At 63.9% G+C, this 115,343-nt stretch carries 96 protein-coding genes and 1 riboswitch (1 of these 97 running past the window's edge); of the genes, 51 read left to right on the top strand and 45 right to left on the bottom strand.

The window, feature by feature from the left end:
- Window positions 1-1,163, bottom strand: a 1,163-nt coding sequence (pncB, locus tag DOM57_RS11560) for a nicotinate phosphoribosyltransferase (protein WP_110649480.1), incomplete at its 3' end; no start/stop codon positions are given.
- Window positions 1,164-1,235: 72 nt separating this feature from the next.
- Window positions 1,236-1,499, bottom strand: a complete 264-nt coding sequence (locus DOM57_RS11565) for a DUF4190 domain-containing protein (protein WP_239496195.1) — start codon at window positions 1,497-1,499, stop codon at window positions 1,236-1,238.
- 440 nt (window positions 1,500-1,939) lie between these two features.
- Here DOM57_RS11565 and DOM57_RS11570 point away from each other — a divergent pair, with 440 nt between their 5' ends.
- The 3 genes from DOM57_RS11570 (at window position 1,940) to DOM57_RS11580 (ending at window position 5,860) form a co-directional block, all read left to right on the top strand.
- Window positions 1,940-3,103, top strand: a complete 1,164-nt coding sequence (locus DOM57_RS11570) for a GNAT family N-acetyltransferase (protein ID WP_110649350.1) — start codon at window positions 1,940-1,942, stop codon at window positions 3,101-3,103.
- Window positions 3,104-3,195: 92 nt separating this feature from the next.
- On the top strand, window positions 3,196-5,055 hold the full coding sequence (locus DOM57_RS11575; protein ID WP_110649351.1) for a monovalent cation:proton antiporter-2 (CPA2) family protein: 1,860 nt from the start codon (window positions 3,196-3,198) through the stop codon (window positions 5,053-5,055).
- The gene (locus tag DOM57_RS11580) at window positions 5,018-5,860 is read left to right on the top strand and encodes a fructosamine kinase family protein (protein WP_420820226.1); all 843 of its coding nucleotides are present in this window, start codon (window positions 5,018-5,020) and stop codon (window positions 5,858-5,860) included. The genes DOM57_RS11575 and DOM57_RS11580 overlap by 38 nt, the downstream gene beginning before the upstream one ends.
- A gap of 16 nt (window positions 5,861-5,876) precedes the next feature.
- Here the strand turns inward: DOM57_RS11580 and DOM57_RS11585 are convergent, their stop codons facing one another.
- Both DOM57_RS11585 and DOM57_RS11590 read right to left on the bottom strand, forming a co-directional pair.
- The gene (locus DOM57_RS11585) at window positions 5,877-6,833 is read right to left on the bottom strand and encodes an SMP-30/gluconolactonase/LRE family protein (RefSeq protein WP_110649352.1); all 957 of its coding nucleotides are present in this window, start codon (window positions 6,831-6,833) and stop codon (window positions 5,877-5,879) included.
- Window positions 6,834-6,957: 124 nt separating this feature from the next.
- Complete coding sequence (locus DOM57_RS11590) at window positions 6,958-7,572, bottom strand: TetR family transcriptional regulator (RefSeq protein WP_110649353.1); 615 nt, start codon at window positions 7,570-7,572, stop codon at window positions 6,958-6,960.
- A gap of 176 nt (window positions 7,573-7,748) precedes the next feature.
- Here DOM57_RS11590 and DOM57_RS11595 point away from each other — a divergent pair, with 176 nt between their 5' ends.
- The 10 genes from DOM57_RS11595 to glgB all read left to right on the top strand — a co-directional run bounded on the left by DOM57_RS11595 (window position 7,749) and on the right by glgB (window position 27,363).
- A complete protein-coding gene (locus DOM57_RS11595; protein WP_239496197.1) occupies window positions 7,749-9,035 on the top strand; it encodes an efflux RND transporter periplasmic adaptor subunit in 1,287 nt (428 codons plus the stop codon).
- Window positions 9,035-12,220, top strand: a complete 3,186-nt coding sequence (locus DOM57_RS11600) for an efflux RND transporter permease subunit (protein ID WP_110649355.1) — start codon at window positions 9,035-9,037, stop codon at window positions 12,218-12,220. Before DOM57_RS11595 ends, DOM57_RS11600 begins: the two co-directional genes overlap by 1 nt.
- A 345-nt stretch (window positions 12,221-12,565) precedes the next feature.
- Complete coding sequence (glgA, locus tag DOM57_RS11605; protein ID WP_110649356.1) at window positions 12,566-14,167, top strand: glycogen synthase GlgA; 1,602 nt, start codon at window positions 12,566-12,568, stop codon at window positions 14,165-14,167.
- Window positions 14,164-15,510, top strand: coding sequence for an alpha amylase C-terminal domain-containing protein (locus tag DOM57_RS11610; RefSeq protein WP_110649357.1), 1,347 nt, complete (start codon window positions 14,164-14,166; stop codon window positions 15,508-15,510). Before glgA ends, DOM57_RS11610 begins: the two co-directional genes overlap by 4 nt.
- Window positions 15,507-17,411: a malto-oligosyltrehalose trehalohydrolase gene (gene treZ, locus DOM57_RS11615; protein ID WP_110649358.1), complete on the top strand. Its 1,905-nt coding sequence runs from the start codon at window positions 15,507-15,509 to the stop codon at window positions 17,409-17,411. Before DOM57_RS11610 ends, treZ begins: the two co-directional genes overlap by 4 nt.
- The gene (gene malQ, locus DOM57_RS11620) at window positions 17,408-19,567 is read left to right on the top strand and encodes a 4-alpha-glucanotransferase (protein WP_239496198.1); all 2,160 of its coding nucleotides are present in this window, start codon (window positions 17,408-17,410) and stop codon (window positions 19,565-19,567) included. The genes treZ and malQ overlap by 4 nt, the downstream gene beginning before the upstream one ends.
- 36 nt (window positions 19,568-19,603) lie before the next feature.
- Window positions 19,604-22,249 carry a malto-oligosyltrehalose synthase gene (gene treY / locus DOM57_RS11625; protein ID WP_110649359.1) on the top strand — a complete coding sequence of 882 codons (2,646 nt, stop codon included), beginning with the start codon at window positions 19,604-19,606 and terminating at the stop codon, window positions 22,247-22,249.
- Between the two features lie 113 nt (window positions 22,250-22,362).
- Window positions 22,363-22,818 (top strand): DUF2934 domain-containing protein, encoded by a 456-nt coding sequence (locus DOM57_RS11630; protein ID WP_204352951.1) that lies wholly within the window; start codon window positions 22,363-22,365, stop codon window positions 22,816-22,818.
- Between the two features lie 57 nt (window positions 22,819-22,875).
- On the top strand, window positions 22,876-25,068 hold the full coding sequence (glgX, locus tag DOM57_RS11635; RefSeq protein ID WP_110649360.1) for a glycogen debranching protein GlgX: 2,193 nt from the start codon (window positions 22,876-22,878) through the stop codon (window positions 25,066-25,068).
- A gap of 33 nt (window positions 25,069-25,101) precedes the next feature.
- Window positions 25,102-27,363, top strand: coding sequence for a 1,4-alpha-glucan branching protein GlgB (glgB, locus tag DOM57_RS11640; protein ID WP_110649361.1), 2,262 nt, complete (start codon window positions 25,102-25,104; stop codon window positions 27,361-27,363).
- On the opposite strand, the gene treF is transcribed toward glgB, so the two are convergent.
- The gene (gene treF, locus DOM57_RS11645) at window positions 27,360-28,865 is read right to left on the bottom strand and encodes an alpha,alpha-trehalase TreF (protein ID WP_239496199.1); all 1,506 of its coding nucleotides are present in this window, start codon (window positions 28,863-28,865) and stop codon (window positions 27,360-27,362) included. The genes glgB and treF overlap by 4 nt on opposite strands.
- An 83-nt stretch (window positions 28,866-28,948) precedes the next feature.
- The gene (locus DOM57_RS11650) at window positions 28,949-29,713 is read right to left on the bottom strand and encodes an SDR family NAD(P)-dependent oxidoreductase (RefSeq protein WP_110649363.1); all 765 of its coding nucleotides are present in this window, start codon (window positions 29,711-29,713) and stop codon (window positions 28,949-28,951) included.
- Window positions 29,714-29,970: 257 nt separating this feature from the next.
- On the opposite strand from DOM57_RS11650, the gene amt reads away from it, so the two are divergent.
- Window positions 29,971-33,333: an ammonium transporter gene (gene amt, locus DOM57_RS11655; RefSeq protein WP_110649364.1), complete on the top strand. Its 3,363-nt coding sequence runs from the start codon at window positions 29,971-29,973 to the stop codon at window positions 33,331-33,333.
- A gap of 692 nt (window positions 33,334-34,025) precedes the next feature.
- Here amt and DOM57_RS11660 read toward each other — a convergent pair.
- From DOM57_RS11660 to DOM57_RS11675, 4 genes are all read right to left on the bottom strand, one after another.
- Window positions 34,026-34,736: a class I SAM-dependent methyltransferase gene (locus tag DOM57_RS11660; RefSeq protein ID WP_110649365.1), complete on the bottom strand. Its 711-nt coding sequence runs from the start codon at window positions 34,734-34,736 to the stop codon at window positions 34,026-34,028.
- A gap of 75 nt (window positions 34,737-34,811) precedes the next feature.
- Window positions 34,812-35,729 carry a LysR substrate-binding domain-containing protein gene (locus DOM57_RS11665; RefSeq protein WP_110649366.1) on the bottom strand — a complete coding sequence of 306 codons (918 nt, stop codon included), beginning with the start codon at window positions 35,727-35,729 and terminating at the stop codon, window positions 34,812-34,814.
- Between the two features lie 80 nt (window positions 35,730-35,809).
- Window positions 35,810-37,870, bottom strand: coding sequence for a CocE/NonD family hydrolase (locus DOM57_RS11670; RefSeq protein ID WP_110649367.1), 2,061 nt, complete (start codon window positions 37,868-37,870; stop codon window positions 35,810-35,812).
- Entirely contained in the window at window positions 37,867-39,426 is a 1,560-nt protein-coding gene (locus DOM57_RS11675; protein WP_110649368.1) for a BCCT family transporter, read from the bottom strand. The genes DOM57_RS11670 and DOM57_RS11675 overlap by 4 nt, the downstream gene beginning before the upstream one ends.
- Before the next feature lie 332 nt (window positions 39,427-39,758).
- On the opposite strand from DOM57_RS11675, the gene DOM57_RS11680 reads away from it, so the two are divergent.
- Window positions 39,759-39,971, top strand: coding sequence for a DUF3820 family protein (locus tag DOM57_RS11680; RefSeq protein ID WP_110649369.1), 213 nt, complete (start codon window positions 39,759-39,761; stop codon window positions 39,969-39,971).
- Window positions 39,972-39,977: 6 nt separating this feature from the next.
- Here the strand turns inward: DOM57_RS11680 and DOM57_RS11685 are convergent, their stop codons facing one another.
- From DOM57_RS11685 to DOM57_RS11725, 9 genes are all read right to left on the bottom strand, one after another.
- Window positions 39,978-40,661, bottom strand: coding sequence for a type 1 glutamine amidotransferase domain-containing protein (locus DOM57_RS11685; RefSeq protein WP_110649370.1), 684 nt, complete (start codon window positions 40,659-40,661; stop codon window positions 39,978-39,980).
- 102 nt (window positions 40,662-40,763) lie between these two features.
- Window positions 40,764-41,171, bottom strand: a complete 408-nt coding sequence (locus DOM57_RS11690) for a hypothetical protein (RefSeq protein WP_110649371.1) — start codon at window positions 41,169-41,171, stop codon at window positions 40,764-40,766.
- 5 nt (window positions 41,172-41,176) lie between these two features.
- Window positions 41,177-42,223, bottom strand: a complete 1,047-nt coding sequence (locus DOM57_RS11695; RefSeq protein WP_110649372.1) for a J domain-containing protein — start codon at window positions 42,221-42,223, stop codon at window positions 41,177-41,179.
- Between the two features lie 361 nt (window positions 42,224-42,584).
- Window positions 42,585-43,025: a cytidine deaminase gene (gene cdd / locus DOM57_RS11700; protein WP_110649373.1), complete on the bottom strand. Its 441-nt coding sequence runs from the start codon at window positions 43,023-43,025 to the stop codon at window positions 42,585-42,587.
- Window positions 43,018-43,764 (bottom strand): purine-nucleoside phosphorylase, encoded by a 747-nt coding sequence (gene deoD / locus DOM57_RS11705; protein WP_110649374.1) that lies wholly within the window; start codon window positions 43,762-43,764, stop codon window positions 43,018-43,020. Before deoD ends, cdd begins: the two co-directional genes overlap by 8 nt.
- Before the next feature lie 16 nt (window positions 43,765-43,780).
- Window positions 43,781-45,022 (bottom strand): phosphopentomutase, encoded by a 1,242-nt coding sequence (locus tag DOM57_RS11710; RefSeq protein ID WP_110649375.1) that lies wholly within the window; start codon window positions 45,020-45,022, stop codon window positions 43,781-43,783.
- Entirely contained in the window at window positions 45,019-46,353 is a 1,335-nt protein-coding gene (gene deoA, locus DOM57_RS11715; RefSeq protein ID WP_110649376.1) for a thymidine phosphorylase, read from the bottom strand. The genes DOM57_RS11710 and deoA overlap by 4 nt, the downstream gene beginning before the upstream one ends.
- 15 nt (window positions 46,354-46,368) lie before the next feature.
- Entirely contained in the window at window positions 46,369-47,157 is a 789-nt protein-coding gene (gene deoC / locus DOM57_RS11720) for a deoxyribose-phosphate aldolase (RefSeq protein WP_110649377.1), read from the bottom strand.
- A 224-nt stretch (window positions 47,158-47,381) separates the two neighbouring features.
- Window positions 47,382-48,653, bottom strand: coding sequence for a NupC/NupG family nucleoside CNT transporter (locus DOM57_RS11725; RefSeq protein WP_110649485.1), 1,272 nt, complete (start codon window positions 48,651-48,653; stop codon window positions 47,382-47,384).
- Between the two features lie 366 nt (window positions 48,654-49,019).
- Between DOM57_RS11725 and DOM57_RS11730 the strand changes: the two genes are divergently transcribed.
- The 5 genes from DOM57_RS11730 to DOM57_RS11750 all read left to right on the top strand — a co-directional run bounded on the left by DOM57_RS11730 (window position 49,020) and on the right by DOM57_RS11750 (window position 54,940).
- Window positions 49,020-50,018: a nucleoside-specific channel-forming protein Tsx gene (locus DOM57_RS11730; RefSeq protein WP_239496200.1), complete on the top strand. Its 999-nt coding sequence runs from the start codon at window positions 49,020-49,022 to the stop codon at window positions 50,016-50,018.
- A 213-nt stretch (window positions 50,019-50,231) separates the two neighbouring features.
- The gene (locus tag DOM57_RS11735; protein ID WP_110649379.1) at window positions 50,232-51,008 is read left to right on the top strand and encodes a DeoR/GlpR family DNA-binding transcription regulator; all 777 of its coding nucleotides are present in this window, start codon (window positions 50,232-50,234) and stop codon (window positions 51,006-51,008) included.
- A 136-nt stretch (window positions 51,009-51,144) separates the two neighbouring features.
- Window positions 51,145-52,593 (top strand): NAD-dependent succinate-semialdehyde dehydrogenase, encoded by a 1,449-nt coding sequence (locus DOM57_RS11740; RefSeq protein WP_110649380.1) that lies wholly within the window; start codon window positions 51,145-51,147, stop codon window positions 52,591-52,593.
- Window positions 52,593-54,203, top strand: a complete 1,611-nt coding sequence (locus tag DOM57_RS11745) for a PucR family transcriptional regulator (RefSeq protein WP_110649381.1) — start codon at window positions 52,593-52,595, stop codon at window positions 54,201-54,203. Before DOM57_RS11740 ends, DOM57_RS11745 begins: the two co-directional genes overlap by 1 nt.
- Window positions 54,204-54,220: 17 nt before the next feature.
- On the top strand, window positions 54,221-54,940 hold the full coding sequence (locus DOM57_RS11750; protein ID WP_110649382.1) for a haloacid dehalogenase type II: 720 nt from the start codon (window positions 54,221-54,223) through the stop codon (window positions 54,938-54,940).
- Window positions 54,941-54,944: 4 nt separating this feature from the next.
- On the opposite strand, the gene DOM57_RS11755 is transcribed toward DOM57_RS11750, so the two are convergent.
- The gene (locus tag DOM57_RS11755) at window positions 54,945-55,550 is read right to left on the bottom strand and encodes a nitroreductase family protein (protein WP_110649383.1); all 606 of its coding nucleotides are present in this window, start codon (window positions 55,548-55,550) and stop codon (window positions 54,945-54,947) included.
- A gap of 97 nt (window positions 55,551-55,647) precedes the next feature.
- Here DOM57_RS11755 and DOM57_RS11760 point away from each other — a divergent pair, with 97 nt between their 5' ends.
- Together DOM57_RS11760 and DOM57_RS11765 are read left to right on the top strand one after the other, a co-directional pair.
- Window positions 55,648-56,283: a LysE family translocator gene (locus DOM57_RS11760; RefSeq protein ID WP_110649384.1), complete on the top strand. Its 636-nt coding sequence runs from the start codon at window positions 55,648-55,650 to the stop codon at window positions 56,281-56,283.
- A 73-nt stretch (window positions 56,284-56,356) separates the two neighbouring features.
- Window positions 56,357-57,349: an adenosine deaminase gene (locus DOM57_RS11765; RefSeq protein ID WP_110649385.1), complete on the top strand. Its 993-nt coding sequence runs from the start codon at window positions 56,357-56,359 to the stop codon at window positions 57,347-57,349.
- Between the two features lie 88 nt (window positions 57,350-57,437).
- Here the strand turns inward: DOM57_RS11765 and DOM57_RS11770 are convergent, their stop codons facing one another.
- A complete protein-coding gene (locus tag DOM57_RS11770; protein WP_110649486.1) occupies window positions 57,438-58,676 on the bottom strand; it encodes a pyridoxal phosphate-dependent aminotransferase in 1,239 nt (412 codons plus the stop codon).
- A gap of 211 nt (window positions 58,677-58,887) precedes the next feature.
- On the opposite strand from DOM57_RS11770, the gene DOM57_RS11775 reads away from it, so the two are divergent.
- Both DOM57_RS11775 and DOM57_RS11780 read left to right on the top strand, forming a co-directional pair.
- Entirely contained in the window at window positions 58,888-59,202 is a 315-nt protein-coding gene (locus DOM57_RS11775) for a glutaredoxin family protein (protein ID WP_110649386.1), read from the top strand.
- A gap of 195 nt (window positions 59,203-59,397) precedes the next feature.
- Entirely contained in the window at window positions 59,398-59,586 is a 189-nt protein-coding gene (locus DOM57_RS11780; RefSeq protein WP_110649387.1) for a CsbD family protein, read from the top strand.
- A 168-nt stretch (window positions 59,587-59,754) separates the two neighbouring features.
- On the opposite strand, the gene DOM57_RS11785 is transcribed toward DOM57_RS11780, so the two are convergent.
- The 4 genes from DOM57_RS11785 to DOM57_RS11800 form a co-directional block, all read right to left on the bottom strand.
- A complete protein-coding gene (locus DOM57_RS11785; protein ID WP_110649388.1) occupies window positions 59,755-60,723 on the bottom strand; it encodes a YihY/virulence factor BrkB family protein in 969 nt (322 codons plus the stop codon).
- A gap of 98 nt (window positions 60,724-60,821) precedes the next feature.
- Window positions 60,822-62,075, bottom strand: a complete 1,254-nt coding sequence (locus DOM57_RS11790; RefSeq protein ID WP_110649389.1) for a dicarboxylate/amino acid:cation symporter — start codon at window positions 62,073-62,075, stop codon at window positions 60,822-60,824.
- A 199-nt stretch (window positions 62,076-62,274) separates the two neighbouring features.
- Window positions 62,275-64,173, bottom strand: coding sequence for a phosphomethylpyrimidine synthase ThiC (gene thiC, locus DOM57_RS11795; protein ID WP_110649390.1), 1,899 nt, complete (start codon window positions 64,171-64,173; stop codon window positions 62,275-62,277).
- An 82-nt stretch (window positions 64,174-64,255) separates the two neighbouring features.
- Window positions 64,256-64,386, bottom strand: a riboswitch (TPP riboswitch).
- Window positions 64,387-64,484: 98 nt separating this feature from the next.
- Complete coding sequence (locus tag DOM57_RS11800; protein WP_110649391.1) at window positions 64,485-65,390, bottom strand: LysR substrate-binding domain-containing protein; 906 nt, start codon at window positions 65,388-65,390, stop codon at window positions 64,485-64,487.
- Window positions 65,391-65,680: 290 nt separating this feature from the next.
- On the opposite strand from DOM57_RS11800, the gene DOM57_RS11805 reads away from it, so the two are divergent.
- A complete protein-coding gene (locus tag DOM57_RS11805) occupies window positions 65,681-66,961 on the top strand; it encodes an MFS transporter (protein WP_239496201.1) in 1,281 nt (426 codons plus the stop codon).
- Window positions 66,962-67,366: 405 nt separating this feature from the next.
- Here DOM57_RS11805 and DOM57_RS11815 read toward each other — a convergent pair whose 3' ends face one another.
- Window positions 67,367-67,792: a VOC family protein gene (locus DOM57_RS11815; RefSeq protein WP_110649392.1), complete on the bottom strand. Its 426-nt coding sequence runs from the start codon at window positions 67,790-67,792 to the stop codon at window positions 67,367-67,369.
- A gap of 118 nt (window positions 67,793-67,910) precedes the next feature.
- Between DOM57_RS11815 and DOM57_RS11820 the strand changes: the two genes are divergently transcribed.
- From DOM57_RS11820 to DOM57_RS11830, 3 genes are all read left to right on the top strand, one after another.
- Window positions 67,911-68,804: a LysR family transcriptional regulator gene (locus DOM57_RS11820; protein WP_110649393.1), complete on the top strand. Its 894-nt coding sequence runs from the start codon at window positions 67,911-67,913 to the stop codon at window positions 68,802-68,804.
- 76 nt (window positions 68,805-68,880) lie between these two features.
- Window positions 68,881-69,747 (top strand): pirin family protein, encoded by an 867-nt coding sequence (locus DOM57_RS11825; protein WP_110649394.1) that lies wholly within the window; start codon window positions 68,881-68,883, stop codon window positions 69,745-69,747.
- Window positions 69,748-69,796: 49 nt separating this feature from the next.
- Window positions 69,797-70,765 (top strand): NAD(P)-dependent oxidoreductase, encoded by a 969-nt coding sequence (locus tag DOM57_RS11830; protein ID WP_275425975.1) that lies wholly within the window; start codon window positions 69,797-69,799, stop codon window positions 70,763-70,765.
- A 23-nt stretch (window positions 70,766-70,788) separates the two neighbouring features.
- Here the strand turns inward: DOM57_RS11830 and DOM57_RS11835 are convergent, their stop codons facing one another.
- The 4 genes from DOM57_RS11835 to DOM57_RS11850 all read right to left on the bottom strand — a co-directional run bounded on the left by DOM57_RS11835 (window position 70,789) and on the right by DOM57_RS11850 (window position 74,077).
- Window positions 70,789-71,712, bottom strand: a complete 924-nt coding sequence (locus tag DOM57_RS11835) for a lysophospholipid acyltransferase family protein (RefSeq protein WP_110649396.1) — start codon at window positions 71,710-71,712, stop codon at window positions 70,789-70,791.
- 45 nt (window positions 71,713-71,757) lie between these two features.
- Window positions 71,758-72,144, bottom strand: a complete 387-nt coding sequence (locus DOM57_RS11840) for a DUF4870 family protein (protein ID WP_110649397.1) — start codon at window positions 72,142-72,144, stop codon at window positions 71,758-71,760.
- Window positions 72,145-72,288: 144 nt separating this feature from the next.
- On the bottom strand, window positions 72,289-73,209 hold the full coding sequence (locus DOM57_RS11845; RefSeq protein ID WP_110649398.1) for a TatD family hydrolase: 921 nt from the start codon (window positions 73,207-73,209) through the stop codon (window positions 72,289-72,291).
- Window position 73,210: 1 nt separating this feature from the next.
- Window positions 73,211-74,077: an EboA domain-containing protein gene (locus DOM57_RS11850; RefSeq protein ID WP_162619517.1), complete on the bottom strand. Its 867-nt coding sequence runs from the start codon at window positions 74,075-74,077 to the stop codon at window positions 73,211-73,213.
- Between the two features lie 295 nt (window positions 74,078-74,372).
- Here DOM57_RS11850 and DOM57_RS11855 point away from each other — a divergent pair, with 295 nt between their 5' ends.
- Window positions 74,373-75,809: an alkaline phosphatase family protein gene (locus DOM57_RS11855; protein WP_110649400.1), complete on the top strand. Its 1,437-nt coding sequence runs from the start codon at window positions 74,373-74,375 to the stop codon at window positions 75,807-75,809.
- Window positions 75,810-75,843: 34 nt separating this feature from the next.
- On the opposite strand, the gene DOM57_RS11860 is transcribed toward DOM57_RS11855, so the two are convergent.
- The 6 genes from DOM57_RS11860 to DOM57_RS11885 form a co-directional block, all read right to left on the bottom strand.
- A complete protein-coding gene (locus DOM57_RS11860) occupies window positions 75,844-76,692 on the bottom strand; it encodes a UbiA family prenyltransferase (protein WP_204352952.1) in 849 nt (282 codons plus the stop codon).
- A gap of 68 nt (window positions 76,693-76,760) precedes the next feature.
- On the bottom strand, window positions 76,761-77,948 hold the full coding sequence (eboE, locus tag DOM57_RS11865; protein ID WP_110649402.1) for a metabolite traffic protein EboE: 1,188 nt from the start codon (window positions 77,946-77,948) through the stop codon (window positions 76,761-76,763).
- On the bottom strand, window positions 77,932-79,227 hold the full coding sequence (locus DOM57_RS11870; RefSeq protein WP_239496202.1) for a 3-dehydroquinate synthase: 1,296 nt from the start codon (window positions 79,225-79,227) through the stop codon (window positions 77,932-77,934). Before DOM57_RS11870 ends, eboE begins: the two co-directional genes overlap by 17 nt.
- A 294-nt stretch (window positions 79,228-79,521) precedes the next feature.
- On the bottom strand, window positions 79,522-80,997 hold the full coding sequence (locus DOM57_RS11875; RefSeq protein WP_110649403.1) for a M20 family metallopeptidase: 1,476 nt from the start codon (window positions 80,995-80,997) through the stop codon (window positions 79,522-79,524).
- A 14-nt stretch (window positions 80,998-81,011) separates the two neighbouring features.
- Window positions 81,012-82,358, bottom strand: a complete 1,347-nt coding sequence (locus tag DOM57_RS11880; RefSeq protein ID WP_110649404.1) for an amidohydrolase — start codon at window positions 82,356-82,358, stop codon at window positions 81,012-81,014.
- A gap of 57 nt (window positions 82,359-82,415) precedes the next feature.
- A complete protein-coding gene (locus tag DOM57_RS11885; protein ID WP_110649405.1) occupies window positions 82,416-83,951 on the bottom strand; it encodes an AbgT family transporter in 1,536 nt (511 codons plus the stop codon).
- 229 nt (window positions 83,952-84,180) lie between these two features.
- Here DOM57_RS11885 and DOM57_RS11890 point away from each other — a divergent pair, with 229 nt between their 5' ends.
- Window positions 84,181-85,083 carry a LysR family transcriptional regulator gene (locus DOM57_RS11890; RefSeq protein WP_110649406.1) on the top strand — a complete coding sequence of 301 codons (903 nt, stop codon included), beginning with the start codon at window positions 84,181-84,183 and terminating at the stop codon, window positions 85,081-85,083.
- Between the two features lie 12 nt (window positions 85,084-85,095).
- Here the strand turns inward: DOM57_RS11890 and DOM57_RS11895 are convergent, their stop codons facing one another.
- Window positions 85,096-86,370 carry an MFS transporter gene (locus DOM57_RS11895; RefSeq protein WP_110649407.1) on the bottom strand — a complete coding sequence of 425 codons (1,275 nt, stop codon included), beginning with the start codon at window positions 86,368-86,370 and terminating at the stop codon, window positions 85,096-85,098.
- Window positions 86,371-86,764: 394 nt separating this feature from the next.
- On the opposite strand from DOM57_RS11895, the gene DOM57_RS11900 reads away from it, so the two are divergent.
- Window positions 86,765-88,147, top strand: a complete 1,383-nt coding sequence (locus tag DOM57_RS11900) for an MFS transporter (protein ID WP_110649408.1) — start codon at window positions 86,765-86,767, stop codon at window positions 88,145-88,147.
- 29 nt (window positions 88,148-88,176) lie between these two features.
- On the opposite strand, the gene DOM57_RS11905 is transcribed toward DOM57_RS11900, so the two are convergent.
- Window positions 88,177-88,842 (bottom strand): 2OG-Fe(II) oxygenase, encoded by a 666-nt coding sequence (locus DOM57_RS11905; RefSeq protein ID WP_204352953.1) that lies wholly within the window; start codon window positions 88,840-88,842, stop codon window positions 88,177-88,179.
- A 20-nt stretch (window positions 88,843-88,862) separates the two neighbouring features.
- On the bottom strand, window positions 88,863-89,522 hold the full coding sequence (locus DOM57_RS11910) for a CoA pyrophosphatase (RefSeq protein WP_110649410.1): 660 nt from the start codon (window positions 89,520-89,522) through the stop codon (window positions 88,863-88,865).
- 62 nt (window positions 89,523-89,584) lie between these two features.
- On the opposite strand from DOM57_RS11910, the gene DOM57_RS11915 reads away from it, so the two are divergent.
- Window positions 89,585-90,142, top strand: a complete 558-nt coding sequence (locus DOM57_RS11915; RefSeq protein WP_110649411.1) for an NUDIX hydrolase — start codon at window positions 89,585-89,587, stop codon at window positions 90,140-90,142.
- 23 nt (window positions 90,143-90,165) lie between these two features.
- On the opposite strand, the gene DOM57_RS11920 is transcribed toward DOM57_RS11915, so the two are convergent.
- Window positions 90,166-90,495 (bottom strand): YqfO family protein, encoded by a 330-nt coding sequence (locus tag DOM57_RS11920; protein ID WP_110649412.1) that lies wholly within the window; start codon window positions 90,493-90,495, stop codon window positions 90,166-90,168.
- A gap of 295 nt (window positions 90,496-90,790) precedes the next feature.
- Between DOM57_RS11920 and DOM57_RS11925 the strand changes: the two genes are divergently transcribed.
- The 13 genes from DOM57_RS11925 to DOM57_RS11985 all read left to right on the top strand — a co-directional run bounded on the left by DOM57_RS11925 (window position 90,791) and on the right by DOM57_RS11985 (window position 102,849).
- On the top strand, window positions 90,791-91,096 hold the full coding sequence (locus DOM57_RS11925) for a septum formation initiator family protein (RefSeq protein WP_338056475.1): 306 nt from the start codon (window positions 90,791-90,793) through the stop codon (window positions 91,094-91,096).
- Window positions 91,093-91,815, top strand: coding sequence for a 2-C-methyl-D-erythritol 4-phosphate cytidylyltransferase (gene ispD / locus DOM57_RS11930; RefSeq protein ID WP_110649414.1), 723 nt, complete (start codon window positions 91,093-91,095; stop codon window positions 91,813-91,815). The genes DOM57_RS11925 and ispD overlap by 4 nt, the downstream gene beginning before the upstream one ends.
- On the top strand, window positions 91,812-92,297 hold the full coding sequence (ispF, locus tag DOM57_RS11935; RefSeq protein ID WP_110649415.1) for a 2-C-methyl-D-erythritol 2,4-cyclodiphosphate synthase: 486 nt from the start codon (window positions 91,812-91,814) through the stop codon (window positions 92,295-92,297). Before ispD ends, ispF begins: the two co-directional genes overlap by 4 nt.
- Window positions 92,298-92,329: 32 nt before the next feature.
- Window positions 92,330-93,397 (top strand): tRNA pseudouridine(13) synthase TruD, encoded by a 1,068-nt coding sequence (gene truD / locus DOM57_RS11940; RefSeq protein ID WP_110649489.1) that lies wholly within the window; start codon window positions 92,330-92,332, stop codon window positions 93,395-93,397.
- A gap of 61 nt (window positions 93,398-93,458) precedes the next feature.
- Complete coding sequence (gene surE, locus DOM57_RS11945) at window positions 93,459-94,211, top strand: 5'/3'-nucleotidase SurE (protein WP_110649416.1); 753 nt, start codon at window positions 93,459-93,461, stop codon at window positions 94,209-94,211.
- A gap of 19 nt (window positions 94,212-94,230) precedes the next feature.
- On the top strand, window positions 94,231-94,866 hold the full coding sequence (locus tag DOM57_RS11950) for a protein-L-isoaspartate(D-aspartate) O-methyltransferase (protein WP_239496203.1): 636 nt from the start codon (window positions 94,231-94,233) through the stop codon (window positions 94,864-94,866).
- A 35-nt stretch (window positions 94,867-94,901) separates the two neighbouring features.
- Window positions 94,902-95,780: a DUF368 domain-containing protein gene (locus DOM57_RS11955; RefSeq protein ID WP_239496204.1), complete on the top strand. Its 879-nt coding sequence runs from the start codon at window positions 94,902-94,904 to the stop codon at window positions 95,778-95,780.
- 199 nt (window positions 95,781-95,979) lie between these two features.
- On the top strand, window positions 95,980-97,131 hold the full coding sequence (locus tag DOM57_RS11960; protein ID WP_110649418.1) for a peptidoglycan DD-metalloendopeptidase family protein: 1,152 nt from the start codon (window positions 95,980-95,982) through the stop codon (window positions 97,129-97,131).
- 312 nt (window positions 97,132-97,443) lie between these two features.
- Window positions 97,444-98,418: an RNA polymerase sigma factor RpoS gene (gene rpoS / locus DOM57_RS11965; RefSeq protein ID WP_110649419.1), complete on the top strand. Its 975-nt coding sequence runs from the start codon at window positions 97,444-97,446 to the stop codon at window positions 98,416-98,418.
- A gap of 302 nt (window positions 98,419-98,720) precedes the next feature.
- Entirely contained in the window at window positions 98,721-100,202 is a 1,482-nt protein-coding gene (locus DOM57_RS11970; RefSeq protein WP_110649420.1) for a TolC family outer membrane protein, read from the top strand.
- A 142-nt stretch (window positions 100,203-100,344) separates the two neighbouring features.
- The gene (gene alr, locus DOM57_RS11975) at window positions 100,345-101,445 is read left to right on the top strand and encodes an alanine racemase (protein ID WP_110649421.1); all 1,101 of its coding nucleotides are present in this window, start codon (window positions 100,345-100,347) and stop codon (window positions 101,443-101,445) included.
- Window positions 101,446-101,619: 174 nt separating this feature from the next.
- The gene (lpxL, locus tag DOM57_RS11980; RefSeq protein WP_110649422.1) at window positions 101,620-102,534 is read left to right on the top strand and encodes an LpxL/LpxP family Kdo(2)-lipid IV(A) lauroyl/palmitoleoyl acyltransferase; all 915 of its coding nucleotides are present in this window, start codon (window positions 101,620-101,622) and stop codon (window positions 102,532-102,534) included.
- A 156-nt stretch (window positions 102,535-102,690) separates the two neighbouring features.
- Window positions 102,691-102,849 carry a DUF1328 domain-containing protein gene (locus DOM57_RS11985; RefSeq protein WP_071231586.1) on the top strand — a complete coding sequence of 53 codons (159 nt, stop codon included), beginning with the start codon at window positions 102,691-102,693 and terminating at the stop codon, window positions 102,847-102,849.
- 347 nt (window positions 102,850-103,196) lie between these two features.
- Here DOM57_RS11985 and ettA read toward each other — a convergent pair whose 3' ends face one another.
- The 3 genes from ettA to DOM57_RS12000 form a co-directional block, all read right to left on the bottom strand.
- Window positions 103,197-104,858, bottom strand: coding sequence for an energy-dependent translational throttle protein EttA (ettA, locus tag DOM57_RS11990; protein WP_110649491.1), 1,662 nt, complete (start codon window positions 104,856-104,858; stop codon window positions 103,197-103,199).
- A 353-nt stretch (window positions 104,859-105,211) separates the two neighbouring features.
- Window positions 105,212-105,406 (bottom strand): PA3496 family putative envelope integrity protein, encoded by a 195-nt coding sequence (locus DOM57_RS11995; RefSeq protein WP_204352954.1) that lies wholly within the window; start codon window positions 105,404-105,406, stop codon window positions 105,212-105,214.
- A 152-nt stretch (window positions 105,407-105,558) separates the two neighbouring features.
- Window positions 105,559-106,875 (bottom strand): MFS transporter, encoded by a 1,317-nt coding sequence (locus DOM57_RS12000; protein ID WP_110649424.1) that lies wholly within the window; start codon window positions 106,873-106,875, stop codon window positions 105,559-105,561.
- 143 nt (window positions 106,876-107,018) lie between these two features.
- Here DOM57_RS12000 and DOM57_RS12005 point away from each other — a divergent pair, with 143 nt between their 5' ends.
- Window positions 107,019-107,291, top strand: a complete 273-nt coding sequence (locus tag DOM57_RS12005) for an Rdx family protein (protein WP_110649425.1) — start codon at window positions 107,019-107,021, stop codon at window positions 107,289-107,291.
- Between the two features lie 122 nt (window positions 107,292-107,413).
- Here DOM57_RS12005 and DOM57_RS12010 read toward each other — a convergent pair whose 3' ends face one another.
- Window positions 107,414-108,385, bottom strand: a complete 972-nt coding sequence (locus DOM57_RS12010; protein WP_110649426.1) for a zinc transporter ZntB — start codon at window positions 108,383-108,385, stop codon at window positions 107,414-107,416.
- Window positions 108,386-108,492: 107 nt separating this feature from the next.
- Window positions 108,493-109,077 (bottom strand): arylesterase, encoded by a 585-nt coding sequence (locus DOM57_RS12015; RefSeq protein WP_420820227.1) that lies wholly within the window; start codon window positions 109,075-109,077, stop codon window positions 108,493-108,495.
- A 106-nt stretch (window positions 109,078-109,183) separates the two neighbouring features.
- Here DOM57_RS12015 and DOM57_RS12020 point away from each other — a divergent pair, with 106 nt between their 5' ends.
- From DOM57_RS12020 to dgoD, 5 genes are all read left to right on the top strand, one after another.
- On the top strand, window positions 109,184-109,903 hold the full coding sequence (locus DOM57_RS12020; RefSeq protein ID WP_110649427.1) for an ABC transporter ATP-binding protein: 720 nt from the start codon (window positions 109,184-109,186) through the stop codon (window positions 109,901-109,903).
- Window positions 109,900-112,416: an ABC transporter permease gene (locus tag DOM57_RS12025; protein ID WP_110649428.1), complete on the top strand. Its 2,517-nt coding sequence runs from the start codon at window positions 109,900-109,902 to the stop codon at window positions 112,414-112,416. Before DOM57_RS12020 ends, DOM57_RS12025 begins: the two co-directional genes overlap by 4 nt.
- Before the next feature lie 203 nt (window positions 112,417-112,619).
- A complete protein-coding gene (glyA, locus tag DOM57_RS12030) occupies window positions 112,620-113,882 on the top strand; it encodes a serine hydroxymethyltransferase (protein WP_110649429.1) in 1,263 nt (420 codons plus the stop codon).
- Between the two features lie 297 nt (window positions 113,883-114,179).
- Complete coding sequence (locus tag DOM57_RS12035) at window positions 114,180-114,968, top strand: FadR/GntR family transcriptional regulator (protein WP_110649430.1); 789 nt, start codon at window positions 114,180-114,182, stop codon at window positions 114,966-114,968.
- A 114-nt stretch (window positions 114,969-115,082) separates the two neighbouring features.
- Window positions 115,083-115,343 carry the 5' end (the start) of a galactonate dehydratase gene (dgoD, locus tag DOM57_RS12040; protein WP_110649431.1) on the top strand. It continues 888 nt past the right edge of the window, so only the first 261 of its 1,149 coding nucleotides appear in the window; the start codon lies at window positions 115,083-115,085; its stop codon lies off the right edge, out of view.

Consider the following 115,343-nt stretch of genomic DNA (forward strand, 5'->3'; position numbering starts at 1 on the left):
CGGCTCAACGCCAGCACGCGTTTGGCCAGCGAGATCATCTCGGGATCGCCGGTGTGCTTGTCGGGCACGTCCGAGAGCTTGACCACCGGCAGCCAGTGTTGGCCTTCCGGCCGCGCTTCGACCATCTTGATCACCATGTTCATGGGCATGACGCCGACATCATTGGTGAAGTTGGTGCCAATGCCGAAGGCCATGCCGATCCGGCCCTGGCAGAAGGCGTGGATACGCTCGACCTTCTCCGGTGTCAGGGCGTCGGAGAAGATGATGGTCTTGCTGCGCGGATCTATGCCGAGACGCTCGTAATGGGCGATGGTCGCCGCGGCGAAATCGATCGGATCGGCGCTGTCGTGACGCACGCCGTCGAAGAGCTTGGCGAATTTCTTGTCGAAACTTTCGAAGAAAGCGCGGCTGGTGAAGGTGTCGGTCAGGGCGATACCGAGATCGCCACGATAGACGTCGACCCAGTGCTCCAGCGCCAGGCTGTTGGCCATCTTGAAGCCGAAACGGGCGCCGTGGAACATGAACCATTCGTGGGCATGGGTGCCGATCGGCTTGACCCCGTGACGCATCGCCAGCAACACGTTGCTGGTGCCGCTGAAAGCCTCGCCGCCATGATGATGCAGCGCACCGACGACGAGGTCGTGAACGTCGAACGAGAAGCGTCGCCGAGTGCCGAATTCGGCGATCTTCAGGCCCAGGCGCTGATAGTGCTCGATCTTGTCGCGGGTCCGGGCTTCGACCGCGGCATCGTCGTCGCGCTCGACATGACGCAGGCGATACCAGAGTTCGCTGATCAATGCCATCAGCGGCACTTCCCACAGGATGGTGCGGTACCACAGTCCCTCTATGGTGACCGAGAGCGCGTTGCCCTCTTGCTTGATGATGACCTCGGTCGGGTCGTAGCGGAAACCGGCGAGAAAATCGAGGTAGGTCGGATCCAGGTAGGGACAGGTCCGCTCCAGATAGTGCTTCTCCTCTTCGCTCAAGGTGAGCGCGGCCATGGCGTCGACCTCGCGACGCAAGGCCTCGCCGAAGCCCTCGGGAAATTCGTGCTCGCCACGATTGATGAATGCGTAGCGTGCCTGGGCGTAGGGAAAGCGCTTGATCACGGCGTTCTGCATCGTGATCTTGTAGAAATCGTTATCGAGCAGCGAAGTCAGCATGAAGTCTCGCCATCAGCGTGAGCGGAATCCGTGGATAGCGTAACCGGCGGTGGCCGATGTGCCAAAAGCCGGCTACATGAAAGCCATGATGCTGAACATTGTCGCGACAAAGCCGCCGAACAGCAAAAGCCCGGCCAATGACAGCAGAATCAAGAGGTAGCCAAGAATGAGCCCGGCCAGTGCCCAGCTGTCGCCCGATTCCCGCCGGCGACGAATCTGGCGCCGGGCCAGATGACCGCACACTACGCCGCCCAGGGCGGCCGGCGGCACCAGCGTACCGAGCACGCTCAGCGCGAAGGCGGCCAGCGCCATGAGATTGATGGGGCCTTGCGGCACGGGCGGTGTCGGCGAAGACGATGTATGAGGCATCGTGGCGTTTATCGTTTGGACGGTGGCTGTGGACCGGAGTATCGCACGCTTGCCGTTCGCCCTCGAAGTTTTCAACATGCGGGCTACGGGCTGACCCGGCTGCGCCGGGAGTTATAAGCCGTAAGCTGGAAGCTGTAAGAAAGGTCACACCGAGCTTCGCTCGGAGCTATAAGCCGTAAGCTGTAAGAAAGATCAAAAGCAGAATTGAGATGGCTTCGGGCTACGTATAGCAGGCGCAAGGGAAATGCTGAATAAATCGGCGAGCAGGATGAAGCGCAAGGCGCCCGGAGCGCAGCAACCGGAGCNNGGTATAGGTGAGGATTCGACCGGGCTGGCGCTCCAGCACCGCGTAACGCAGCGATTCGCCTGCGCAGACATTTATGCAGCGTTTCCCCAAGGGAGGATGAATGATGGAATTGCGGGTCGAGAACATCGGCAGTCTCGCCGCCGTTACCCCCGAGACCTGGAACCGGGTCGTCGGCGATCGCTATCCGTTCTTGCGCCATGAGTTTCTCTTCGCGCTCGAGACGTGTGGCTGCGCGACGACCGAAACCGGTTGGGAGCCCGATCATCTGATCGTCTACCGCGACGACCAGCCGGTGACGGTGCTGCCGCGTTACGCCAAGTATCATTCGCGTGGCGAATACGTTTTCGACTGGTCGTGGGCGGACGCCTGGGAACGTGCCGGCGGGGACTACTATCCCAAATCGCTGTCGTCGATCCCCTTCACACCGGCCGCCGGGCCGCGTCTGGCAGTGGTCGACTCAGTGGATCGCCGCGAGGCGATCGCGGTGCTGTCGCCGGTGCTACGCGACAGCGGCCTGCAAAGCTGGCACCTGCTGTTTGCCGAAGCCGGGGAGGTCGCTGACTGGAAGGCGGCTTTCGGGGCGCCGTTGATGGAGCGCCAGGCCGTCCAGTTCGCCTGGCGGGACGAGGGATACGTCGACTTCGAGGGTTTTCTGGCGCGGATGAGTTCACGCAAGCGCAAGGAGATCCGGCGCGAGCGGCGCAAGCTCGCCGAGCAGGGATTCGTCTTCGAGCGGCTGAGCGGTGAGGCGATCGACGACGAGGCACTGGCGCAATTCTATCGCTGCTACTGCATGACGTATCTCGAACGTGGTCAGCGACCCTATCTCAATCTCGAATTCTTCACTCGGCTGCGCGATACGCTAGCGGACGCCATGCTGCTGGTCAGAGCCAGTATCGAAGGGCGGGCGGTGGCGGCGGCCTTATGCTTTGAAGGGCGCGAAACGCTCTATGGCCGCTACTGGGGCAGCGAGGTGGCGGCCGACTTTCTGCACTTCGAGACTTGCTACTACCAGGGTATCGAGCACTGTCTCGCGCGAGGGCTTGCGTACTTCGATCCCGGAACCCAGGGCGAGCACAAGCTGACGCGGGGTTTTGCACCGGTCATCAGCCGCTCGCTGCACTATCTCGAGCATGCCGGGTTTCGTGACGCCGTCGGGGATTTCTGTCGTGAGGAACGGGCTTACGTTCAAGCCTACTTCGCACAGTGCCGGTCGCGCCTGCCGTTCAAGGATGTCACGCCGCAACCGGGCGATCCCCGGTAACGCCATACGTGCCCGGCGTCGCGGTGCGGATGGTATGCTGAGACCAAGCCACACCAGGTGGCGAGGTTTGCCGCAACAAGGACAGGAACTCGATGGATTTTCTCACTGAAACCGCCGTCTTGTTGGGCGCGGCGATCATCGCGGTACCGCTGTTTCAACGTCTGGGGCTGGGCTCGATACTGGGCTATCTGTGCATCGGCCTGCTGGCGGGGCCGTCGGTCAGCGGCTTCATCTCCGAACCCGAGTCGGTGCTCCATTTCTCCGAGTTCGGCGTGGTCATGCTGCTGTTCATCATCGGGCTCGAGCTCGAACCGAAGCGGCTGTGGTCGATGCGCAAGCGTCTGTTCGGCCTCGGTTCCCTGCAGATGGCAGGCTGCGCGGCGCTGTTGATGCCGGTTGGCCTGCTGCTGGACCTGCCCATCAGCATCACCATCTTCCTGGGCCTGACCCTGGCGCTATCTTCGACCGCCTTCGCCCTGCAGGTACTCAACGAACGCCGTCAACTGGCGACGCCGCACGGTCAGAGCGCGTTCTCCATTCTGCTGTTTCAGGATCTGGCGGTGATACCGCTGCTGGCGCTGCTGCCGTTTCTGGCTGGGCGTGCCGACGCCGCGCCCGGCGACGGTTGGCTCATCGCCCGCAGCATTGGCGTGGTGATCGCTGCCATCGTCTTCGGTCGCCTGGTATTCCCTCGCGTGCTGGCGCTGATCGCACGTAGCGACGTGCACGAGATATTCACCGCCGCGGCGCTGTTCCTGGTATTGGGCATGGCGCTGGTGATGGACTGGGCCGGGCTGTCGATGGCACTCGGGGCCTTCCTCGGCGGCGTGATGCTGGCGGATACGCCCTACCGGCACGAACTGGAAGCCAACATCGAGCCGTTCAAGGGGCTGCTGCTGGGGCTGTTCTTCATTGCCGTCGGCATGTCGGTGAACCTCTCCCTGGTATTCGACAACCTATTGCTGGTGGTGGCGCTGGCGGTGGCGATGGTTCTGGCCAAGACCCTGGTGCTGGCGGGTATCGGGTGGCTGATCCGGCTGCCGCACACCGAGATTCCGCGGCTGGCGACGATCATCTCACAGGGCGGGGAGTTCGACTTCGTACTGTTGACCGCCGCCGTGGCCGCCGGCGTGATCGACCAACGCATCGCCAGTCTGTGTATCGCCGCGGTGACCCTCAGCATGGCGGCGACGCCGTTTCTCTATCAACTGGGAGAGAAGCTCGGTACCCGCATGAAGGAGACGCAGCCGTTCGACACCGACTTCGGCGACGAGACGCCGCCGGTGATCATTGCCGGTCTCGGGCGTTTCGGGCAGATGGTCGGGCGTGTCCTGAAGATGCAGGGCATCAGTTTTACCGCACTCGATCCCAATATCGCCCAGGTCGAGTTCATCCGCCGCTTCGGTTCGCGCATTTTCTATGCCGATGCCGCCCGCCTCGATCTGCTGCGCTCCGCCGGCATCGATAAGGCGCAACTGCTGGTGATCGCGGTCGACGGCGAGAACGCCGCGCTGACCATTGCGCGTCTGGCCAAGACGCATTTCCCGCATCTCAAGGTCTACGTGCGGGCGCGCAATCGCCATCACGCCTGGAAACTGATGGAGATCGGCGTCGACGCGGTGGTGCGGGAGACCTTCGCGTCGAGCATGGAGATGAGCGTCGAGGTGCTCAAGGGCATGGGTTATCCGAGCTCGAACGCCATCAACGCGGTGCGTACCTTTCGCGACTTCGACAACCAATTGCTTAAAGATTCCTATACGCATCGCAACGACAGCGAGCGGTTGATGGCGACCGAAAAAGCCGCCATGCAGGAGTTCAAGTCGCTGTTTCAGCAAGAGCTCGATCGCGGCCGGCCGAAGGCAGCCGATCCCGATGGCGCCGCGGCCAACGATGACGACAGCGAGGAGACGCGCGATGACACGGATGCTGCAGCAACGACTCGCCAGACTTGATCTTCGTTGCGAGGGAGGAATGGCGCGCTTATCGGGCGGTGACAGCGGCGCAGGCGTGTGGCGTGTCGATGGCGCCGAGCCGATGATCGTGAAGCAGGATACGCCCGAGCGAATCCGCGGCGAGGCAGAGGGGCTCCAGGCACTCGCCGATGCCGCCAATGGCCTGATCGTGCCGCGTGTAGTGGCGGTGGATGACGATCTGTTGGTGATGCAGGCGCTCGACAGCGGCGGGCGACGCGACGGCGCGAGTCTGGGCGAGGGACTGCGTCGGTTGCATCAGCACACACGGGATCCGCAGGCGCAGCACGGCTGGCCACGCGACAACGCCTGCGGACTGACCCCGCAGCCCAACGCACCGCTGGCAGGCGGCCGGGCATTCCAGCGCGAGCGGCGTCTGTTGCCGCTGACCAGGCGTTGCCGCGAGCGTGGCCTGCTGGATGCGACCCTGGCCGAGCGCGTCGAACGCATTGCCGATGGGCTGGAGAGCTGGCTGGACGATGCCGCGCCGAGTCTGGTCCACGGCGATCTGTGGTCGGGCAATGTGCTGTTTACCCCGCGTGGCCCGGCGCTGATCGATCCGGCGGTCTATCGCCACTATGCGGATGTCGACGTCGCCATGCTGACGCTGTTCGGCGGTCCGGACGACGCCTTCTTCGAGGCCTACTGGGACGGCCAGTGCCCCAAGGATTGGGAGCGGCGCGAAGCGCTGTTCCAGCTCTATCCGCTGCTCAATCATCTCTATCTGTTCGGCGCTGCCTACCGCAGCGGCGTGGCCCGGGCCGTGGATCGCGTCATGGCCGGCTGAGGCGGAACTGCCGCATTCAGCGTGTCGTCGGCGTACGCACGGCGGACGGCGACACCGCCTCGCCCAGAACATGATGGCCACGCGTATCGAGGAAGATCGCGTAGAGTGACGTCGAGGCGCAAATGAACAGCCGATTGCGCGCCGGTCCGCCGAAACAGACGTTGGCGACCGTTTCGGGAACCGCGATGCGTCCGAGGCGCGTGCCGTCCGGGGCGTAGCAGTGGACGCCATCGCCGGCGCTGGTCCACAGATTGCCCGCGATATCGAAGCGAAAGCCGTCGAACAGCCCGCAGTCCGAGATCGCGAAAACCTCGCCGCCGCTGAGGCGATGATCCTCCTCGACCCGAAAGCGACGAATGTGCCGGGGGCCGCCGTCCCGGTGTGTCGCGCCGGTATCCGAGACATAGAGCCAGGACTCGTCGGGAGAGAAGGCCAGGCTGTTGGGCTTCTCGAAATCATCGGCGACGCGAATCAGCCGGCCATCGGGGCGCAAGCAGTAGACGTGGCAACCCATTTCCGAATCGCGCAGTCCGCCCTCGTAGTCGCTGTCGATACCGTAGCTGGGATCGGTAAACCAGATCGAGCCGTCGGATTTGACCGTGACGTCATTGGGCGAATTGAATCGGCAACCGTCGAAAGCCTCGGCTAGCGTGGTGATGCGTCCGTTGTGTTCGGTACGCGTGACGCTGCGCGTGCCATGTTCGCAGCTGATCAGACGACCTTCGCGGTCGACGCTGTGGCCGTTGCTGAAGCCGGCGGGTTGACGGAAAACCGATACGTGGTCGTCGTTGTCGTCGAAGCGCAAGATGCGGTCATTGGGGATATCGGACCACAACAGGTAACGCCCGGCGGCGAAATAGGCCGGCCCTTCGCACCAGCGTCCTTCGCTCCAGAGTCGTTCGAGTCGGGCGTTGGGCAGAATCAGTGACCTGAAACGGGAATCGTCGACGATGAACCAGTCGGGGTGATGCATGCGGCCACCTTCAGAACTAGAGACTGCCACAGTCTTGTCTCTGCGGAGACGGCTGTCATTGCGACGAACGGCGAGGCCGCCTCCGTTGGAGGGGAGGCGACGGAATGCGGTGAGGAAGGAGGCTTCAAACGTGAACGAGGCGTCCGAAAAAGGTGTTGATCATGCGCGGCCCCACGTCCCCGATATCGTAACTTTCTGGATTGCGTAGCCAGTCGTACATCAGGCCGACCAACATTGACATCAGCATCCGCGTGGCAATCTCCGGCTCGACACTCTCCGTCAAGGTGCCCCGTTCCCGGGCCTGTTCGAAGCGTTCGACCATGGTGTCATAGCACTCGTTGGCCAGTTTCTCGTGCAGGTTGAGTACATCGACGTCACTGGCCACCTCGCAGCGATGAAATAAAATGGTGTGAACCCGGCGGGAACGGGGGCGCTGCAGTCTTTCGACCACATGGAGAGTGGCCCGGCGCAGGCTTTCTAGAGGTTCATTGGGACGTTCGGGATCTTCGACATCGTCCAGTAGCTGCCGCAGTGGCATCTTGACCCGTTCCAGCATGGCGTGGAACAAGTCGGATTTGTTCTTGAAATGCCAGTAAACGGCGCCTCGTGTCATCCCAGCCTGGCGCGCGATCTGCTCGAGCGAAGTGCGCGATACACCGCGCTCGAGGAAGATGACCTCGGCAGCGTCGAGCAGCGCTTCGCGGGTAGCCTCGGCTTCGGCTTTGGTACGTTTGGGCATGATGTTGTCGTCGACAGATGAGTGGAGTGCGAGACGTTGGGCCGGCATTTCTTATGATGTGGTTCAAGCTGCCGTTGGCGAAGCATACCAATTTCCCTGCAAGTTTACATTCATGTATGTATGCCTGTAAGCTCGCTGGATTACCCTAGGCATTCTTTCTTCCAGGACGGAGACTCATGCGCCCTAATCTCATGAATTACACCCTCGGCTTCGGTGGGGCGTTGTTGCTGTCATTGGCACTGGCCGGCTGTGGCGGGGACGATCAGCAAAGTGCTCAACAAGGCGGAGGGCAACAACAAAAGCCACCTACCAAGGCCGAGGTAATGACGGTCGAGGCGCACGATGTCGCGCTCTCCAAAACCTATCCCGGCCAAGTCCGCAGCGATCGCGAAGTGACCGTGATGGGGCGTGTCGAGGGCATTCTCGAAGCGCGTCATTACCGCGAGGGCAGCATGGTCGAGAAGGGCGACAAGCTCTTCACCATCGAGCAGGCGCCTTATGAAGCGACCGTCAAGCAGCGCCAGGCGGACGTGCAGAGCGCCAAGGCGGAAGTCTATCGTGCCCAGCGTGATGCCAGCCGCTATGAGCGTCTCTACAAAAATAACTCCGTGAGCCAGCAGCAGCGCGATCAGGCCCAGGCCGATTATCGTGCCGCCCAGGCATCGCTGGCGCAGGCCAAGGCCGCGCTGGATAGCGCCAAGATCGATCTCGGCTACACCGAGGTCAAGGCGCCGGTCAGCGGCATGATCAGTCTCAGCGAGGTCAACGTCGGCAATCTGGTACAACCGCCCCAGGAGCTGGCGACCATCACGCCGCTGAATCCGATCGAGGTGCGCTTCTCTCTGCCAGCCGATGACGCCTTCTCGCTGCGTCGCCAGCGTCAGCAGGGCGATGACGAAGCCGACGTGGCCGTGCTCACCGCGCCGGGTACCGAGAGTGCCTCCCGCGAGGCGCTCAAGCTGACCGGCAAGCTCGACTTCCTCGGCTCGCGGGTCGATGAGGCGACCAGTACGGTGCAGGCCGAGGCGGTTTTCGACAACGACGATCAGCTCTTCCTGCCGGGCCAGTTCGTACGCGTCACGCTGCCCAACGTAAAACGTTACGACGTCTATGCCGTGCCGACGATCGCGGTGACCGAAGGCCTCAAGGGGCCGCAGGTCTATGTCGTGGATGGCGACGGCAAGGCCGAGGCGCGTTTCGTTTCCCTCGGCGAGATCGCCGGTGACTGGCAGATCATCACCGAGGGGCTGAACCCCGGAGACCGAGTCGTCGTGTCGGGAATCGGCAGTATTTCCCCCGGCGATCAGATCGATGCGCAGCCGTTCACTGGCAAGGTGCCCAAGCCGCAGAACAACGCTGGTGAAAACCCCTCCCAGGAGCCCGACGCACAAGGTGGCGAAGGCGTCGCGGGCGCCCAGCGTGATGCGCAAAAGGCGAACGGCGGACAGAACGGAGCCAACTGATGAATTTTTCCAGCGTTTTCATCAGGCGGCCTATATTCGCGACCGTCGTCTCGGTCATCATTACACTGATCGGCTTGATGGCGATGCGTACGCTGCCCATCGAGCAGTATCCTTCGGTCGTGCCGCCGACGATCAGCGTTTCCGCGACCTATCCGGGAGCCAGTGCGCAGACGGTTTCCGATACGGTCGCCGCCGTGCTGGCGCAGGAGATCAACGGCACCGAGGACATGATCTATCTGACCTCGAGCAGTTCCGATAGCGGTCAGATGTCGATGAGCGTCTATTTCAACATCGGCACCGATCCTCAGACGGCACAGATCAACGTCAACAACCGCGTGCAACAGGCGCTGTCGCAGTTGCCGAGCGAAGTGCAGTCCCAGGGGGTCACGGTCGAGCAACGCTCGTCGAGCGTGCTGCTGTTCGTCGCGGTGACTGCGGAAGGGGGCAGCGATGCCTACGATTCGCTCTACCTGACCAACTACGCCAACATCAACATCACCGATACGCTCAAGCAATTGCCGGGTGTCGGGCAGGCGGAAGTGCTGGGCAGCCAGGAATTCGCCATGCGCGTCTGGCTCAACCCGGACAAGCTGGCGCAGTACGACCTGACACCGGCAGAGGTATCGTCGGCGATTCAGGCCCAGAACTCGGTAGTTGCCGCAGGCAAGCTGGGTGCCGAACCACAGAGCAACCCCACGCCCTACACCTACACCATCACGACCGAGGGTCGTTACGAGAACGTCGATCAGTTCCGGGATATCGTGCTGCGCACCAACCCGGACGGCTCCTCGTTGCGCTTGAGCGATGTCGCGCGGATCGAACTGGGCAAGAACAGCTACGGCATTCAGGGGTACGTCAACAACAGCCCGATCGCGCCGATCGCCATCTATCTGCAGCCAGGCGCCAACGCGCTCGACGTGGCGGCCGAGGTGAAGGCGTCGATGGCGGATCTCAAGACGCGCTTCCCGCCGGGCCTGAGTTACGAGATTCCCTATGACACCACGCTGTTCATCGATGCTTCCATCGAATCGGTGGAACAAACCTTCATCGAGGCGCTGCTGCTCGTCGCGGTGATCGTGTTCGTGTTCCTGCAGAGCTGGCGCTCGACGCTGGTGGCGATGTCGGTAGTGCCGATCTCGGTAGTAGGTACCTTTGCCGGCATGTACCTGCTCGATTTCTCGATCAACCTGCTTTCGCTTTTCGGCATGATCCTGGCGATCGGTATCGTCGTGGACGACGCGATCGTGGTCATAGAGAACGTCGAGCGCATCATGGAGGAAGACGAGGAGGCGACACCATTCAGCGCCAGTCTCGAGGCGATGAAGGAAGTTTCCGGCGCGGTCATCGCCACCGCCTTCATCATGTCGGCGGTGTTCGTGCCGGTTGGCTTCATGAGCGGCCTGACGGGGCAGATGTACCAGCAGTTCGCGATCACCATCGCGATCTCGGTGGCCATCTCCGCGATCGTGGCGCTGTCGTTCACGCCGGCGATCAGTGCGATCTTCCTGAAGCATCAGGATCGCATGAAGCAGTCCGGGTTCGTGCGTGTCATTCGCAAGCCGTTCGACTGGTTCAACAAGCTCTTCGACAAGATTACCGACCTGTTCATGGCGATCACCAACTTCATCATTCATCAGCTGTGGCTGGTGCTGGTCGGGTTGGTTGCCGCCGGGGTCTTCTCCTGGATGATCTTCGCCCAGTTGCCGGCGGCGCTCCTGCCTTCCGAAGACCAGGGGGTGGCTCTGGCCTCCGTCAGCCTGCCGGCAGGATCCTCGGTGGCACGGACCGACGCCTATGTGCAGGAGTTGAGTCAGCGGCTTCGAGATGCCGTCCCGGGGATCAATTACGTGGTCGGGATACCCGGTTTCGACATCCTGTCTAGCTCGCCCAATACCTCCAAGGGCACGGTCTTCGTCACCATGAAACCATGGGAAGATCGCGATATCACGGTGGATCAGCTGACGCAGAAGATCATGCAGATCGGTGGTCAGATCCAGGGCGGGCAGACGGTTGCCTTCAACCTGCCGCCGATACAGGGCCTGTCTCCCACCGGTGGCTTCACCGGTTACCTGCAGGCTTTCGGCGGCGACACGTCGCAGCAGCTCGCGGATGCCGCCGGCAAGGTGATGCAGGCCGCGGCGGAGCGGCCGGAGCTCTCCGGGGTGTTCTCGTCGCTCGATGTCAATGTGCCGGTCTACCGGGCCAAAGTGGATATCGAGAAGGCGCGTAGTCTCGGCGTGGATATCAGCGACCTGAATACGACCATGGCGAGCACGTTCGGTAGTTCTTTCGTCAACTACTTCACTCGCTCGAGCCGCAACTTCCAGGTCTATCTCCAGTCCGAAGACGATTTTCGTCGTAATCCCGAAGATCTGAGCAAGGTCTATGTACGCGGCGGTGACGGGCAGCGCGTTCCGCTCTCCGAGCTGGTCACGTTGACGCGAGGCAAGGCGCCGACGGTGCTGCAACGCTACAACACCTATCCGGCGGCGCAGTTCTCAGGTGGTCCGGCGCCCGGCTACAGTTCGGGTCAGGCCGTGGCGGCGATGCAGGAAGTGGTTGCCGATACCCTGGGTGTCAACTACTCGATGGGCTGGAGCGGTGAAGCCTACCAGCAGGTCAATGTGGGCACGGCGGCGACGCTGGCACTGTCGTTCGGCGTCATCATGATGTTCCTGATTCTGGCTGCGCAGTACGAAAGCTGGACCTTGCCGCTGGCGGTGGTTTCCGCCGTGCCGTTCGCCTTCGTCGGCGCTATCCTGGCGGTCTACCTGGCTGGCTTGAGCACCAGTGTCTACTTGCAGGTGGGCTTGCTGGTGGTGGTCGGCCTGGCGGCGAAGAACGCCATCCTGATCGTCGAGTTCGCCGAACAGCAGCGCAAGCATGCGGGACTGTCGGTGGTCGATGCGGCGAAGATCGCCGCTCGCCAGCGTTTCCGTCCTATCGTCATGACCTCGCTGGCCTTCGTCGGCGGTACGCTGCCGTTGGCGCTTGCCACCGGGGCCAGTGCGGCCAGCCGCAATCAGATCGGTACCCCGGTGGTGGGGGGGATGATCTCGATCACGTTGCTGGCGACGGTGTTCGTGCCGGCAACCTACGTATTGATCATGCGCATCACCCTGTGGCTGCAGTCGAAGTTCCGTCGTGCCTCGCATCACACGGAGGAGAACGCCGAATCCCACTGATGGTGCGACAATCTGACCACTTTCGTGGTGATCTTGAGGCAACCCCGGGTCGGGGTTGCCTTTTTTCGTTGTGGCCCCTACGCGCCCCGGGCTGGCATGAAAAAGGCGCTTTGACGATCCGGTGACCATGCATATATCTTCTAGAAAAGTGTTTCTGCGGGTGACTCGCTGTGCGTGGAGCATATCCCACCCCGAATTGCCTTTCAGGATTTCGACAGCACGTTCGTAGCCGGTGTCAATCGTCTTGATTAACATCAGTTATGGCGGCTGTATCCTGTCCGAGCACAGGATCATGATTCGGTACCGGCCAATCAAGATCGATACCGAACGTTCAGGGGGCTGAACATGACGTATGCCGCGGTCCAGGGAAGACAGGTTCATACCACCGAGAAACGCGGTGGACGTGATCATTTCGTTGCCGCGCCGGGTTTGTCGCGGCGAGATGCGGATAGCGTGCTGCCCCGCCTGAGGCCCGCCGCACCGTCGATTCGGCGGCGGGTGCTGTTCGTGACCACTGAAATTGCCGACTTCATCAAGGCCGGTGGGCTGGGAGACGTCTCCGCTGCACTGCCGCGCGCCCTCAAACCCAATTACGACGTTCGGGTGCTGATGCCCGGTTATCGCCAATTACTGACGGCGGGACGTCCCATCGTCAGTGTGGCCAAGTTGCCGGCGCGGTATGATCTGCCCGCCTGCGAGATTGGGCGTCTTCTCTGCGAGGATGGCCTGATTGTCTACGTCGTGCTCTGTCCGGAGCTCTACGACCGGGATGGTAACGCCTACGGTGACGAACTGGGGGTGGGCTGGCCCGACAACGATATCCGCTTTGCGCGTCTGGCGATGGCGGCCGCCGAGATCGTCAATGACGCGACCCTGCTCGACTGGCAGGTCGATCTGCTGCATCTCAACGACTGGGCGACCGGGCTGGCAGCCGGTTATATGCGCTGGTTGGGGCGGCGCTACGTGCCGTCGGTCTATACCATCCATAACCTGGCTTATCAGGGGGTGTTCCCCGCCGAGCGAATGACGGCCCTCGGCATTCCTCCGTCGGCATTCCAAATTGACGGTGTCGAATTTCACGGCCAGCTCTCCTTCATGAAAGCCGGTCTCTCCTATGCCTCCCATATCACTACGGTAAGCAACAATTACGCCGACGAGATCACCACGCCGGCTTTCGGTTGCGGCCTCGAGGGGCTGCTCAAGAGGCGTGCTCTCGAGGGGCGTCTGAGTGGCTTGCTCAACGGCATCGATGACCGCTGGGACCCGCGCAACGATCCCCATCTGGCGCCGAATTTCGGTATCAACGATTGGCATGGCAAGCGCGCCAACACGCAACGGGTGCGGCGAATGTTCGGCCTCGATCCCAGCAGCGGTCCGCTGTTTGCCGTGGTGTCGCGGCTGGTCGCCCAAAAGGGGCTCGATCTCACCGCCGAGGTTGCCGAAACCATCGTTCACGCCGGTGGGCAGCTGGTGGTCATCGGCCGGGGCGAATATGCGATCGAGCAATCCCTGGTCGAGATGGCGGCTCGCTATCCGGGGCATGTGGGGGTGAATATCGGCTTCGACGAGGGGGAAGCGCGCCAGATCTATGCCGGCAGCGATTTCCTGCTGATGCCTTCGCGCTTCGAGCCGTGCGGGCTCAGCCAGCTTTACGCCCAGCGCTTCGGCTCGCTGCCGGTGGCGCATCGTACCGGTGGCCTGGCGGATACCATTCAGGACGGCATCAACGGCTTGCTATTCGACGACATGAGTCTCGATAGCTATCGCGCCACCGTGCTGAGAGCCTTCGATCTCTTTCATGCCACGGACCTGTTTTACGCCATGCGACGGGCGGCCATGGCGGGACGTTTGCACTGGCGTCAGGCGGTCATACCCTATCGCCGGCTTTATGCGGACCTACTAACGGAGACGACGATCCGGGCTGGCGATGTCGTCGAATCACGATGAACGCGCCGCAGGCCGCTGCCAACCGTCCGCTGTCCAAGGCATGGCAACCGCCGGGTCGGGTAAGCCTGGACGGCCTCCGGCGGATGTTCTCCATGGAGGCCGCGGCGATGTCGAGCGCGATGCCGGGAGACAGTGACGCGGATGGCGGACGCACCTGGTCATGGGATGACGGTGACTGGATGCGGGCGCGCGACGCACGCCATACCGGGGAAATGCCGCTGTCGCTCTACCGGCTCGATGCCGCCGACTGGTTTCACTCCCGGTTCACCCAGCCATTGGACTGGAACCAGCTGGCCCAGGAACTCGTGCCCTATGTCGCCGATCTGGGCTTCACCCATATCGCGCTCGATGACGCGTTGCTCGCGCAGCCCTTCGCCGTTATCTGTCGGTTCGTCGAGACCTGCCATGTCGCGGGTGTCGGCGTCGTGGTCGCGGCCCATGCACGGCGGGCCGCCACCGATCCGTCGCTGATCGACTGCTGCGGTCGTTGCCATATCGATGGTATCGAAGAGCACAATGATAGCGGTACTCCGGTCCGGTGCCGGCTGTTCGTCAATGGTGACCTCGACACAGCGGTGGTGCTCTCCTGCCGTCCGCGCTGGAATGAGATGTATCCGCGCTATCTCGCCTCGTCACCGGCGGAGCGCTCCCTGATCCATGCGGACTGGGTTCATGCATTGACACCGGTCGAGACGGACCGGGGCGTGCTCGATCTCATGCCTCGCGGGCTGGCGGCGATCGGGCAGTGGCGGTTGCCGGTTGACGGCGATGGCTGGCAGCGATTCGCGGCGCTGCGGGCCTTGCTCGCCCTCATGTGGGCACTGCCGGGCGACAAATGGCTGGCGATGGGGATCGAACTCGGCCAGGTTCTGGCCGAGCCGTTCGAGGAGTCGATGCGCTGGCCGCTGCTGTTCGAGAGCCAGCACGCCGGCCTGTTGCGGCAGGTCGCCGATCTCAACCGACTCTACGTCAACGAGCCGGCGCTGCAAGTTCGCGACGATGAACGTCACGGCTTCCAGTGGCTGGTCGCAGACGACAGCGACAATAGCGTGGTGGTCTTCATACGCCTCGCCGAAAGCGGTCACGCCAGTCTCATCTGTATCAGCAACTTCCAGGCCCGGGTCCACCACGGGTATCGCCTGGGCGTTCCGGCAGCGGGACGTTGGCGCGAAATCTTCAACAGCGACAGCGTCTTCTACGCGGGCAGCAACGTCGGCAACGGGCATAGCGTGATGACCGCGCCGGTGCCCAGTCATGCCTGGCCTCAGTCGCTGACGCTGACGGTGCCGCCCATGGCCACGCTCTTTCTGCGCCACGAAGTCTGGTACGGGGATTCACCATGAGCGCTTCCCGGACGCCGCCCGAGAACCGCCCCGGCGAGCCCGGCTGCGTGCCGAGCCATGCTCCTCGGTATGGCGCCTCACTCGGGGCGGATGGGCGTACCCGCTTCCGTTTGTGGGCGCCGAGTGCCGAGCGTGTCGATCTGGAGTGCGAGGGCATGCCCGCGCAGGCCATGATGCGCGCCGACGATGGGGATTTCGTCGCTGAGATCGCCTGTCCCGGTGGTACCGCGTACCGCTACCGGGTTTTCGTCGCGGGCGACGAGCAGGGGCTGGCGGTGCCGGATCCCGCATCGAAGGCGTTGCAGGGCGGCGTCGACGGCAATTCCCTGGTGGTCGATCCCCAACGCTACGTCTGGCGCCATGAAGCGTGGCGCGGGCGGCCCTGGATCGAGACGGTCGTCTACGAAGTCCACCTGGGTGCCTGCGGCGGCATCGGGGGGCTGATCCGGCGACTGCCGGCGCTCGTCGAATTGGGTATCACCGCCATCGAACTGATGCCGATCGCCGAATGTCCCGGTCGTCGCAACTGGGGCTACGACGGCGTTCAGCCCTATGCCGTTGCGTCCTATTACGGCGCGCCGGACGAGCTCAAGGCACTCATCGACACGGTGCACGGCCACGGCCTGATGATCTTCCTCGACGTGGTCTACAACCACTTCGGCCCCGACGGCAATTTCCTGCCCCGCTATGCCGAGGCTTTCTTTCGCGACGACATCGAGACGCCATGGGGCGGGGCAATCGATTTCCGCCGGCCGCAGGTGCGTCGCTTCTTCATCGACAATGCCCTGATGTGGCTGCTCGAATACCGTTTCGATGGGCTGCGCTTCGATGCCGTACACGCGATCAGCGAGCGCGACTTCCTGGTCGAGCTGGGGCAGACCCTGCGCGAGCGGGTGGGAAGCTGGCGCCATTGCCACCTGATTCTGGAGAACGAACACAATCAAGCCAGCCTGCTGGGTCCGGCTGGCTTCGATGCGCAGTGGGCGGACGATTGGCACAACGTGATGCACGTGCTGCTGACCGGCGAGCGCGACGGCTACTACGGCGACTTCGTCGAACGGGCGACCGACAAGCTGGCCACGGTGTTGGCCGAAGGATTCATTTTCCAGGGCCAGCCGTCGCGCAAGGGCGAGGCGCGCGGCGAGCCGAGCGGCCATCTGCCACCGACCGCCTTCGTCAATTTCCTGCAGAACCACGACCAGATCGGCAATCGCGCGCTGGGCGAGCGGCTGAGTCGACTCGCCGATCCCGAGGCGCTGGATGCCGCCACGCTGCTGCTGCTGCTGTCGCCCAACATTCCGCTGCTGTTCATGGGCGAGGAGTGGGGATCGAAGCGGCCATTCCTGTTCTTCACCGATCATCGCGACGAGCTTGCCGACGCCGTACGCGAAGGGCGCCGGCGCGAATTCGCCGAGTTCGGTGCGTTCAAGGATCCGGCCCAGCGCGAACGGATTCCCGATCCCAACGCGCCGGCGACCTTCGAGGCCTCGGTCCTCGACGACGCGGAAGCCGCCGCGCCACGGCATCGGACGCACCGCGAGCGTTTTCGCCAGTGGCTGACGCTCCGGCACGAGCAGATCGTGCCCCGGTTGGCCGGTGCGCGTGCCTTGCGGGCCGTGGTGCTGGCCGACAGCGCCGTCGAGGCCCGCTGGTCCCTGGGCGACGGCGCGACCTTGAACATCGCGATCAACCTCTCCGACGACGCGGTGCCCCTGACGGTATCCGAGCGGACCACGTTTCAGACCGAACTTAGGGTCGGTTCCCGCGACGGCGTGCTCGAGGCACTGGCGGCCGGCGAGTTGCCGCCCCGCAGCGCCGCCGTCTGGATCACGCCCCTATCCATGTCTCCGTCTCCGACCGTGACCTCCACCACAGCCACAGCGGGAGCGACGCCACGATGAGCGGCTCTGCCATGACCGAAGAAGGGATTGCCGTGCTGCAGGAGCTGGCCGAAGCCGTCGGCCTGCTGTTGGAATGGACGGGGAGCGACGGCCAGCCAAAGACACTGCCCGTCGAGCGTCAGCGTGCCATGCTCGAACGGCTCGGCTGGCCGGCCGCCGATGAGGCCCAGGCCGCGGAAAGCCTGGCGCGATGGCGTGAGCGTGCCGGACCCTATACATGCCAGCAGTTGCCGCCGCTGCTGATCGCCGACCGGGACATCGCCTACTCGATACCGGCCGAGGGGGCGGCTGGCATGAGTTTCACGCTGCACCTCGAAAATGGCGAGACGCTGGATGGCCATCTCGATGACTGGGGTTGCCTGCCGCCGCTCGAGACCTGCGGTTACCATAGCCTGACGCTGCTGAGCGAGCGCGGCGACGAGTGCGCCACCCGCACGCTCGCCGTCGCGCCCGAGCGCTGCTTTTCGCCGTCCGACCTCGGCGGCGACGGGCCGCCAGCCACCAGAGCACAATCCACCCGCCTGTGGGGCGTCTCGGCGCAGCTATACGGGCTGCGGCGCGAGGGCGACGCCGGCATCGGCGATCTCCAGGCACTCGACGAGCTGTGCCTGACGCTGGCCGAGGCGGGGGCCGATGCCGTCGCCATCAGTCCCATGCATGCCCTGTTCGGTGCCAGTCCTAAGCATTTCAGTCCCTATTCGCCATCGAGCCGCCTGTTCTACAACGTCTGGCATGCCGCGCCGGAGTGCCTGTTCGACGCCGAAACCCTCGCGCGCGCGCGGGAGCCGTTTGTGGATGCGATGGCGCTTCAGGGGCAGCAGACGCTGATCGACTGGCCGGCCAGCGTGCGTCTCAAGCTGTCGATGCTGGAGCGTCTGTTCCTGCACGTGCAGCGAGACGACAGCGCACTGGCCTGGCGCTCCCGCTTCGTCGCCTTTCGCCGCGATGGCGGCGAAGCACTGGAGCGCCACTGCCGTTTCGAAGTGTTGCAGGCGCATGCCGACGAGATCGACTGGCGGCAATGGCCGGAGGCGTGGCGCGATCCGCATAGCGCCGAGGTCGAGGCGTTCGCCGAACAGCACCGGGAAGCGGTCACCTTCGCCGCCTTTCTGCAGTGGCTGATGGCGGCGGGGCTCGGCAACGTGCAGACCCACGCGCGGGAGGCCGGCATGAGGATCGGCCTGATCGCCGACCTTGCCGTGGGCGTCGATCCCCGCGGCAGCCAGGCCTGGAGTTTCCCGCAGGAACTATTGACGCAGTTCAGCGTCGGTGCGCCGCCCGATGCGTTCAATGCCAAAGGCCAGAACTGGGGCGTCGCCGCCTTTTCGCCGTTGGGCCTGGTGGAGTCGGGATATCGCGGTTTCCTGGCGATGCTGCGTGCCGGTTTCGCCCACGCCGGCGGCTTGCGCATCGATCATATCCTGGGATTCTCGAGGCTGTGGCTGGTGCCGCAGGGGAAATCCGCCGAGGAAGGCGCCTATCTGCGTTATCCCCTCGACGACATGCTGCGCTTGGTCGCGCTCGAATCCTGGCGTCATCGCGCCATCGTGATCGGCGAGGATCTCGGCACCGTCGAGGACGGCCTGCGCGAGCAACTGGCCAGTCGTGGCGTGCTCGGCATGAGCGTGATGTGGTTCGAGCGCGACGGCGAAGCGTTTCTGCCCGCCGCGCGCTGGCGGCGCGCCACGCTGGCGACCACCAGCACTCACGATCTGCCCACGGTCGCCGGCTGGTGGCGGGGAAACGACCTGCGCTGGCGTCAGCGACTCGATCTGCTGACGGCGGATGAAACGCCGGCCGGGCTCAATGAGTCGCGGCGCCGGGATCGTCGGCGCCTGGCCGAGGTCTGCGGACTGGATGTCGTTGCCGATGACGATGGCATCAGCGGCGATGCGCTCGACGTCGAGGACGTCGTCGATGCCGTGCTCGCCTTCGTCGCTTCGACGCCGACGCCGTTGGCGCTACTGCCGCTGGAGGACATTCTGGGGCTCGAGGAGCAGCCCAATCTGCCCGGTACGCTCGACGAGCATCCCAACTGGCGCCAGCGGTTACCGATACCGGTGTCGCAACTGCTGGCGCAATCGGCCGTACGCCGGCGGCTCGAGCGAATTGCGGCCACTCGACGGGCAGCCTCGAGCTGGGGTGGCAAGTCATGAGTCAGGACGCACAGCCATGAGCGGAGGTGAAAGGTTGTGAAAGAAATCCGAGCCACCGTTCGCCTGCAATTGCACGCCGGCTTCACCTTCGACGACGCTCGCCGCCAGGTCGATTATTACGCCGCCTTGGGTGTCAGCCACTTCTACCTGTCGCCGATCCTCGCCTCGCGTCGCGGCTCCAGCCACGGCTATGACGGCGTCGATCCCACGCGCATCGATCCGGAACTCGGCGAGGAAGCGGGGCTGGAAGCGTTGGTCCAGGCCCTTCACGCCCGCGGAATGGGAATCATCGCCGATATCGTGCCCAATCACCTGGCCGTCGGTGCCGAGAATCCCTGGTGGCAGGATCTCCTCGCACGCGGCCGGGCGAGCGAATATGCCCATTGCTTCGACATCGACTGGGAGCAGCCCGGCGCCGACGGCAAGCTGTTGCTGCCGTTCCTCGGCGATCGTTACGTCCGTGTGCTCGAAAACGGCGAGCTGAGGCTGACCTGGGAAGCCGGTGCTGGGCATTTCACGGTCGCCTACCACGAGCACCGTTTTCCCATCGATCCGGCACACAACGTGGAGAGTCTTTCGACACCGGTCTCCGCGCTGGCGCCGGCTGCCGATAGCGAAAACCCGGTCATCGCCGCGGCGATCGCACACCACGATCCCGCCACCGGCGCCGGGCGGGAGCGGCTGCACGCACTGCTCGAACGCCAGGCCTACCGGCTCGCGTATTGGCGCACCGCCAACGATGTGCTCAACTGGCGACGCTTCTTCGACATTACCGAACTCGCCGGCGTACGGGTCGAAGACGAGAGCGTGTTCGATCTCTGCCATGCCTGCATCCTGGGGCTGGTCGAGCGCGGCTGGATCGACGGCCTGCGGATCGATCACGTCGACGGCCTGGCCGACCCCCGTGGCTACTGCCTGCGCCTGCGCTCGCGTCTGGACGCCATCGCACGGCGGTTCGACGAGCCGGTTCACTTGCCGATCTACGTCGAGAAGATTCTCGGCGGCAACGAGGCGTTGCACGACGATTGGGGCGTCGATGGCACCACCGGCTACGAATTCCTCGACCGGGTCTCCGGCATTCAGCACGACCCCAGCGGGCGGGAGCCGCTGGCGCGGCTATGGCGGGAAGTCAGCGGTAGGACGACGGACTTCGCGACCGAGGTGCGTACCGCGCGCCGCGACATGCTGCATGGCCCGCTGACCGCCGAGTTCGAACGCTGCGTCAGCGCGCTCGAGGCCCTGGCGATGCGCGATCCGGCGACGCGGGAGTTTCGCGCGCCGGCCATTCGCCGGGTGCTAGGGGCGCTGGCGGTCGCCTATCCGGTCTATCGCAGTTACGCCGATCGCGATGGCCGCCCGCCTGCCGATGGCAAGAATTTCGCCCACGCGCTGTCGACGGCCCGGCGCGAACTCTCGGCGGCGGACGCCGACTGGCTGACCACACTGGCTGACTGGCTCGGCGATCGGGCGCCGGCCAGGTTCGACGACGCCGAATGTGCGTTGCGCTTGCGCGCCATCGCGCGGTTCCAGCAACTGACCTCGCCACTGGCGGCCAAGGCGGTGGAGGATACCGCCGGCTATCGCTCGGCCGTGCTGCTCTCGCGCAACGACGTCGGTTGCGAAGGGGCGCACTTCGCTTACCCGCCCGAACGCCTGCACGACGACAACCGCGAACGCCGGGCGCATTTCCCTCTCGGCATGCTGACCACCGCGACCCACGATCACAAGCGGGGCGAGGACGTGCGTACGCGGCTCGCGGCGATCAGCGAGCTGACGGCCGCGCTGACGCCGCAGCTGCGTGGCTGGGCGAACGACGAGCGCCTCTACGACGGTGACCGCCAACCCAGCGGCGGCGATCGACTGATGCTGCTGCAACTGATGCTGGCGGCCTGGCCCCTGGATCTCGACATCGAAAGCCGCCAGCAGCTGGATGCCTTTGCCGACCGCCTCGTCGCGTGGCAGCAAAAGGCGATGCGCGAGGCCAAGCTGGAGAGTCACTGGCTGGCCCCGGATAGCGCCTACGAGCAGGCCGGCGAGGATGCCATCCGGCGCGCGCTGTCCGGTGACGAGATCACCCGCGAGCTGGCGGGGGCGGCGGCGCTGCTCGATGTTCCCGGCGCGATCAACGGCCTTGCACAGACGACACTGCGCCTGTGTTCGCCCGGCATACCGGACCTCTATCAGGGAGCCGAGCTCTGGGATCAGTCGCTGGTCGACCCGGACAATCGCCGCCCCGTGGACATGGCCGTGCGTCGCGACACGCTGGCGTGCGGCGAGTCGCCCACGCTGGCGTGGCGACATTGGCGCGATGGGGCCGTCAAACAGGCGCTCATCCAGCGCTTGCTGCGGTTGCGGTACGAGCATCCACGGCTGTTCGACGAGGGGGACTACCGACCGTTGAAGGCTGTCGGCGCACGGTCGGAACATGTCCTGGCCTTCGCCCGAAGAACGCCGCAGGCCAAACTGGTGGTGGCCGTCCCGCGACTTTCACGGGCACTGTTCGCTTCGAAGACAGGGTTGCCATTGCAGTGGGGCAACACCTCGCTGGAGCTCGGGGCACTCGCGCTGCAGGGTGTCGGTGCAGCCTGGCTGACCGACCTGCCGGCGGATGAGAAAGGTGAGCTGGTTTTAGCGCGACATTTGTCGGATTTTCCTTGCGGTGTATGGGTATGGACCGCATGAAGGCGCTACTTTGGAAGGTATGCGTCGATGATATCGGATCGGTGTCAGTCATACATCGAGCCGGGGGCCAGGGATGACCTCGCCACGCAACGAAAGAGTGAAAGGAGGATGTCATGATGACCAGTCGTGAACAACGCGTGCGGATGCTGGCCTATCGCATTTGGGAATCGGAAGGTTACCCCGATGGACAGGAAGGGCGTCACTGGACGATGGCGGAACGGATCGTCGAGGCCGAGAACGCTCGTGAGGAGGAACAGGAGTGGCGCGAGGCCGCCGATGAGCCGTCCCCACTGGCGGGCGAGGAGCCAACCGCGGAACCTGACGAATTGGGCATCGACGAGCCGCGTCTGCCGCTGGACGATCCCGAGGTCGAGGCGCTGAAGGAGGAGGACACCGGGGTCGAGGTGCATCCCAGTCCGAAGGGCGGCAAGCCGCGCCCACGCAAAAAGGCTGCCGCTGCCACGCCTCGAGCCGCGAAAGGCAGCTCGGCTACGGGTTCGGCAGCACCGAAAAAGAAGCCGACGGCCAAGGCGCGCAAGTCCGACAGTGGCGGCAAGAAATCCGAGTAGCTGCCCTTGCGAACACGATGTCGAACCGGATGCACCCGATCTCCGAGGACAGGAAATATGAGCGATATGCGCTGGAGCGGTGAGGCGAACATTGGCCCTGCGGTGCAGGGTGGCTTGGTACTGCGCTCACGAGTTCGGGAAGGGCTGCCCTATCCATTGGGAGCGACCTGGGACGGATTGGGGGTCAATTTCGCACTGTTTTCGGCCAACGCGACCCGGGTCGAGCTCTGCCTGTTCGACGAGAGTGGCGAAGAGGAGATCGAACGCATCCCTTTGCCGGAGTATACCGACGAGATATGGCACGGCTATCTCCCGGATGCCCGGCCCGGACAGTTATACGGCTACCGGGTTCATGGTCCCTACGACCCCGATTCGGGCCACCGCTTCAATCCCAACAAGCTGCTGATCGATCCCTATGCCAAGCAACTGGTGGGGGAATTGATCTGGGACGATGCCCTCTATGGCTACACCATCGGCCACGAGGATGGCGATCTCAGCTTCGACGATCGCAACAGCGCGCCGTTCATGCCGCGCTGCCGAGTGATCGACCCCGCCTTCACCTGGGGGCGCTCCAGCGAAATCCTGGTGCCCTGGAGCGACACCGTGATCTACGAGACTCACGTGCGCGGCTATACCATGCGCCATCCGGCGGTGCCGGAGGAGTTGCGCGGCACGTTTTCCGGGCTGGCAGTGCCGGAGATCATCGACTATCTCAAGGACCTCGGTATCTCGTCGCTGGAGTTGATGCCAATCCACTCCTTCGTTGACGATCGCCATCTCCAGGAGAAAGGGCTGCACAACTACTGGGGCTATAACACTCTGGCGTTCTTCGTTCCACATCCGCGTTACATGGCGACCAACGACATCAGCGAATTCAAGCAGATGGTGGCGCGCTACCACGCCTCCGGCATCGAGGTGCTGCTCGACGTGGTCTACAACCACACCGCCGAGGGTAACGAGATGGGGCCGACGCTTTCCCTGCGCGGCATCGATAACGCCTCATACTACCGTCTGATTCCGGACGACGTACGCTTCTACGTCAACGATACTGGTACCGGCAATACCCTCAACCTGTCGCATCCCCGGGTTCTGCAGCTGGTCACCGACTCGCTGCGCTACTGGGCCGGCGAGATGCGCGTAGACGGTTTCCGCTTCGACCTGGCGACGATTCTCGGCCGCGAGGACGACGGTTTCGACGAGGGCTGCGGCTTCCTCGATTCCTGTCGCCAGGATCCGCTGTTGTCGCAATGCAAGCTGATCGCCGAGCCCTGGGATCTTGGTCCCGGCGGCTACCAGGTAGGGCGTTTCCCGCCCGGCTGGGCGGAGTGGAACGATCGCTTTCGCGACGATATGCGTGGTTTCTGGCGTGGAGACAAGGGCAAGCTGCCGGCCTTTGCCAACCGGCTCACGGCATCGGCGGATCTGTTCAACCACCGTGGCCGAAAGGCGTTTTCCTCGATCAACTTCATCACCGCCCACGATGGATTCACCTTGCGCGACCTGGTCAGCTACAACGACAAGCACAACGAGGCCAACGGCGAAGACAACCGCGACGGCCATGACGACAATGTCTCCTGGAATCACGGCATCGAGGGCGAGACCGACGATGCAGAGATTCGCGAGTTGCGCATGCGCCAGATGCGCAATCTATTGGCGACGCTGATTCTCTCCCAAGGCACGCCGATGGTGTTGGCCGGTGACGAGTTCGCGCGCACTCAAGGGGGCAACAACAACGCCTATTGTCAGGATAGCGAAATCGGTTGGTTGGACTGGGGACTCTCCGAGGAAGGGAAGGGATTGTTGGTGTTTACCCGCCAGTTGATTCGACTGCGGCGACAGTATCCGATTCTCGAGCGCGGTCGTTTCATGACCGGCGAGCTCAACGAACGTCTGGGAATCAAGGATGTAACCTGGCTGACACCGGCCGCTGAAGAGATGACGGTAGCCGACTGGCACGACGATACGGCGCGAGCGATCGGTGTGGTACTCAATGGTCACGCGCAGCCAACGGGAATCTGTCGCTTCGGCGAGGACGTCACCGTGCTGTTGGCGCTCAACGCGAGCGAGGCAGATATCACCTTCATACTGCCGGAGGTGCCGGGAGGCAACGAGTGGGTACGCCGGGTCGAGACCTTCGATCCCACGGCGGGAGACGTGCACTGCCCGATGGGCAGTGAATACGTCGTCAAGAGTCGCAGTCTGGCACTGTTCGAACTGGTGGAGGATGGTGATGGCGCATTGCATGCCTGAGTGGCCAGAATCGAAGTTCCGGGAGGAAACGGCATGACCCGGGCCGATTCCCGCTCGCGGACAGCGCAGCGCCATCTCGAGACTGGCCTTGGTGCCGGCGATCTCGAGGCGCTGGCCCAAGCGACCCACGCCAATCCCTTCGCCGTGCTCGGACCGCATCGGCGCGCCGACGGCGTCCACGAGGTCAGGGTCTTCGTGCCCGGTGCCAGCGCGGTTTCCCTGGTCGCGGCCGACAGTGACCACTTACTGGGGGAGTGTCGGGCCCAGGCGATCGACGGCCTGTTCGTCGGCGAACTTCCCGAATCCACCGGATACCGTTTACGTATTCGCTGGCCTCGATCCCGGCAGAGTGACTCACCAAGCGAGCAGGTGGAGCAGCTCGTCGCCGATCCGTACGCCTTTCCGCTGCTGCTGGGGGAGACCGATCTCTACCTGATCGGAGAGGGCAGCCATCGGCGCCTCGGCGAGTGTCTGGGCGCGCAGGTGATGACGATCGACGGCGTCGAGGGCGTGCGCTTCGCGGTATGGGCGCCCAACGCGCAACGGGTGGCCGTGGTGGGGGATTTCAATGGCTGGGATACCCGCCGCCACGGCATGCGCTGCCGCTATCCCTCCGGCGTCTGGGAGATCTTCATTCCCGGCATCGGCGCCGGCGAGCGCTACAAGTTCGCCTTGATCGATGTCAATGGTGAGCGCTTACTCAAGGCCGACCCGGTGGCGCTATCCACCGAGCCGCCGCCACTGACCGCCTCGGTGGTCGCGGACGCGACACCGTTCGCGTGGCACGACGAGGCGTGGATGGCACAGCGTGGCGAGCGTCATGCGGGCACGGCGCCGATCTCGATTTACGAAGTTCACGTCAGTTCCTGGCGCAAGCATGGCGGGGACGATGGTGCTCTCTATCAGTGGCGCGATCTGATCGATTCGTTGATCCCCTACGTGGTCGAGATGGGCTTCACCCATGTCGAGCTGATGCCGATCATGGAGTATCCCTTCGGCGGTTCCTGGGGCTATCAGCCGCTATCGCTGTTCGCGCCCAGCGGCCGTTTCGGCTCGCCGGCGGATTTCGCCGCCTTCGTCGACGCCTGCCACTGTGCCGGGATCGGCGTCATCCTCGACTGGGTGCCGGGCCACTTCCCATCCGACCCGCACGGCCTGGCCCGCTTCGATGGCACCGCGCTGTATGAGTACGCGCATCCCTTCGAGGGCTATCACCAGGATTGGAACACCTATATTTACAACCTGGGCCGGCGCGAGGTGCACGGCTTCATGCTCGCCTCGGCACTGCACTGGTTGCGCGATTTCCACATCGACGGACTGCGCGTCGACGCCGTTGCCTCGATGCTCTATCGCAACTACTCGCGGCGCGAAGGGGAGTGGATTCCCAACCGGTTCGGCGGCACGGAAAACCTCGAGGCGGTCGCTTTCCTCCAGCATCTCAACCGGGTGGTGGCCGAAGAGGCCCCCGGCAGCGTGGTGATCGCCGAGGAATCGACTGCCTGGCCCGGGGTGACGGCGGCGGTCGAGCATCAGGGGCTCGGCTTCAGTTACAAGTGGAACATGGGCTGGATGCACGACAGCTTGAGCTACATCAGCCACGATCCGCTATACCGACGTTTCCATCACGACCAGCTGACCTTCGGCCTGGTCTACGCCTTCGACGAGCGCTTCATATTGCCGATCTCCCACGACGAGGTGGTGCATGGCAAGGGGTCGCTGCTCGACAAGATGCCCGGCGACGACCGGCAGCGATTCGCCAACCTGCGGGCCTATCTGAGTTTCATGTGGCTGCACCCCGGCAAGAAACTGCTGTTCATGGGCTGCGAGTTCGCCCAGGGGCGCGAATGGAACCATGATCGCGAGCTCGACTGGTATCTGCTGCAATACGCGCCGCATGCCGGTATCCAGCGGTTGGTGGGCGATCTGAACGCGCTCTATCGCGAACGCCCCGAACTGCACGCGCTGGATTGCGAAGGGGCGGGATTCCGCTGGGTCATCGGCGATGACAGCGCCAATAGCGTCTTCGCCTGGTGGCGCCTGGATGCCGCCGGTCGGCGCGTGCTGGCGATCGCCAACATGACGCCTCAGCGCTTGTCCGGCTACCGCGTTGGCGTGCCGCTGGCGGGATACTGGACGGAGCGCTTCAACTCGGATTCCGAACGCTATGACGGCGACAACGTGGGCAATGGCGGTGGCCTGCCAAGCGAGCCGGTGGCCGCGCATGGCGAGCGCCAATCGCTGGTGCTGACGCTACCGCCGCTGGGGGTGCTGCTGTTGATGCCGCCCGACGCCTAGCCGACGATCATTCCCTGGCGCTGGGCGAGCAGGGCGCGGGTCACGCCGTTGGTCCAGGCGAAGCCGTCCTGCAGCGGATATTCGCCGCCGCAGGCGAACTCGGCCCCCGGATAGAGCACGTATTTTTCGACCAGCTTGTGTTCGCGCCGGTAGAGATCGTCGACCAGCGCCAGCCAGCGCTCGGCCAGGATTTCCGCCAGATCGGTGAAGCCATAATGGCGGAAGCCCTCGATCGCCATCCATTGCAGCGGGGCCCAGCCGTTGGGATGGTCCCACTGCTGGTTGCTGTCGTTGATCTCGGTGGTGACCAGCCCACCGGGCGCCAGCAGTCGCTGCGAGACGGTGTTGGCGACACGCTCGGCCTGGCCGGGGGAGGCCAGCTGCAGATAGAGTGGCGCCACGCAGGCGGCGGTCAGGTGAATGCTGCGATGGCCGCGCTGCCAGTCGTAGTCGTAGTAGGCGCCGCGCTCCTCGCACCAGAGATAGCGATCGATCGCCTTGCGGCGACGCTCGGCGCGGCTCCGATAATGCCCGGCTTCGCTCGTTTCACCGACATCGGCGCAGAGCCTGGCGAGCAGAAACTCCAGGTGGTAGAGCAGGGCGTTGACTTCGATGGGGATGAAGGCGGTGGTGCGAATCGTGGTCAGATCGCGGGTGTCATCCAGCCAGCGGCCGCTGAAGTCCCAGCCGCTTTCCGCGCCGGCGCGAAGATCGCGATAGAGCTGCTCCGCCGGGCGATCCGAGCGCTGGGCCATCTCGTAGTCCTCGCGATAGGACTCCTCGCGCGGCGTGGCGCGGTCGTCCCAATGGCGATTGAGCCAGCACTCGTCGTCGAGCCGCACGCAGCGACGGTGGGCTTCCCCCGGCGCGAGCCGCTCTTCGCCATCCATCCAGAACGCATACTCCTGCTTGAGTTGCGGAAGATAGTCGATTGCCCGGCGTTGCCCGCGCTGTTCGACCAGCGTCACCATCATCGAAAACAGCGGCGGCTGCGAGCGGCTCAGGTAGTAGCTGCGGTTGCCGTTGGGCATGTGGCCGTAGCGCGAGATCAGGTCGGCGCAGTTGTCGAGCTGCGCGCACAGCAGCCGGTCTTCGCCGCTGGCGGCCAGGCCCAGCATGGTGAAATAGGAATCCCAGTAATAGAACTCGCGGAAGCGACCGCCGGGCACGATGTAGTCGTGGGAAAGCGACAGCAGCGAGGACCATAAATGATGCTCGCGCGAGTTACGCGTCAGCACCGGCCATAGCCGATCGATATGCGTCGCCATGTCGACCCTGGGATCGGCCTCGTAGCCGCTGCAGTGGAGCGGATCTTCCGCGAAGTGGGTGTCGACGAAGGCGCGCAGGTCGAAGTCCGGCGCGTGGCGGGCCGCGTGATAGGCCTGCACGATCTGCGCGGGCGGATACTTGGGCACGCTGTCGGCGAACGTCTTGGAATCGGCGAACAGATGCGCCAGTTCAACGGCTTCGAACAGCTCCCCAAAGCGGTCGTAAGGGGTCACGGCCGCATCGTTCAAATGAGCGTCGTCTGGTAGGACGGCCTGAGGGCTATGCGGCATTTTCGATTCCCGGTGTGGAGGAACTCTTACTCTTCATACTGCCAAAGCAGACCGCCGTCCACCGGCAACGATGCGCCGGTCATGTAGTCGGCATCGCTCGAGGCGAGAAAGGCAACCACCCCGGCGACGTCTTCCGGGCGCCCGAGGCGATTGAGAGGAATGTTGCCGAGCAGATGGCGGAGTTTCTCGGGGTTGTCATCGAGCGTGGCATTGATCGGCGTCTTGATTGCCCCCGGCGCGACACTGTTGACCGTGATGCCGAGCGGCGCCAGCTCGACGGCCAGATTACGCGTCAGCATACGCATGCCGCCCTTGCTCAGGCAATAGCTGCTGAAGCCGGGAAAGGGCAGGTCCTCGTGAACCGAACTCAGGTTGATCACCCGGCCGCCGCGGCCGCCGTCGCGCAGATAGCGCGCGAACGCCTGGGTAGTGAAAAACACGCCCTTGAGGTTGGTGTCGAGCACCTTGTCATAGTCCGCTTCGGTGACGTCCCAGAACGGCGCGTCGATTTCGATTCCGGCATTATTGACTAGGATGTCGAGTTGGCCCATCGCCTCGACGCTTTCGGCGATCAGGCGACGGTTGGTGTCGATGCGGGAGATATCGCCGGTGACGATCGTCGCACGCCGGCCATGCCGGCGCACACGCTCGGCGGTTTCCTCGGCGCGCTCCGAAGGCTGGCTGCCGCTGACCACCACATCGGCGCCTTCCTCGGCCAGGCGCTCGGCAACCGCCCGGCCGATACCCTGAGTGCTGCCGGTTACCAGCGCGACCTTGCCTGCTAGACGCATACGCTCTCCTTTGGGTTCATCCGTTCGTTGTCGGGCGACGCGAACATGCTGAACGAGGCCCGGTATGACGCCGAGCCTCTTTGAAGATAGAGCAGTGAGCCGATGGCAGCCAACGCGGGCTGGAGTTTGTCCGGGGACTGCCTGCGCTTGGCCATTCGGCGTTAAAAACAGCTCGCTGTCCTTCGGTACTCTCAAGCTGACCGTCCGACGGCCGATAACGTTCCTGCTGAACAACAATAAAACCCAGGAGCGGCACAATGACTCAACCGGTGCCCACCATCGATGCGCTATGGGTCATACTCGGCGCCATGCTGGTGTTCATGATGCAGGCGGGTTTTCTGTGCCTGGAAGCCGGGGTCACCCGGAGCAAGAATGCCATCAACGTGGCGATGAAAAATGTCTGCGACTTCGCCGTGGCAATGCTGGTGTTCTGGTGCGTCGGGTTCGGCATCATGTTTGGAGCCAGTCAAGACGGCTGGTTCGGTAGCAGCTTCTATTTCCCCCAATTCAGCGCCGACGATACCTTCTGGTTGGCCGTCTTCTTTCTATTCCAGGTGATGTTCTGCGCCACCGCCGCCACCATCGTTTCCGGGGCGGTGGCCGAGCGCATGCCGTTCCAGGCCTACCTGGCGGTGACACTGCTGGTCAGCGCCTTGATCTATCCGGTCTTCGGTCATTGGGCCTGGGGCGGCGCCTACACCGGCACGCCGGGCTGGCTCGCCAGGCTCGGCTTCGTCGATTTCGCGGGTTCGACCGTGGTTCACAGCACCGGTGGCTGGGTGGCGCTCGCGGCCGTCCTGCGCATCGGTCCGCGACGCGGTCGCTTCGTCACGGGGCAACCGGCCAAGCTGATGCCGGCGGGCGACTTGCCGCTGGCGATGGTGGGCGTGCTGACGCTGTTTCTCGGCTGGTTCGGGTTCAACGGCGGCAGCACCCTGGCCTTTGACCAGAGCGTACCGGGCGTGCTGATCAATACGATCATCGCCGCGGTGGCCGGCGTGCTGACGGCCTTGCTGCTGGGCTGGAAACTGCGCGGTTTCGCCGAAGTTCTCTATGCGCTCAACGGGGCGATCGCCGGATTGGTGGCGATCACCGCCGGCGCGCACGAGCTTTCGGTACCAGCGGCGGTAGTGACCGGTGCCATCGGCGGCGTGCTGTCGGTAACCGCCAGCGAATGGCTGCTGAAACTACACATCGACGACGCCGTCGGCGCGATACCGGCCCATTTGGTCCCGGGCATCTGGGGGACTCTGGCGGTGGGGCTTTTGGGGGACCCCGAGCGTCTCGGTACCGGGCTCGGCTGGCTGGCGCAGTCCGGCGTGCAGCTGCTGGGTGTCGTCGTCTGCGGGCTATGGGCGTTTGGCCTGAGCTGGATTCTGCTCGGCGGACTGGGACGGCTGCTGCCGCTGCGGGTCTCCCCCGAGGCGGAGGAGATGGGGCTCAACATGGCCGAGCATGGCGCGCGCACCGAGCTCTTCGAGCTGCTCGAGACCATGCGCCAGCATGAAGAACGCGGCGAGATCGGCGCCCGGGTCGCCGCCGATCCTTTCACCGAGGTCGGTCAGATCGCCGCCAGCTACAATCGCGTGTCGGTGGCGCTCGAGCGCGCGGTGGGGCGTACGCAGGTCATCGTGCGCAATCTGCGTGACGGCGTACTGACGTGGCGCGCCGATGGGATACTGACCACACTCAACCCCGGTGCCGAGGTGTTGTTCGGCGTCTCGGCCGACGAGGTGGTCGGCTTGCCGGTGGAGCGGCTCATACGCGGCCAGGTACCGGCGCCCGGGCAGCGCCGGGAATTGCGCGTCCGCGTCGGCAACACCACCCGCTCGCTCGAGATGCAGATCAGCGAGGGGGCGCTGGGCTCGGAAGCCGAGTTTGCCGCCATGGTGCGCGACATCACCGATCGCAAGCGGGTCGAGGAGCAACTCAGCCGCGAACGCGAACTGGCGCAGGTGACGTTGGCATCCATCGGCGACGGGGTCGTCACCACCGACGATAGCGGCCTGGTCACCTTTCTCAATGCCGAGGCCGAGCGACTGACAGGATGGACGCTGGAGGCGGCGCGATCGCTGCCGGTGGGGCAGATCTATACGCTGATCGATGAAACCAGCGGCGCCTACATCGACAATACGGCGCGCCAGGTACTCGCAAGCGGCAAACCGGCGGTCGGGCTGGATACCCGCTTGTTGGTGGCGCGCGACGGCACTCGCCGGCCGGTGCAGGATTCGGCGGCGCCGATTCGCTCCCGCTCGGGATACACCGTCGGCGCCGTGGTGGTCTTTCAGGACAAGACCCTGACCCGCGACCTGACCCGGCGTCTCAATCACCAGGCGAGCCATGACGCCCTGACGGGGTTGGCCAACCGGCGCGAGTTCGAGCAACGGCTGGAAGCCGCGATCGGCCTGGCGCAAACCGATCACGTGCTATGCTATCTCGACCTCGATCAGTTCAAGATCGTCAACGACACCTGTGGCCACATGGCCGGCGATGAATTGTTGCGTCAGCTTTCGGCGCTGCTGCGGGCGCGTGTGCGAGAGAGCGATCTATTGGCGCGGCTCGGTGGCGACGAGTTCGGCATCCTCTATTTCGACTGCGACCTTGCCGCTGCCATCGTCATGGCCGAACAGCTTCGCGAAATGGTCGACGATTTCCGTTTCGGCTGGGAGGGCCGGATCTTTTCGCTTGGCGTGAGCGTCGGGCTGGTGGCGTTCGAGGGCGGGCGCACGACGACGCTCAGCGATGTGTTGAGCGCCGCCGATGCGGCCTGCTACGCGGCCAAGGAAGCCGGGCGCAATCGGCTGCACGTCTACCAGCCGGATGACCGTCAACTGCTGGATCGTCACGGCGAACTGCAGTGGGTGCCGCGATTGCAGGCGGCCCTGGATCAGGACCGGCTGCGCCTTTTCGCGCAGGCGATCGCCGCGGTGGAGGAGCCCTCGGCTGTTCACCACTATGAAATCCTGGTGCGCCTCGACGAACAGGGGCGCTTGTATTCGCCCGGCAGCTTCATGCCCGCTGCCGAGCGCTACAATCTGATCGTTCGGGTCGACCGCTGGGTGGTACGCAATACGCTGGCATGGCTCTCCGACCGCTATCGCCACCGCTCGACGCCGGCCGACACGTGGTCGATCAACCTGTCGGGGGCGTCGCTTTCCGACGAGCGTTTCTGCGAGGAGTTGCCGCAATGGGTGGAGCGGGCGGCGCTGCCGCCAAAAACGCTGTGCTTCGAGATCACCGAGAGCGCGGCCATCGCCAGACTATCCAGCGTCACCCAACTGATTCGCCGCTTGCAACGCAGCGGTTGCCGCTTCGCTCTGGACGATTTCGGCGCCGGGCTCTCTTCGTTTGCCTATCTCAAGCAGTTGCCGGTCGACTACCTCAAGATCGACGGCGTCTTCATTCGCGACATCGATAGCGATCCGATCAACCGCGCCATGGTCGAGGCGATCAACACGGTAGGCCACACCATGGGATTGCAGACCATCGCCGAATTCGTCGAGACGCCGGGAGTCATGGCACAACTGGCACTGTTGGGGGTGGATTTCGCGCAAGGCTTTCTGATCGATCGACCGCAGCCCCTCGAGATGCTTTCCGACGTTCGAGTGATGCCCCGATGAACGATGGCAAGCACGTCAATATCATGGGGTCTCTTGTCTGACCCCTGGGCGGGATTCCTGACGGCGTACCAAATGTCCTGACGATGCTGGATGAAAGTTTTCAGGTTTTGCCTACCGCTTCGATGTCGCAGACTCAAATCGGATCGCGCGGCGAAGGCATGCCGCGCCTGCGCAAGCCATGGACGTAGCCATTGGTATGAGCCACTAACGCCCAATGGAGGGTTCGAGTAAACTCCCCTATTCTTTGTAGTATTAGGTAATCAAAAGGTACGAATTGATTTTCTAGGCGACAGAAGGTAAACATCTACCTCCATTCCGCTACGTTGCGTCAGGTGTAAAGTTATTTCGTATCCTGACGATAACAAGTTGGCGGCTCGGGACTTCGGCCGTATTCCAGCCAAAGGCTGAATCAACCGAGTCGAACCGGGCCACCGACATAAAACGAACTTCAACGTTGCGGTTCAGCCCGATAGACAACGCATTCGATACGTGGGGTACGCAATGGGTCTTTTCACTATCATTGGCATCATCATAGGTTTTGTCGCTTTCGGCCTGTTCGTGGCCCTGCGTTTATGCAGTAGCGACAAGGCTCCGCCCGTCGCGCGGGAGCGTGCTGAAGAACCCGATCAGTCGCCGAAGGCCAACTTGGGTCATCGGGCCTGATCGTTGACCGGTTCGCCCGCCTGATGCCATCAGCCGCAGCAGCGAATTGCTGACGGCTCGACTCGACTCGCGGGCTCACCGGCCGCAAACTTCGCCACACAGCCTTCGACTTCCAGTTCGACACGACCAAAGCGACTCGTCAAAGCCAGTTCGAGGCTTTCGAGGCTTTCGAGGGTGTCTCGCGTATTATCGAAAATGCCCTTCGCGTTGTAGAACGCCATCAGCCGCGTTGCCAGTGGCGAGCGTGTGACGCCACCGGCAAGTATCGTCGAGCCGAAAATCACCGCTCCGGGTGCCATCAACGGTCGCAGGTGGTCGAAAACCCGCGCCTTGTGCGCCATCGGGCCCGGAAGGCAGTGCAGTAGGTAATTGATGGCGATCGACGCGAAGGGCGGCAGGTCCATGGCGAGCGGTTGCAGAACGTCTGTTTGCTGGATTTGCGGCCGATAGCGCCGAACCCGGCGAGCGGTATGGGCCAGGGAGTTGGTGTTGAGATCGAACAGCATCAGGCGAGGCCGGTCCGTCGGAAAATGGCAGTGGTCGAGGAAATAGCCGGTGCCGACCCCGACATCGAGATGATTGGCGCTGACATGGCGATCATAGTGCTCGACCAGTCGAGGCGTCGGGCAGCGCCAGATGAAGCGGTTGGAAACGCCCAGCACGATCAGATCGTAGAGTGCCAGATTGCGGCGGGTATAGGTCGCCTGGCCGGCCCCGGTCGTGCCGGTCTCGTCCTGCATGCGTTCACTCCTGTCCAGAGGGGCGCGATCGAGCGTTCTCGCTCGCCTCGAACCGCTCGATGGATCATTGCCGGTTCATCCTTTGCCGCTAGCCAGCACCCAATCCCGAAATGCCCGCATCGGTTCGGTGAGATGACGGTGCCGCGGTGTGAACAGCGACAGTCGTCCCCGGCTCGGCAGCGCGTGGGGCAGCGCCCATACCAGATTGCCCTGGTCGAGTTCGGCGGCCAGCAGCCGCACCCAGCCCAGGGTCACGCCCTGGCCGGCCAGGGTCGCGTGCATCAGCAGCTGGAAACTGTTGGCGCGCAGCGTGTGGGTCGGTGGTTGCCAGTCGAAACCGAGTTCGCGATACCAGATCTCCCATGTCAGCCAGTCGTGATAGTGGTCCTCGACCACCATCAGGGTGTGGCGCGCGAGCAGTTCCCGGGAATCGAGGATAGCGCCGTGACGCTCCAGATAGACCGGGCTGCAGACCGCGGCCACTTCCTCGTGGTCGAAGATGGCGTCGGCGGCGAGGCCGGGTGGGTCGACTTCGTTGGGAACATGGTAGTAGATGCCGAGATCGAACTCCGCCAGGTCGAGACGATGGGGATCCTCGACGGTCAGGATGCGGATCTCGATGCCCGGGTGGGCGCGCTGGAAATCGGGAAGCTGGCGTGCCAGCCAGATCGAGGCGATGGTTGGACTGGAAGCCAAGGTCAGTTGGCGATCGTCGCCGCGCCGGCGCAGGCGGGCGGTCTCGTCGCGCAGTTCCCGCAGCAGGCGCTGGACGATGCGAAAATAGTGCTCGCCGGCAGGTGTCAGACGCAGGCCGTCGTAATGACGCTCGAACAGCGGGCGGCCGAGATCGTCTTCGAGACGTTTGATCTGGCGGCTCACCGCGCTCTGGGTCAGACTCAGTTCGCTGCCCGCCTGGGTGAAACTGCAGTGACGCGCCGCGGCCTCGAAGGCACGCAGGCAGACCAGCGGGGGCAGGGCATCGCGACTCGACATGTAGGCATCCGCAACCGAACCAACTCGGTGCCGGAGCATAACATGCGAGGCGACGGTTGCCGCCTCGCCATACGGAACTGCTACACCGCCGTGCGTGGAATCTCGCGCCGCCACGACTTTTCGCTAACCAGCGTTTCGCCCTCGAACGCCAGTTGCTCGGCGCTCAGGTAAAAGGTGGTCTCGTCGCAGTGCAAGTGATAGCGACTGATCACTTCCACCGCGAACTGTCCTGTGCCTTCATGGCGACCAGCACGATAGACCCATTCGATATCGGCACGCGTGCGCGTGGCATCAAGCGGGTGGCTGGTATAAACCTCCTTCGCCCGCTGCTCGACGCGCAGGCCGTGGTCCTCGAAACGAACGTCGCCCATGTCGTCCTCGACGGTGACGGTCACTTCGCCGCTGCCGACGTCCTCGCTGATGGTGCGCTTCGGCTCGCCCTTGCGCAGCGTCTCGACCCGGCAGGGGGTTGCGCTTTCCGGCGGCTCGAACGGCATCGGAATGTAGGGCGCCTTCGACAGCGGCAGTTCGAGCGTCGGCGTGCCGGCCTTGAGCGTCAGGTCGGCGCGCTTGCGGGGCGACCACACCAGCGGGAAGCTGGCACTGGAAAGCGCAAGGCGCAGGCGGTGCCCTTGCGGCAGACGATAGCCGATCAGATCCATCGCCACGCGCACGGCCATCGGTTCGCCCGGCACCGGCGGGGCGATGGTGCCCGGGTCGTCGCGCAGGTTGAGATTGAGCGTGCCGTAGGTGATCAATGCGCTCTCGCCACTGGGCGCCACGTCGCACAGACGCACGTGTAACTGGCCGCAATCTTGTGTACTGGCGACTTCGACCGCAATCGTCGGCTGACCGAGAATATCGAGCCCGCCGACGTAGGGCTCGGAGTCGAACGTCAGCGACAGGCCGTCGTCGCGACGCTGATCCGGCGGAAAGTCGGCGCCGAACCACAGCGGGATGTACTCGCCCTGCAGCGAGCCGGCGGTCAGCGGCGAGGCGATCAGGCGGTCGCTGCTCAGCTGGCCGTCGGATTCCAGCCCCCGATCGCCGAGATTGAGCGTGAGCGTCTCGACCTCGTCGGCCGGCGCGGGCCAGCCATGAGTGCGCACCCACTGCCCCGGACGCTCGAGATATTTCGGGGCCGGCGGCACGCCGTCCTGCAGGTAGAAGGTGCATGGCGGCTCGTCCATGATCCCGGTGTCGACATCCTTGAGCCAATAGTCCCACCAGCGCAGCGCCTCCTGCAGGAAGCCGATGGCCGGATCGGGGATCGCGAAGTGGGGATACTTGTGCATCCACGGCCCGAGCAGCGCCTTCCTGGGGCAGGAGAGATTCTCCATCATGCGCGGGATCGTGTTGATGTACGAATCCCCCCAGCCGCTGATCATGTAAACCGCGGCTTCGATGTCCGCTGGCTCTTTGTGATAGCCCTCGCAGATCGAGCCATGACGCCAATAGTCGTCGCGATGCTGGTGGCGCAGCCAGGGATCCAGCAGCAGCGGCATGTTGTCGAGTCGGTGCTTCCATATCTCCCACCAGCGTTCGCCCACCAGCGCCGGGTCGGGCACGGCGGCGGAAAAGCTCAGCATGGTCGCCGCCCAGCCGAGGTTTTCCAGCAGCACGTTGCCGCCCTTGTAGTGGATATCGTCGGCGTAGCGGTCGTCGGTCGAACACAGCGTGATGATCGCCTTGAGCGGCTCCGGCCTGAGCGCCGCCACCTGCAAACTGTTGAAGCCGCCCCAGGAGATGCCCATCATGCCGAGCTTGCCGTCGCACCACGGCTGGCCGGCAATCCAGTCGATCACTTCCAGCGCATCGGCTTGCTCCTGCGGTGCATACTCATCGAGCATCAGCCCGTCCGATTCGCCGTTGCCGCGCATGTCGACGCGCACGCAGGCGTAGCCGTGACCGGCGAAGTAGGGATGGGTCAGCTCGTCGCGAACCGCCGTGCCGTCCCGCTTGCGGTAGGGCAGATACTCGAGGATCGCCGGGACCGGTTTCGATTCGGCGTCTTCCTCCGGTGTGCCAATGGCTCCTTCCGGCAGCCAGATTCGCGCCGCCAGGCGGGTGCCGTCGGTCAGCACGATCCACTGGTTCTCGATTTCACGCACGCGGTACGGAAAGTCCTGTTTGATCTTCATGCGTCATCCTTGGCTGCGCGTGAGGGAGTTTTGCGTGTCGGCACGGCATCGAGCCGTTCTGGGTGCCTGAGCCAGATCCACAGCGAACCGCTGGCCAGCAGCACGATCAGCATCGCCGGCAGGCCGCCGAGGTTGGAGAGCATCTTGACGCCGTCGATGCCGACGAAGCTGACCATCACCCAGGAGACCACGCCGACGATCACGCCCCAGATCACCTTCATCGGCACGCCGGCGTTCAGATCGGAGTCCGCCGTCAGGCCGCGGGTACACAGGTTACCGATGGCGTCGGTCTGCGAATCCGCCGCGGTGACGTAGGAGACATAGGCGATGAACAGCAGCAGCGGAATCCACACGCCGGAGAGCGGCAGCTGGCGGAACAGCTCGTAGAGCACATTCTCGACGCCGCGATCGTTGAGAGTGGCGTAGAGGTCCGTCCCCGTATGAGCCTGAAAATAGAGCGCGGTGCCGGAGAAGATCAGTATCCATACGCTGGCGAACAGTGCCGGGTAGAGCAGATTGACGCGCAGGAATTCACGTACCGTATAGCCTCGCGAGATCTTGCCCAGAAACAGCGCCGCCACCGGCGCCCAGGCGAACCATACCGCCCAGTAGAAGATCGACCACCACTGCGGCCATTGATCGTTGCCCGCTGCGCCGGTGAACAGGCTCTTGGTAAAGAAGTTGTCGAGATAGACCCCGAAGGACTCGACGCCCAGCGCCAGGCAGAAAACGCTCGGGCCGACAATGAACATGAACACGCCGAGGATCAGTAGCAGCACGGCGTTCAGCGACGACAGCCGGGCGATCCCCTTCTGCAGTCCGCTGGCCGCGGAGACGACGAAGGTGACGACGATGATGGCGATGATCACGCCCAGGCGCAGCGGGCTGGTTTCGCCGCCGAGGTACTGACCCGCGCCGCCGGCCAGCGTCAGTGCGCCGGTGCCGAGCGAAGAGGCCATGCCCGCCACCAGGGCATAGAGCGAGACGGCATCGATCAGACCGCCGAAACGCTTCACCTTCGGTCCGAAGATCGGCTCCAGCATGCTGGAGATCGAGAAGCGCAGGCGCAGGTTATAGAAGGCCAGCGCGAAGATCAGCGCCGGCACGGCGTAGATGGCGTAAGGCGTGAACGACCAGTGCAGGAACATGGTCGACATCGCGAACAGCATGGCGTCGCCGGAACCGGCTTCCAGCCCGCTGGACGCGGGCGGGCTCATGAAGTGGTAGAGCGGCTCGGCGGTGGTCCAGAACAGCACGCCCACGGCCAGCGTGGTGCACAGGGTGATCGAGAACCAGCGCAGGCGGGAGAGTAGCGGCGTGGCATCATGGCCGCCGATACGAATGCGCCCGAGCGGCGAAAAGTAGACGATCACCGCCATTGCCAGCAGATAGAGACTGCCCAGACTGAACAGCCATGAGAAGTTGTCGAGAATGGCACTGTTGAGCGTGCTGGCAGCCGCCAGGAACGCATCGAGATCGACGTAGCTGGCAATCACCGCCGCCAGCAGTATCAGAAAGGTTGGCCAGAATACGAGTGGCCGAAGCGAGGTTTGCATACCTGAGCTCCCGATTATCGTTATCGTTAGGCGTCATGCGCCGATATCATGGCGCTATACACTAACGCCTTCGATACCGCCTGGTTCAAACGGCGACTGGGAATGAGGGTATGCACCGGGCGTATGGCCGGCCCGTGTCGGCCGCGACATGTAGCCATAGCGAACGGAACAGCGTTAGGAAGCCCTGATTAACTATTCCGCTGGGCAATACGGCGTTAAAAATCAACTCAACATGCTCATTTACACCCTGTAAACTCCGCTGTTTCGTTGATTTTTTGTCTTGTCTTGCCTGCGCTCATGACGTTAATCAGAGGCTCCCTGGAGAGCGAACGATGGAACCCGAAGATCTCAAAAAATTGGTCACCCGCCAGATGCCGTTCGGCAAGTACGAAGGGCGCGTGATCGCCGATCTACCCGGACCCTATCTCGCCTGGTTCGCCCGCGAGGGCTTTCCCCATGGCGAGATCGGGCGGTTGTTGGCATTGATGCACGAAATCGACCACAACGGGTTGGGGCCGCTGCTAGACCCGTTGCGGTCGTCCTGAGAGGGGTCAGTTTCCGAGGCGTTGCAGCAGCGCCTTGGCGGTGATCTCGCTGGAAGCGGGGTTCTGGCCGGTGATCAACAAACCATCCTCGACGTGGAAAGCGGCAAAATCGTCGTCGCTGCGTTGGTAGTCGGCGCCCAGGCGCTTGAGTTCGTCTTCCAGTAGGTGCGGGACCACATCGGTCAGGCCGACGGCCGCTTCTTCGCTGTTGCTGAACCCGGTCACCCGCTTGCCCTTGACCAGCGGCTCGCCATTGGCCGCTTTTGCCTTGAGCAGTACCGTGGGGGCGTGACATACCGCCGCCACCGGCTTGTCGGCGGCAAGGAAGCTTTCGATCAGCCGAACCGAATCGGGGTCGCTGGTCAGATCCCAAAGCGGGCCATGACCACCGGGATAGAAAATGGCGTCGAAGTTCTCGGTCAGCACTTCGGAGAGCTTGCGTGTCGTGGCGAGTTGCCGCTTGGCCGTTTCATCGGCCTCGAAGCGGCGGGTGGCGTCGGTTTGGGCATCTTCCTGGGTGGAGTTGGGATCGACCGGCGGTTGGCCGCCCGCCGGCGAGGCCAGGGTGATGTCGGCGCCGGCATCCTTGAACACGTAGTAGGGCGCGGCGAACTCCTCGAGCCAGAACCCTGTCCGGTGACCGCTGTCGCCCATCGCATCATGCGAAGTCAATACCATCAGAATTTTCATCGGTTTCTCCGGCTTCTCCGTAACGCGCGGTTGCGCCTTGTATGGGATGTTCCTGATAAGTGAGGGCATTGGGTCGCGCTTCAAGCGCGAAACGCACGCCGATCAGATGAGCCAGCGTCCGGCGGCATAGGCGGCGGCCAGGCCGATGGCGATCGCCAGCGTAAGCCACGCACCGCGTCGCCAGCGGGTCTGGTGACGGCGAAGAGCGATTTCCAGCTTGTTCGTCAGCAGTTCCTGGCGTGCCACGATTCGTTCCGGCGCTGGCGAAAAATCGTTGGCGGCATCGCCCTGCCAATGCGGCGCGTGGGTCATGCCAAGGCCGGCGCGCAGGCGCCCGAGGTCGCTGAGCAGGGCATGCAGGTCGTCATAGTCGCGGCGACGCGCGGGATCGCCGAGCGCACACATGGCGTCGGCCTTCAGCGAATGGTTATCGCAGCGTTCGGCGGCGCGGAAGATGGTCTTCGGCGTCGCATGCCTGGCGATGCCCAGGCGGCGGTAGAGATCGCGCATAGGTGTCAGACCGTCGTCATCAGGTAGTCGTAGGCGTTCTTGATCCGCTGGAAGCGTTGCGAGGCCAGTGCCACGCGCAGATCGCCCTGGCCATGGAAGCGGTCGGGATGGTGACGCTGTGCCAGGCGGCGGTAGGCCCGCTTGATCTCGATCCTTGATGCACTTTCGTCGAGTTCGAGCACCTGCAACGCCAGGCGTACCCGGTAGTGCGGTGGTCGCTCTCCCGCGGTTTGCTGGCGGGTTCGCTCCCGCTGGTGGGTCCGTTCCTGGTGGGCTCGTTGCCGGCGATGGGCTTCTTCCTGGCGTTGACTGTCTTCCCGGCGCGCCTGCTCCTGGCGGCGCGCTTCTTCCCGGCGCTGGGCTTGTTCCCGGCGTGCCTCATCCCGACGGCGGGTTTCCTCCCGTTGCCGGGCCTGGCGCAGCATCTCCTCCCGCTGTTGGCGCGCCTGCTGGCGCAACTGTTCCCGCTCCCGGCGCTGCCGCCGGCGCCGCGAGCGGGCGGATAGCACACGCCTTCGCCAACGCTGCCAGGCCGGTTGCTTCCTGGGCGTGGCGTCGCCGGCAGCGGCATCGGGTGCTTCCGTCGCCTTATCCTGCCAGTAGACGTGGCGACTGGGGTCGCCCGGCGCCATGAGCGCTCGCCCGGTCACTTCACGAAACAGCCGGGCGAACTCGTCGGGTGTCACGCCCGAAAGATCGGCGAGAAAGCGCAGGATATAGTGATTGCGCAGGCTGGGGGCGCCGTCGCTGGTGGCCAGGCCGATCGCCCGACGCAGGAAAGGGTGGGATTGGGCATCGACACGTTCGCGCAGCAAGACCTCGGCGGCCAGTTGAATCGCGCTTAGGTCGGCGCTGGCGACCGCCAGCAGGGTGTCGAGATCCGGGGAGTGGCGATAGCCATTGGCCAGCACTTCGAGATAGCGCCTGTCCTCGGCGAGCGCGACGCGCTTGTTGACGAATACCCACGCCAACAGCAGCAAGGATGCGGTATCCGGCTGGTAACGACTTTTCAGCAGCAACAGCTCGAAAGCGGAAAAGCACGCTGGGGCCATCGGCGACTCCAAGCGGAGAAGAGGGGAATCGTTGTCGTTGATTGTTGGGGTTCGAGTATACCCAAACTTGATGGCAAGTCGTTACCTGGGAACCACTGCATAAATGTCTGCGCGGGCGAATCGCTGCGTTACGCGGTGCTGGAGCGCCAGCCCGGTCGGAATCCTCACNNGTTCTCTCCGCTTCGAGTCTGCGCTGCGTGCGCCTTGCGCTTCATCCCGCTCGCCGATTTATTTAGCGCTTCCCTGGGAAGACCCTGATGACCTATTCCGCTGGAACACACGGCGTTATCGTCACTCCCGATCACTTCCCTCTTCTTCCTTTCCTCTTCCCTCTTCTTCCTTTCCTCTTCCCTCTTCTTTCTCACTCCATCCCCGATGTCTTGTTCAGGTTCTCCGGGCCGAAGGAGTCGGGCAGCAGCTCGTCCATGGTGTAGTGCTTGAGCGGGGCGCCGTCGCCGTCGAGGACGACGATCTCGGTTTCCGGCGTGGCGAATTCGCGAATGCGCTGGCGGCAGTCGCCGCAGGGCGTGCACAGATGTTCGCCGGGGCCGATGACGTAGATGGTACGAATGGTTCGTTCGCCGCTGGTGACCAGTCCGGCGATGGCGCTGGCCTCGGCGCAGAGTCCCTTGTAGTTGGCGCTTTCGACGTTGCAGCCGAGGTAGTGGCGGCCGCTTTCGCTGATCAGTAGCGCGCCCACCGGATGCGCGGAGTAGGGCACGTAGGCGTTGTCGCGCACGGCGAGCACCGCCTGGCGGATGGCCTCGGGAACGATGACCTTGGGAGCGAGAGTCTCAGGCATGGCGGTTTTCCTGGGCATGGTGGGCCCGATCGTCGCGAATCAGGCCCTCGAGAGTGATCGCCATCATCTCGGAAAAGCCGGTCTGGCGCGATATGGCATCGAGCGCCTCGCCGTTGAGGATATGATCGGAGACGGTGCACACCGTGAGTGCCCGGGCGCCGAACTCGGCGGCGACGCCATAGAGGCCGGCAGCCTCCATCTCGATGCCGAGAATGCCGTGGCGCTTCATGACCTGAAAGAAGTCGCTGTTCGGTGTGTAGAACAGATCCGCCGAGAACAGGTTGCCCACCTTGACCTTCGTGCCGCGCTCGCGGGCGGCATCGAAGGCATGCCGGGTGAGGTCGAAGTCGGCGATGGCGGCGAAATCGTGGCCACCGAAGCGCGTTCGATTGACCCCGGAATCGGTACAGGCGCCCATGCCGATGACGATGTCGTTGACCGTCACGTCGTCGCGCACGGAGCCGCAGGAACCGACCCGCACCAGACGCTTGACGCCGTACTCGGTGATCAGCTCCTTGGCGTAGATGGAGAGTGACGGAATGCCCATGCCGCTGCCCATGACGGAAATCTTCCGTCCTCGGTAGCTGCCGGTGAAGCCGAGCATGTTGCGCACGCGGTTGACGCACTCGATGTCGTCGAGAAAGGTCTCGGCGATGAACTGGGCGCGCAGCGGGTCGCCGGGCATCAATACGGTGTCGGCAAAGTCGCCCGGCCGGGCTTCGATATGGGGCGTGGGCATGTTCAGTCGTCTCCTCTCAAGACGTTTCTTCTTTCAAGACGTTTCTCTTGGGGGGTATTTCGTCGAGCAGCGAGCGCCCGTAATCCATTGGCGACAGGCCGAAGTGCTCGGCCAGCGTCTGGCCGATGTCGGCGTAGGTCTCGCGCTGGCCGTAATTACCGGGGCGCAGGGCGTCGCCGGCGATCAGCACCGGTACCTGCTCGCGGGTGTGGTCGGTGCCATGCCAGGTCGGGTCGTTGCCGTGGTCGGCGGTGAGAATCAACAGGTCGCCGGGGGCGAGCCTGGCCATCACTTCCGGCAGGCGGCGATCGAAGGCTTCCAGCGCGCTGGCGTAGCCTTCCGGGTCGCGGCGGTGGCCGTAGAGGGTGTCGAAGTCGACGAAGTTGGTCATCACCAGGGTTCGCTCACCGGCTGCGTCGATCGCTTCGAGCGTGGCATCGAACAGGGCGTCATGGCCATGAGCCTTGATCATTTTCGAGACACCGCAGTGGGCATAGATATCGCCGATCTTGCCGACGCCGAGCACCGTGCCGCCGTCGTCATGCAGCCTCGAGAGCACGGTCGGCGTGGGTGGCTCGATGGCGTAGTCGCGGCGGTTGCCGGTGCGCTCGAAGGTTTCCGGTGTCTCGCCGGTAAAGGGACGGGCGATGACCCGGCCGATGTTGTAGGGCATCAGCAGTTCGCGGGCGATTTCGCACAGGCGATAGAGGCGGTCGAGACCGAAGTGGGCCTCGTGGGCGGCGATCTGAAACACTGAGTCCGCCGAGGTGTAGACGATCGGCTTGCCGCTCCGGATATGTTCCTCGCCGAGTCGCTGAATCACCGGGACGCCGGAGGCGTGGCAGTTGCCGAGCACGCCGGGCAGATCGGCGCGTTCGATCAGCGCTTCCAGCAATTCGGGCGGAAAGCTGTTCTCCAGGTCGGTGAAGTAGCCCCACTCGAACAGCGCCGGCACGCCGGCGATCTCCCAGTGACCGGAGGGCGTGTCCTTGCCGGAGGATATCTCCCGGGCGCAGGCGTAGGCCCCTTCGACGGTTGCGGGAACCTCGACGCCCACCGCCCATTCGCCGGTGCTCAGATGATGAGCGTGATAGAGGCCTAGTCGACCGAGGTTGGGTAGCTCGAGTGGGCGGCCGGCATCGGCACGACAGCGGGCGATATGACCCAGGGTGTCCGAGCCGGCGTCGCCGAACGCCTCGGCATCCGGGGCGTTGCCGATGCCGAAGGAGTCGAGCACCAGCAGGATGGCGCGGGTCATGGCAGATCCTCCCGGCGTAGGGTGGCGTGAATCAACGGTGGTGGCGCATCGCTGGACGTGTCGCTCAGGCTGAAGGCAGCGCGCAGCCGTTCACTGACGGCGCTTGCCTCCGACTCGCTACGGGCATGAATCCGCGCCAGCGGCTGGCCGCGTTCGACCCGCTGGCCGAGTGCGGCGATGCGCGAGAGGCCGACACGGTGATCGATGGTGTCCCCGGCGTTGCGCCGTCCGCCACCCAGTTCGACCACCGCCAGGCCCAGCGCGCGGGTATCGATGGCGCCGAGCGTACCGCTCGCGTCGGCGGCGATTTCCGTTTCGTAGGGCGCGGCTTCGAGATAGTGATGCGGGCGTTCGGCCAGATCGCCGGGGCCGCCCAGGCCATGAACCATGCGCGAGAAGCGCTCCAGTGCCTCGCCCGAGTCGAGCGCGCGATCCAGGCGTCGTGTTGCGTCGGCGATGTCGCTGGCGATGCCGGATTGGATCAGTATCTCCAGGGCAAGCGCACGAGTCACGTCATGGAGACGGCTCTCCCCCTTCTCGCCACGAAGCAGGCGTAACGCTTCAAGGATCTCCAGCGCATTGCCGGCACAGTCGGCCAGCGGCTGGTTCATGTCGGTGAGCAGCACGCTGGTCTTCGTGCCGGCATCGCAGCCGATGGCGACGATGGCTTCCGCCAGCTCGCGGGCGGCTTGCGGCGTGGGCATGAAGGCGCCGCTGCCGACCTTGACGTCCATCACCAGCGTTTCCAGCCCGCAGGCGAGCTTCTTGCCGAGGATCGAGGCGACGATCAACGGCAGCGATTCCACCGTGGCGGTGACGTCGCGCACCGCGTAGAGGCGCTTGTCGGCGGGAGCGAGCGATCCGGTCTGGCCAATGATCGCCACGCCGGCCTCTTTCACCAGGCGGCGGAAAGTGGCATCGGATGGCGCGACGTCATAGCCGGGAATCGACTCCAGCTTGTCCAGGGTGCCACCGGTATGTCCCAGGCCGCGCCCGGAGACCATCGGCACGAAGCCGCCGCAGGCGGCGACCCACGGCCCCAGCACCAGCGACACCAGATCGCCGACGCCACCGGTGGAGTGCTTGTCGAGCACCGGGCCATCCAGATCGAGATCGTCCCAGCGCATCACCTGGCCGGAGTCGCGGATGGCTTCGGTCAGCGCGACCGCTTCTTCGCGCCGCATGCCGTTGAGGTAGACCGCCATGGCGAAGGCGCCGATCTGGGCGTCGCCGATGCTGCCGTCGGCGATGCCGTTCATGACGAGTCTCAACATCGTATGATCGAGCGTTTGGCCGTCGCGCTTACGGCGCAGGATTTCCTGGATCATCATGGTCTACCGCTCCGATCAATAGCCGCTGGTGGCCGGTTTGGCTTCGCCGCCTGCGAGGGTGGCGAGCAGCGCATCGAGCAGCCCCGAGGCGCCGAAGCGGAAGTGCGCCGGCGTCAGCCACGCCTCGCCCATGATGCGCGCGGCCAGCTCGAGATAGGCGCGGGCGTCTTCCGTGGTACGAATGCCGCCGGCGGCCTTGAAGCCGACTTCGCGGCCGCTGTCGCGGATCGCGGTCAGCAGGATCTCGGCGGCTTCCAGCGTGGCGTTGACCTTGACCTTGCCGGTGGAGGTCTTGAGGAAATCGGCGCCGGCTTCGAGGGCGATGTCCGCCGCCTGACGGATCAGCGCCGGCTCCTGCAGTTCGCCGGTCTCCAGGATCACCTTGAGCAGGCGCTCGCCGCAGGCGGCGCGACAGGCTGTCACCAGGGCTCGGCCGGCTTCGGCATCGCCGCCGATCAGTGCCTTGTAGGGGTACACCACGTCGACTTCGTCCGCGCCGGCGGCCACCGCCGCGCGGGTTTCCCGCGCGGCACGTTCGGCGTTGACGCAGCCGTCCGGGAAGTTGGTGACGGTGGCGATGCGTACGCGATCGCGCAGGTCTGTATTTCGCAGCCCCATGTCGCGAAGCTCGCGATCGGCGGTTGCGATGAACGCCGGGTAGATGCAGACCGCGGCGGGCGAGCCCTGGGGTGTCTCGGTACGGCGGCAGAGCGCGGCGATGCGCTCGTCGTTGTCATCGTCGTTGAGGGAGGTCAGGTCCATCATTGCCAGCGCCAGGCTGGCGGCGTGCTCGAGTGTCATCATTATGTCTCCTGAGCCTGAGAGGGTGTCTACAAAAGGGCTGCATTCGGCAATACGGCGTTGAAATCGTCCTCACAATGCTCATTTACGACTTGTAAACTGCGCTTGTTCGGTCGATTTCGCCTTGTCTTGCCTTCATTCGCCTGTTTTGTAAACACCCTCTGAGCGGGAATGCCCGATCCGCACTTTGCCTGCGAGCTGGCGGATCATGGCCTCGATGCCGGCGATCAGGCCGTTCCGGCCAGCGACAGGAAAATGCCAGCCAGTGTCGCGGACATCAAATTGGACAGCGTACCGGCGAGCACCGCCTTGAGGCCGTAACGGGCGATTTCCGGGCGACGACTGGGTGCCAGGGTACCGAGACCGCCGAGCAGGATGGCGATCGACGACAGGTTGGCGAAACCGCACAGCGCGAACGACAGGATCGCCGCCGTATGCGCCGACATCGCCTGGCCGGTTTCCGTCACCGTGGCGTCGCCGCTGATATAGGGCGCCAGGTTGATATAGGCGACGAATTCGTTGACCACCAGCTTCTGACCGATGAACGAGCCGGCCAGGGTCGCCTCGTGCCATGGAATGCCCAGCACGAACGCCAGCGGCGAGAACAGCCAGCCGAGGATCATCGACAGGCTCAACGAATCCACGCCGAACCAGCCGCCGATACCGCCGAGAATGCCGTCGATCATCGCGATCAGGCCGATGAAGGCCAGCAGCATGGCGCCGACGTTGGCGGCCAGCATCAAACCGGAAGAGGCGCCGGAGGCAGCGGCGTCCAGCACGTTGGCCGGCTTGTCCTCGGCTTCCAGAATGGCCTTCGCCTGTTCGACGTGATCGTCCGGCTTTTCGGTTTCCGGCATCAGGATCTTGGCGAACAGCAGACCGCCGGGGGCGGCCATGAAGGAGGCGGCGATCAGGTACTCCATCGGGATGCCGAGTTCGGCATAACCGGCGAGAACGGAACCGGCGACGGACGCGAGCCCGCCACACATGACGGCAAATAGCTCGGATCGGGTCATGCCGGCGAGGAACGGTCGCACCACCAGCGGTGCCTCGGTCTGGCCGACGAAGATGTTGGCCGTCGCCGACAGCGATTCGGTACGCGAGGTGCCCAATACCTTCTGCAGCGCACCGCCGAGAATACGCACCACCCACTGCATGATGCCTAGGTAATAGAGCACGGCCGTCAGCGACGAGAAGAAGATGATGATCGGCAGCACCTTGACGGCGAAGACGAAGCCGACATTGCTGGGGTCGGCGAGATCACCGAACAGGAAGCCGATGCCATCGTTGGCATAGTTGATCACCTGGCCCACACCGCTGGAAAGGGTTCCCAGTACGCTTTGACCAAATGGAACGTAGAGCACGAAAGCCCCGATGCCGGCCTGAATGGCAAAAGCGCCGATGACGGTGCGCAGGCTGATCGCCCTGCGGTTGCTCGAAAAGATCAGCGCGATCAGCAGCAGCACGATGACGCCGACCAGACCCATGATGAGTGTCATGTTGTTGTCCTTGGTGTTGGCCTTGATGAGTCGAAAATGCATTCCAGAGCGTGTCGGGACCGAGGAAACGGACACGAGTCATGCCGACCGCCTCATGCCGCTCGTCCACGCATTGGTCAATGCCTTTTCTTGAAAGGTTTTTAACATTTTTTGGTTTTGCTCGTCACTTATTGTTTTTATTCTTACAAGCTCATAGAGTAGTTCCCGACGAGGCGAAGGCCCATATATAGTGCTTTTGGCTTGATATGACGCTTCGGCTCGGGCCATGCGTTCGCTTTCTCTCTAACCGGCTCGATTGCAGGGGAGATGAGAAAATAGTCACAAAATGAGCATCAACACGCCATAACAACAAAGTAGGGGGATGGCATGGTAGAAGGACTCGCACGGCCGGCGGCGGCTGAACGGTGGGCAGGCAAGGGATCTCATCTTCTGGCGTTGTCGGTCTCGTTGGGATTGGGTTCGATGACGCTGGCGGCCGCTCCGGCCTGGGCCGCCGACGATCAGGGCGACGCGCCGGTCATCGAACAGGAGACGCCCGATGCCGGCCCCACCGAAGAGGGCTCGACGGCGGACGGACCCTATCTCTCCGACTGGTATCACCAGAATCTGACGGTCATCGGCAGCAAGAACATTCGCTTCGGCCCGCAACCGGTCGACGACATCTACCTCGAGTACGAATTCTTCGGCCGCAAGGGGCCGCTGGATCTCTACGGTTACATCGATTTCCCGAAGTTCTTCGGTACCGGCAACGGCGCGGATAGCGGCATCTTCGACAAGGGCTCGCCGGTGTTCATGGAGCTGGAGCCGCGTCTCTCCATCGACGACATGAGCGGCAAGGATCTGAGCTTCGGCCCGTTCAAGGAGTGGTTCGTCGCCTTCGACTATATCTTCGACTGGGGGCACAACACGGCCAACCGCCAGAACACGCTCTATGCCGGTCTGGGAACGGATATCGACACCGGCTCGCCGCTGGGGCTGTCGTTCAACTTCTACAAGCGCCGCCAGTGGGAGAACTACGGCGCCGGTAACGAGCATTCCTGGGACGGCTACCGCGCGCAGCTGAATTACTCCTATCCGCTGGGGAATTTCAGCAACGGTGCCTCGCTCACCTACGTCGGTTTCACCAACTACGACTTCGGCTCCGACCTGCGTGACAGCGACGGGCCTAGCCGTACCAACGAAGCGGTGGTGGCGACCAACGTGCTGCTTTACCAGTTCACGCATCTGCGCTTCATGGCGGTGGCGCGTTACTTCCATAACGGCGGCCAATGGAATGACGACGAGGTGCTGGACTTCGGCGACGGCCCGTTCCATCTGCGCTCCACCGGCTGGGGCTACTATTTCGGTGTCGGCTGGCAGTTCTGAGCGGCGCCCAGCGCTTTTCATCATGTCTCTTGCCCACGTATATCGGGGAGCCTTCGGGCTCCCCGAACTTTTGCAGCCTGGATACCATCTCTCCTAACCAGCCGATTGACAGTGCCCACGCGGCATGCGCTACTTGATTGACAATATCGGCAAAGCCTTGACTAAAAAGATAAATCCAGAGGATGCGATGAGCGGGCACAAGGGAGTTAGGCAATGAACGGACGCAGCGCCGTCAGGCTCGAACGGTTGCGCGAGGCGTTGAAGAACGGCGGTACGATTCAGCTTGCCGATGCGGCCGCGTTGTGCGGCGTCTCCGAGATGACGATCCGGCGCGACATCGCCGCCAGCAACGGTGCCATCGTCTCCTTCGGCGGTCACCTGGTGATGGCCGACAATCCTCAGTTCGCCGCGGCCTACAACCTCAATGCGCAGAAGGATCGCTACGCCGGCGCCAAGCAGCGGCTGTGCGAGGCGGCCGCGGCGATGGTCGAAGAGGGCGACACGCTGTTCATCGACTGCGGCACCACCCTGATGCCACTGTGCGCGCTACTGCCACGGGACATGACGGTGACGATCGTCACCTACGCGCTCAACGTCGCCAACGCCTTCAGCCAGCGCGACATGCCCAACATGCGCCTCGTCGTGCTCGGTGGACTCTACTACGCCTCGTCGCAATCCTTCGGCGGCCAGGATGTCACCACCGCGATCCGCCGACTGGGCATCAACAAAGCGTTCCTCTCCGCTGCCGGCGTCCAGGCCGACAAGGGCGCCAGCTGCTTCCATTTTCACGAGGTGGCGCCCAAGCAGGCGGCGATCGAAAACGCCGAACGCTGCATATTGGTGGTCGACGAAAGCAAGCTCGACGTGATGCGGGCCGCCTTCTTCGCCGAACTCCCCGATTTCGATGTCATGCTGACCAGCGGCGATGCCGGCCGGGCATGGCAGACGCGCGTGGCCGGAGAGGGCGCTCCCGCCATCCAAGTCGTTTGATTATCCTATCGTTTGTCTGAATTGCTTCTGGTGAATTGCTCTGTTTCACAGGAGGACTTCGCCTTGGCGCGAGGAGTAGGATGCTCTTGTGCCGATATCCTGCCAATCCTATCAACCCGGATAAGCGAGCGAGACGATGTCACTACCCGTTCCAACCCAAGCCACGGTCTATGACGCTGCCGTCGTCGGTATCGATGCGACCGAGATGAGGCGTTATGCAGTGCGTTCGCCGGCGAGCGGCGAAATCATCGCCGAGGTCGCCGATTGCACGGTCGAACATGCCGAACTGGCGGCGGAGAATGCCCAGCGCGGTTTCGAGTCCTGGCGCCGGACCACGGCGTTCGAGCGCGCGGCGCTGCTCAAGGCGTGGCACCGGGCGATGCTGGAAGCCAAGGAGACTCTGGCGCTGACCATGGCCCGCGAGATGGGCAAGCCGATCCGCGAGGCGCGTGGCGAGGTCGACTACGCCGCCGGGTTCCTGGAGTGGTTCGCCGAGCAGGCCAAGCGCGTCGACGGCGACATCCTGCCGAGCCAGCATCCGGACAAGCGCTTGAGCGTGTTGCGCCAGCCGGTAGGGCCGGTATTCGCGATCACGCCGTGGAACTTCCCGGCGGCGATGATCACCCGCAAGGTGGCGCCCGGTTTGGCCGCGGGCTGTTCGGTAATCGTCAAGCCGGCGGAACAGACCCCGATCACCGCGCTGATGCTGGCCGAGTTGTGGCGCGAGGTGGGCGGGCCCGCCGAAGTGTTCCAGGTGATTACCGCCGAACGCCCGGCGGAAATCAGCGACACCCTGATGGCGGATGCGCGCATTCGCAAGCTGACCTTCACCGGCAGCACGCCGGTGGGCAAGCATCTCTACGCCAAGTCGGCGGCGACGATGAAGCGCATGTCGCTGGAGCTCGGCGGCCATGCACCGTTCGTGATCTTCGACGATGCCGACATCGATGCCGCCGTGGCCGAGGTGATGGCGAGCAAGTTTCGCAATGGCGGCCAGACCTGCGTCTGCGCCAATCGCATCTACGTTCAGCGCGGTATCTTCGACGCCTTCGCCGAGCGCTTGGCGGCAGCGGTCGACGAACTCCGAGTGGGGCAGCCGGAGGACGAAGCGACGCAGATCGGCCCGCTGGTCAGCCAGGCCGGTCGCGACAAGGCGCAGTCTCACATCGACGATGCGCTGGAGAAAGGCGCCCGGCGTTTGACCGTGGCGCGTGCCGTGGACGGTTTGTTCGTCGCGCCCACGGTGCTGGCGGATGTGACCAGCGACATGCGCATCATGCGGGAAGAGACTTTCGGCCCGGTGGCGCCGCTGATCGCCTTCGACAGCGAAGCCGAGGCGATCGCCAACGCCAATGCGACGCCGTTCGGGCTGGCGGCCTACCTGTGGACGCGCAACCTGGGCCGCGCGGCGCGGGTTTCCGAGGCGCTCGACTATGGCATCGTCGGCGTCAACGACGGCGCGCCCTCGGTGCCGCAGGCGCCGTTCGGAGGCATCAAGGATAGCGGCCTCGGCCGCGAGGGCGGGCGCTACGGCATCGACGAATATCTCGATCTCAAGTTCGTCTCGACCCGCCTGGACGGCTGATGACGAATCGGGGCGATTCGAACGCCGGCGGCTCGCCGGCCGAGCTCGATCTGGCCACGGCGCTGCGCGAGACCAAGCTGCGCCACGCCAGGGTCGTGGCCGGCGAGCGTTCGCTGGATCGGCCGCTGCGCTGGGTGCACATGGTCGATCACCCCGACATCATTGCGTGGGTCCAGCCGGGTCAGCTTCTGCTGACCACCGGCTATCATTGGCCCGACGAGCCCGCTGCCGAGCGCGCACTGATCGAAGCGCTGGCCGCCAAGGGGCTGGCCGGCGTGGCGTTGGCCGTGCCGCGATTCTTGACCGCCTTTCCCGAAACCAGCCGCCAGGTGGCGGAATCTCTCGACTTTCCCCTGCTGGAGATTCCCTGGGACGTTCCCTTCAGTCAGATCACCGAGGAGGTGCATGCCTGGCTGATCGCGCGCCAGGGGCAGTTGATCGCGCGGGCCGAGCGCATCCATCGCGACCTGACCCGATCGGCACTCACCGCGCGCAGCCTGGGCGACATCGCCTCGGCACTGAGCCTGCTGCTGGAGCGCGACGTGCTGTTCACCGGCCTGGATGGAGAGTGGCTCGGCGGCAGCGGCGAGCGTGAGGCCTTGCGTCTGCCGACGCCGCCGATGCTGATGGCGGTTGCCCGGCTCGAAGCCGTTTCCGCGTTGTCGCTGGCAGGCGATGACGACACCTCGCCGTGCCGCCTGCTGGCCTGTCCGGTGCGCATCCAGGAAGCGTTGGTCGCCACCTTGTGGATCGATGAGACCGAATCCCGCGTCAGCGAACTCGAGCAGCGCGCCGCCGAGCAGGCGGCGCTGATCTCGGCCCTGCACCTGTCGCACCAGCGTGCCTTGCAGGCGCAGGAAACCCGGCTCGGTTACGCCTTCGTCGACTCGCTGCTGGAAGGGCGTTTCGAGGCCACGCCGGCGGCGCTGGAGCGGGCCGCCCTGCAAGGGTGGGATCCGCAGGCGGATTACCATGTCTGCGCCATCCTGCTCGACGAGCCGGTGCCGCTGAGCCGCGACGGCCTGCTGCGACGCGAACGCTGGGAGCGACGGCTCGGCCGCTACCTGCGGGATCAGGATCATCCGTTGCTGGTCTCGGTGTCGCTCAATCAGCTGCTGTTCCTGCTGCGCGCCGAAATGTCGGCGACGGCGTTGTGGCAACGGCTGGGTGACGGCGGGGCTGCCATGGCGGTGAGCCGCCTGGTGCAGGGGGCCGAGGCCATCGGCCGAGGTGCCGATGACGTGGCGCGCCTGCTGCCCTCGCTCGAGGCCGGCGAACTGCGCGACTTCGAAGCGCTGCTGTTCAGCCGCGTACTCGAAGGCGATGCCGAGGCGCGGCGGCTGTTTCTCGAGCGGCTGTCGGATGGTCTGGGCTCGGGCGCTCGCCGCCGGACCTGGCTGGAAACCCTGGCGGCGCTGACCGGGCACGGCTTCCAGCTGGCGCAGACCGCCCGCGCCTTGAACATTCACATCAGCACGTTGCGCTATCGCCTGGAACGGCTGTCGGAGGCGCTGGGCATGGACCTGGACGAGCCCGAAAGCCGGCTGCAACTGCAGGTGGCGATGCGCTTGATGCCACGACAAGACAACCCGATCGGCGACGGTCGGTAATGCCAAGGAGAAACTTCATGCAATTGACCGACTTCACCACTCTGACCTTCGATGTCTACGGCACCCTGATCGACTGGGAGAGCGGCATGGTGGCCGGGCTGCAGCCGCTGTTGCAGCGTACCGGGCTGAGCCTTACCCGGGACCAGATCCTCGAAGCCCATGCCCGCCATGAATCGACCCAACAGCGCTACACCCCGCACCTGCAATATCGCTGGCTGTTGGCGATCGTCTACAAGCGTCTTGCCGAGGAGTGGGGCGTCAGCGCCAGCCACGACGAGTGCCAGGCCTACGGCGATTTCGTCAAGCAGTGGCCGGCGTTTCCGGATACTGCCGAGGCGCTCGCCTATCTCAAGCAGCACTACAAGCTGGTGGTACTCTCCAACGTCGACAACGAAAGCTTCGCCTACAGCCAGCGCAAGCTCGGCGTGGAATTCGACGCGGTCTACACCGCCGAGGATGTGGGCTCCTACAAGCCGGCGCCGTGCAACTTCGACTACATGCTGGAGAAGCTCGGCGAACGCGGCATCGACAAGCCGCAGATCCTGCACACGGCCGAGAGCCTGTTCCACGATCATCAGCCGGCCAACCGCTTCGGCCTCGCCAACTGCTGGATCTACCGCCGCCACGACAAGGAAGGCTTCGGCGCCACCATGAATCCCGGCGACATGCCCACGGTCGACTTCCGCTTCAACAGCATGGCCGAACTGGCCGAGGCGCATCGGGCATTGACGAGTTAAGCCATCATCGGCTAGCAGCTGGGTGCCCGACGCAGAACAGCGCGATGGATTGGAATGGCGTGGGGAGTCGGAGAGCGGCTTGCATGAGGTCATCGTCGTAGCCCATGACCACGACGCCACCGAGCTCTTGCTCGATGGCCGACAGATAGAGGTTCTGTATCGCGGCGCCGGCTTCGAAGTCGATGTAGCGTACGCCGCGTAAACCATCCGGCTGCTGATCGGCGAAGTGATCGATGGCGATTTGACGGTCGGCAGCGACGACGATCACGGCGGGGGAGTCTTCCAGCCAGATATCGTCTGCCAGAGATGCCGGCAACAGCGCGCCCGGATGAATGCCGTGCAAGCGCTGCCAGATCTCTTTGTGGATGGTCTCCGTTTCATACAAACCGGGTTCGAGCCCTTCGACCCGTCGGGCGATGACGAACGTTTTCAAGGGAAATAACGCGTGCGCCGACGGAGCGGTGCGCTTGCCGTCGCAAGACGTGCACCCTTGAGCCGCGAACAGCAGGCGTTCGAGGGCATCGATGGAGAGCGGGCGATCATCGAACCGTCGGCAACTCCGGCGTTGTCTCAGTAGTCGTTCTAGTTCGCTGATTTTGTCTCGGCTCATGGCGACTCCTTATAGTATTTGCTTGCTAAGTGGCGGAAATACTCGATCATTGCTTGATACCGTCTCCATCGTTTCGACCAGCATTGCAGGAATCCCCATGGAAATGCTACACGGCCTGATCGTCATCACTTTCGTGCATCTACTGGCGGCGGCTTCGCCGGGGCCGGATTTCGTGCTGGTCACCCAGCAGACGCTGAATCACGGCAAGCGTGTCGGGTTGCTGTGCAGCCTCGGCATCGCCCTGGGCCTGTCGATCCACATCGTCTATTCCGCCTTCGGGCTGGCGGCGGTGATCGCCAACTCCGCCGAGGCGCTGTGGGCGATCAAGCTGCTCGGCGGTGCCTATCTGCTCTACCTGGGCATCAAGGGGCTGCGCTCGCGTCCGACGTTGCCGGCCGCGGCCGAGCCTGAGTTGAGAGCTTCCCGGCCGGCGCGCTCGGCACTGCGCACCGTCGGCATGGGTTTTCTGTGCAACGCGCTCAATCCCAAGGCGCCGATCTACTTCGTCTCGCTGTTCACCATCGTGCTGTCGCCGTCGATGCCGCTCTATCAGATCGCCATCTACGGCGCCTGGATCATGCTGATCCAGCTCGGTTGGTTCTCGTCGGTGGCGCTGTTGCTCTCGACGCCGCCAATCCATCGCGCGTTCAAGCGCTTCAGCCACTGGATCGATCGGGTACTTGGCGCGGCGATGGTGGTGCTGGGGATCAAGGTACTGACGACGCGGGTATGAGTCTGACGCTTTCCACCAATGGCCATTTTCGGCATCCTGAAGCGCATCCATCCCTGATTGGCAAGGAGCGCCCGTGAAGACTTGGTTGCGTGAGTTACCCAAGGTCGAGCTGCATCTGCATATCGAGGGCTCGCTGGAGCCGGAACTGATGTTCTCGCTGGCGGCGCGCAACGGTGTCGACCTGCCTTATGCCTCGGTGGACGAGGTACGGGCCGCCTACGATTTCAGCGACCTGCAGTCGTTTCTCGCTCTCTATTATCAAGGCATGCGGGTGTTGCGTACCGAGCAGGATTTCCATGACCTGGCGATGGCCTACTTGGGCCGTGCCCACGAAGACGGTGTGGTGCATGTCGAACTGTCGTTCGACCCGCAAGCGCACTTGAGCCGTGGCGTCGAGCTGGCGGTACCGTTCGAGGGGCTGCGCCGGGCCATGCGCCAGGCCGAGCGCGAGTGGGGCATGACCACGGCGCTGATCATGAGCTTCCTGCGCGACCGTGAGGCCCTTGAGGCGATGGATGTTCTCGAGCGTGCCGCGCCCTGGTACGAGGTGATCGATGCGGTGGGGCTCGATAGCGCCGAAGTGGGCAATCCGCCGGCCAAGTTCGCCGCGGTGTTCGAGCGTGCCAGGGAACTCGGCATCGCGCGCGTGGCCCACGCGGGCGAGGAGGGGCCGGCGGCCTATATCAGCGAGGCGCTGGACGTGCTCGATATCCGCCGAATCGATCATGGCGTTGCCTGCCTGCAGGATCCGCAATTGGTGGCGCGGCTGCGCGAGACGCAGATTCCGCTGACGGTCTGTCCGCTTTCCAACATGCGGCTGAAAGTGGTGGATCGGATGGCCGACCATCCGTTGCCGGCGATCATCGATCAGGGCGTCAAGGTGACGCTCAACTCCGATGATCCGGCCTACTTCGGTGGCGGTGTGCTGGATAACTACCTGGCATGCCTGGATGCCTTTGGCTGGGATCGCGAGATGTTCAAGCGGCTGGCGGGTAATGCGATCGATGTCGCGTTCATGCCGGAATCGCGTCGCAGCGAGCTGCTCGAGCGCTTGTCACGCTGTTGACCCTTGCCAGGACGGCGAAGCGAAGCCTTAAGGCGACGAAGTGGCGAGGCCCGCTCCGGATAGTCGGAGCGGGCCTTTTACTGTGCGGTCAGACGGTCGCGCTTTCGGTGCTGGGCTGCAACGCGGTCAAAAATGGCACCAGGCGGGCGAGCGCTTCCCTGGCAAGCTCGGGATCGATGGCGAAGCAGATGCGCAGGTAGTCCTCGCCTTCGGGGCCGAAGGCACTGCCGGGCGCCACGCCGACCTTGGCTTCCCGCAGAATGCGCTTGGCCATGTCCAGGCTGGAGCCGCTGAGTCCGTGTACCTTGAAGAACAGATAGAAAGTGCCTTGGGGAGAGAACACGGTGACGTTGTCCAACGCCGTCAGCCCATCGACCAGAATGTCCCGCGAGGCGTGGCAGCGGGCGACCTGGTGCGCGATGAAGTCGTCACCGCTCTCCAGCGCCGTGATGCAGGCGCGCTGGATGAAGGGCGCCACGCCGGTGGTGTTGTACTGGCACAGCCGGGCGAACAATTGATCCAGGCCCTGCGGGAAGACCACCCAGCCGGCGCGCCAGCCGGTCATGCACCAGTTCTTGGAAAAGGTGTTGGTCACCAGCAGCCGGTCATCTGGCCCGCAGATCTGCAAAAACGAAGGCGCCGGCCTCTGGCCGTCGTCGTAGATCCCGTCATTGTAAACAAAGTGGTTGTAGACCTCGTCCGCGACGATCCACAGCCCCTTTTCGCGGCAGAAGTCGCGGAGTCTGCGCATGTCTTCCAGCGGCATGCGCCAGCCGGTGGGGTTGGATGGCGAATTGACGAAGATGGCGCGAGTACGCTCGGTGACCGCGGCGAACACCTTTTCCAGATCGAGCGCGATATTGCCATCGGCATGGAAGTCGAACGCCACCGGCACGTTGACGCCGCCGACGATCTCGATCATCTGCCTGGCGTTGGGCCAGGCCGGCGTCGGCATGATCACCTCGCTGCCTTCGTCGAGAATCGCCTGCATCGCCATGGTGACGGCGTTCATGCCGCCGATCGTGACGCAGAAGCGGTCGGCAGCGACGTCGACCTGCCAGTGACGTCGATGGTAGTCGGAGAGCGCCTGGCGAAGCTCGGGCATTCCCTGGGAGTAGCTGTAGCGGGTATCGTCCTGGCCGAGCGCGTCGATCGCCGCCTGCTTGATCGCGTCCGGCGTCGGCAAATCGCCTTCACCAATCCACAGCCGGACGACCGAGGCGTCATGACGGGCGAGATCGGCGACGGCGACGATCTGGTTATCGGGCATTTCCTGGACACGGGATGAGCAAACTTGGCGCAGTGCTGCGGGGATGACGTCGGACATGATCGACTCGCGCGGCTGAGTGAATGGCGGGGGGGACTCGAAGATCATATAACGCCTGTCATTGGCATGCTAACCGTTCCTTTGACACACTGATGACAAGACCCTGCCGGCGTCGTATCGAATGGCGCGGGGCGCGTCGGCGGCTCGATCCCAGCGGAGCGGATACGACGTGTACAAGGTTTCCAAGATCATCGGGAGGTTGTTCAGAACCATGTCTTCTTCGACATCCATCGAGCGTACGCCCGAGGCCCAGGCCGAAGTCGACCGGGCCGTGAGCCGGATGGCGCTCTACCACTTCATGAGCTGCCCGTTCTGTCAGCGCGTGCGCAGTCAGATCGAGCGCCTGGCGCTACCCATCGAGTTACGGGACATCCAGCGCGAACCCGAGTATCGCCGCGAACTGATCGCCGGTGGCGGCCGCGCCACGGTACCCTGCCTGCGCATCGAACATGACGATGGTCGGGTGGAGTGGATGTACGAGTCCGCGGATATCAATCGCTATCTGGAGCAGCGTTTCGGCGGATAAATCGAATAACGCCGGGTGGCGGGTTTCCGTAGAATGGCCGCTGCTACCCGTGTCATCTTCGGGGACAAATCTTTACGTTTTTCAGGCTGATGTCCCGCTGATTCCCGCTACCTTGATAGAGCGCTGTTGCTTTTGGGCAATTGACCATTGGGTCCAAGCGCGAAAAAGGAAGTTCACGTTAGCGAGGTCGTTTTTATGACACGGAATTCGAAGGCCGATAAGTCGGAAGGTGCTGTTGACAAGGCTGCAGGCAAGGTCAAGGAAGCGGCTGGCAAGGCAACCAAGGATCGAGAACTGGAAGGCAAGGGCAAGGCGCAGCACTCCAAGGGCCATGCCAAGTCCGCAAAAGGCGAACTCAAGGACGCCGTCAAGCCGCGTCACTGAATCGAAGGGGTCCTTACGCCAGGACCCATGCACGAGGGCCCCGACGTTTGTCGGGGCCCTCGTCGTTTAAGGCCATCGTTTGGAACCGGCATGCGAACCGAGACCGCCGCGCCATCAGCAGCCGACCAGCAGGTGTAACAGCAAAGATTTCGTTGATTGACGCTCCGGCTATTGCTTGCTTTCGCCTACGGTATCCGCGACATAGGCGTCTCGCTCGCCGATGGGCTCCTTGTCTCCGACCGTAGAGTCGTGCTTCGTCTGATGTTCCATTTCGCTATTGAGCTCTGCCCCCATCAGAACGATGAACGCGGAAAGCCAGAACCACATCAGCAGGATCACCACGGCGCCCAGCGACCCGTAGGTCTCGTTGTAGCTGGCGAAATTGTGTACGTAGATCGAGAAGCCGATCGACCCCGCGATCCACAACAGCACCGCGGTGACGGAGCCGACGCTGATCCACTGCCAGCGCGGTTTGTCCCGATCCGGGGCATAGCGATAGAGAATGGCGAGCGCCAGCATGACGATGATCATCAAAAGCGGCCAGCGCGCCAGATTGACGAGTGTGCCGATCAAACCGGGCAGTCCCAGCATGCTGACGATGGCGGGAATCGCCGTAATGACGCCTAGGGTCACTATGGTCATGAGAATGGCACCGATCGTCAGCAGCAGCTTCAGCGCCGTTCTCTTGAGCATTCCCCGGTTTTCCTCTTCGTCGTAGACGATATTCAGGCCGGTCATGAAGCCGTCGATCCCCCGGGAAGCGCTATAGATGGCAAGCAGCAGCCCGCCTGCCGCGGCCAGACTCATGCCGGCCCCGGCATCCTGGCTGGCCTGCTCCGCCTGCTGGCGAATGATATTGGCGGCTTCTTCGGGAAGCAGATGGCTGATACTGGAAATTTGCTCGGTGATCTCGTGAGGATCGAACAGGATGGCCCAGAGAGAGATGGTCGCCACGATGGCCGGCACCGAGGCCAGCAGCCCGTAGAATGCAATGCCTGCCGCGACCATCGAGACATTGTCGCGGTTCATTTCCTCCTTGCTGCGCTTGAGTATGTCCTTCCAGCCGGACCCGGGAATCTGCGAGGGTCGATCTGCCTGCCGCCCGCGTTGGGATGCTGCAGCCTTGTGCTTTGCCATGATCTCTTCCCTGAGATGACCATCGTTCAGTCCGAAGTGGTTACCAACTAGAACGTAGGCAAGCTCGCCCGATTGCGCAAAAGCGAACCGCCGGGGCGTCAGGCCTTGCCCGGGCGGTTGTAAACGTCGAGATCCAGTTCCTTCTCGCTCTTGCCGACCAGCGTGGTGACCATCAGGTCGCCGGCGACGTTGACGCTGGTGCGCGCCATGTCGAGGATGCGATCGATGCCGGCGACCACGCCGATGGCTTCCAGCGGCAGGCCAATCTGCGCCAGCACGATCGACAGCATGATCAGTCCTGCGCCGGGCACGCCGGCGGTGCCGATGGAGGCCAGGGTGCCGGTCAGCACGATCATGCCGTAGTCCGTCAGCGACAGATCGACACCGACCAGTTGCGCCACGAACAGCGCCGCCACGCCCTGGTAGATCGCGGTGCCGTCCATGTTGATGGTGGCGCCGACCGGCAGCACGAAGCTCGACACGCCCTCGGAGACACCGAGATTCTTCTGTGCGCAGCGAATCGAGACCGGCAGCGTGCCGGAAGACGAAGCCGAAGAGAACGCGACGACCAGCGCGTCCAGGCTGCCCTGCAGGTAGCGGAGGGGATTGAGGCGGCCGATCAGGCTCAGCAGGCCGCTGTAGACCACCAGCACATGCACGATGCAGGCGAGATAGACCACGCCGATGACCTTGGCCAACGGCCACAGCACGTCCAGCCCGTACTGCCCGGAAACGTTGGCGATCAGCCCGAACACGCCGAACGGTGCGAACGCCATGACGATCGCGGTGAGCTTGTACATCGCCTCGGCGAAGCTCTCGAAGACCCGCACCACCGGCTCGCCTTTCTCGCCGATCAGCATCAGCGAGATGCCGAGACCGATGGCGAAGACGATGATCTGCAGGATGTTGCCCTCGATCATAGCCTGCAGCGGATTGGAAGGCACCAGGCCGACGATGATCTCCACCAGCGAGGGGGCTTCACTGGCCTGTTGCGGGGCGTCCATCGAGGCATCGATGCCGGCGCCTGGCTGGAAGATCGTCGCCGCGACCAGGCCGATCACGATCGCGAAGGCGGTCGTGATCAGGTACAGCGCAATGGTTCTCACCCCGACGCGTCCCATCTTCTGCGGATCGCGCATGCCGGTGATGCCCACCACCAGGGTCGAGAACACCAGCGGCACGATCAGCATCTTGATGCCGTTGATGAAAAGATCGCCAAGAGGCTTGAACAGGGTGGCGTCCTCGCCCATCAAGGCGCCGGCCAGTACGCCGAGCAGCAGGCCGGCGATGATTTTCTGCCATAGAGGAATGCGTCGCCACAGGTTGGGGCGAGAAGAAGAACTTGCGGTCATGCGCGGGCTCCGGCTGGGTGATTAACGGCTGAAGTTGTTAACGGCAAATTCGGTTGCGAGCGCGCATTCTACCGGCGTATGGACTCACCGCCAGGCGAATCATGCGATGGTATGAGGGATTCAGGTTAAAAAGCGTCGTTCGAAGGTAATCGTATGGTACTCGACGGCGGCCTGAGCCGCCGTCGATGCATTCAGGAGTTCAGACTTCCTTGTACAGCTCGCCCCCCTCGCGCTTGAAGCGTTCCGCCTGCTCTTCCAGGCCGGCATCGCGCTCGGCGATGGCTTCCGCGTCGCTTTCCTGTGCTGACGCTTCAGCGCCGGGGCCGAAGCGCTCGCGTACCTCCTGGGTGATCTTCATCGAGCAGAACTTGGGACCGCACATCGAGCAGAAGTGCGCCACCTTGGCGGAATCCTTGGGCAGGGTTTCGTCGTGGAAGGCGCGCGCGGTGTCGGGATCGAGGCCGAGGTTGAACTGATCCTCCCAGCGGAACTCGAAGCGCGCCTTGGAGAGAGCGTTGTCGCGTCGCTGGGCGCCGGGATGACCTTTTGCGAGATCGGCGGCATGAGCGGCGATCTTGTAGGTGATGATGCCGGTCTTGACGTCGTCCTTGTTGGGCAGGCCGAGGTGCTCCTTGGGCGTGACGTAGCAGAGCATGGCGCAGCCGTACCAGCCGATCTGCGCCGCGCCGATTCCGGAGGTGATGTGGTCGTAGCCCGGCGCGATATCGGTGGTCAGCGGGCCGAGCGTATAGAACGGCGCCTCGTCGCAGCACTCGAGCTGCTTGTCCATGTTCTCCTTGATCAGCTGCATCGGCACGTGGCCCGGGCCCTCTATCATCACCTGGACGTCGTGCTTCCAGGCGATCCGGGCCAGTTCGCCAAGCGTTTCCAGCTCGGCGAACTGAGCCTCGTCGTTGGCGTCGGCGATCGAACCGGGGCGCAGGCCGTCGCCCAGCGAGAAGGAGACGTCGTAGGCCTTCATGATCTCGCAGATATCCTCGAAGTGGGTATAGAGAAAGCTCTCTTTGTGATGGGCGAGGCACCACTTGGCCATGATCGAGCCGCCGCGGGAGACGATGCCGGTGACGCGCCTGGCGGTCATCGGCACGTGGTGGAGCCGCACGCCGGCGTGGATGGTGAAGTAATCCACACCCTGTTCGGCCTGCTCGATCAGCGTGTCGCGGAAGATTTCCCAGGTGAGATCCTCGGCGACGCCGCCCACCTTCTCCAGCGCCTGGTAGATCGGCACCGTGCCGATCGGCACCGGCGAGTTGCGGATGATCCACTCGCGGGTCTCGTGAATGTTCTGGCCGGTGGAGAGATCCATGATCGTATCGGCGCCCCAGCGGATGCCCCAGGTCATCTTGTCGACCTCCTCCTCGATCGAGGAGGTCACCGCCGAATTGCCCAGGTTGCCGTTGATCTTCACCAGGAAGTTGCGCCCGATGATCATCGGCTCGCTTTCGGGGTGGTTGATATTGGCGGGAATGATCGCGCGCCCACGGGCGACTTCGTCGCGCACGAACTCCGGGGTGATTTCCTCGGGCAGGTTGGCGCCGAAGGATTGGCCGGGATGTTGATGATCGAGCATGGGATCGGTTTGCGCTTCCAGACGGCGCTGATTCTCGCGGATGGCGATGAACTCCATCTCCGGGGTGACGATGCCCTGTCTGGCGTAGTGGAGCTGGGTGACGTTACGGCCAGCCCTGGCACGGCGCGGCGTGCGCTTGAGCTCGAAGCGCAGCGTGGAAAGGCGCGGGTCCTCGGCGCGCCGGCGACCGTAGTCGGAGCTGAGGCCGTCGAGCCATTCGGTGTCGCCGCGTTCGTCGATCCAGGGGCGGCGCAGTTCCGGCAGGCCGCGGCGGATGTCGATGGCGGCGGCGGGATCGGTGTAGGGGCCGGAAGTGTCGTAGACGGTGAGCGGCGCGTTGGGTTCGAGTCCGTCGCGGGTCCTGGTCGGTGACAGCGCGATTTCGCGCATTGGCACGCGAATATTCGGGCGCGAGCCCTCGACATAGACCTTGTGTGAGCCGGGCAGCGGCGCGATGGCGGCGCTATCGACCTTGGCCGTTTCGGAAAGAAATTGCGGTGATTTCATATGTGCTCCAGGGCGTGACATGAGGTCAGGCCGGCGCACAGCGTAGGCGGGAGGAGAGCCGAGCAAATGGTGCGAGAGGTCGGACAGGTCTCCGCTTGATCCCTACGCCGGTACTAGCCGGATCAGGTTCGTCGGGATCCGCCGTGGCGCTGTCGATAAACGGTCAGCGCAGGACGATCTCAGCCGGTTCCACCGGCACCCCGTCAAGCTGGCGATGCAGCGCATCGCTGCAAAGCAGTCTGGATCCGCTCCCGGAAAGGGTCAAGCCTCACGCCGAGAAAGGAACGCCCCAGAGCGGGCACGGGCAGGTTTCAACCCGGTCCCGAAGTCGGCGCCGTGATCGCCTTGACCAGCGCAACGAAGTGTTTGGTCTGTGGCGTCGCGCGGTGGCGGGCATGAGCCATCCATACTTCCGAAACGGCATCCAGGTCTTCCAACCGTCGGTAACGCACGTTGTCGATCTGGATATGCCGGAATGACTCCGGGAGCAGCGACACGCCCAGTCCACTCGCGACCAGACTGATGATGGTGTTGGGGCCGCCGACTTCCTGAACGATTCGGGGCGTGAGCCCGTGCTTGGCAAACAGTGCATGGAAGCGATCGATCAGCCCGGTGCCGGCGCTTGGTGAGAAATAGACGAACGGCTGCGTGGCGAGTTGGGCCAGGCTCAAGGGGCGGCGCTCGTCGGCCTGCGGGCTGGCGGCGTTGACGACCGCCACCAGCGGTTCGCGCAGCAGCAGGGTGGCCTGGAGTTCGTCGGGCAAGGTGGTGGCGCGCATGATGCCGATATCGAGATCGCCCTCCAACAGCGGCGGAATCTGACGCTGGCTGTTGAGCTCCTGCATGCGCAGATCGACGTCCGGATAGTGACGGCGATAGTCCAGCAGCACGCGAGGCAGGGCGGCGATCAATGGTACGGACGTGGTGAAGCCGATTCGCAGCCGGCCGGTTTCACCGCGACCGACTCGTGACACCAGACGTGAAGCGCGTTCCGTTCGGGCCAGGATGTCGCGTGCCTCGTCGAGAAACAGCCGGCCGGCCTCGGTCAGCTCGACGCGGCGGTTGGTTCGTATCAGCAGTCGGCTGCCCAGTTCGCGCTCCAGTGCCTGAATCTGCTGGCTCAGCGGCGGCTGGGAAATGCCCAGGCGCTCGGCGGCTCGGCTGAAATGCAGCTCTTCGGCCACGGCAACGAAATAGCGTAGATAACGCAGTTCCATATTGAGTCGTATGGCCTCTCAAAAACAACGAATAATATATTGGAGAGCTTAATTGCCTCGGCGTAACCTACCAAGGTCTAAGAACCTGTCTACGATCTGCTGCGCGTCGGCCACACGTCGTTACCCCCTAAACTCGTACGCGAGCCCGGTCCTTTCCTCAAGTGTTTTTGCCCCGAATTATCCAAAAATCGGGGCTCTAGCTCGCGAGATCGTAAACAGGTTCTAAACGAGTTATTCGAGACGGGGCTTGACTGCGTCGGCTCCGCCGCTCAGAAATTGGGAGAAACAGGTTGTCCCGCCATACCTCATCGTCCGATATCGAGGACGATTCTCGAACTGCAAGCCAGGCTGCAAATCATCGGCTGGCCCAGGAAGCGGAAGTCATCGAAAGCGGGTTCATCGAACGCGGCCAGCACGGCTACCGACCGACCATGCTGGCGCTGTTCCTCGGTGCGTTTTCGACCTTCGTGCTGCTCTACTGCGTGCAGCCGTTGATGCCGATTTTGTCGGACGCTTTCGGCATCGATGCCGCCACCAGCAGCCTGTCACTGTCGGTGGCCACCGGGATGCTGGCGATCGGCCTGTTGATCACCGGGCCGATCTCGGATGCCGTCGGGCGCAAGTCGGTGATGTCGGTGGCGCTGCTGGCGGCAGCGGTCTGCACCCTGATCGCCGCGGCGATGCCGAGCTGGACGGGTGTGCTGGTGATGCGGGCGTTGGCGGGGTTGTCGCTGTCCGGGCTGTGCGCGGTGGCGATGACCTATCTCAACGAGGAGATCCACCCCCGCTACATCGGCCTGTCGATGGGGCTCTATATCAGCGGCAGCTCCATCGGCGGCATGAGCGGCCGCCTGATCAGCGGCGTGATGGTGGACTGGATGCCATGGCGCGTCGTGATCGCGACGATCGGCGTGGTGGCCTTGATTGCGGCGCTGCTGTTCATGCGCTGGCTGCCGCCGTCGAAGCATTTCCAGTCGCGGTCGCTCAACTGGCGCAACGTGGTTTCCGGCTTCACTGTGCAGTTCAAGGATCGCGGACTGCCGTTGCTGTTTCTCGAAGGCTTCCTGCTGATGGGCGGCTTCGTCACCCTCTACAATTACATTGCCTTTCGGCTGCTGGCGGAACCTTATCATGTCAGCCAGGCGCTGGTCGGTGTACTGTCGATTGCCTATCTCTCCGGTACCTACAGCTCCGCCTGGGCCGGCTCGCTGGCCGACAAGCTGGGGCGTCAGCGGATCTTCTGGCGATTCGTGGTAATGATGCTGGTGGGGCTGGCGATAACGCTGTTCCAGCCCATCAGCCTGATCCTGATAGGCATGCTGGTGTTCACCTTCGGCTTCTTCGCCGCGCACTCGCTCGCCAGCGGCTGGGTCGGCCAGCGTGCCAGGCAGGCCAAGGGACAGGCGTCCTCGCTCTATCTGTTCAGCTACTATCTTGGCTCCAGCGTGGCCGGCACTCTGGGTGGCGCTTTCTGGTACTGGGGCGGCTGGAACGGCGTCGCGGCGTTCATCGCAATCCTGCTGCTGGTGGCGTTGGCGATTGGAGGCTTGTATCTGCGGCGGTTAGATTGAGCAAAGATAACTATCGGCGCAGTGCGCTATAGATCAGGAAAAAACGAACGATAAACAGTAAGCGGCGGGAATGAGACGGAACGGATAACGCTCGATCAGCACATGCGCCTGGTTGCCAAAAGAGGCGGGAATCATGACTGAGCAACAAGTGCGAATTTTTACCTCGACCGATGGGCAGGCGCAGCTCGAGGTGGCGCTGGATCAGGAAACGGTCTGGCTCAATCAAAGCCAAATGCCGGTCCTGTTTGATACATCAACCGATAACGTTAGCTTACACCTGAAAAACATCTATCAGGAGGGTGAGCTTGAGGAAGTGCGAACTACCGAGGATTTCTCGGTAGTTCACCAGGAAGGCAAGCGCCAGGTCCACCGAAGCCGCCGATCCAGCATCGGCGGCTTCCTTCCTTACTTGGCGAACAGCTGGCCCATGTCCTTGAACGCCTTGAACTCCAGCGCATTGCCGCACGGGTCGAGCAGGAACATGGTGGCCTGTTCGCCGGGCTGGCCCTTGAAGCGCACGTAGGGCTCGATCACGAACTCGGTGCCGAAACCTCGCAGACGCTCGGCCAGCGCTTCCCACTCTTCCCAGCCAAGCACGATGCCGAAATGCGGCACCGGCACGTCATGGCCATCGACCGGGTTGGTGTGGGCGGCTTCCTGGGACGGCGTCTTGGGATGCTCATGGATCACCAACTGGTGGCCGTAGAAGTCGAAATCCACCCACTGATCGCTGGAGCGGCCTTCGCTCAGTCCGAAGGTCTCGCCGTAAAACTTGCGCGCGGCGGGCAGGTCATGAACCGGGATCGCCAGGTGGAAAGGGGATAGTGCCATGGTCGTTCTCCTGAAAGCGGTTGGGTTCGAGCATTCTGAAGGCGAATAATTTCGATAGAAAGCGCATAATATTGCTGTCTGTTATCAAAAAAATTGGATTCATTAGCCTCGATAACGAATGCTCAGAGAACTCAGGACCTTTCTGGCAGTGGTCCGTCATGGCACCTTTTCCGCCGCTGGCAACGCGGTCGGCCTGACCCAGTCGGCGGTCAGCACGCAGATCCGCAACCTGGAGGCGGAGCTTGGCGAGGCGCTGTTCGAACGCACCGGGCGCGCCGTCAGGCTCAATGCCGCGGGCCGTCGTCTGCTGCCGCAGGCCAGCGAGATGCTGGCGCTGGCCGAGCGCATTCGCCATTCCTCGTCGGAGACGCTGGCGGGGGAGTGGCACCTCGGCGCGATCGCCAGCCTGCAGAGCGGTCGGCTGCCGGCGGTGTTGCAGAGACTAGCGCGGGAATTCCCGGGCGTGCGGGTACGCGTCGCACCCGGGGTTTCGCTGTCGCTGCTCGACCAGGTCGACAAGGGCGACCTGGACATGGCGCTGATCGTGCGGCCGCCGTTCGGTCTGCCGGCGGACCTTCATACCCGGGTGATCGCGCGGGAACCATTCGTGCTGATCGCGCCGCCGGAGAGCACGGAGGACTCCCTGGAAGCGCTGCTCGAGCGCTACCCGCTGGTGCTCTACGACCGGGGCTCCTTCGGCGGGCGGCAGGTGGTGCGGTTCCTGGAGCGCCAGCGGCTGCGGCCGTCGATCCGGCTGGAGCTCGACGAGATCGATGCCATCGCGCGGATGGTGGAGTGTGGCCTGGGCGTGGCGCTGATTCCGCTGACGGGGTTATGGCAACGACAATCGCCGCTGCCGGTGAGATCGCTGCCGCTGGGCGAGCGGGAATTCCATCGCGAACTGGTGATGGTCTCCCGGCTCACGCCGATCCAGTCGCCGTTGGTGGCCTCGATCGAACGCGCACTGCTGGAGGCGGAATCCGTGGAGGATGGCGACGATTCCATGCAATGAATCGACGCAAATCATTCGCTTTTCTCTCCCGGAGGCTGGCCTAAACTGGTGCTAGACGATCCTTAGGAAGTGAGTCATGTCCCCATTTGCATCACGCCGCGTGCGTGCCCAACATCCCGCCCTGCGCGACGACATCGGCGACCTGACGACCCGTCGGCCACTGCCGGGTCCGGGGCTGGACCAGCTCGACCCGTTCCTGTTCCTCAACCATCACGGCCCCCAGGTCTATCCGCCGAACAATCGTGGCCTGCCGTTCGGGCCGCATCCGCACCGCGGCTTCGAGACCGTGACCTTCATCCTCGAGGGCTCGCTAGCGCATGCCGACAGCGCCGATCACCAGAGCGTGATCCACGCCGGTGGCGTGCAGTGGATGACCGCCGGCAGCGGCATCGTGCATGCCGAGATTTCACCGCCCGAATTCCTGCACGACGGTGGCCCGCTGGAGATCCTGCAGCTGTGGATCAATCTGCCGTCCCGGCTGAAGATGAGCGAGCCACACTACGTCGGCCTGCAGCGCGAGTCGATTCCCACACTGACGCTGGAAGGTGGTGGCAAGCTGCAACTGACCGCCGGCGAGCACGGCGGGCGGCGTGGGCCGATCGATTCGCTCACCGGGGTGTTCATGTCGACCCTGGAATTGCCGGCTGGCGCGCAGGAGCGCCTGCCGGTACCGGCAGGACGCCAGGTCTTCCTGTATGTCGTCGATGGCGGTGTCACAGTGGCCGGCGAGGCGGTCGAGGCGCAGCACCTGATCGAACTCGGTCAGGAAGGCGATGGTGTCGAGATCGCGGCGAGCTCCAAGGCCCGGCTGCTGTTCGGGCATGCCGAGCCGATCGGTGAGCCGGTGTTTTCGCATGGTCCGTTCGTGATGAATAGCCGCGACGAGATTCTCGAAGCCATCGAGGATTACCAGGCCGGGCATTTCGGCGGTCTGGCGCAATGACCCGGTGCGCTACCTTCGCGTCATTCGCCGGATCTTTCTAGACTGAGTTATCGATCCCTTTGCGTTATCGACATTCACCGGGGCCGGCTTCCGCGAGGCTGGCCGTTTCTTCGTCTTCAGGGAGGTCATCGGCATGAAAATCGGATTCGTCGGACTCGGCGCCATGGGGCAGGGCATGGTCGGCCAGTTGTTGCAGTCGGGCCACGCGGTCAAGGTGTGGAATCGTTCCCCCGGCCCTGTCGAGCAAGCCATCGAGCAAGGGGCGGAGGCCGCCAAGTCGGCGCGTGCCGTGGCCGAGTCCTGTGAGCTCATGGTCAGCATGCTGCCGGACGACCACGTGATCCATAAGGTGCTGGTCGAGTCGAAGGCGCTGGATGCGCTGCCAAAGGGTGGCCTGCATGTCAACATGGCCACGGTGTCGCCAGGGTTTGCCCGGGGCATGGCGGCGCTGCACCGGCGGTTGGGGTCTCATTACCTGGCGGCGCCGGTTCTCGGCCGGCCCGACGTGGCCGCGGCCGGCAAGCTCAACATCGTGGTGGCCGGTGTGCCCGAGGTGCGCGAACGGGCCACGCCGGTGCTGGAGACGCTGGGCCAGAAAACATGGCCGGTAGGCGACGAGCCGGAACGGGCCAACGTGGTCAAGATCGCCGCCAACTTCATGCTGGCGACGGCGATCGAGTCGATGGGTGAAGCCTCGGCGCTGACTCGGGCCTACGGCATCGGCGCCGATACTTTCCTGGAGATCGTCACCAATACGCTGTTCGCGGCGCCGGCCTATCAGGGTTACGGCAAGATGATCCGTGAGGCGAGCTATACGCCGGCGGGCATGAAGATGACCTGGGGCCTCAAGGATATCGGCCTGGCGCTGCAGGCTTCCCAGGAGGAACGGGTGCCGCTGCCGTTCGCCGGTGTGCTGCGCGATAGCCTGCTCGACGCGCTGGCCTGTGGTGATGGCGACAAGGATTGGTCGGCCATGGCCGAGACGACGGCCAGGCGGGCCAAGCTCGACGAGCGCTGAGAACGGGCCTGTCGGGGGTTGCGCTAGCGCTTGTTGTAAAGCCGATAGCGTCGATAGTCGGGGACGCCCTGCTGCTCCTGCTCGGTCTTCTTCCAGCGCTTGTATTCCCACTGATACTGCGCCGGGTCGAGCGCCACGGCGGCCTCGACGCAGGCATTGACGCCGGCGGCGGAGGTCGTCTCCTCGGGTTCGTAGACCCGCGCATCGGCGGCCAGGAAGTGAATCGCGAAACCGCGGCCTTCCGGCAGGCGCCTGGCCACGCCGGTGACGACACGGGCCTGGGTCCGCGCCACCAGCTTCGGTAGCAGCGTCGCGGTGTAGGCCGGGCGGCCGAAGAAGTCGGCGAACGCGCCGCTGCCCCAGCTCGGTTCCTGATCGGGCAGGATACCGACCGCCTCGGCGCGCTTGAGCGCCTTGAGCAGGGCGGCCACGCCGCGCGGATTGGTCGGTACCAGTTCGGCGCCCATGCGCTCACGACCGTGACGAATCACCGGATCGAGATCGGCAATCTTGGGAGGCTCGTACATCGCGGTGAACGGAAAGTGGCTCGACAGCCAGAAGTTGAGCACTTCCCAGTTGCCGAAATGGGGCGCCAGCACGATGACGCCGCGATTGTCGGCGCGCGCCTCGTCCAGCAGTTCGCGACCGTGGACTTCGGCGATGGCGTCCTCGACCCGCTGTGGCGCGCCGATCCAGGCAAAACCCAGTTCGAACATGGTGGCCGCCGAGTGGTGCAGGCTGTCACGCACGCGACGGCGGCGGGTTTCCGCGCTCTCCTCGGGATAGGCGACTTCGAGATTGCGCCGCGTGACGTGGCGTTCGCGCCGCGACAGCGCGTACAGCAGGCGACTGGCAACGCCCGCCAGTCGCCACAGGGTCTTCAGGCGGCAGCGGGAGAAAATGCGCCATAGACTGTGGATGGCGCGAGCTTGCAAACGTTCGATCATTCGGGGGCTTTCGCTACGCGATTCGTGTTCGGCATTTGCCGCCGATTACCACAACCAGGCGGTGACGTTATCGGGTGCGCGCTTTTCCTGCAGCGCCTTGAAGCCCTTGACGCAACGCACGATCAGCCAGACTGCCTGAAGCACCATCAATACGAAACCGATCAGCACGAAGGCGAGCACCCAACTGATACAGGCATAGAGCAATCCGATCCAGAAGGTGCGGATGTGGTAGCGGTAATGCTCGTCCAGCCATTGGGGGCCGCGGCCACGATAGACATAGGCGATGACGACGCCGATGATCGGCGTCACGCCGGTGACGAAGACTCCCAGCAGCAGGGCGTAGACGACCATCGCCAGGGTGGTGTCCGGCGCCGGTTCGTGCGGGAAATCGGCGTCCGGATTGGGGCGGGCGGTATCGACCGGTCGATTCATGGCGTCTCTCTGCGGATGGTAAACCAGTCCGCATTTTGCCGTTGCCCGGCGCCGGGTGCCAGTCCGATTCCGGAACCGGCCCCCGAACACTGCCGGGAAGAGGGTGTCGACGAACGTCACCAGCGACGGTCGGGCAAGACGAATTCACTCGATCAGCAGGTCGCGATGCCTACGCGGCTGGGCGGACTCCACTCGCGGCTCGCGGCCGCCGCGCAGGATCGAGTTACCCTCGAACAACGTGCGTTGATCGATCTCCGGTGGGTCCAGCCAGTCGGCTTCCTGCAGCTGTCCGCTCTTGCCGTAGACGGTGAGGGCGTTTTGATAGGTGACCTGGTGCACCACGGACTCGGCGATGCCGCTCTGGAGCGCCAGGCGGGCGGTCTTGGGTACGCCCAGGCAGTCCGAAATGCCCCAGTCGCAGGCACTGTCGACGATGATTCGCTCGCCGCCGTACTGCTTGAGCAGTTCGACCATGCGGGCGTTGCCCATCTTGGTCGAGGGGTAGATCGAGAAGCCGGCCCAGTAGCCTCTATCGAGGGTTTCGCGCACGGTCTCTTCGTTGTTGTGATCGATGACCACCCAGGACGGATCGAGCCCCATCTCCTCGCAGACATCCATCGAGCGCGAGGTGCCTCGTTTCTTGTCGCGGTGCGGCGTGTGCACCATGACCGGAAGCTCGAGCTGTTTGGCCAGCGTCAGCTGGGCGCGAAAATACCTGTCCTCCAGCGGCGTCTGCTCGTCGTAGCCGATTTCGCCGATCGCGACCACGCCCTCCTTGATCGCGAAGCGCGGCAACCACTCCATCACGCCCTCGGCCAGCGCTTCGTTGTTGGCCTCCTTGGAATTGAGGCCGATGGTGCAGTAGTGGCGGATGCCGAACTGGCCGGCGCGGAAGCGCTCCCATCCCACCAGCGCCGACAGATAATCGACATAGGTACCGACGAAGGTGCGCGGTTGCCCGACCCAGAAGGCCGGCTCGATCAGCGCCACCACGCCGGCCGCCGCCATCGCTTCGTAGTCGTCGGTGGTGCGCGAGATCATGTGCGCGTGTGGATCGATGAACATCTCAGGCGGCCTCGTAGGATGACAGGTTGTCCCAGCCGAGTTGGCCGGCGTCGACCCGCGATACCATCTCCGGCGTCGCCGCCAGCAGGTGACGCGCCTGATCGGTGCCGGCGCTGGTCAGCGCCAGGGTGGCGGCGAGCCGTTCGGCCGGGGAGCCGCCCAGCGCTCGTTCGAGGGCGGCATAGGCCGCTGCGCTGTCGGCATGCGGGCCGACGCAGCGCCACAACTCCGGCGTGACCGCGCGGCCGGCCGCCCAGCGCTCCTGGGCGTAGTCGATCAGGATGCGGGCCAGCTCGGGATTGCTGCGCGCATCCAGCCCGACGATCGGCGCCAGCCGGCTACCGATGAACAGCGCTTTCAACACCATGTGATTCCAGCGGTGGATATCGAAATGATCGCGGGGATAGGGGTTGCCATGGGCGATCGCCTCGAACACCGCACGCATGTTGGAGCGCAGCCCTTCACCGACCTCGAAGGCCAGACTTTCGGGCTGCGGGTAGAGCGCCAGACCGCGATAGAGGGCGATCAGTTCGCGGGCATCGGCGGTGCGCACCAGGTCCTTGAACACGGCCGCGAAGGGGCGCTTGCCGCGGAAGGCGAGCAGGCCGGCGATGCGTGCCGCGCCGTCCAGGCTCCAGTTGGTCGGATGCCAGCCCGGATGGCAGCGTTCCGCCAATGCCAGGTCCTCCGCCGACAGTTGCAGATCCGCCTTGCCCAGCCGCCGGGGCACCAATCCCAGAAACAGGTGCAGTGTCTGCTCGGAAGCTCCCGCCTCGAGTCGCGCCAGTTGCGACTCGAACCAGCCGCGCTCCGGGCCGGCTTGTCGGGTTACCCAGTCACGCAACAGCGCTTGCGTTGTAACGACCATGTCATCGTCCTGCATCGATTGTCCGAAAAATCACTCTATCGACAGCCGAATCGAATCCCCAACCTCAATTATCTGGCCAATTGAAACGGTGAATTCGGGGCATGACTTCCCTGAAAAGTGTGGAATTCATGCCGACGACCTCGCCGCAATGACCAGTTTCATTCATGACGATTTCGTAAATTGCACGCCGATCAAGCGTAACGATTGAACGTGAGAATCCGGCCTGCTATGCAGGCTTTACATTCCGTTTCGAATAACATCAAAAACACGTCTTCGGCGTGGTGGATGAGGTCCGATGTACAAGGCACTGGTGATACTGGCCGTGGGGTTGACGCCGAGGCTGGTGGGCGAATACACGCCCCATCTCGAGCGTTTGGCCGAGCGCGGTGGCATGCGGCCGCTGAACACGGTGACGCCGGCGGTCACCTGCAGCGCCCAGGCGACGCTGCTGACCGGGCTGACGCCGGGAGAACACGGCGCGGTGGCCAATGGCTGGTATTTTCGCGAGCTGTCGGAAATCTGGCTGTGGCGCCAGTCCAACCGGCTGGTCGCCGGCGAAAAGATCTGGGAGGCCGGCAAGCGCCGAAATCCCGACTTCACCTGCGCCAAGCTGTTCTGGTGGTACAACATGTATTCGACCGCCGACTGGAGCGCCACGCCGCGGCCGATGTATCCCGCCGACGGTCGCAAACTGCCCGATCATTACAGCTACCCGCCGGAACTGCACGACGAACTCGACGCCAAGCTGGGGACCTTCCCGCTGTTCGCCTTCTGGGGGCCGATGGCCGATATCTCCTCGAGCCGCTGGATCAGTGACGCCACCTTGCATGTCATGGAGACACGGGACCCGACGCTGACACTGACCTACCTGCCGCATCTCGACTACAACCTGCAGCGGCTGGGACCGGATACTTCACGTCCCGAACTGCAACGCGACCTGCGCGATCTCGATGCGCTGTGCGGCGAGCTGATCGATGCCGCCGAGCGGGACGGCCGGCGAGTGATCGTGGTTTCCGAATACGGCATCACGCCGGTGCGCGAGGCCGTTCATATCAATCGCGCCCTGCGCGAGGCCGGCCTGATCGCGGTGCGCCGGGAGCGTGAGCGGGAACAGCTCGATCCCGGCGCTTCCCGGGCCTTCGCGGTGGCCGATCACCAGGTGGCTCATGTCTATGTCCGGGATCCGGCGGCGATCCCCCAGGTCAGGTCGCTGCTGGAAGCGCTGGATGGTGTCGAGGCGGTATGGGGCGAGACGGAGAAACGCAGCCGAGGTCTCGATCATCCCAACGCCGGGGAGCTGGTGGCGATCGCCGAGCCGGATCGCTGGTTCAGCTACTATTTCTGGCTGAATGATGCCCGGGCGCCGGACTATGCGCGTACCGTTGACATCCACCGCAAACCCGGTTACGACCCGGTGGAGCTGTTCTTCGATCCGGCGCTCAAGTCGCCGAAGCTGTCGGCGGGCTGGCGGCTGTTCAAGCGCAAGTTGGGGATGCGCCAACTGCTCGACGTGATCTCGCTCAACGATACCGCGCTGGTCAAGGGCTCCCACGGTCGCATCACCGACGATCCGTCGATGGGCCCGCTGGTGATCTCCTCACAGGCGGAGCTGCTGCCGCCGGGGGCGCTCGAGGCCACCGATTTCAAGGCGCTGGTATTGGCCCACGTTTTCGGAGCCGCGGAGAATACCGCTGCCGATCCCGCGGCGGCAGTCTCGGCGGCGGAGAAGTGAAGCCGGATTCCGGCACTCGGCGGGATGGCTGCGGTCAGGTGCCGGAAGTCAGGCGCTGCAGCGCCAGGGTGGCGACGAAGGCGAGGATGCCGAGGAGCGCCGGCAGCACAGCGTTCATCGCCGCCATCAGCGTGGCGTCGAACAGCGAGATGGCGGCGATCAGACCGACGACGGCGCGTGGCACGTCGCCGGGCCCGCGCCGGTGAAGACGCGACAGACACCAGCCACCCCAGCAGAGATAGACGAGCCACAGACACAGCGCCAACAACGAAGGCGCCGGGCCGGTCAGCATCGCCGCCAGCATGATGACGACGGGTATGACCATGACCCCCAGCGGCCAGACGGCTCCCAGCCGATCGTAGACCTCCTGGCGCGCGGCGTAGGTGAGTCCGACCACGTGGCAGGCCAGGCCGAGGGCGCCCCAAACGAGCGGGTCATTCAATGCGCCGCCCAGCGCCAGCGCCGCGACGAGATACGTCAACAGCCGGCAAGCGCCCATCAGTAGCGGGCTCCAGCCGATGCGCTTGTGCCACCAGTCGTAGCCGAGAATGGCGGCGATCAGTGCCAACCCGGCGTAGCCGGTAGCCGCGTTGCAGAGAAACAGCAGCAGGCTGGCCACGACCAGCATCGCCGCACCGAGCAGGGCGACACTGAGTCGGTCGACATCACCGCGGGGAATGGGACGGTCGGCGCGCTCGCGAGCGTCGATTTCGGCGTCGCAGGCATCGTTCAGATACATGCCGCCGAGATAGCACAGCGTCAGGGCCGCGAAAAGCGCCAGCGCGGGATCGAACGACCAACTGGCGCCGGCCAGCACCGCGCCGGCCAGGGCGTTGCTCCACACCGTGGGCAGATTGGAGACCCGCCCCAGTTCCAGCCACACGTGATGGGAACGCCGGTGTAGGGGCTGTTGCCGTTTCAGCACGGACCGGGATGAAACCGCAACAACCCCTAGGCGCCGAGCTGTTTTCTGACCCAGCGCAGTTCCCGCGCCACGGCTTTTTCTACGCTCTGGCTGCGCAGTGTCTCCGGTAGCACTTGCCATGTGTAGGTCTCCACTTCCAGATGCGGTGATAGCGGCTGCTGGCGATGCAGCGCCAGGATCTCGATGAGGAACGCCCGGGTGGTTTCGAACGGCGGGATTTCGGCGACGAAGATCGGCACGTGGAAATGGACGCGCCACTCTTCGCCGTCGGCCCGCTCCGGATCGTCGAGCGCCTCGGGCAGATCGGCGTAACGCGTCAACCCGGTGGCGTTCTTGGCGACCACCTGATGTAGATAGGTCGGCTCGCAAAAGCGGGCGAGCAATTCGCGAGCGGCGGCATCGAGCGCGGGGACCCGCAGTGCCGCGCTCAGCTGCAGCTTGTGGATCGGGATGCCGGCCCGACGCAGCGCCTCGATGCTCGCGACGGGATCCTCGAATTCCACCGCGGCATGACAGACGTCGTAGCACACGCCCAGATGTCGCGGGAGGGCGGCGCGGGCTTCGTCGGCAGAGAGTCCCGTCAACTCGCGCAGCCGCTCGACCGCGGTTTCGGCAAACAAATGGTCGCGAAAGAACGCCACCGTCTCGTCGATGGTCTCGAGGAAGCAGCAAGGCTCGGGCTCCAGCGCGATGGCGACGGTAACGTCCATCTGCCGGGCCAGCTTGATGCAGTGAGCGGCGCACTTGAGCAGGTTGTCCGTCATGGCGGCCTCGGCGCCCTCGGCGAGAGGCTTGTAGGTGCCGGGCACAGTGCTCAGGCTGACGCTCTCGCCGGCTGCGGCCAGCTCCGTCATCAGATCCGCCAGCCAGCAGGTGTAGTCGAGTCTTGCCCGCTGCTTCCAGTCGGGCTGATACACTGCCTGCTTCACCGGCACGCCGTGGAACGGCCCGAAGGGAAAGCCGTTCATGGTCACCACGCGATAGTCCTCGCGAGCCAGGATCTCCTTGAGTTCGGCACGCGCATCGGGGGAGCGCAACTCCTCGAGGGCCTGGGCGGAGAGGCGCAGGCCGACGGCAAAGGTTTCATTCGGCGCGACGGCCTGACGGACTTTCTTGACGGGCCCGAGCAGGGCTTCGCGCACCGCTAGCCAGGTCTGGGTCGGATGGATGTTGAGACAGTAGGTCAGGTAACCGAGATCATCGCTGAGTTGCATCGCCGTGGGCCTCCTCGCGTAGCCATTCGATCGCCTCGATCATATGGGTCTCATCGATATGATGGACGTCGATGCCCCGGCCGATGCCGGACAGCAGCGTGACGGTGAGCTCGCCGCCGAGATGTTCCTGGAACTCCCCGAGACCCGCCAGAATGGCAGGCTGGCCGTCGTCACCGATCTCCAGCAACTGGGCATGGAAGACCGGCAGGCCCAGACGCTTCAACAGCCACACCACGCGCCATTCTGCGCCGGCGGGCAGCAGACCCTTGAGCACGGAATAGCGAGCATCGAGCGCGATACCGATGGCGACGGCTTCACCGTGGCTGATGCCGTGATGAGTCAGCGCCTCGAGCTTGTGCGCCGACCAGTGACCGAAATCCAGCGGGCGCGACGAACCCTGCTCGAACGGATCGCCACCACGGCCGATCTGCTGCATGTGCAGCTCGGCGCTGCGGCGGATCATGATCTCCTCGGTGCGTGGATCGAATTCGGCCAGCGAATCGGCGTTGGCCTCCAGCCAGTCGAAGAAGGCGCCATCGCGGATCAGCGCCACCTTGATCGCCTCGGCAATGCCGGCGAGCCGGTCGCGGCGCGAAAGCGTGCACAGGAAGTCGAAGTCGTTGAGCACGGCCCACGGCGGGGCGAAGGTGCCGATGAAGTTCTTGCAACCCTGGAAATTGACGGCGTTCTTGACCCCGACGCCGCTGTCGTTCTGCGACAGAACGGTGGTCGGTAGCCGGATCAGGCGCACGCCGCGATGACCCATGGCGGCCGCGAGGCCGAGCGCATCCAGCGCCGCACCGCCGCCGATGACGATGACATAGGCGTGGCGATCGACGCCGTAGCGCCGGATGTCTTCCAGCACGCCGTTGACCGTCTCCAGGTCTGCCTTGATCGCTTCCCCGCCGGGTACGGTGATCGGCGCCGCGAGCAGGGTCATCCGGCTGGCGTGGGCGGCGAAGTAGGCGTTGATCCGCGTTTCCAGATCCGGCCAGGTAGCGGCGATGCCGGCGTCGACGTAGATCAGACAACGATGAGTCTTGCGCGGCTCCTTGCGCGAGATGACGTCGGCCAGCAGAGGATTGTCGGGAGAAAAGATCTCTCGGGTAAACGCGATGGGATAATCGTAAGCGACGGAAAATCGCTGCCAGTGGACTTCCGACGATGACGAGATTTGCGAGGTGTCGAGTTGTCGTACCGGGTTCGGTTGCATCGCAAAAGATGGGGGTTCGATAGCGACATTGCCATCGATCGAAAACGATAAAGCGGGCCGGTTCATGAAGTTATCGCCTGCGTAAGGGGTCCGAAAACGAAAAAAGCGGACCGCTTCATTAGGGGGCGGTCGCGCTTGGCCTTGGCCTAGGTTTCACGGGGTTAGCTTCGGGGTTTCGTGGGGCAGGCGACAAGAATGGTTCTTCTGCTACGAAGTACTAGCAACGTATCGGGTTTTTGGACGTGTCGGTACTCATCAAAACGTCCGTGGTGATCGAAAGGGCGGCGCTAACTCCTTGCGCCGCCTGGATTAACGTTGATCTCGCGCGTCGTGTTTTCTCGCGATCACTCTTTCTCGCGATCATCCTTTCAGCGGCGACGGAGTGACATCGGCGGGAATCGGGCAGCGATAGGGTTCCCGGCGCGTGGCGGCGTCCAGCTCCTCGCGCGCCTGGGCCAGGGTGGCGGGGTTTTCCAGTAGCGCGACGGCGGTGCCGGCCATCACCTTGGCCGCCTGCAGCATTCCCTTGTGGCCCAGCGAACTGCGTCCCTGCGCGACCACCTGCCAGGTGTGCAGTGGCGTGCCCAGCGCGAAGCAGTTGACGTAGCACTGGGCCGTTGGCACCACCCAACTCACGTCACCTACATCGGTGGAGCCGTACATCAGTGCTTCGCTGGCGCTGTACGGCGCGAGATCCTCGACCAGCGCCTTGTCGGCGAGCCCGTCGACGTACGCTTCGGCGGCCTCGCCGCCGGCGCTGACGATGTTGGCGTAGGTCGTGCGCAGGTCATCTTCGCTGACGGTTGCCTTGATCCGCTCGGCGTAGGCCTTTTCTTCCGCATCGTGGCGCGGCGGGCCGAACGCCTCGAACTGGGCTTGCATCACGCTTTCCAGCGTGCGGTTCGGACGATACCCGGAGCACGCCTTGTCGAACACCATCTCGACCTCGGTCCCGGTCATCAGCGCCGCGCCCTCGGCGATCTTCTGGATGCGCTCGAAGATCGCCTGGACATCGTTCATGCGCCTGGCGCGCATCAGGTAGAGCGCCTCGGCCTCGGCCTGGACCACGTTCGGCGAAGCGCCGCCGGTGCGGGTGATCGAGTAGTGGAAGCGGGCGTCCGGCACTACGTGCTCGCGCAGATAGTTGGCGCCGACGTTCATCAGTTCCACCGCATCCAGCGCGCTGCGGCCGAGGTGCGGCGAGTTGGCGGCGTGGGCGGAGGTGCCCTTGAAGCGGAAGTAGGCCTGGATATTGGCCAGGGTCGGGGTCGAGAAGATGGCGTTGAAGGCCTGCGGGTGCCAGGTGAGGGCGGCATCGACATCGTCGAAAACGCCTTCGCGCACCATGAAGGTCTTGCCGGAGCCCCCCTCCTCGCCGGGGCAGCCGTAGAAGCGGATCGTGCCGGACAGACCCTGCTGCGCTCGCCATTCTTCCAGATAGTCGCGCACGCCGACGGCGGCAGCGAGCGCGGCGACGCCAAGCAGGTTATGCCCGCAGCCATGACCGTTGCCGCCGGGGATCAGCGGTTCCGCGTCGCTCGCTTCACCGCGCTGGCTGAGTCCGGCCAGGGCGTCGTATTCACCGAGCAGGGCGATGACCGGCTTGCCGCTGCCATAGCTGGCAACGAAGGCCGTATCGATGCCGGCGATGCCGCGTTCGACCTGAAACCCTTCGGCTTCCAGCGCTTCGCTCAGTGTCGACGCCGAGCGACCCTCCTCGAAACGCGTCTCGGCGTATTCCCATACCTGGTTGGCGTAGTCGATGAAGCGATCGCGCTTGTCTTCGATCAAGGCATCGAGTCGCTGGGTCGTGGTGTCGATAGCAGTTGCGTCCATGGGGTTCTCTCTCCTCAAAGGGTCTCGGTACGTCGGCGGCGTGGTACAGCGTCGTCTGCCTGCAGTGCCAGATGCGCCAGGGTGCGAATGGCCAGCGGAAGCACGTCCTCGTCGAAATCGAAGCGCTGATGGTGGTGGCCGGCGGCGAGATCGGTGCCGAACACCATGTAGGTGGCCAGGCCGCCACGCTCGCGCACGCGCTGCATCATGGTGGTGGCGTCCTCGGAGCCGGAAGGGCGATTCTCGACGGGAACTACGCTGTCGATGCCGGGAAGGCCGGCAATCCGTTCCTGTATGAACGCGACCAGCTCGGGGCTGGGCTCGCAGTTGCGCGCCTCGCCGGCGAGGGAGTAGGTCATCTCCACGCCCTGCATCGCTGCCGCGCCGCGCAGCACGTCCAGCGCCCGGCGCTGCATCTCGTCGTTGATCTCGCTGGTCTCGCCACGGGTCTCGAACTTGAGCGTCGCGGTGGCCGGCACCACGTTGCGGCCGCTGCCGGCGTTGAGTACGCCGACGTTGATGCGCGAGGCGCCGGCACTGTGACGCGGGATGGCGTGCAGGCCGAGCGCCGCCTGGGCGGCGGCCAGCAGCGCATTGTTGCCGGCCTCCGGGTTGGCGCCGGCATGGGCGGGCACGCCGGTAAAGGTGACGTCGAGCTTGGTGGTGGCGAGATAGCCGTTGTGGCCGCAGATGACGGTCCCCTTGGCGACGCCGGTGCCGATATGGGTGGCGATGAAGATATCGGCGTCGTCGAGGACGCCGGCTTCGACCATCGACCTGGCACCGCGCACGCCCTCTTCGGCGGGTTGGAAGATCAGCTTGATCCGTCCGTTCAGTTGCGATTTCAGCTCGACGAACAGACGCGCCAGGCCGAGCCCGATGGTGGTGTGACCGTCGTGGCCGCAGGCGTGCATCATGCCGTCGTTGCAGGAGGCGAACCCCTCGCGGACGGGGCGGTGGTCTTCGTCGCGGGACTCGTCGAGATCGAGCGCATCCAGGTCGACGCGGTAGGCGAATGTCGGCCCCGGGCGACCGGTATCCAGCTCGGCCACCACGCCGGTATAGCCGCCGGCGAGTGCCGGCAGCCAGCGTTCGACGGCGCCTTGGTCGCGGGCGCGCTCGAGCGCTCGGGCCAGCACTTCGGGCTCGGGGACGCCCATGCGGCTGTCGGCGTCGATCACGTCACGACCGGCGCTGACCCGATAGCCGAGCCGCTCCAGCTCTTCGGCGACGATCGAGGCGGTGCGGAATTCGACCCAGCCCGATTCGGCATGACGGTGAAAATCGCGCCGCCAGGTCTTCAGCTGCGGCGACAGGGCCGCGATCGCGGTTTCCAGATCTGGCGCGGTGATGGTGCTCATGGTGAAGTTCTCCGTCTGTTCGGTGTCGTCGTGCGTCTTTTCACATCCGGGCCTTCGTCAGGACGGCAGATAGGTCGTGATGCCCGGGCCGTAGGGCAGCCCCAGCAGATAGAACGCGGTCAGCAGCAGGATCCAGATGCCGAGGAACGCCAGGGTGTAGGGCAGCATCAGCGACATCAGCGTGCCGAGGCCGGCGTTCTTGTCGTATTTCCGGATGAAGGTGAGCACCACGATCATGTACGGGTTGAGCGGCGAGATGATATTGGTCGAGGAGTCGGCGATGCGGTAGGCGACCTGCACGAACGCGGGGTGATAGCCGAGCTGCATGAACATCGGCACGAACACCGGCGCTTCCAGCGCCCATTTGGCGGAGCCGCTGAAGATCAGCAGGTTCATGCAGGCAGTGAACACGATGTAGCAGAGGATGACCGGGAACCCGGTGAAGTCCATGGCCGTCAGCAGGTCGGCGCCATTGACCGCGATCCAGGTGCCGATGTGCGACCAGTTGAACCAGGCGATGAACTGGGAAGCGGCAAAGATCAGCACGATATAGCTGCCCAGGTCGCGCATCGCTTCGGCCATGTTCTCGGAGATGTCGCGGGAACGCTTGATACGGCCCACGGTGATACCCCAGGTCACGCTGACGGTGATGAAGAAGAACAGGATGATCGGGATGATGCCGCTCAGGAATGGTGACGGGATCAGGCCGCCATCCGGGCCGCGCAGCGGTGAATCGGGCCAGAACAGCAGCGTGGCGATGGCGACGACGTAGACCAGTGCGGCGATGCCGGCATTGCGCAGACCCCGACCGGCGTTTTCCGGTTCATTGTTTTCGACCTTCTCGACATCGCCCTGATAGGTGCCGAGGCGCGGTTCGATGACGCGTTCGGTGACGACGGCGGCCACGATGGTGAGCACGAACACGGAAACGCAGTTGAAGTACCAGTTGTCCACCGGGGTCACGGTCATGTCGCTGCTGACGATGCGTGCCGCTTCGGTCGAGATCCCGGAAAGCAGGGCATCGGTGCCGACGATCAGCAGGTTGGCGGTGAACCCCGCGCCGGCGCTGGCAAAACCGAGCGCCAGCCCTGCGATCGGATGGCGTCCCAGCGAGTGATAGACCATGGCGGCCAGCGGTGGCAGCAGGATCAGCGAGGCGTCGGAGGCGACGTTCATCATGATGCCGGTGAACGCGACGGTATAGGTCACCAGACGCTTGGGCGCCGACAGGATCGTATGGCGGATCAGGGTTTCCAGCAGACCCAGCTTTTCGGCCAGGCCGATGCCAAGCATCATCGACAGCACTAGGCCGAGCGGGGCGAAGCCGGTGAAGTTATCGAGCATGGAGTCGAGAATGAACCGGATGCCCTCGCCGGAGACCAGGCTGCGGATCGCTTCCACTTCCCCGCTGCCGGGGTGTTCGACGGAGGCACCCGCAGCGGCGAACAGTGCCGAGGCGATCAGTACGACCAGAGCGAGAATCACGAAGATCATGAACGGGTCGGGGAGACGATTGCCGAAACGCTCGATAGCGTTCAGCAACCGGATCGACAGCCGCGGGCGCGCGGCGTCGCGGGAGGCGGTCGCTTCCATGGGACACTCCTGAATCGATTGTTGTTGGATCGGTTGGGCCGATCGGATGTCATGTCGTGTTGTTGGGTTGCTCGGAGCCGGCGGTCGGTTGTGTTATGGCATCTGGGCATTGAGCGGGGTCGCTGTCAGCGACCCAGAAACACAGTAGAACCGGCTTGAGATCTGCAAAAGATGTCGATTATTTTTTGGCGATAACCTGCGGTGATCACGAACATCGGAGTCCGTTGTTATGCAGTATCCGATCAAGCTCCATCAGATTCGCGCTTTCGTCGAGGTGTCGCGTCGCGGCAGCATTCGTGCGGCGGCGCGTGAACTGGGGCTTTCCCAGCCAGGGTTGACCAAGGCGATTCGGGAACTGGAAGAGGGGCTGGGGGCCGCACTGCTGCTGCGGACTTCCCAGGGGGTGACGCTGACCGAGTCCGGGCGCGCCTTCGAACAGCACGCCCATCTGATCCTCGAGGAACTGCGCCGGGCGCACGAGAACGTCGAACAGCTGAACGGCGTGCTGCGCGGCCAGATCGTGATGGGAGCCTCAGCGACGGTGGCGCGCACGCTGCTGCCTCAGGTGGTCGGCCGCTTCCGGCGGGAACTGCCCAACGTGAAGTTGCGCGTGATCGAAGGTCAGTTGTCGTCGATGGTGGCGGGGCTGCGCGACGGTGAGCTGGATTTTTCGATCAATACCGTTTCCAGCGGCGTGCTCGACAACGACCTCGAAGCGTTGCCGCTATTCTCGAAACCGTTCGTGGTGGTCATGCGTCGCGATCATCCCAAGAGCGGGGCGCGGCGGCTCAGCGAACTGGTCGACTGCGACTGGGTATTGCCCACCGCGCGCAGCGGCTACTACGCCGATCTGGCCGACACGCTGGAGCGCCACGGGTTTTCGCGTGATCAGGTCAGCGTGGTGTGTGACTCTTTCACCACTTCGCTCAATCTGATCCAGCACAGTGACATGGTCGGCGCCTTTGCCAGCGAAATGACTGCCCAGCATGGCATGGGTGAACTGGTGGAGCTGACGCTGGACGACTCGCTGCCGATGGCGACCTTCCACATGATCAAGCGCCGTGGCGTCCCGCTGACGCCGGTGTCCTCGCAGCTGGCGCGGCTGTTCGAGTTCGAGAGCCGGGGCGCTTGAGCCGCTCGCGAATCAGCTCGCCTTGCGGGCCGCTGAGGGTATCTCCACCGGCTCCTCCTCGACGCCATCGAGGCGGTCGGCGCGGCGCAGGACCGGGAAGCCCCACATCCAGATGCCGACGATCGCCAGTGTGCCCAGCGAGCCGATCACCGCCGCCGGCACGGTGCCGAACCAGGAGGCGGTGACGCCGGACTCGAACTCGCCGAGTTCGTTGGAGGCGCCGATGAACAGCATGTTGACGGCATTGACCCGGCCGCGCATCTCGTCCGGCGTCGCCAGTTGCAGCAGTGTCAGGCGCACGTAGACGCTGATCATGTCGGCGGCGCCGGCGATCAGCAGCGCACCGAAGGAGAGCCAGAACCAGTGCGACAGGGCGAACACCAGGTTGGCGAGGCCGAACACCGCCACGGCAGCGAACATGATCGGGCCGGCGTGCCGCTTGATCGCGCGCACGCCGAGGTAGAGCCCCATCAGAAAGGCGCCGACGGCAATCGCGCTGCGCAGGGCGCCGAGCCCTTGCGGACCGACATGCAGAATCTCGTGGGCGTAGACCGGCAGCAGCGCGACGATGCCGCCGAACAGCACCGCGAACAGATCCAGCGAGATGACACCGAGGATCACCGGCTTGCTGCGGATATAGTGAATGCCGGCGGTGAAACGCTGCCACGCGGTATCGTCGGTCTGAATGCGTTCGAAGGCATAGCGTACCGGCACGCTGGCCAACGCCAGTTGAGCGAGAAGGAAGCAGCCGAGGTTGACGCTATAGGTCAACGTCGGGCCGAAGGTATACAGCAGGCCGCCCAGCATCGGCCCGCCGATCACGCCGATCTTCATGATCGAGGAGTTGAGCGCGATCGCCTTGCCCAACTGCTCCCGGGGCACGACCTGCGGCAGCAGGCTCTGCAGCGTCGGGCCGGCGAAAGCGCGGGCGGCGCCGAACAGCACCAGCACGGCGTAGAACGGGGTCGCCGTGTCGGGGGCTTTCAGCGATAACACGACCAACAGTGCGCTACAGATACCCTGGACCAGCCAGCTCAGTTGCAGGATGCGTTTGCGATCGAAGCGGTCGACCACATCGCCGGCCGGCAGCAGCAGCAGGACCATCGGCAGAAATTGTGCCAACCCGACATAGCCCAATGTCAGCGGGTCGCGGGTGATGTCGTACACCTGCCAGGCGACCACGATGGCCTGGATCTGCATGGCGAAGACGGCAAACAGGCGGGAAACGAGAAACGGGGCAAAGCCGGGCTGGCGGTAAACGGGACTGTCACTATCGTGGGCGGGCATGATGTCCTGCGGCAATCGGGGTCGAGGTGCGGACTGCCAAGCATACGCCGATCGGTAGCGTATTGTCGTTGGATGGCCTTGTTTCTATCGCTAAAGATGCAGCCCCTATGCTTGAAAAAGCGCTTTGCACCTCCCAACTGCGGTTTTTGAATGGGTAAAGGCATGCTTTGAATAAGCATGGCTAATGGGTGCTTCAAACACGCGCCAAAATGATGCATTGGCCGATTTTCAGTGCATTTTTCGGCTTCTTTCGGCGCAAAGGCCGGCGTATAGTTCGCTCGCTCTCATCCCGTCCGGCCGATGAGGCACCACGCTCCAGGTGGAACGTCGGCAGTCGCCATGGTGCATCCCCTTGTCGCCATTCTCGCCGACACGTATCGAGGTTCATGAGGTTATGTCACGGCAGCTCCTTTCCATGGCCCTGGCGCCGTTACTCGGATTGTTCATTCTCGGTATCGGCAACGGCTTTCTGGCATCGCTGATCACGCTGCGCCTCGACGCGGCCGGGGCCTCGGTAACGACCATCGGCTGGGTTTCGGCGGCCTACTACGTCGGCCTGGCCATCGGCGCGCTGTTCAACGACCGCCTGCTGCTGCGCATCGGCCATATCCGCGCCTACGCCTGTTTCGCCTCGCTGGTGGCGGTGACGGTATTGCTGCAAGGGCTTTGGCTGAACGCCGAGCTGTGGTTCATTCTGCGCATGATCGGCGGCTGGGCCACGCTGGGCGTTTATCTGGTGATCGAGAGCTGGCTGCTGACCGCCGCCGATACGCGCGTGCGCGGGCGTCTGCTCGCGCTCTACATGATCTCGCTCTACGGCGCCGGGGTGATCGGTCAGCTGTTGCTCGGCGTGGCCGACAACGCCGGCCCCAACCAGCCGTTCATGGTCATCGCCATGCTGGCGTCGCTGTCGGTGTTGCCGCTGGGCATGATCCCGCGCGTCTCGCCGCTGATCGAGCACGCCGAGCCGCTCTCGCCGTGGCGTCTGATTACGGTGACTCCGACCGGGGTCATGGGCTGCTTCGGCTCGGGCCTGGTGGTTTCCGCGATCTACAGCCTGTTGCCGCTTTACCTGCAGCGCAGCGGTTTCGAGGTGCAGAAGATCGGCGAGATGATGGCGGTAGTGATTCTCGGCGGGATGCTGCTGCAGTACCCCATCGGGCGCTGGTCGGACCGCCACGATCGCCAGATCGTGCTGATCCTGATTGGCGTGGTGATGGCGCTGTTGTGCGTCGCCATGATGTGGATGCCGCAACTGCCGTGGCTGCTGGCGGTCGTACTGTTTCTGCTCGGCGGCGGCGTGTTCGCGCTCTATCCGGTGGCGGTCAGCCACGCCGCCGACCGCGCACCGGCTGGCGCGCTGGTACGCATGAGCCAGGGGCTGCTGCTGATCAATGCGCTGGGCGCGACCTTGAGTCCGCCGCTGATCACGCCGCTGATGACCCATGTCGGCGATCCCGGCCTGTTCGTGGCGCTGGCCGGACTGGGCGCCTTCCTGGTGGCGTTCTTCGTCTGGCGGCGTAGTCGCCGTCCGGCGCCGGCACCGGTGGCACCGTTCACCTCCAACCCGCCGCAATCGGTGGTCGGGGCAGAGTTGAGCGTCACCGATGCCTTGGTGCAAGGGGCCATCGAGCATGAGCACCAGGAGGATCTTTCCCAGGTCGTGCCCGATGTGGAGACGGCCTTGCCCGACGAACGGGCGAACTCCGCCGACGGTCCGGCAACGCGGGAAGAGGCAGTCACCGAGAAGGCCGAGGACGATACGACACGGCCGTGAGCGAGCTCGCTTCGGCCTGCCAACAACGCTCAATGGGCGGGATCGACCACCCCGCCCAGCGAGGCATTGCGCCGGAACCAGCCGGCAATGCTGGTCCGTGGCAGCCGGGTCGGCAGCACCTCGTGGGGAATGCGATCCGACAGGAAACAGGCGAAGGTGCCCGCCTCGGGACGGATGCGTGACACCTCCCGCTCGGTCTCGTACTCGTCGAACAGTGCCATTTCGCCACCGCCGTCGGCGGGCCAGTCGGCGTTGAGATAGAGCACTGTCGACACCACCCGGTTGGCGCGGCCGCGAAAGCTGTCGTAGTGCTTGCGGTAGAAAGCGCCGGGTGGGTAGTGGGCGAAGTGCGCCTCGAACTCGAACAGGCCCAGGTAGAGCGCGACATTGATCTGTTGCTGGAGTTCGTTCATCAGCGCCAGGTAACGCCGCTGGGCCAGGCTTTCGCGATCCAGCCAGTGGATGGCGTCGCCGCGAATGTCGCGGCGCAGCGTGCGCTCGTCGCCACGGCCGATGCCGGCTTCCTGCAGCGCCTGACGCTGGTGCAGCATGTGCAGCTCGTCGCGCAGCTCCCGGCACAGGTCGCTGTCGATGAAGCGCTCCCCGACATACCAGCCGCGCGCTACCAGCGCGTCGATCAGCGCCGACAGCTGGGTATCGTCCCAATAGGCATGGTGGGCGTCGGTATGTGGCATGGGCATGAGTGTCCGCTCGGTCAGCGCGAGGCCCCGTTCGGCGCTCGCGGTACTGGCGACGTGGTCTGACGGCGCCGCTGCGGATGATAGCGCAACTCGCCGTGGCTTGGTGCTCGGGTCAGCGAAACGTCGAGACCGAAGCCGACCGACAGCAGTTCCACCAGCATCATTGCCGACAATCCCCATATGACGCGCTCATCCACCCGATAACTGGGTACGTAATAGGGTTGGTCGTCGACCGGGATGACATCGGTGTGGGTGCGGCGGTCGTCGAGGAAGTGGCTGAGCGGCACCTCGAAGATGGCGGCGATTTCGCCCGGTTCGGCGACCAGCGGGAGACCGGGCGGGATCACTCCGACGAAGGGTGTCACGCGCAGGCCGTGCAGCGAGATCACGTCGCTCAGGCGACCGACGACCTGCACCGCATCCGCATTCAAGCCGATCTCTTCCTGGGACTCCCGCAGGGCGGTAGTCAGCAGGTCGCCATCCTCGGGCTCGCGCTTGCCGCCGGGGAAGGCGACCTGGCCGGCGTGCTGCTTGAGATGGGCGGTGCGCTGGGTGAACAGCAGGGTCGGCTCGGGCCCGTCGATGATCGGGATCAACACGGCTGCCTGGGCGAAGGCGCTGCTCAACCTTCTGGGGTGGTGCGCTTGCAGACGCTCGTTGAGTTTCTCTAACATGGTGACTCGGCTCTGTCTGGCCGGCGTACCGATGGGTACCTGGCGGCTGTTGCGAGACGCCGATGAATTACTGTAGCCAGTGTGGCCATCCTGTACGTTTCGCCGTGCCCGAGGACGACGATCGTCCGCGTTTTCTATGCGATGCCTGTGGCGTCGTCCATTATCAAAACCCGCGTATCGTCGCCGGAACCCTGCCGGTGGCCGGCGAGCGGATTCTGCTCTGTCGCCGTGCGATCTCGCCGCGCAAGGGTTTCTGGACGCTGCCCGCCGGCTTCATGGAAAACGGCGAGACCGTCGAACAGGCGGCGCTGCGCGAGACCCGCGAGGAAGCCCGCGCGGTGGTCGACGCCCCTTCACTTTATACGCTGATCAGCCTGCCGCACATCAATCAGGTCTACATGATCTTTCTCGGCGAACTGAACGGCGATTTCGCCGCCGGCCCGGAAAGCCTGGAAGTGGAGCTGTTCGAGGAAACCCAGATCCCCTGGGACGAACTCGCTTTTCCGACCATCGAGCGCACCTTGCGCCAGTTCTTCGACGATCGCCGCCGTGGAACCTTTGAACTGCAACTGAGCCAGATCGGCAAGGAAGAGCGGGAGCGCTACTTCGGCTCGGCTTGAGCAGGCTCCGAGTGGGTTGGCTCTCAGGCCTCGGGCAACGATTCCACGTCGCTCAGCGGCCACACATCGAAGGCCGGCTCTTCGTAGGGATGGGCTTCGATCAGGGCGGCGACGGCGGCACGGATGCGCTGATCCTCGCACACCAGCTCGACCCGATACTCCTCGACCGTTTCCAGTGCGCCCACCGAACCGATATGCGGCTGGGCGCCGGCGAGCGGGCGGAACTGCCCCTGCCCGCGAATCTGGAAGCAGCACGCCTCGTAGTCGCCGATCTTTCCCGCGCCGGTGGCGAATACCGCTGTCTTGACACGTTCGAGGTCCGCCTCGGGAACGTAGAACGCCAGTTTGTACATTTGTCCTCCCGTTTTGGATGCTGCCGCGACGGTGGGCCGTATACGGCGATGATGGCATAATGGCCCCCGTTTCGACAGCGGCCCGCCGCGCTCTGGAGAATGCCGATAAACCACTGCGCTTGCCCACGCAGCGTTGAAATCCGCCTCACAATGCTCATTTACGACTTGTAAACTGCGCTTCTTCGGAGGATTTCGCCTTGCCTGACCATCGCTCGTGACGTTTGTCGACATCCTCCTCTGTCACTCACCTCTGGATTTTCGTCGATCGGGATAGGTTGCGATGTGGAAATGGGTCATGCTGGTCTTGGTCATGATGCTGGGGCTGATGCAGTACCGGCTCTGGTTCGGTGAGGGCGGTATTCGCGAGTTCAACGACATCCAGGCGCGTGCCGATGCGCTGGAAGGCGCGACCGATACCCTGAAGGCCCGCAATGACCGACTCGCCGCCGAGGTCGTCGATCTCAAGACCGGTCTCGATGCCATCGAGGAGCGTGCCCGCAGCGACATCGGCATGGTGCGCCAGGACGAGCAGTTCTTCTGGGTGCCGAATGTCGATACCGGCAAGGGACCGGCGGCCAAGACAGGAGTCGTGCAGCCATGAAACTGTGGTTGATCGTTCCTGCCGCCGGCCGCGGCAGCCGCATGCAGGCCGACCGTCCCAAACAGTACCTTTCCCTGCACGGCCGCAGCGTGCTGGCGCGCACCCTCGAGCGCCTTCATCAGGCATTCCCCGATGCCATTCTCCGACTCTGTCTCGATCCCGAGGATGCCTGGTTCGATCCGGAGGACGTGCCGTTTGGCGAGTGGCAGCGCGTCAGCGGTGGCGAGGAGCGCGTGGATACGGTCCGCCGTGCGTTATCCACATTGGCAGACGAGGCGGCCGACGACGATTGGGTATTGGTGCACGACGCCGCGCGGCCCTGCGTGCGTCTCGAAGACCTTCATCGCTTGCGAACGGCACTCGACGACGAGGCTATCGGCGCGCTGCTGGCGACGCCGGTGGCGGATACCATGAAGCGTGCCGACGAGCGCGGCCGGGTCAGCCACACCGAACCCCGCGACGGGCTGTGGCATGCGATGACACCGCAGGCGTTTCGCTTCGATCTGCTGCGTCAGGCGCTCGATGCCGCGCTCGCCACCGGCGCTTCGGTGACCGACGAGGCGTCGGCGATCGAGGCCATGGGGCTGGCGCCTCGACTGGTGCCGGGCAGTCGCGACAATCTCAAGATCACGCGGCCGGAGGATCTGGCGCTGGCGGCCCGGATCCTTGCGTTGCAGATGGACCCGGCCTCGGCCGCAGAACAGGGAGCCGACGCATGAATCTCAGAATCGGACATGGTTTCGACGTCCATCGCTTCGGCGAAGGCAATCATCTGATGATCGGCGGCGTGCGCCTGCCTTTCGAGCGCGGTTTCGTGGCCCACTCCGACGGCGACGTGCTACTGCATGCGATCAGCGATGCGCTGCTGGGGGCCTGCGCCCTGGGCGACATCGGCCGCCATTTTCCCGATACCGATCCGGCATGGCGGGGCGCGGACAGTCGCGGCCTGCTGCGCCACGTCGTCGCTCTGGTGCGTGACGCGGGCTATTGCGTCGGCAATCTCGATGCCACGTTGATGGCCCAGGCTCCACGCATGGCCGAGTGGATTCTGCCCATGCGCGAAACCATCGCCGCCGATCTCGGCGTCGCCATCGGCGACGTCAACGTCAAGGCGACCACCACCGAGCGGCTCGGCTTCACCGGGCGCGGCGAGGGGATCGCCGCCGAGGCGGTGGTGCTGTTGATGGCGGCCAAAGCGTGAGCGAAGAATCGGACGTGAGCGAAGAATCGGACGTGAGCGAAGAATCTGGCGCGAGCGAAGAGGCCGCGCTCTGGCCGCCACGCTGGGCCTTCGTCGATGGCGAGCCCTCGCTGGCGGGGTTGTATCGTCAGTGTCCCGAGGATTTTCAGGTCGAGGAGCAGCTCGATTTCGAGCCCGAGGGCCATGGAGAACATTTGTGGTTGTGGATCGAAAAGCGGGCGCTGACGACGCCGGATCTGGCGCGCCACCTGGCCCGGCTGGCCGGCATCGCGGTACGTGACGTCGGCTTCAGCGGGCTCAAGGATCGCGATGCGGTCACCCGCCAATGGTTCTCGCTGGCGCTGCCCGGCCGGGAGCTGGCAGCGGGCTGGGACGCGGCGCTCGCCGAGCGCGGGGCGCGCGTGCTCTCGGCGGCACGGCATCCGCGCAAGCTGAAGCGTGGCGTGCATCGTGGCAACCGGTTCCGGCTGCGCATCGCCGGGAAGGCGATCGAGCACGAAGCCACGCGGTTGCGCTGGCGGCGCATCGTCGACCAGGGCGTGCCGAACTACTTCGGGCCGCAGCGCTTCGGCCCGGATGGGCGCAATCTGCAGCGTGCCCGGCAACTGCTGGTGCGAGGCTGGCGCAAGCGACAGGATCCCCAGGGCCTGCTCCTTTCGACCGCACGCAGCTATCTTTTCAATACGCTGCTGTCCGAACGTGTCGCGGACGGCACCTGGTGCACGCCGCTGGATGGCGACGTGCTCAACCTGGAAGGCACGGCCAGCCGGTTCGGGGCGGCGACGGTCGACGCCGAACTGTCGGCACGCGCCAGCGCCGGCGATCTCCATCCCACCGGACCGCTGTGGGGATGTGGCAATCGGGAAACCGCTGGCGATGTTGCCGAGCGCGAAGCCCGGTTGGCCGCGCGCTACCCCGAGCTGAGCCAGGGGCTGGAGGCGGCCGGCGCCCGTCAGCAGCGACGAGCGCTGCGCGTGAACGTGGCCGAAGCGACATGGGAGCGTCGGGCCGATGCCGTGTGGCTCGGTTTCACGCTGCCGCGCGGGGCTTTTGCCACGGCCGTGCTGCGAGAGCTGTTTCGACATCCGACACTGACATGACCGGCGGTGTCCAGGGTCAACGAGAGCGGTCGGTGAGAACGAGCCATAAGGAGTGAGGAAGATGCGCAGACTGCTACTGTCCAATGACGATGGCGTTCACGCCCCCGGGCTGCAAGCGCTGGCGCAGGCACTCGAAGCGCATGCGCGGCTGAGAGTGGTGGCGCCGGATCGTGACATGAGCGGGGCCAGCAATTCGCTGACGCTGACACGGCCGCTGGCGCTGACGCCTATCGACAACGGTTTCTACAGCGTCGACGGCACGCCGGCCGACTGCGTCTATCTCGGCGTCAACGGCGTCTGGGAAGAGAAGCCCGATCTGGTCATCTCGGGTATCAATCACGGCGCCAACCTGGGCGACGACGTGCTCTATTCCGGGACCGTCGCCGCGGCGATGGAGGGCCGCAATCTGGGCATGGCGGCGATCGCCATCTCGCTCTGCGGCCAGCGCCATTTCGAGACCGCCGGGCGGGTGGCGGCGAGCCTGGTGGGCGCCGCCGACAACCTGTCGCTGCCGCCGCGCAGCCTGCTCAACGTCAACGTGCCGGATCTGCCCTGGAGCGAGATCCGCGGGTTCCGCGTCACCCGCCTGGGATATCGCGGTCCGGCCTCGCAGCCGATTCACATGCAGGACCCACGCGGTCGCGACCGCTACTGGATCGCGGCGGTTTCCGAGAACGCCGACGATGGCCCGGATACCGACTTTGCGGCAATCGAAGGCGGGTTCGTGTCGATCACGCCGCTGCAAACCGATCTTACCCGTCACGAGACGCTCGATGATGTACAGGGCTGGCTGGATGGATTGTCACACGCCTGAGGAACTCAGCGGTGTCGGCATGACGTCGCAACGAACGCGCAATCGCATGGTCGAGCGCTTGGTGGCCGCCGGCATTCGTCATGCCAAGGTGCTCGAGGTGATGGCCGCGGAACCGCGCCATTTGTTTCTCGACGAAGCGCTGGCGCATCGTGCCTACGAGGATACCTCGCTGCCACTGGGGCTGGGGCAGACGCTGTCGCAGCCTTGGATCGTGGCGCGGATGAGCGAGCTGGTGGCGCTGGCCGAGCCGCGGCGGGTACTCGAGATCGGTACCGGCTCGGGCTACCAGACGCTGATCCTGGCGCGGCTGGTGGAACGGGTATGGAGCGTCGAACGTATCGCCGCGCTGCAGGCGCGGGCGCGACAGCGGCTGCGTCGCCTGGGCGCCGGCAATGTCTTCCTGCGCCATGCCGACGGCGGCCAGGGGTGGCCGCAGGCGGCGCCGTTCGATGTCATCTTGTTGACGGCCTGCGCCAGCCAGTTGCCCCAGACACTGTTGTCGCAGCTGCGTGATGGCGGCGTGCTGATCGCGCCGTTGGCCGATGGCGAGGGGCGCCAGTGGCTGACCCGCATACGTCGCCGGGGTCAGGCCTTCGATCATCAACGTCTTGAAGAGGTGCGTTTCGTGCCGTTATTGGAAGGAGTCATTCGTTGAAACGCATCGCGACAACGTTTTTGAAAGGAATGGGGATGGGTGCGGCGGATGCGGTGCCGGGTGTCTCCGGCGGCACCATCGCACTGATCGTGGGCATCTACGGGGAATTGATCGAGACCATCAAGCGCTTCGGGCCGGGCGCCATCGGGGTCTGGCGCCGGGAAGGCACCGCGGGCCTGGTCGGCTATCTCAACCTGCGTTTCCTGATCCCGCTGATATTGGGCATCGGCGTCAGCCTGGTTACCGTCGCCCATCTGGTCACCTGGCTGATGGCGCAGCACGTTCTGCTGCTCAATGCTTTCTTCTTCGGCCTGGTGCTGGCATCCGCCTGGATCGTGACCCTGCAGGTCGGTCACTGGCGCTGGCGCTACCTGTCGCCTGTGCTGTTCGGACTGGTGGTCGCCGTCTATCTGCCGCATCTGTTGCCGGACATGAGCCAGGCAGGCAGCACGACGCTGTTCATCGCCGGGGCGATCGCCATCAGTGCGATGCTGCTGCCTGGTGTTTCGGGTAGCTTCCTGCTGCTGGTGATGGGGCTCTACGGCACGGTGATGAGCGGCATCAAGAGCTTCGATCTGGGGCTCATCGTGGTCTTCGGCGCCGGTTGCGTACTGGGACTCTTCACCTTTTCTCGACTGCTCTCGTGGCTGCTGCGCCGCTACCACGCGCTGACGTTGATGGCGATCGTCGGCTTCATCCTGGGCTCGCTGCCCCAGCTCTGGCCCTGGCGCCAGGTGCTGAGCTACCGCATGGCGGAGAACGGCCAATCGGTGGCGTTGGCCTATCGCTATCTCATGCCGTCGGATTACGCCGCGGTCACCGGCCAGCCATCGCAGTGGATTGCCGCGATAGCATTGATCGTCGTAGGTATCGTAGTGGTAATGTGCCTGGGCGAGCGGAAGGAGAAGGCGTAGCCGGAGAATGCTGACAAACTACTGCGCTTGCCCATGCAGCGTTGAAAATCCGCCTCAAAATGCTCATTTACGACATGTAAACTGCGCTTCTTCGGCGGATTTCGCCTTGCCTGGCCATCGCTCGTGACGTTTGTCAGTATCCTCGCCGGGCGCCTGCCGATCCCTTCACGGCTTTTCGTCACGAAAAAGGAATTTTCTCATGAGCAAGCGTCATACGGCCCTGTTACTGGGAGTCTTACCCGCGATGGTCATCGGCTTGAATGCCTGTACCACCTCCAGCGGGCAACCGCAGGTCCAGGATCTTTCGGTCAGTCGCAACAGCCAACCGAGCTCGACTTATACCGTCAAAAGTGGCGATACCATCTATGGCATTGCGTGGCAGAACCGGGTCGACTTCCGTGATCTGGCGCAGTGGAACGGCATCTCGCCACCTTATCGGCTCGAGCCGGGCCAGCAACTGCGGCTGACTTCCGGCGCCAGCGTGAGCGGCAGGCAGAACGTGGCGTCCTCCGGCGGGGGCGCTACCGCTACGCCATTGGGCGGTGGCAATACGCAGGCCAGCGGGGACGATGAAAACCCGTCCTGGCTGTTGCCGGCTACGGGCGGCGCGGCTGCCAGCGCCGGCCAGACGTCATCGTCCAGCTCAGCGGGCGCCAGTTCAACGGGCGCCAGTTCAATGGGCGATGCCTCGCCGGGGCCGGTATACGATCAGAATCAGACACAACCCGATTCTAATGCGGTGGCGGCGGCCGGTAATGCGGCTTCCGGGCAACAGGCGGCGTCCGCGTCTCAAGATTCGGCGGCGTCGGAGCAGGGACCGACATCGTTGGCGACGGCTGACACCGCTTCGTCATCTTCATCTGCTTCCATGGCACGTGAGGATACGCGCACCCCGGCCGGCAACGATGCCGGCACCGAGGTTGCGGGTGAGCCCAGCGGAGCACCGGATCGTTCCGATCGGACCTATCAGCCGGTGGAGGACGTACCCTGGCAATGGCCGGCCGACGGTCAGTTGATCGGCCGCTTCGACGACGACTCCAACATAACGCCCGGCATTGATATTGCCGGTCAAAAGGGGCAACCTGTGAAAGCAGCCGGACCAGGGATTGTGGTGTATGCCGGCGATGGTGTACGGGGATATGGAAATCTCATCATCCTCAAGCACAACGATCGCTTCTTGAGTGCCTATGCACACAACGACACGTTACGAGTGAAGGAGAACGATGTCGTTGAGGCCGGAGAAACGATAGCTACCATGGGGCAGACGGATGCTGACCAGGTTGAGCTACATTTCGAGGTTCGCGTCAACGGCCAGCCTCAAGACCCGCTGCAATACTTGCCCAAGCGCTGATCGCGAGATCGGTGCTTCATACCGCTGCGTCGGGAAGCGTTGTGTTCGAACGCCGATCGACATCCGAGCCATGCCGATGACCGTACGGGCTGCGATAGCCACTGCGGTCTTCGGTCGAAGGGGCCGGGACGGTCGGCGTCGCTCCCGCAACGTTTCCCGGGATTTCAGGGAAAGTCCAAAACACAGCCACAACACGGATAGCCATAACACGGATAGCCATAACACGGATAGATAGATAGGAATGCGCGGTCGCCATGGGCGGTTGTGCTCCATGGCGAGGTACTCAGGTAGCCTAGATTGGGGGTAGTGGACATGAGCATGCTTGAACGGGATATTCAGGATGTTGAGCTCGAAGGTGTCGACAGCGCAGAGGTCGAGACCGATGACACGGATAGCAAGGATGACGACAGCGCCTTCGAAAAGGCGTTGAACCGTGAAGAAAACAACTACCACCATAGTCTCGATGCGACGCAGATCTATCTCAACGAGATTGGGTTTTCGCCGCTGTTGACACCGGAGGAAGAGGTCCATTACGGCCGCCTCGCCCAGAAGGGCGACCCCGCCGGGCGCCAGCGAATGATCGAATCCAACCTGCGCCTGGTGGTCAAGATTGCCCGCCGCTATCTCAACCGCGGGTTGTCGCTGCTCGACCTGATCGAAGAGGGCAACCTCGGCTTGATCCGCGCGGTCGAGAAATTCGATCCGGAGCGTGGCTTCCGTTTCTCGACCTATGCCACCTGGTGGATTCGCCAGACCATCGAGCGTGCGTTGATGAACCAGACGCGCACGATTCGCTTGCCGATCCATGTCGTCAAGGAACTCAATATCTATCTGCGCGCCGCTCGCGAACTGACCCAGAAGCTCGATCACGAGGCTACCGCCGAGGAGATCGCTGATTTTCTCGACAAGCCTGTCGGCACGGTCAAGAAGATGCTGGGGCTTAACGAACGGGTTTCGTCGGTCGACTACCCGATGGGCACCGAGAGTGACAAGCCGCTGATCGATACGCTTGCCGACGAGAATGAAGTCGGGCCGGAATCCAACCTGGTCGATGACGACGTCAAGGCGCACGTCGACGAATGGCTGGCCGAACTCAGCGACAAGCAGCGCGAAGTCGTGGTGCGTCGTTTTGGTCTGCGCGGGCATGAGGCCGCGACGCTTGAAGAAGTGGGAGAGGAGATCGGCCTGACCCGGGAGCGCGTTCGTCAGATTCAGGTCGAAGCGCTCAAGAAGCTGCGTCGTATGCTCGAGAAACAGGGATTGTCGATGGATTCCATTTTCGAATAGGCGTTTCACGGGGCCGGCAGGGTGGCAAAAGCTTCGCCAAGCCCGATCGCGGCTATTGATCCATTCGCATACATGCGGCATTGTATGTAAACCTCGCGCCGAGGCGTCAGCGGGATTGCTGACGCCTCGGTCGTTTGTATAGCGGTCGCAGCCGGTGCTCAGCGCTACCGGTTCTCGAAACCGTCTGGAATCAGTCATTATCGGGTGTCTAGGCAGTGTCAGAAACGCGGCGAGATGACCAGGCCAATCGGTCGAACACGGTTTTCTGATCCCTCTAGCGCTCAACGATAGGAATCGTCTCGATGTCGCCTCTTGTCCCGTCGCGTTCGCCTTTGCGACATGCCATCTCGCTGCTTATCGCGGCTTCGTTCGCCCCCACAGTGCAGGCGGCCGACCTGTTGACCATCACTCAGGATGCGCTGGAGCACTCGGCGACCCTGAACTCTTCCCGTTCGACTTTCCGTAGCACCGAAGCCGGGCAGGATGTCGAGCGCGGCGATCTGCTGCCGCAAATCAGCGCTACCGGCAGCCTTTACCGCTATAACTCGCTGGACAGCCAGAGCGCGTCGGGCGCTGGCGGTAGCTCGAGCGGCGGCAGTGGCGGCACCTCGAGCGGCGGCAGTGGCGGCACCTCGAGCGAGGACTACAACGGCAGCAGCCTCGGCGTCAGCGTGACCCAGGCGTTGTTCGATGCTTCCAACTGGTACGAATACCAACAGAGTAAAAAGCAGGTCGATCAGCAGGCGCTGCAACTGGAGATCGATCAGCAGCAGCTGCTTTATGACGTCTCTTTGGCCTACTTCGAAATCCTGCGGGCCAAGGAAGTCCTCGATGCCCGCCAGGCGCAGGAAAAAGCGATCGGGCGCCAGCTCGAGCAGGCCAAGGAGCAGTTCAACGTCGGCCTGGTGGCAATCACCGATGTCAACGAGGCCCAGGCTGCCTTTGACTCGGCGCGCGCGGAGCGCATCGCCGCCAACAACGATCTGCAGGTAAGCTTCGAGGCGCTGGAGCGCCTGACCGGGCAGCAGTACGACAGCATCGAAGGCCTGGCCGACGATCTGCCGATCGAGCCGCCGACGCCGGCCAACCGCAGCGACTGGATCGATATGGCGATGGCCAGCAGTCCTTCGATCCAGTATGCCCAGGCCGCCGTCGAACTGGCCAAGTCCGGTGTCGATATCGCCAAGGCGGGGCATCTGCCGACGCTGGACGCCTTCGCCGATTACTCCTACTCGGATAACGATATCGACTATCTCAAGGGGCACAATGAGGACGTGCAGGTCGGTGTCCAGGCCAACCTGCCCATCTATACCGGCGGCTCCACCAGCGCCTCGGTGCGGGAGAACACCTACACCCTGGAAGCGACCCAGTACGACTTCGAGGATCAGCGGCGCTATACCACGCAACAGGTCCGCTCGCTGTTCACGCAGGTCGCCAACGACGTGGAATCCGTCGACGCCCAGCAGCAGGCGATCGTCTCCAGTCGCAGCGCGCTGGAGGCAACCCGCGCCGGCTACGAGGTCGGCACGCGCAATATCGTCGACGTGCTGGATGCCGAGCAGTCGCTCTACGAATCGATTTCGGCCTACGCCGACGCGCGCTATACCTACGTGACCGATTTGCTCCAATTGCGTCAGCAGGCGGGCATGCTCAACCTCGACGTCATCCGCGGTACCAACCAGTGGCTGCGTGACAGCAACAGCGTCTCGTTGCAGCTGGCCGACGACCGCGGCGTGTCGGCGGTCGACGATATCGGCGAACGGCCCAAGCCGCCGACGCCCTGAACGGCAGGTGCCACAACCGGGCGCCGCTGCGAAAGCAGCGGCGCCTTCTTTTGCGTATTGGAACCGCTTCGCCGAGTCGCCCGTACCTGTCCCCAAGGCGGTAACATGACCGCAATTCCACTGTCGCGAATAAGGAGTTGTCATGGCCCGGCCACTCAGAGCCGAGATCGATCTCGATGCCTTGCGTCACAACTATCGCTTGGCGGCGTCGCTGGCGCCAGGCAGCCGATCGATGGCGGTCGTCAAGGCCGATGCCTATGGTCACGGTGCGGTGGCCTGCGCTGGAGCGCTCGCTGCTCTGGCGCCGGCCTTCGCGGTTGCCTCGATCGAGGAGGCGGTCACGCTGCGCGAGGGGGGGATCGACCAGCCGATTCTGCTGCTGGAGGGCATCTTCGAAGCGCATGAGCTGGAGACGGTCGAGGCGCTGGGCCTGTGGCAAGTGATCCATAGCGACTGGCAGCTCGAGGCGCTATTAGCCTACGAGCCGCGCCAGCCGTTGACCGTCTGGCTCAAGCTCGATTCGGGAATGCACCGCCTCGGTTTTCCGCCGGCGGCGTTCATCGCACGCTGGGAACGGCTGCGCCAGGCGCGGGACAAGACATGCGATCTGCATCTCATCAGTCATTTCGCCAGCGCCGATCTCGACGACGCGACGGCGTTCAATGCGCAACACGAGGTCGTCGAGCACGTACGCCAACAACTCGGGGCGCCGATTTGCGTCGCCAATTCACCGGCGACTCTGGTCAAACCCCAGGCCCACGGCGCCTGGAATCGCCCCGGCATCATGCTCTACGGCAGCAATCCGCTGGAAGGCGACCTGCCGGCCGGCCTGACGCTACAACCGGTAATGACGCTGCGCTCGCGGCTGATCGCGGTGCAGACCCTGGATGCCGGTCAGCCGGTGGGCTACGGCGGTCGCTGGCGCACCCCGAGGCGCTCGCGTATCGGCGTGGTCGCCGCCGGTTACGGCGACGGCTATGATCGTCACGCCATGGATGGCACGCCGGTGCTGGTCGACGGTCAGCGCTGCGCCATCACCGGTCGCGTCTCGATGGACATGCTGACGGTGGATATCAGTCACGTGCCCGAAGCCGATGTCGGTAGCGAGGTCGTGCTCTGGGGCAAGGGGCTGGCGGTCGATGAGGTCGCCCGTCACTGCGACACGATCGGCTATACGCTGCTGACCGGCGTGCTGCCGCGCGTGCCGAGAGTCTATTCACGATCGCCGAAGTCTGACGGATGAACGTCCTCGATATCGGCTCGATCGGCCCATGTGACGGCGCCGGCAGGATCCACGGCGAGATCGGTGCCCCGACGCCGAATCGAATTCGCTACACTGTCTCGCCGTGACTGGCTCGCCATGACAGAATCTGGCGCCGTCAGTGCCAAGGCGCCATCAGCTCGAACCGGAAGGTGTATGGCCAAGAAAGTCTATCCCGCCAATCATGCTCATCCCCGCTATTGGGGAACCTGGCTCGCGATCGCCCTGATGCGGATCGGAGCCTTCCTGCCCTGGCGGCTGAAATTGGCGCTGGGGCGTGGAATCGGTCTGCTGACCTGGCGTTTCGCCAAGCGCCGGCGACACATTACCGAAACCAACCTGGCGCTGTGTTTCCCGGAGCTGGATCGCGATCGACACGCCGAACTGGTCAAAAAGACTTTCGTCGCCAACGGCATCGGCATTCTCGAAACCGCGACCGGCTGGTGCCGTGATCCCGAACATCTGCGCCATCGCGTGACGTTCCGGGGAGCCGAGCACATGGAGCGCGCCATGGCCCGGGGCAAGGGCGCACTGATCATCGGCATCCACTTCTCCACGCTGGATCTCGGCGGGGCGCTGCACTCGCTGTTCTTTCCCGCCGATGTGGTCTATCGGCCGCATGACAACCCGATGTTCGAGGATTTCATGACCCGGGCCCGGCGGGGCATTTTCGGGGCAGCGATCGATCGCCACGATCTACGTGGCGTGGTTCGACGGATCAAGTCGGGCCATGCCGTGTGGTATTCGCCCGACCAGGACTTCGGTCGTGAGGCGAGCGTGTTCGCACCGTTTTTCGGCATTCCTGCGGCGTCGATCAAACTGACAGCCAAGATCGCCCGCATGACCGGGGCGCCGGTGATGCCGCTGATGTTTCATCGCAACCCGGACGACCGCACCTACACGCTGGAATACCTGCCGCCACTCGAAAACTTTCCCAGCGGCGATGACGTGGCCGATGCGACCCAGGTCAATGCCTTCATCGAGCAGGCGATTCGGCGCCATCCCGAGCAGTATCTATGGTTGCACCGGCGGTTCAAGACGCGACCGCCCGGCGAGGCTTCGTTCTATTGAGCGCGTCGATGGCGCACCGAAACCTCGCCGGCTTGACGAAAATGGCTTTACCGACAAGGCTTAAAGTGTCCTCAAGGAACGTGGGGATGGGTTGCCGCCGGGCCGTGCCCAATGCCGGCCGCGGCAAGTCTAACAGGCCAGCAAGGGAGTATTGCCATGCTCAGCTATGCCGTGATTTTCCTCATCGTCGCCATTATCGCCGGGGTTCTCGGCTTCGGCGGCATCGCCGGCGCGGCGGCGACGATCGCCAAGGTCCTCTTCGTCATTTTCCTGATTCTGTTTGTCGTGTCGCTGATCCGTGGGCGCGGTCGCTAGGACGAAACTGGCTGCGCTTGCCCCAAAAAGGCGTTAAAGATCGGCTTCTGATCCTCCAATGACAACGCCCGCCATGAGATTCATGGCGGGCGTTTGGCAATGCGCAGATGAAACGTCAACGGCCCTTGTGTTAGGGAAGCACTGCATAAATGCCTACGCGGGCGAATCGCTGCGCTATGGCCGCCGTCCCTGGCGGTCACCGAAGGCCGGCCTACGGCCGTTCAAATTCGCTCCCGGCGAATTTGTGCGCGGTGCTCGAAGACTCGCCTAACCCCATGTTATGTCTCGCCTTCTGTGCTCCGTGCGCCTTGCGCTTCATCCCGCTCGCCGATTTATTCAGCGCTTCCTTAGGCGTCGATACGCTTGTACTTCATGCGCTTGGGCGTGTCGCTGCCCACGCGCTTGTGATAATCCGCTTCATAGTCGCTGTAGTTGCCTTCGAAGAACACCACGTTGGAGTCGCCCTCGTAGGCCAGGATATGGGTCGCGATACGATCGAGGAACCAGCGGTCGTGGGAGATCACCAGGGCGCAGCCGGGGAAGGTCAGCAGTGCCTCTTCCAATGCGCGTAGCGTCTCCACGTCGAGATCGTTCGAGGGTTCGTCGAGCAGCAGCACGTTGGCGCCCTGTTTCAGGGTTTGCGCCAACTGCAGGCGCCCGCGTTCCCCTCCGGACAGCTCGCTCAGGCGTTTCTGCTGATCGGTGCCCTTGAAGTTGAAGCGACCCACGTAGGCGCGCGACGACACCTCGTAGCCGTTGATGTTGAGCATGTCCTGGCCGTCGGAGACGGCCTGCCACACGGTCTGGGTATCATCGAGATGGTCGCGTAGCTGCTCCACGTAAGCCAGATCCACGGTGTCACCGATGACCACTTCGCCGTTATCGGGCTGTTCGCGACCGGCGATCAGTTTGAACAGCGTCGACTTGCCGGCACCGTTACCGCCGACGATACCCACGATCGCCCCGGGCGGAATCTGGAACGACAAGTTGTCGAACAGTACCTTGTCGTCGAAGCGCTTGGCGACGTCGTGGAATTCGATCACCTTGTCGCCGAGGCGCGGGCCGGGCGGAATGTAGATTTCGTTGGTCTCGTTACGCTTCTGGTAATCGCCGGACTGCAGCTCCTCGAAGCGATTGAGGCGCGCCTTGCTCTTGGCCTGGCGGCCCTTGGGGTTCTGGCGTACCCACTCGAGTTCCTGCTTGATCGCCCGCTGGCGGCCCGCTTCGGCCTTGGCTTCCTGCTCCAGGCGCTTCTCCTTGGATTCCAGCCACTGGGAGTAGTTGCCTTCGAACGGAATGCCGTGCCCGCGGTCGAGTTCGAGAATCCAGCCGGCGACATTGTCGAGGAAATAGCGGTCATGGGTGATCGCCACCACCGTGCCGGGATAGTCGTGCAGGAAGCGCTCGAGCCAGGCGACCGATTCCGCGTCCAGGTGGTTGGTCGGCTCGTCGAGCAGTAGCATATCGGGGCTCGAGAGCAGCAGGCGGCAGAGCGCGACGCGCCGTCGCTCGCCTCCCGAGAGCTGGCCGATCCGGGCATCCCATGGCGGCAGGCGCAGCGCTTCGGCGGCGACTTCGAGCTTGCGCTCGATATTGTGGGCGTCGGCGGCCTCGATGACGTTCTCGAGCCGCGCCTGTTCGGCTGCCAGGGCATCGAAATCGGCATCCGGCTCGGCGTAGGCGGCGTACACCGCTTCGAGCTGCTCCTGCGCCTGTTTGACTTCGCCCAGCGCTTCTTCGACCGTCTCGCGCACGCTCTTGGCGTCGTCGAGTTCCGGTTCCTGGGGCAGATAGCCGATGTTGATGCCCGGCATGGGGCGCGCTTCACCGTTATATTCAGTATCGACGCCGGCCATGATGCGAAGCAGCGTGGACTTGCCGGCACCGTTGAGGCCCAGCACGCCGATCTTGGCGCCGGGGAAGAAGGAGAGCGAGATATCCTTGAGGATCTCGCGCTTCGGGGGGACGATCTTGCCCACCCGGTTCATGGTGTAAACGTATTGCGCCATGGAAATCCGGTTGTTGCTGAAAATAGGAAACAGAGAAAATCCGGTACCGGGAGGCATCGCTCCGGCCTGAGAGGCAGAGTAAACGACTCCTGCCCATAATGCGAACGGGCGCCTGGGCGCCCGTGTGAGAATGCTGACAAACTATTGCGCTCGCCCATGCGGCGTTGAGTCGGAGCGCAGCGGAGACAACAGCCGAAGGCTGGCCCGAAGGGCGAGCGAAGCGAGTCAATCCGCCTCAGAATGCTCATTTACTACCTGTAAACTGCGCTTCTTTAGGCAGGTTTCGCCTTGCCTGGCCGTCGCTCGTGACCTTTGTCAGCATCCTGCTGTTTCAGTTGCAAAAGCGTGACTGCTCACTCTTCCTCGTCATCGAAGTCGGCATACCAATCGTCTTCGATGGCGCGCTTGAGACGCCGCTCTTCCAGCAAGGCCTCGACCTGGCGGCGGGCCCGCAGGGTATCGGCCTTGCTGCTGCGCGGACGCTCGAATTGTTCGTCATTGACGGCATCGTCAAAGTCTTGCTCGTCGACGTAATCTTCACGGCTCATTTGTTTGGCCCTCCCGTGATCCGGCATCTCGGTGATGCTTGAGGGCTATATATCGCCGAATCAGGCACAAGACAAGACTTTGGTCGTTAAAAAAACCTATCGCCACGATCTGCGACGATAGGGTGCGATGAAAGCTATCCCAAAGGTCGGGCTCAAGCCTCGACTTCGGCCAGTGCATGGGAGCTCCAGGCGGCGACCAGGGCCAGGGCCGCCAGCACCAGCAGCAACCCCGAGCTGCCCAGCCACTGCGCCAGCGCGCCGAGAAGCAGGCCCACCAGCAGCATCAATACGCCGGTGAAAGTGTTGGAGAAGGCGACATAGAGCGCGCGGGTGCCGCTGTCCGCCAGATCAATCACGTAGGTCTTGCGCCCCAGGCGAATGCCGGCATGGGCGATCGTCAGCAAACCGTAGACGCTGGCATAGGGCCACACGCTGGTGCGCATCGATTCCGGCAGCCAGACGCAGGCCGCGCCGGCGAGACAGCAAGCGGCCGCACTGATCGTGCCGTTGCGCATCACCCGGCGACTGGAGCGATCGGCCAGCCGGCCCCAGATCGGACCGGCGATCATGCCGGCAACACCGGAGATGACGATCAGGATGCCCAGGCTCGCTAGATCGGTGCCGCTGTTATGCTGGCCCAGCAGCGCCAGATAAGGCAGGGCGAGGGCGCTCGAGAGCAACAGCGTGCGGGACAGGTTGAAGTGCAGAAAGCGGCGGTCCCTGCGCAGCAACGACAGGCCCTGCTTGACGCTGTCCCAGGTATTCGCGCCGCCCTCCGTCGCCCCCGGAGATTCGCGAATCGCTGCCGCGCAAACGGCATTCAGTACCCAACCCAGTGCGGCGGCGAAAAGCAGCACGGCGAGTGCCCAAGTGCCAGGTTGCTGGCCCATGAAGACCAGGACGCCCCCGACGATCAAGGTCAGGGCACCGGCAACGCCGGCGCTCCATCCCATCAGCGTGCCTCGGCGCTGTTTGGCGATGGTCTTGCCCAGCACGTCCTTGGTGGCGACCGACGAAAGCCCGCGTCCGAGCGACAGCCCGGTCAAGGCGACCAGCACCAGCGCGCCGCCCCAGCCGCCGTGACCGAACAGCGCCAGCAACGCCAGCAACAACGCGCCAATGGCCTGGGCGACGCCACCGACAACCCACACCCACTTGCGAATCGCCCGCAGGCGGATATAGCCGGCGATCAATAGCTGAGGGAGCAGGGCGCCGGCCTCGCGGATCGGTACCAGCAGGCCCACCATCCACACCGGTGCGCCGATCGCGGCCATCAGCCAGGGCAGGATGAGGCGGGCATTGGAGAGTTCGTCGGCGAGCTTGTTGCCGAGCGCGGCGACCAGATGGCGAAAGAAATTGCCCGGCTGCTCACGGCACGCTTCTTCGGAGATATCACGACACGTGCGACTGTCTTCGTCACCGGTGACGCGCTCGAACAGGCGGGTGAGGCTGCTCTCATAGGTTGTCATGGAAAACGTCTCTGTTCCCGTGAAGATCATGCTCGCGACAGGACGGCGAGTGCCCGAATCGTTCGAGTCGAACGCGGACTTGAGACCGGCCGTGGAGCAGGCGCATCATGCCGTACATCGTTGTCGGTTTCGAGGAGAGGCGAATGGCCCGCATCCGGATTCACTATTGTACGCAATGCCAGTGGCTGCTGCGCGCGGGCTGGTACGCCCAGGAGCTGTTGCAGACCTTCGGCGAGGACCTCGAACAGGTCGCCCTGGCGCCGAGTCATGGCGGTCATTTCGAGGTGCTCTACGACGACGAGACACTATGGGAGCGCAAGCGCGACGGCGGCTTTCCCGACATCAAGGAACTCAAGCGCCGGGTACGCGACCATCTCGACCCCGAACGCGATCTGGGGCATACCGAGAAGAGATAAGGAGGAAGAGGGAAGGAGTAAAAAGTAAGAGGGAAGGCAACATGATGATAATTGCCGCTTGTCGATGCGGCAGGCGGCAATCCGTTTCTTATCTCTTATTTCTTCCCTCTTCCCTCTTCTTCTCACCACCAACGCTTGCGCTTGAGTAGCCACATCACCCAGCCACCGACCAGCGCGGTGATGGCGAGGAAGATCACGAAGCCGTAGGGGCTGTCGGCGCCGGGGATGCCGCCGACGTTGATGCCCAGCAGCCCGGTGAGAAAGCTCAACGGCAGGAACACCGTGGTAATGATCGCCAGCATGTACATGCGCTGATTGAGGCGCTCGCTGTGTTCGCTGAATAGCTGTTCCTGCAGAATCAGTGCGCGCTCCTGCATGGCGTGAAAGTCCTCGACGTAGCGCGACAGCTGGTTGGCGCTCTCGCGAATCGAGACCCTGGTATCCTCGTCGAGCCACTCGGGGCCGTGGGCGATCTGTTCCAGACAGTCCCGTTGCGGCCCCATGAACCGGCGCAGCGTGATCAGCGAGCGGCGCAGCCGGGAAAGATCGTCGGGGTCGATCTCGCGGTCGCTCAGTTGGTCCTCTTCCAGCTTGCCCAGCCGATCGTCGAGTTGATGCGCCACGTCGCCGACATCGTCGACCAGCGTTTCGGTCAGCCATGCCAGCAGGTCGGGAATCGACAGCGCGCCCTCACCCTGGTCGATGCGCTGGCGCACATCGCTGACCGATCTCAGCGGGCGGCGGCGCAGGGTGATCAGGCGGTTGGCGGCGAACCAGATGCGCAGCGAGATCAGGTCCTCCGGCGCCGCGCCGGGGTTCAGGTTGATGCCGCGCAAAGTGCTGACCGCACCATTGCGAAACTTGGCCACGCGCGGCCGGGTATCCTTTTCCAGCAGCGCTTCGGTCGGCGCTTCGTCGAGCCCGGCGATCTCCTCCAGGTAGGTGTTGACGTCTTCGTGGCGGAAATCGAGGTGCATCCACACGGGCCGTTGCGGATCTGCCCAGGCTTCTCGCAGTTGCCGCACGCTGAGCAGGCTACCGCCACCCCGACCATCCAGTTCGTAGGCGGCCACCAGAGCCGTTTCGCCATCCATGTCTCTCTCCTTTCACCAAGGGTTTCATGCTCGGCCACCTGGCGGCTTCGCGGCGGGGCTGACATCTTGGTCGTTGAACGCTGCAGTGCGGATAGTGGATGACAGGATCAGGCTTGGTCGGAGGTCGCTTTCAGCATCGGCTCGAGTTGCGACCAAACGTTGTCGAGGATGATCGGTTGGGCCTCGGCGGTCGGGTGAATACCGTCCTGCTGCAGCATGGTGTCGAGGTCGACACCTTCCAGCAGAAAAGGTACCAATGGCAGATCGTACTCTTTGGCGAGCTGGGAGAAGACGCTGCGGAAGGCATTGGCGTAAGTCGGGCCGTAATTAGGGGGGACCTCGATGCCGATCAGCAGCACGCGAGCGCCCGCGTTCTGACTGCGTTCGATCATCTTGCCCAGATTCACCTGCATCTGCTGCGGCGAAAGACCCCGCAGGCCATCGTTGCCGCCCAATTCGAGCAGAACGATATCGGGGTGATGCTGTCGAAGGATGTCGGGCAGGCGAGCAGCACCACCCGAGGTTGTCTCGCCGCTGATGCTGGCATTGACGACCTCATGGCTATTACCCAGCCGCTGTTTCAGCAGACTGACCCAACCCGCTTGCGGATCAATGCCGTAGGCCGCGCTCAGGCTGTCGCCCATGACCAGAATGGTATCGGCGCGCGAGGTAGCGGGTGTTAGCGACAGCACGGCAAAACACAACAACATCGCGGCCAACAGACAGCGTCGCGCCCTAGAGAGCGTAGGCCTCATCGAGCTAGGCATCGGAAAAACAGGCACAGGGAAACCAGACACCATGTCTCACTCCTCGGAGAATCAGCAAGCGCGCATTTTACACGCCAGTGGGCTCGGCAAACGGGTGAAAAACGGGGAACGCGAACTCGTGATCCTCGAAGCGTTGTCGCTGCATGTCGATCGCGGAGAGAGCGTTGCCATCGTGGGAAGTTCCGGCGCCGGCAAGTCGACGCTACTGGGGCTGCTGGCGGGACTGGACATGCCTAGTTCCGGTGAACTCGAGATGTTCGGCCAGTCGTTGCGTGCCCTCGACGAAGACGGGCGAGCGGCGCTGCGCGCCGGTCGCGTGGGCTTCGTTTTCCAGAACTTCCAGTTATTACCCACCTTGACCGCCATGGAAAACGTCATGTTGCCGTTGGAACTGTCACCACGGCAAGACGTGACGGCGAAAAGTCGTCAATGGCTCGAGCGGGTCGGCCTGGGCGGGCGCCTGGATCACCTGCCGAAGCAGCTTTCCGGGGGCGAGCAACAGCGGGTGGCGGTGGCGCGGGCCTTCGTCACCGAGCCGGATCTGGTATTCGCCGACGAGCCCACCGGCAATCTCGATGAAACGACCGGCAAACGCATCATCGACCTATTGTTCGAACTCAATCGCGAAGCCGGTACCACGCTCGTTCTGGTCACCCACGACCTGGCCCTGGCCAGGCGCTGCGATCGCTGCCTGCAGCTCGAAGGCGGCGCATTGCATGCCATCGAGCGGCGGACGGGTGTCGGCGTATGAAGCTGATCGGGTTGTCGCTCAAGGGGCTCAGGCGCGATTTGCGTGCTGCCGATGTGCGCGCGCTGTTCGTCGCCCTCATGCTGGCGGTGGCAGCGACCACCATGATCGGCTTTTTCCTCGATCGTCTGGATCGCGGTTTGACTCGTCAGGCGGGCCAGCTGCTCGGCGGCGATCTGGTGTTGGAGCAGGGCCGGCCATTCGACGGCGAGCTGCGCCAGGCGTTGCGGGATGCCGGACTGAGGTTGAGCGACCAGGTCGACCTGGTGTCGATGGTCAGCCAGGCGGACGCTTTCCAGCCGGCGGGGCTGAAAGTGGTGGACGATCACTATCCGCTGTATGGCCGGGTGAGGGTGGATCGCGGCAACGGCATCGAGGCGCTAGATCACGGCCCCCGGCCGGGGCACGCCTGGATCGCGCCGCGGCTGGCGCAACTGCTTGACGTCAAGCTCGGCGACAGTGTCCAGGTCGGCACGCTGGCGTTGACCATCAGTGGCCTGATCGATCGCGAACCCGACCAGCAGGCGGGCTTCGCCGGGTTGACGCCGCGCATCATGCTCAACCTCGCCGATCTCGATGCCACCGGGCTGGTCAGGCCCGGCTCACGGATCGAATACGAGTTGCTGGCGGCGGGCCCGTCCGCGGCGGTGGATTCGCTCTCCGGTCGCCTGGATGAACTGCGCGATGCCGGTGTCGAGGTGCGCGACGTGCGCGTCGACCGTCCGAGTCTCGGTCGCTCGCTGGAGCGTGCCCAGAAGTACCTCAGCCTGGCCGGGCTGGCGGCGGTATTGCTAGCCGGCGTGGCGGTGGCGATGGCGACCCGGCGCTATGTCGATCGCCACCTGGATACCGCGGCGTTGCTGCGCTGCTTCGGTGCGTCACAGCGCCAGCTGGGGCAGCTGTTCGCCTGGCAACTGGGCTGGCTGGGGCTAGCGGCGGCGGTCATCGGCGCCTTGCTGGGGCTCGCCGGCCAGGCGGCGCTGCTAGCCTTGCTGGTGCGGTTCCTGCCGCTGGAGCTACCGCCGCCCGGATGGCTGCCGTGGCTGATGGGCATCCTCACGGCATTGGCGGTATTGATCGGCTTTGCCGGGCCGACGCTCTTGCGCCTCAGACGAGTGAGCGCGCTCAAGGTGCTGCGCCGCGAGCTCGATCCGATTCCCGTCGCCGGCTGGCTGGTCGTGGCTGTCGCCAGCCTGGTGTTCGGTGCGCTGCTGTGGCTCTACTCGGGAGATGCGCTGCTGTCGCTGGGGACTCTGCTGGGCGGGCTGGTGGCGCTGGTGGTGCTGTGGGGCGTCGGGCAGTTGCTGTTGAGCCTGCTGCTCGGCGTGTTGGCTCGCCTGCCCCAGGGCAATGGCGGGCATGCCTGGCGGTTGGGCGGGCGTCAGCTGGCACGGCGGCGGCAGGCGAGTCTCGGTCAGTTGCTGGCGTTTGCGGTCACCTTCGCGGCGATGGCGATCATCGTGCTGGTACGTGGCGATCTGTTGACGACCTGGCAGGCACAGCTGCCCGCGAATACGCCCAACTATTTCGCCATCAACATCCAGCCGCAGGAGCGCGATGGTGTCGAAACGTTGATCGAGGAAGCCGCCGACAGCGCCAGCGGCCTCTATCCGATGGTGCGTGGGCGGCTGACGGCGATCGACGGGCGGCCGCCTAGCGAGATGGTGCCGGAAGAACATCGCAACGATGGGGCGTTGCGCCGCGACCTCAACCTCACCTGGCGGGGCTCATTGCCGCAGGGCAACCGGATCACCGCGGGCGAGTGGTTCGGCGCCGGCGCCTCGCAGACGATCGACGGCGCCGTTCCCATTTCGGTCGAAGAAGAATTGGCCGATCGCTTGGGGCTATCGCTCGGCGACCGGCTGACTTTCACCATCGGCAGCGACACCGTCACCGGCGAGATCACCAGTCTGCGCCATCTCGACTGGGAAAGCTTCCAGCCCAATTTCTTCATCATCTTCCCGCCCGGCGCACTGGAGGGGTTCGGCCACAGCTACATCACCTCTTTCCATTTGCCGGACGCAAGCAACGCCATGCTCGGCGAGATGGTGCGTCAATATCCCGGGGTCTCGATACTCAACGTCGAGGCGCTGCTCGAACAGGTCCGTGGAATCCTCGGCCAGGTCACTCGGGCGGTGGAGTTCGTGCTCGGCTTCGTGCTGCTGGCCGGCGTCAGCGTGCTCTACGCCGCACTCACCGCCAGTCGGCCGGCGCGGGCGCATGAGGGGGCGCTGTTGAGGGTCTTCGGCGCCGGCGATCGTATGCTCTCGCGCATGCAGTGGGCCGAATTCGCGCTGTTGGGCTTCGCCAGTGGCCTGCTCGGCGCCGTGCTGGCGGAGCTCGCGGCGGTCGGAATCTACGCCTGGCTGGGGCTTACGCCACGGCTGCACTGGCTGCTGTGGGCGACGATGCCGCCGGTCGGGGCGCTGGCGATCGGCATCATCGGTTTCACGCTATCGCGCGGCACGCGACGCCAGGCGCCGATGGCGAGCTTGCGCCTGCTGGGCGAAACCTGATTGCCGCGGGTCGCGTTGGGGCACGCTTTACCGACGCTAAAGCCAAGGTGAGAAATTATGGTAATGCGCATGATGGACTTTCATAGGAAAGCCCGACGGCGCTGGGGTATCATTGCGCTCCATGATTTTTGAGCTGGAGCCGCCGGATACCGCACCCGAGCCGGCGTCAGGCCGAACCATCCCCGAGCCGAGGATACCCGTCGATGTTCACCCGAGACATGCAGATTGCCGGATTCGATGATGCCCTGTGGGAGGCGATGCAGCAGGAAGTCGCCCGCCAGGAAGCGCATATCGAGCTGATCGCCTCCGAGAACTATGCCAGCCCGCGCGTGATGCAGGCTCAGGGCACGCAGCTGACCAACAAGTACGCGGAAGGTTATCCCGGCAAGCGCTACTACGGCGGCTGCGAGCACGTCGACGTGGTCGAGCAGCTGGCGATCGACTACGCCAAGCAGCTGTTTGGCGCCACCTATGCCAACGTCCAGCCGCACTCCGGCTCGCAGGCCAACGGCGCGGTATTCCAGGCGCTGGTCAAGCCGGGCGACACCGTGCTGGGGATGAGCCTGGACGCCGGCGGCCACCTGACCCACGGCGCCAAGCCGAGCTTCTCCGGCAAGCACTACAACGCGGTGCAGTACGGCATCGACGACAGCGGCCGCATCGATTACGCCGAAGTCGCCAATCTCGCCCGCGAGCACCAGCCGAAGATGATCATCGCCGGCTTCTCCGCCTATTCGCAGATCATCGACTGGGCCAGGTTCCGCGAGATCGCCGATTCGGTCGGTGCCTATCTGCTGGTCGACATGGCCCACATCGCCGGCCTGGTCGCCGCCGGTCTCTATCCGAGCCCGCTGCCACACGCCCATGTGGTGACCACCACGACCCACAAGACGCTGCGCGGTCCGCGTGGTGGCCTGATTCTCTCCGCCGAAGGCGATGCCGAGATCGAGAAGAAGCTGCAGTCCGCGGTCTTTCCCGGTGGCCAGGGCGGCCCGCTGATGCACGTCATCGCGGCCAAGGCGGTGTGCTTCAAGGAGGCGATGGACCCCGAATTCAAGAGCTACCAGCAGCAGGTGATCAAGAATGCCCAGGCGATGGCCGGGGTGTTCATCGAGCGTGGCTTCGAGGTCGTTTCCGGGGGTACCGAGGACCACCTGTTCCTGCTCTCGCTGGTCAAGCAGGGCCTGACCGGCAAGGACGCCGATGCCGCGCTGGGCCGTGCCCACATCACCGTCAACAAGAACGCCGTGCCGGGCGATCCGCAGAGTCCGTTCGTCACTTCCGGCCTGCGCATCGGCACGCCGGCGGTGACCACGCGCGGTTTCGGTGAAAGCGAATGCCGTGAACTGGCCGGCTGGATCTGCGACATTCTCGACGCCATGCAGCAGGGCGACTCCAGCCAGGTGGAGGGCGAGGTCAAGGCCAAGGTCGAGGCGGTCTGTTCACGCCTGCCGGTCTATCGCTAAGAATCTATCCAGATCGTAAACAGGTTCCAAGGACGATCGCTCGTTCGCATGACAGCGCTCCTCATTGGGGGCGCTTTCGTTTCTATACCCGGCTGCGCCGGGAGCTGTAAGCCATAAGCTGTAAGCTAGAAGAAAAAACAAAGCCGAAAGCAAAATCGTTTGCCTTGTTTAAGTGGGGAGTCTCGCAGCCCGGTTTGTCCTACAACTTTGGTGGTGTTGTTGACTATTGTCTAACAGCCATAGACATTGACTTGCTGGAAGCTATGTCCGACATAGCCACTAGTGAGTCGAACATCCATGCCTGCAGGCCAGACGTCCAACGACCCGAACAACACCCGCGAAGCGCGCGTGGATATCGCCGAAGTCCTGGCCGAGGCGATCTTCAGCGGTCAGTACCGTATCGGCGATACCATTCCGCGCGAGGTCGATCTCTGCACGCGCTTTGGTGTTAGCCGCAGCACGGTCCGCAGCGCACTGCAGAAACTGGTCAACGCCGGGTTGCTGGTGCGCGTCTCGGGCCAGGGAACGCGGGTCTGCGAGCTGGCCTCGTGGCACCTGCTCGACCCCCAGGTCAGTGCCTGGATGGCCCGTTACGCTCAGCCCAACCCGCGCTTGCAGCGCGAGGTATTCGCCTTTCGCGTGGCGGTCGAGCCGTTCGTCGCCGGTCTCGCCGCACGTCATGCCACTGCCTCCGACCTGCTGGCGATCGAGACCGCCTACGAAGGGATGATCCGGGCCCTCGAGCAGCCCGATCTGCGCTGGCAGGGCCAAAGTCATGACGACTACGACGTCGCTTTCCACGAGGCCATTTTCGCTGCCTCGCACAATCTCATTTGGGCCCAGATCTCTCATGTGCTCAAGCCCGCCATCGCCCTGATCGTCGAACGCTCCAACCACAGCGCCGGCGAGCTCGACGACAGCATGGCGCGCCATTGCCAGATGATGGAGGCGATTCGCCTGCGTCAGCCGGAAACCGCGATCGCGGCGGCATTCGCGGTGCTGGAACGCACCGGCCGGGATCTGGGAATGGAGGACATCATTCGGCAACCCCGATCGATCTCCCTGCCATCGATTGGCGGCGCGTAGCCTCGCGGCGTTTTCGGATACGGGATACTCTCGACGGAACCGGAGTCGTCATGCTTTGACCGAACAGAATGCTGTGACCTAACAGAATGCTTTGATTGAACAGATAGGTGACTCGTGAAAATTACCCAACTCAAGACCTGGCAGGTGCCGCCGCGCTGGCTGTTTCTCAAGATCGAGACCGACGAGGGGTGCTACGGCTGGGGCGAACCGGTGGTGGAGGGGCGCGCGGCCACCGTCGAGGCGGCGGTGCATGAACTGTCCGACTATCTCATCGGTCAGGATCCGCACCGTATCGAGCATCTCTGGAACACGCTCTATCGCGCCGGTTTCTATCGCGGCGGGCCGATCCTGATGAGCGCCATCGCCGGTATCGAT

It is taken from the genome of Salinicola peritrichatus (assembly GCF_003206715.1).
GTDB classification, from domain to species: Bacteria; Pseudomonadota; Gammaproteobacteria; order Pseudomonadales; family Halomonadaceae; genus Salinicola; species Salinicola peritrichatus.

Excerpts from the sequence above, each read along its gene's own strand:
- DOM57_RS11985 (WP_071231586.1), top strand. The coding sequence starts at position 102,691 with ATGCTCAGCTATGCCGTGATTTTCCTCATCGTCGCCATTATCGCCGGG.
- DOM57_RS11660 (WP_110649365.1), bottom strand. The coding sequence starts at position 34,736 with ATGCAGGACGAGACCGGCACGACCGGGGCCGGCCAGGCGACCTATACC.
- DOM57_RS11800 (WP_110649391.1), bottom strand. The coding sequence starts at position 65,390 with ATGGAACTGCGTTATCTACGCTATTTCGTTGCCGTGGCCGAAGAGCTG.
- DOM57_RS11880 (WP_110649404.1), bottom strand. The coding sequence starts at position 82,358 with ATGAGCACCATCACCGCGCCAGATCTGGAAACCGCGATCGCGGCCCTG.
- DOM57_RS11745 (WP_110649381.1), top strand. The coding sequence starts at position 52,593 with ATGACGAATCGGGGCGATTCGAACGCCGGCGGCTCGCCGGCCGAGCTC.
- DOM57_RS11650 (WP_110649363.1), bottom strand. The coding sequence starts at position 29,713 with ATGCGTCTAGCAGGCAAGGTCGCGCTGGTAACCGGCAGCACTCAGGGT.
- deoC (WP_110649377.1), bottom strand. The coding sequence starts at position 47,157 with ATGATGACACTCGAGCACGCCGCCAGCCTGGCGCTGGCAATGATGGAC.
- DOM57_RS11870 (WP_239496202.1), bottom strand. The coding sequence starts at position 79,227 with ATGAACCGGCCCGCTTTATCGTTTTCGATCGATGGCAATGTCGCTATC.
- DOM57_RS12020 (WP_110649427.1), top strand. The coding sequence starts at position 109,184 with ATGTCTCACTCCTCGGAGAATCAGCAAGCGCGCATTTTACACGCCAGT.
- lpxL (WP_110649422.1), top strand. The coding sequence starts at position 101,620 with ATGGCCAAGAAAGTCTATCCCGCCAATCATGCTCATCCCCGCTATTGG.
- ettA (WP_110649491.1), bottom strand. The coding sequence starts at position 104,858 with ATGGCGCAATACGTTTACACCATGAACCGGGTGGGCAAGATCGTCCCC.
- DOM57_RS11695 (WP_110649372.1), bottom strand. The coding sequence starts at position 42,223 with ATGGCCCCAGCGTGCTTTTCCGCTTTCGAGCTGTTGCTGCTGAAAAGT.
- DOM57_RS11960 (WP_110649418.1), top strand. The coding sequence starts at position 95,980 with ATGAGCAAGCGTCATACGGCCCTGTTACTGGGAGTCTTACCCGCGATG.
- glyA (WP_110649429.1), top strand. The coding sequence starts at position 112,620 with ATGTTCACCCGAGACATGCAGATTGCCGGATTCGATGATGCCCTGTGG.
- DOM57_RS11590 (WP_110649353.1), bottom strand. The coding sequence starts at position 7,572 with ATGCCCAAACGTACCAAAGCCGAAGCCGAGGCTACCCGCGAAGCGCTG.
- glgB (WP_110649361.1), top strand. The coding sequence starts at position 25,102 with ATGACCCGGGCCGATTCCCGCTCGCGGACAGCGCAGCGCCATCTCGAG.
- DOM57_RS11630 (WP_204352951.1), top strand. The coding sequence starts at position 22,363 with ATGATGACCAGTCGTGAACAACGCGTGCGGATGCTGGCCTATCGCATT.
- DOM57_RS11685 (WP_110649370.1), bottom strand. The coding sequence starts at position 40,661 with ATGAAAATTCTGATGGTATTGACTTCGCATGATGCGATGGGCGACAGC.
- glgX (WP_110649360.1), top strand. The coding sequence starts at position 22,876 with ATGAGCGATATGCGCTGGAGCGGTGAGGCGAACATTGGCCCTGCGGTG.
- glgA (WP_110649356.1), top strand. The coding sequence starts at position 12,566 with ATGACGTATGCCGCGGTCCAGGGAAGACAGGTTCATACCACCGAGAAA.
- DOM57_RS11900 (WP_110649408.1), top strand. The coding sequence starts at position 86,765 with ATGTCACGGCAGCTCCTTTCCATGGCCCTGGCGCCGTTACTCGGATTG.
- DOM57_RS12025 (WP_110649428.1), top strand. The coding sequence starts at position 109,900 with ATGAAGCTGATCGGGTTGTCGCTCAAGGGGCTCAGGCGCGATTTGCGT.
- DOM57_RS11675 (WP_110649368.1), bottom strand. The coding sequence starts at position 39,426 with ATGCAAACCTCGCTTCGGCCACTCGTATTCTGGCCAACCTTTCTGATA.
- DOM57_RS11665 (WP_110649366.1), bottom strand. The coding sequence starts at position 35,729 with ATGTCGAGTCGCGATGCCCTGCCCCCGCTGGTCTGCCTGCGTGCCTTC.
- DOM57_RS11580 (WP_420820226.1), top strand. The coding sequence starts at position 5,018 with ATGACACGGATGCTGCAGCAACGACTCGCCAGACTTGATCTTCGTTGC.
- DOM57_RS11725 (WP_110649485.1), bottom strand. The coding sequence starts at position 48,653 with ATGACACTCATCATGGGTCTGGTCGGCGTCATCGTGCTGCTGCTGATC.
- DOM57_RS12000 (WP_110649424.1), bottom strand. The coding sequence starts at position 106,875 with ATGACAACCTATGAGAGCAGCCTCACCCGCCTGTTCGAGCGCGTCACC.
- DOM57_RS11915 (WP_110649411.1), top strand. The coding sequence starts at position 89,585 with ATGAATTACTGTAGCCAGTGTGGCCATCCTGTACGTTTCGCCGTGCCC.
- DOM57_RS11735 (WP_110649379.1), top strand. The coding sequence starts at position 50,232 with ATGAACGGACGCAGCGCCGTCAGGCTCGAACGGTTGCGCGAGGCGTTG.
- treZ (WP_110649358.1), top strand. The coding sequence starts at position 15,507 with ATGAGCGCTTCCCGGACGCCGCCCGAGAACCGCCCCGGCGAGCCCGGC.
- thiC (WP_110649390.1), bottom strand. The coding sequence starts at position 64,173 with ATGAAATCACCGCAATTTCTTTCCGAAACGGCCAAGGTCGATAGCGCC.
- DOM57_RS12010 (WP_110649426.1), bottom strand. The coding sequence starts at position 108,385 with ATGGATGGCGAAACGGCTCTGGTGGCCGCCTACGAACTGGATGGTCGG.
- DOM57_RS11825 (WP_110649394.1), top strand. The coding sequence starts at position 68,881 with ATGTCCCCATTTGCATCACGCCGCGTGCGTGCCCAACATCCCGCCCTG.
- DOM57_RS11815 (WP_110649392.1), bottom strand. The coding sequence starts at position 67,792 with ATGGCACTATCCCCTTTCCACCTGGCGATCCCGGTTCATGACCTGCCC.
- DOM57_RS11890 (WP_110649406.1), top strand. The coding sequence starts at position 84,181 with ATGCAGTATCCGATCAAGCTCCATCAGATTCGCGCTTTCGTCGAGGTG.
- DOM57_RS11950 (WP_239496203.1), top strand. The coding sequence starts at position 94,231 with ATGACGTCGCAACGAACGCGCAATCGCATGGTCGAGCGCTTGGTGGCC.
- alr (WP_110649421.1), top strand. The coding sequence starts at position 100,345 with ATGGCCCGGCCACTCAGAGCCGAGATCGATCTCGATGCCTTGCGTCAC.
- DOM57_RS11600 (WP_110649355.1), top strand. The coding sequence starts at position 9,035 with ATGAATTTTTCCAGCGTTTTCATCAGGCGGCCTATATTCGCGACCGTC.
- DOM57_RS11740 (WP_110649380.1), top strand. The coding sequence starts at position 51,145 with ATGTCACTACCCGTTCCAACCCAAGCCACGGTCTATGACGCTGCCGTC.
- DOM57_RS11905 (WP_204352953.1), bottom strand. The coding sequence starts at position 88,842 with ATGCCACATACCGACGCCCACCATGCCTATTGGGACGATACCCAGCTG.
- DOM57_RS11610 (WP_110649357.1), top strand. The coding sequence starts at position 14,164 with ATGAACGCGCCGCAGGCCGCTGCCAACCGTCCGCTGTCCAAGGCATGG.
- DOM57_RS11855 (WP_110649400.1), top strand. The coding sequence starts at position 74,373 with ATGTACAAGGCACTGGTGATACTGGCCGTGGGGTTGACGCCGAGGCTG.
- DOM57_RS11780 (WP_110649387.1), top strand. The coding sequence starts at position 59,398 with ATGACACGGAATTCGAAGGCCGATAAGTCGGAAGGTGCTGTTGACAAG.
- DOM57_RS11850 (WP_162619517.1), bottom strand. The coding sequence starts at position 74,077 with ATGGTCGTTACAACGCAAGCGCTGTTGCGTGACTGGGTAACCCGACAA.
- DOM57_RS11755 (WP_110649383.1), bottom strand. The coding sequence starts at position 55,550 with ATGAGCCGAGACAAAATCAGCGAACTAGAACGACTACTGAGACAACGC.
- DOM57_RS11790 (WP_110649389.1), bottom strand. The coding sequence starts at position 62,075 with ATGACCGCAAGTTCTTCTTCTCGCCCCAACCTGTGGCGACGCATTCCT.
- DOM57_RS11995 (WP_204352954.1), bottom strand. The coding sequence starts at position 105,406 with ATGAGCCGTGAAGATTACGTCGACGAGCAAGACTTTGACGATGCCGTC.
- DOM57_RS11955 (WP_239496204.1), top strand. The coding sequence starts at position 94,902 with ATGGGTGCGGCGGATGCGGTGCCGGGTGTCTCCGGCGGCACCATCGCA.
- DOM57_RS11875 (WP_110649403.1), bottom strand. The coding sequence starts at position 80,997 with ATGGACGCAACTGCTATCGACACCACGACCCAGCGACTCGATGCCTTG.
- deoA (WP_110649376.1), bottom strand. The coding sequence starts at position 46,353 with ATGATGATCCAGGAAATCCTGCGCCGTAAGCGCGACGGCCAAACGCTC.
- DOM57_RS11770 (WP_110649486.1), bottom strand. The coding sequence starts at position 58,676 with ATGTCCGACGTCATCCCCGCAGCACTGCGCCAAGTTTGCTCATCCCGT.
- DOM57_RS11845 (WP_110649398.1), bottom strand. The coding sequence starts at position 73,209 with ATGTTCATCGATCCACACGCGCACATGATCTCGCGCACCACCGACGAC.
- DOM57_RS11570 (WP_110649350.1), top strand. The coding sequence starts at position 1,940 with ATGATGGAATTGCGGGTCGAGAACATCGGCAGTCTCGCCGCCGTTACC.
- DOM57_RS12035 (WP_110649430.1), top strand. The coding sequence starts at position 114,180 with ATGCCTGCAGGCCAGACGTCCAACGACCCGAACAACACCCGCGAAGCG.
- cdd (WP_110649373.1), bottom strand. The coding sequence starts at position 43,025 with ATGCCTGAGACTCTCGCTCCCAAGGTCATCGTTCCCGAGGCCATCCGC.
- DOM57_RS11925 (WP_338056475.1), top strand. The coding sequence starts at position 90,791 with ATGCTGGTCTTGGTCATGATGCTGGGGCTGATGCAGTACCGGCTCTGG.
- rpoS (WP_110649419.1), top strand. The coding sequence starts at position 97,444 with ATGAGCATGCTTGAACGGGATATTCAGGATGTTGAGCTCGAAGGTGTC.
- DOM57_RS12005 (WP_110649425.1), top strand. The coding sequence starts at position 107,019 with ATGGCCCGCATCCGGATTCACTATTGTACGCAATGCCAGTGGCTGCTG.
- ispD (WP_110649414.1), top strand. The coding sequence starts at position 91,093 with ATGAAACTGTGGTTGATCGTTCCTGCCGCCGGCCGCGGCAGCCGCATG.
- DOM57_RS11575 (WP_110649351.1), top strand. The coding sequence starts at position 3,196 with ATGGATTTTCTCACTGAAACCGCCGTCTTGTTGGGCGCGGCGATCATC.
- DOM57_RS11775 (WP_110649386.1), top strand. The coding sequence starts at position 58,888 with ATGTCTTCTTCGACATCCATCGAGCGTACGCCCGAGGCCCAGGCCGAA.
- deoD (WP_110649374.1), bottom strand. The coding sequence starts at position 43,764 with ATGCCCACGCCCCATATCGAAGCCCGGCCGGGCGACTTTGCCGACACC.
- DOM57_RS11710 (WP_110649375.1), bottom strand. The coding sequence starts at position 45,022 with ATGACCCGCGCCATCCTGCTGGTGCTCGACTCCTTCGGCATCGGCAAC.
- DOM57_RS11750 (WP_110649382.1), top strand. The coding sequence starts at position 54,221 with ATGCAATTGACCGACTTCACCACTCTGACCTTCGATGTCTACGGCACC.
- DOM57_RS11835 (WP_110649396.1), bottom strand. The coding sequence starts at position 71,712 with ATGATCGAACGTTTGCAAGCTCGCGCCATCCACAGTCTATGGCGCATT.
- DOM57_RS11970 (WP_110649420.1), top strand. The coding sequence starts at position 98,721 with ATGTCGCCTCTTGTCCCGTCGCGTTCGCCTTTGCGACATGCCATCTCG.
- DOM57_RS11730 (WP_239496200.1), top strand. The coding sequence starts at position 49,020 with ATGGTAGAAGGACTCGCACGGCCGGCGGCGGCTGAACGGTGGGCAGGC.
- DOM57_RS11920 (WP_110649412.1), bottom strand. The coding sequence starts at position 90,495 with ATGTACAAACTGGCGTTCTACGTTCCCGAGGCGGACCTCGAACGTGTC.
- DOM57_RS11885 (WP_110649405.1), bottom strand. The coding sequence starts at position 83,951 with ATGGAAGCGACCGCCTCCCGCGACGCCGCGCGCCCGCGGCTGTCGATC.
- DOM57_RS11760 (WP_110649384.1), top strand. The coding sequence starts at position 55,648 with ATGGAAATGCTACACGGCCTGATCGTCATCACTTTCGTGCATCTACTG.
- eboE (WP_110649402.1), bottom strand. The coding sequence starts at position 77,948 with ATGCAACTCAGCGATGATCTCGGTTACCTGACCTACTGTCTCAACATC.
- DOM57_RS11680 (WP_110649369.1), top strand. The coding sequence starts at position 39,759 with ATGGAACCCGAAGATCTCAAAAAATTGGTCACCCGCCAGATGCCGTTC.
- DOM57_RS11595 (WP_239496197.1), top strand. The coding sequence starts at position 7,749 with ATGCGCCCTAATCTCATGAATTACACCCTCGGCTTCGGTGGGGCGTTG.
- DOM57_RS11820 (WP_110649393.1), top strand. The coding sequence starts at position 67,911 with ATGCTCAGAGAACTCAGGACCTTTCTGGCAGTGGTCCGTCATGGCACC.
- DOM57_RS11690 (WP_110649371.1), bottom strand. The coding sequence starts at position 41,171 with ATGCGCGATCTCTACCGCCGCCTGGGCATCGCCAGGCATGCGACGCCG.
- malQ (WP_239496198.1), top strand. The coding sequence starts at position 17,408 with ATGAGCGGCTCTGCCATGACCGAAGAAGGGATTGCCGTGCTGCAGGAG.
- DOM57_RS11785 (WP_110649388.1), bottom strand. The coding sequence starts at position 60,723 with ATGGCAAAGCACAAGGCTGCAGCATCCCAACGCGGGCGGCAGGCAGAT.
- amt (WP_110649364.1), top strand. The coding sequence starts at position 29,971 with ATGACTCAACCGGTGCCCACCATCGATGCGCTATGGGTCATACTCGGC.
- surE (WP_110649416.1), top strand. The coding sequence starts at position 93,459 with ATGCGCAGACTGCTACTGTCCAATGACGATGGCGTTCACGCCCCCGGG.
- DOM57_RS11670 (WP_110649367.1), bottom strand. The coding sequence starts at position 37,870 with ATGAAGATCAAACAGGACTTTCCGTACCGCGTGCGTGAAATCGAGAAC.
- DOM57_RS11895 (WP_110649407.1), bottom strand. The coding sequence starts at position 86,370 with ATGCCCGCCCACGATAGTGACAGTCCCGTTTACCGCCAGCCCGGCTTT.
- DOM57_RS11585 (WP_110649352.1), bottom strand. The coding sequence starts at position 6,833 with ATGCATCACCCCGACTGGTTCATCGTCGACGATTCCCGTTTCAGGTCA.
- DOM57_RS11840 (WP_110649397.1), bottom strand. The coding sequence starts at position 72,144 with ATGAATCGACCGGTCGATACCGCCCGCCCCAATCCGGACGCCGATTTC.
- ispF (WP_110649415.1), top strand. The coding sequence starts at position 91,812 with ATGAATCTCAGAATCGGACATGGTTTCGACGTCCATCGCTTCGGCGAA.
- DOM57_RS11910 (WP_110649410.1), bottom strand. The coding sequence starts at position 89,522 with ATGTTAGAGAAACTCAACGAGCGTCTGCAAGCGCACCACCCCAGAAGG.